The sequence below is a fragment of the Mesorhizobium sp. M8A.F.Ca.ET.181.01.1.1 genome (assembly GCF_004792025.1).
Taxonomy (GTDB): domain Bacteria; phylum Pseudomonadota; class Alphaproteobacteria; order Rhizobiales; family Rhizobiaceae; genus Mesorhizobium.
In genome coordinates this window covers 1,324,265-1,435,835 of record NZ_SRTV01000001.1, presented here as the reverse complement: position 1 = coordinate 1,435,835, position 111,571 = coordinate 1,324,265, and the positions used below count along the sequence as shown (strand labels likewise).

The window sequence follows — 111,571 nt, the reverse complement described above, 5'->3', positions numbered from 1 at the left end:
TGCGCAAGAACATCATGCACTTGGTGCGCCAGCTTTCGCGGCACCTTGAAAGCGGCGCGCTGGAAGAGCTGACGCTGACCACCAACGGCTCGCAGCTTTCGCGCTTCGCCGCCGAACTCGCCGATCGTGGTGTCAAGCGCATCAACGTTTCGCTCGACACGCTCGATGCCGACAAATTCCACGCCATCACGCGCTGGGGCAATCTCGGCAAGGTCATGGCCGGCATCGACGCGGCTCAGGCGGCCGGATTGAAAGTCAAGCTCAATGCGGTGGCGTTGAAGGATTTCAACGACGTCGAACTGCCCGAGATGATGCGCTGGGCGCATGGCCGCGGCATGGACCTGACCGTCATCGAGACCATGCCGATGGGCGAGATCGACGCCGACCGCACCGACCAGTATCTGCCGCTGTCGCTGCTGCGCGCTTCGCTTGAGCGCCAGTTCACGCTGACAGATATCCCCTTCAAGACCGGTGGCCCGGCCCGTTATGTCCATGTCGCCGAGACCGGCGGAAAACTCGGCTTCATCACGCCGATGACGCATAATTTCTGCGAAAGCTGCAACCGGGTCAGGCTGACCTGCACGGGCACGCTCTATATGTGCCTTGGCCAGGAGGATGCGGCCGATCTGCGCGCGCCGTTGCGCGCGTCCGAAGGCAACGAACTTCTCGCTGACGCCATAGACGAAGCCATCGGCCGCAAGCCGAAAGGTCATGACTTCATCATCGACCGCCGCACCAGCCGCCCTTCGGTGTCACGCCATATGAGTGTCACGGGCGGCTGACCTTCTCGTCTGTCTGTGCAAGAATTGCCCCGCAATCATCGGCTTCGGGTCAGACATGCGGTGGCTCTATTCAATCGTGACATCTCTAGCCGTGGTCTCGGCGACCACCGCTATTGCCGCGCAATCCACCTATGTGAACGAGCGCTTCGGCACCGAATGCACCTTTCCCGGCGATATCTTCACCGATCGCCAGCCCGAGCCTGAAAATGGCGACGGCCAGATGTGGCTGAGCGCGGACGGCGCCAGCCTGACCTGCTCCGGCATATTTAATGTCGATGACGACACGCCGAAGGGGTTCATTGCCGGCGAAAAGGCGAGCAATGAACCAGGGTACGAAGTCACCTACAGCAAAGCCGGCAAGGACTGGGCGGTGCTGTCGGGCGTGAAGGATGGAAAGATCTTTTATGAGCGGCGGCTGTTTGGCAGGGATGGCGTCATCCGCACGGTCTGGATCGATTATCCGCCGGCGCTGAAATCGAAATATGACCTGTTGGTCGGCGTCATCGCCGGCAGCCTCAGGGGGCCATGAGCCGTAGGCGGCCATCAGCATTTTAGCCACACCGCAAACAAATCTTTGTCCGCAAATATCCGTCTGATTTACTGGTGACGGTTTCCCGCCTAGCCTCCGTTCCGTAGCGGTTCTTCGCTGTCTCGGGGGATTACATCATGCGCGAACTTCTTCTTTCCTTCGCCCTGCTCGGCCTGGCCGCCCTGCCCGCGGCTGCCCAGTCGATCGGCGGCACTTACACCGTCGCCGGCACCAATTTCGACGGTTCGGCCTATGATGGCGAAGCCACCATCACACTGACCAGCGGGACCACCTGCGCGATCCATTGGGAGACGGGCGGCTCGTCTTCGGATGGCATCTGCATGCGCAACGACAATGCATTCTCCGCCGGCTACGTCATGGGCAAGGATATCGGCCTCGTCGTCTACAAGGTCGAGGATGACGGGTCGCTGCATGGCCTGTGGACCATCGCCGGCAAGGACGGCAACGGCACCGAGGTGCTGACGCCGAAGAAATAGACGTCGCCTCGGCTGTACAAGTGTCGGGAGACGACGCCGCCTTCCGACCGAATTCGTGCCTGATCCGGGATGATTTCACGCCGGCGACGATGTGTATCCGGTGCTGGCCCAGCCCTTTGCCATTGCTGTTTCGTGGCGGGCTGTTACAGGCTTGCTTGCTCAGGCAATCGGTAGGTGTCTTGCCCCTTTCCCCAAATCTTCGCGGCGCGTTGTTCATGGTGGTGGCGATGGTTGGCTTCACGCTCAACGACGCCATTACCAAATACTCTTCGCAGTCGATGAACATGGCGCAGGTCATGCTGATCAGAGGGGCATTCGCCTCGCTCTTCGTCGGCCTGCTGGCCTGGCAACGCGGCGCGCTTTTCCAGCCTCGCCTGATGCTGCAGCCATTGGTGGCGATTCGCGTGCTGAGTGAAGCGGGCGCTACCGTTTTCTTCCTGGTTGCGCTCGCGCATTTGCCGATTGGCAGTGTCTCGGCCGTCCTGCAAGCGCTGCCGCTGGCGGTGACGATGGGCGCGGCGCTGTTTTTCGGCGAAACGGTCGGCTGGCGGCGCTGGCTGGCGATCGCTATCGGTTTTGCCGGGGTTATGATCATCGTGCGGCCGGGTTTCGAGGGCTTCAGCGTTTACTCGCTGGTGGCGCTGGCATCCGTCGCGTGCTGCACGGTGCGGGACCTCGCCACCAAACGCATCCCCCAGGCCATCCCGACGATGCTGGTCTCGACCGCCACCGCGCTTGCCATGACCGTCGTCGGCGCCTTCCTGTTGACGCCGATGGGTGGCTGGACCCCGATGACCGGCAAAGGCACGGCGCTGCTGGCATTGGCCGCGGTGCTGGTGCTGATCGGCTATCAATTCATCATCATGGCGATGCGTTCGGGCGAAATCTCCTTCATCGCGCCGTTTCGCTACACCGCGCTCCTCTGGTCGATCCTGCTTGGCTTGATCATCTTCGGTGACGTGCCGGACATGCCGATGATCGCCGGTGCGGCAATAGTCGTCGGCTCGGGTCTCTATGCGCTTTATCGCGAGCGCGTCGTCGGTCGGCGAAGGATCGTCGCCGAAAGCACTGGGCCGGCCATGGCGCCGGACGGAATCTAGCCGCGCCCGTGGGTAATGCATCAGTTTGAAAATGGCGGGCCTTGAATATGTTGTGTGAAAAAGGCAGTTATCCCTAGCTCTGGCGGGGCGATGCGGCTCGATACGCCATCTGGACATCAAGCCCTAGGATGTCGCACCCTCTTCTTGGAACAAGGGGGAGATCTGCAATGGCCAGCAAAGTCAGGGCTATCTCAGCTTACACTGCCAAGGATTATCCTCGCATCCGCCAGCTTCCTGGTGCCGATGACATGCCGGCGACTTGGGAAGAGTGGCACGCCGATTTCGAAGCTTCCAAGGCGGAACGGCTACACCGCCGCGACTTCACCCACGCCAAAGTCCTCATAAGACCCGGCAAGTTCAAAGCGTGGCTAGACGAAAACTCACTCTCGGCCTCGGAACATGCGAGACAACTCTACGCTCAGGAGCGCCGGGATTCAAAGCGGGCAACGGAGGAAGGGCGCCGCGAGTTGGAGCAAATGCTAATCGTCTCACAACGGCAAATGTTATCCTATTATCGGCCGCCACGGCTACGCGTGGCGCACCATAAGCCCATGCCCAAAGGTCCGGTCGGCTTTATCTATGCGGCCATAGCCGGATTGTACCTCGCGTGGCTGGCTCATCATTGGCTTGGTTGAAGGCCTCGCGCGCGTAAAGCGCCGGATTTCAAACTGATGCACTACCCGCCCGTGAAGTCGCTTGCGATTTCACGGGTTGGCGTACAGGCTGGGCAGAATGAATCGGGATGTCGCAGGGATCATTCTGGCGGGTGGCCAATCGAGACGGATGGGCGGTGGCGATAAAAGCCTTTTGCCGCTTGGCGACGGCTGTGTGCTTGACCAGATCCTGTCGCGGTTTGGCCCGCAGTTCGAGACCCTGGCGCTTAGCGCCAATGGCGACCCGGCGCGGTTCGCCCGGTTCGGGCTACCGGTACTTGCCGATACCGTCGAAGGCTTCGCCGGGCCGCTTGCCGGAATTCTTACCGGCCTCGAATGGGCCGCTGCCGGCACGCCTTGCAAGGCGATCGTCACCGCTGCCGGCGACACGCCTTTCCTGCCGCTGGATCTCGTCGACCGTCTGGCGGCGGCAGCCGGTGAACGTCCCGGTTCGATCGCGGTCGCTTTCTCGGCAGGCAGGCAGCACCCGACCTTCGCGCTATGGCCGGTCGGATGCCGCGACGCCTTGCGGCATTTCCTGGTCGATGAGCACAACAAGCGGGTTTCGGCCTTCATCGAACGGCACGGCCATGTCGAGGTCGAATTCCCGATCCTGCAATCCGCCGGGCAATCCATCGACCCTTTCTTCAACATCAATGTGCCGGACGATCTTGCCCAGGCCGCACGCCTGTTGCAGAGCATGACGTCATGAACAGACGCGTCTTCGGCATCACCGGCTGGAAAAACTCCGGCAAGACCACACTCACCGAGAAGCTTGTCGCCGAGCTCGTGCGGCGCGGCTGGAAGGTATCGACGGTCAAACACGCCCACCATGATTTCGACATCGACAAGCCAGGCGCGGACAGCTTCCGCCATCGCCAGGCCGGCGCCACCGAGGTTGCGATCGTGTCAGGCAATCGTTGGGCGTTGATGCACGAGTTGCGCGGCGAGGGTGAGCCGCCGCTGGACGCCATCCTCTCGCGGCTCGCCCCATGCGACATCGTGCTGGTGGAAGGCTACAAGCGCGAACCCCACCGCAAGATCGAAACGAGGCGACTGGAAGCAAAGGAGCGGACGCCGCTTGCGGCGGGTGATCCCAATATTGTCGCCATCGCCGCGGATTTCGCCATCACCGGCCAGAGCTTGCCGGTGTTCGACCTCGACGACACGAAATCCATAGCCGACTTCATCGAGCGAACGACCGACCTCGTTGCTTGAGAAGTAACGTAACGGCAGAAGCCCATTGCCGATTTTGGCGGTTTTGCAGTTGCTTTTTTCTTGGAAAGAGTGGGAGTATCGGCCCAGCGGGCGGTCAAAAGCACCGCCCCACAGAGCCGTTTCGGAACGACGGCCGGGACCATAAAGAGAGGACTATCATGCGTATTGCACTGCGTATCGCGCTCGCCGCATCGGCTGCGCTGCTGACGCTCGGCGTAGCCCAGGCCCAGGAAAAGACCCTGAGGATCGGCACCGAGGGCGCCTACCCCCCATTCAACAACCTCACCGCCGATGGCCAGCTTGTCGGCTTCGACATCGACATCGCCAAGGCGCTTTGCGATGAGATGAAGGTCAAGTGCACCTTCGTGGCCCAGGATTGGGACGGCATCATTCCCGCACTTCAGGCCGGCAAGTTCGACGCCATCGTCGCCTCGATGTCGATCACGCCGGAGAGGAAGGAGAAGGTCGACTTCTCGCACAAATACTACAATACGCCGTCCGCAATCGCCGTGCCGAAGGATTCGCCTCTGAAGGGCGTGACCAAGGAAGACCTCGCCGGCAAGAACATCGGTGTGGCCACCACGACGACGCATTTCAACTATGCCTCGAAGACCTACACCGACAGCACCGTCAAGGGCTATCCGAGCAGCCCCGAGGAGCAGGCAGATCTTGCCAATGGCCGTCTCGACGCCATCGAGGACGATATCGTCGTGCTGCAGCAGTGGCTTGATTCGCCAGACGGCGCCTGCTGCAAGATCCTCGGCCAGCCCTCGCCGCAACCGGTCGAAATCTTCGGACCTGGCGCCGGCATCGCCGTTCGCAAGGGCGATACCGACTTGGTCAACAAGCTGAATTCCGCCATAGACGCCATCCGCGCCAACGGAAAATATAAGGAAATCAACGACAAGTACTTCAAGTTCGACGTCTACGGCGCCGAGTCCTGATAGTCTGTTGCAAAGGCGGCAGGGGTCCCCTGCCGCCTTGTTCATCTCGGGTGCGCCGTGGGGTAAGACCAGTCAATGCCAACCCAAAGCATATGGACACTGCTGAGTTGGGGACCCGAGGGCTGGAGTGACGATATTGCTTATGGCGCGTTGGTCACCATCGCGCTTGCCCTTGCCACGCTGCCGATCGGCCTGACGATCGGCTTTTTCGTAGCCTGGGCCAAGCAATCCGAAGAACCGTCGCTGCGGGTGGCCGCCAACATCTACACCACCGTGTTTCGCGGCCTGCCGGAACTGGTAACGCTGTTCCTGTTCTTCTTCGGCATGCCTATCCTGCTGCAATACGTCATCCGCCTCTTCAAGCCCGAGGCGACGATCGACGTCGACAGCTTCATCGCCGGCATGATCGTGCTGTCGCTGATCTTTTCCTCCTATGCCAGCGAGGTGTTTCTTTCCGCCTTTCGCGCCATTCCCAAGGGCCAGTATGAAGGCGGCTACGCGATCGGCCTGTCGACATGGCTGACCATGCGCAAGGTGATCCTCCCTCAGCTGCTCCGCATCGCCTTTCCCGGCCTCGAGAATTGCTGGCTCAGCCTGCTCAAGGACACCGCACTGGTCTCGGTCGTCAACCTCGCCGAAACCTTGCGCAACGCCGGCGTGGCGGCGCGTGTCACGAAACACGCCTTCCTGTTCTACAGCGTGGCCGCGCTGGTTTTCCTCGCTCTGGCGATCCTGTCATCGATCGCGACCGGGTTCATCTTGCGCTCGCTGGGGCGGAGGGAGGCACGATGAGCGTCAGTCAAGCCATCTCCGTCGACCGGCCGCCGCCGCGGGCACGCGGCTGGCCGCGCACCCGTATCGTCGGGTACGCGCTCGTCGGCCTCTGGATTCTCTTCGGCCTCGGTATCCTCGCCTATCTCATCTATGCCTGGAATGGCGAGTTCTTTGCCAGATATGCGCCAGCCTATCTGCAGGGCCTCTGGACGACGCTGTCGCTCGTGGCGATTTCGATGGTGGTCGGCGCGATCTTTTCGTTGCCCGTCACCTATGGCCGCATGTCGAAGAGCCGCTTCCTGTCCGGCATTGCCTACTGCTACGTCTACTTCTTCCGCGGCACGCCACTGCTGGTCCAGGTCTACCTCGTCTACTATGGCTTGGGCTCTTTCCGGTTGCAGCTTGAATCCGTCGGGCTGTGGTGGTTCTTCCGCGAGGCCTTCAACTGCGGCGTCTTCGCCTTCGCGCTCAACACCGCGGCCTACCAGGCCGAGATCCTGCGCGGCGCCATCGAAAGCGTGCCCAGGGGCCAATGGGAAGGAGCTGCTTCGCTCGGCCTGCACAAGCTGCAGACGCTGCGCAAGGTTGTCCTGCCGCAGGCCTTCATCGTGGCGTTGCGGCCCTATGGCAATGAACTGGTTCTGATGATCAAGGCCTCGGCCATCGTCGCCATCATCACGGTCTATGATCTCATGGGCAATGCAAAGCTCGCCTACGCCAAATCCTTCGACTTCCAGGCCTATGTCTGGGTCGCCATCGTCTATCTGGTGATGGTCGAGATCCTGCGCCATGGCGTCGAATGGGTCGAGCGCCGGATCACCATCCATCTGCATCGCTGACGCATCGCCGAACCGTTCCTGATCGACCTGTGCCAGTCGATGCGACGGTGCGCGCCTTGACGAATTCGTCGCATGGCCTAGAGCTTCCGCAACTGAAATCTCTGTTTCTCCGGAAGGACAAGGCATGGCATCGGTGGCATTTCTCGGTCTGGGCGTCATGGGTTATCCCATGGCCGGACACCTGAAGAACAAGGGCGGCCACGACGTTACCGTCTACAACCGCACCCAAGCCAAAGCCGAACAATGGGTCGCTCAACATGGCGGCAACCTTGCCGCGACGCCGGCGCAGGCCGCCGAGGGCAAGGATTTCGTCTTTTCCTGCGTCGGCAATGACGACGATTTGCGTTCGGTGACCACAGGGTCCGAAGGCGCCTTCAAGGCGATGAAGAAAGGCTCGGTCTTTATCGACAACACCACGGCTTCGGCGGAAGTCGCGCGCGAACTGGCGGAAGCCGCGCAGGCGAGCGGGTTCTCATTCCTCGACGCGCCGGTCTCCGGTGGCCAGGCCGGCGCCGAGAATGGCGTGCTGACCGTGATGGTCGGCGGCGATGAGGCTGCGTTCGACAGGGCCAGGCCGGTCATCGACGCCTTTGCCCGCATGGTCGGGCTGATGGGGTCGGCGGGTGCCGGCCAGCTCACCAAGATGATCAATCAGATCTGCATCGCCGGACTGGTGCAGGGCCTGTCGGAAGGCATCCATTTCGGCAAGAAGGCCGGGCTCGACATCGAAAAGGTGATCGAGGTGATTTCCAAGGGTGCGGCCGGCTCCTGGCAGATGGAAAACCGGCACAAGACCATGAATGCCGGCAAATATGATTTCGGTTTCGCCGTCGACTGGATGCGCAAGGACCTCGGCATCTGCCTGGCGGAGGCCGACCGCAACGGCGCCAGGCTGCCGGTGACAGCGCTTGTCGACCAGTTCTACAAGGATGTGCAGGCGATGGGCGGCAAGCGCTGGGACACGTCCTCGCTGCTGGCGCGGCTGGAGAAGTAGGCGACGATGTCCCTGCCCGCTCCAGGCTGGACCGCGCAGGATATCGTCGCTCATCTGCGTTCGATCGGAACCGAGGAAAACCGCGCCGGCATGGCGCGGTTCGGCATCAACAACGCGACCGCGCTCGGCATCGGCAATGCGGACTTGCGGCCCTTGGCGCGCAAGGTGAAGCGCAACCATGAACGGTCCCTCGCGCTATGGGACACAGGCATTCGCGAGGCGCGGCTGATGGCGGCCTTCACCGGCGAGCCGAAAAAGATCGCCATCGAAGAGTGCCGCCGCTGGGCCGGCGATTTCGACTCATGGGAGATCGTCGACACCGTCTCCGACCTGTTCGTGGACACCCCGTTCTGGCGCCGGCTGGTCGAAGAGTTCGCCGCCGACGAGCGCGAATTCGTCCGCCGTACAGCCTTCGCCATGCTGGCATGGGCAGCCGTGCATCTGAAGAAGGAATCGGACGCGACGTTCCTGCCTTACCTGCCATTGATCGAATCCTATGCCGGCGATGAGCGAAACTTCGTCCGCAAAGCGGTCAATTGGGCGCTGCGGCAGATCGGCAAGCGATCGATGGGCCTGCATGCCCCCGCCCTTGCCCTGGCTCGGAAACTTGCGACCTCCCTGGACAAGACCGCCCGCTGGATCGGCAAGGACGCCGCCAAGGAACTGTCGGATGCCAAAACGCTTGAACGCCTCGCCGCCAGGAAAGTTTGACGGCGCCGATATCCTTTTCACCGAGGTGACACGGGCAACACGCGCCAGCTTCGAAACGTTGTTCGAGCAGCCGGGTGCGCCAAAATATTGCTGGTGCATGGCTTGGCGCCACAGCCCCGAGCCCGCCCAGACCGACGAGAAGAAACGCCAGATGATGGCGCTCATCGATGCTGGCACGCCGGTCGGCATCCTCGCCCATGTCGGCGGCAAGGCCGTAGCCTGGTGCTCGGTCGCGCCGCGAGAGACCTATCGTAAGCTATCGAAGCAGCAGGACGACGGCGACACAGGTGTGTGGTCGATCGTCTGCTTCTATGTGCCAAGGGCCTTGCGCGGCGGTGGCCTTGCTACGGCATTGCTCGATGCTGCCATTGACCATGCCTTCGCCAATGGTGCGCGCATCATAGAAGCCTATCCGGTGGACGAGGCCTCGCCGAGCTACCGTTTCATGGGCTTTCACGACATGTTTGCCAGCCGCGGTTTCCACGAGACCGGCATGGCCGGTTCTCGCCGCCATGTGATGCGGCTCGAGCATTGACGCCGCCGACAGCAGTGTCTTTACTTGCCCGCAAAGGGATGCGGCCATGAACCATTTCAAGTCGATCATAGCGCTTGCGGCCGCGCTTGCCCGCTCCACCGCCGGCGCCTCGGCCGAGGCCACGCACATCCTCTGGAAGGATTTGCGCCCGGTCACCCAGGCGGTCGCCGAAGACGCCGGCCTGCCGATGATCGCGGCGAAACTGCCGGATCACGGCGAGACGCTGTCGGTCGTCCTGCAGGACAAAACGATACAATTAGCCGGCTATGCATTGCCGGTCGATCGCGACGGCGATCTCGTTTATCAGTTCCTGCTGGTGCCTTGGACCGGCGCGTGCAGCCATATGCCGACGCCTCCTCCCAACCAGATCGTGCTGGTCACGCCTGCCCATCCCTACAAGATGTCGCAAGCCTACCAGCCTGTCGCCGTGACCGGTGACTTGAAGCCGGACATGGAGAAAAGCCAGTTGTTCATTCTCGACGGCGTCAGCGTCATCCAGTCCGGCTATACCGTACGCAAAGCCGATGTCGTGGGCGTCGACACGGTTCCGGACTCCGTCATATTGCCGGTGAACTCGCCCTGGAGTTTCCTCAACAAGAAGAAGAATTGAACGGCGCGATCAGGCCGCGTTCGCGCCCGACTCCTTGTCCAGCACCATATAGTCGAGCGGGATTTCGGTCGTGTACTTGATCTGCTCCATGGCGAAGGACGACGACACGTCCCGGATCTCGATCTTGGCGATCAGCCGTTTGTAGAAGGCGTCGTAGGCGGCGATGTCGGGCACCACGACGCGCAAGAGATAATCGACGTCGCCGCTCATGCGATAGAATTCGACCACCTCGGGAAATTCCTGGATGACCTCGGAAAACCGGCGCAGCCATTCATGGCTGTGCGAATTGGTGCGGATCGACACGAAGACCGTGACCCGCACATTGACCTTTTCGTGGTCGAGAATGGCGACGCGCCGCTTGATGACGCCCTCTTCCTCGAGCTTCTGGATGCGCCGCCAGCACGGTGTGGTCGACAGGCCGACCTTCTTGGCGACGTCGGCGACCGCAAGCGTCGCGTCCTCCTGCAGGAGGCGGAGAATTTTTCGGTCAAGGCGATCCATCGGAAGCTCCTGGTGGAATGGTTTCGCTATATTCCCTTTTGTTTAGGCTATTCACAAGAAAGAAATTCTGCCACTCGCGTCAAAAGCGAGTGATTTCTTGCTTAATGCCTAGCCGAGGCGATAGCGGATTTCCGACCGCAGGAAAGGCAGCAAATCCATTTCAAACCACGGATTCTGCTTCAACCAGCCAGTGTTGCGCCAGGACGGATGCGGCAGCGGCAGCACTTTGGGGCCGACAGAATTCTCCCAGATGGCGCGCCAGTTCATCACCGTTTCCGTCAGCGAGGGGCGGCGCGCCGCGCCCATGTGCCAGGTCTGCGCATAGATGCCGATCGTCAGCACCAGATCGATCCGCGGCATCAGCGCCATCAAGGGCGAGCGCCAGGCCGGAGCGCACTCACGCCTCGGCGGCAGATCGCCGCCCTTGGAGTCTTGTCCGGGAAAGCAGAAGCCCATCGGCACGATGGCGAATTTCTCGATGTCGTAGAATTCGTCGCTGCTCACATCGAGCCAGTTGCGCAGCCGGTCGCCGGAAGCGTCGGTGAATGGCATGCCCGACAGATGCACCTTGGTCCCCGGAGCCTGGCTGGCGATCAGGATGCGGGCGCTGGACGAGGGTCGCAGCACCGGACGCGGCTCATGCGGCAGCGGTTTGCCGACGGGATTGTCGACGCAGATGCGGCAAGCGCGGACCGTCGCGGCGAGCCTGTCGAGTTCGACGCTCAAGCGGCGGCACTCGGCCGGCTCGAGACAGCCTGATGCCAACGCAGCACATTGGTGCATTCCTCCGGCACCTTGATGCGTGCCGGCTTCATGAAATCGATCGCGATCAGGCCGGTGATGTCAGCGATCGAATAGCTGTCGCCGGCGGCGAATTCACGGTTGCCGAGTTCAGCGTCCAGCAGCCTGAGAAACTCCACCGCCTTCGGCTTGTTGGCCTCGCCCCATTCGGGAATCTGCGGGATTTCCCATTCCTTCATGGCCGGATGGATGTGGCGGAAAGCCTGCGCGACGCTGCTGAGCAGGTTGAACTCCATCCGCCTCTGCCACATCTCGACCTGTGCCTTGCCAAGCGAGCCGCGCCCGAACAATGCCGGCTCGGGGTAAAGCTCCTCGAAATAGCGGCAGATTGCGACGGATTCGGTGAGGATGGTGCCGTCATCGAGCTCCAGAACCGGCAGGCGCCGCAGCGGATTGCGCGAGCTGACTGACTGCTGCTTGTGTTCCAAAGCGCCCATGTCGACGGGCACCAACGGAACCGTGATCCCTTTTTCGGCGAGGAAAACGCGAACCCGGCGTGGGTTGGGCGCACGACCGCCGTCGAACAGCTTCATTTCGATCCTCCTTTTCTTTCCGCTGACGCGCTTCACCAGAAGCGAAATATCTCGCGCGCCGCGTCGCCGATCGACGCCAGCGTGCCATGTTTTCGCTCCACGACATCGCCGTGGTGGCTGTCGCGCCAGTCCTGCGGCTGGTCGAACGTGCCCGCCCAGATACCGACTTTTGCCGCGCGGGCGGTCGCTTCCACGCCTTCGAAGTCGCCATAGGCGACGGCCCAGCCCGCTTCGACCTGGGCACGGTTGAGGTCGGTGGCGCCTGCCTTGCAGTCGCCGAGCAACCGGCCATAGCGATCGCGCTGCCAGCCGCTGCAGGTGACCGGCCTGCCGCCGATCAGGCGCACCAGTGATTGGCGCGCCAGCGTGCCACAGGCATAATCGGCGCCGTTCTTGCGGCAGGTCTGGGTGTATTCCGGGGCGTCGATGCCGCGCATGCGGATGCGCTCGGTGCCGAGCGTGATCGAGTCGCCGTCATTGATGATGGCGCCACCCTGCGTCTTGCGCGTCTCCACTCGATCGAGACGCGCCGCAAGCAGGATCAGCAGCCCCAGAATGATGACGGCCAGCCCGTAGTCCAGCAGCTTGCGCCACGGGCTTGTCGGGCGCGGCGCCGCGTACCGCGGGCGCGACCTTGGCGACCAGGAACGGCTCATATGGCAAACGGTTGGTTAATCATTCGAACGTAGCTTAACACCTTGAAATCGCTGCGCGCATAAATTGAAGCTCTTGATGCCCTTGCAACGCTCGAACACAGCGGACAAGTTCATAGTGGACCGCAGGAAACGGCATCGCAACAGCGATGTCGCGCGCGCGGTGCGCAAGACGCGCGACCGTCTTTCGCAGCAGGCCGGCAATCCCGATTTCGACCGTGAACTGCTGAAGCTGCACGCCCGAGCCATGACAAGCGGCGCCGTGGTCATCCCGTTGCTCGTCCTGGCGATCGCCGCGGCCGGCCGTCTGGCCGGCATCGGCAATGAGATCGGGCTCTGGGCGTTGTTTACGCTCACCTGCTATACGACAGTCGTCTTCATGGCGCGGCGCATCGAGCGTACGGAAGCTTCCGAGCTCAACTCATTGCAAACGCGAAGGGAATTCCTGGTCGGCCATTTCCTTTGCGGTCTGGGCTGGGCCTGGTTCGTCTGGCTGGGCTGCGGCGCCTGCGAGGTCGACCAGTTCCAGGTGCTCAAGGCGGTGGTGCTGCTGTTTGCCATGGCAGGGACCGCTCTGATGGCCTCGTCCCTGAGCGGAGCGCTGCTGGCGACCTTCGCGGTTCCGGTGGCGCTCTACGCCTATGCCGCGGCCAAATCGTGGATGCCGGTCGAGGCGATCATGGCCGGGCTGCTTGTCCTGTCGCTGCCTTTCTTCACCTATATCGCCAGTCACCTCAATCGCTTCTCCCTGCTACTCTTGTCGTTCCGCTCCGAAAAGGACGCGCTGATCGCCGAAGTGGAGACGGCGAAATCGATGTCGGACGAGGCGCGGCGGCGGGCCGAGGACGCCAACCTTGCAAAATCGCGTTTCCTCGCTTCGATGAGCCATGAATTGCGCACGCCGCTCAACGCCATTCTCGGTTTTTCCGAGGTGATGGCGAACGAGGTGCTGGGGCCGATGAGCAATCCCACCTATCGCGACTACGCCCATGACGTGCATGATTCAGGCCAGCACCTGCTTGACCTGATCAACGAGATCCTCGACCTGTCGCGCATCGAGGCCGGCCGCTACCAGCTCAACGAGGAGCCGGTGATGTTGCTCAACATCGTCGAGGATTGCTGCCACATGATGGAGCTGAAGGCGCGCAACAAGGACATCCGCGTCGTCCAGGATTTCGAACAGACATTGCCGCGCCTGTTCGCCGACGAGCGCGCCGTGCGCCAGATCGCGCTCAACCTTCTGTCCAACGCCATCAAATTCACCGCCACCGGCGGCGAGATCCGCGTGCGGGTCGGCTGGACGGCGGGCGGCGGCCAATACATTTCGATCAAGGACAACGGCCCCGGCATTCCCGAGGACGAGATTCCGGTCGTGCTTTCAGCCTTCGGCCAGGGTTCGATCGCCATCAAGAGCGCCGAGCAAGGCACCGGGCTTGGCCTGCCGATCGTGCAAGGGCTGCTCGCCATGCATGGCGGCGAGTTCGAGCTTCACTCCAAGCTGCGCGAGGGCACAGAAGCGATCGCCATCTTCCCGCTAAGCCGGGTGATGGAGGAACTGCCGGCGCTGCCGACCGCGGCGGTGGCCGCGCGGCGGCGGTAGTACCCCTGCAAACCTGCGTCGACAAGGACTAGAAGAAGGCACGCAGACCGCAATGACGGCAGATTGGGATGCCAGTGGCGTCGAAATCAAATCGGAGCGACTTCGTCTGAAGCTGTTCACGTCCGACGATGCCGCGGAAGTCTTTGCCGCCATCACTCCCGCGATCACTCGTTTCATGCAGTGGGAACCACCTCGATCACCAGCGGCCTTTGCCGAGGTATGGCGATCCTGGCTTGCCCCGATCCTTAACGGATCGGACTTGCATTTCGTCGCGCGTTCGTTGGCGGACGGTCGCTGCCTGGGGCTTGTCGGCCTTCACGCGGCCAAGACTGCCTGTCCCGAGATCGGAATTTGGATAAGGGAGGATGTACATGGAAACGGCATCGGCCGTGAGGCCGTTGCCGCCGTTGCGGCATGGGCGTCTGAGGAATTCAATCCGGATTGCTTCGAGTATCCTGTCGCAGAAGAGAACGTCGCGAGCAGAAGGATCGCGGAAGGCCTTGGCGGTTCGATAGTCGAGACACGCTCGAATTCGAAATATATCTCGGTCGTCTACCGTATCCCCAATCTCAGACGTTGAGACGTCGAGGCGCGAACGCTCTAGCCCCGAACAGCCGCCGCCATGCCTGAACTGGTCAGTGCCGCTGCCTTGACGAGCCCGGCCGCCAGGGCCGCTCCCGCACCTTCGCCATGACCGATGCCGAGATCGAGCAGCGGACGCAGCCCGAGGTGCTCTGCGGCCCTTGCATGCGCGGGCTCCGGCGACAGGCTGGCGAGAAGACAATGATCAAGCGCTGCGGGGTTTGCTGCATGCAGCACAGCCGCGGCTGCCGTTGCCGCGAAGCCATCGAGCAGTACCGGTATCTGCTGCATCCGCGCGGCGAGGATTGCGCCAGCTATCGCCGCGAACTCGCGGCCGCCAACCCGGCGCAGGGCCTCCAGCGGATCTTCGAGATGGTGGCCGTGAAAGGCCAACGCCGCATCGACCACCTCTGCCTTGCGCACCTGCATCGCCGCGTCGGCGCCGGATCCCGGGCCGACCCAGTCGGCGCCCCTGCCGCCGAACAGCGCGGCGAACAGGGCGGCGGCGACGGTGGAATTGCCGACGCCGAGATCGCCGAGGCAAAGCAGGTCGGTGCCGCCGGCAATCGCTTCCATGCCGAAGGCCATGGTGGCCGCGCATCCGCGCTCGTCAAGCGCCGCATCCTCTGTGATGTCGCCGGTCGGGATGTGCAGGGCAAGATCGAACACCTTCAACCCCAGATCATAGGCAATGCAGATCTGGTTGATCGCGGCACCGCCGGCCGCGCAAAGCTCGACCGCGTTGGCGGTGGCCGCAACCGGACGCGACGAAATACCATGTCGGGCCACGCCATGGTTACCGGCAAAGACAGCCATCAAGGGCCTTGTCACCGCAGGCGGAGCCCGGCCACTCCATGCGGCGAGCCATGCGGCGATGTCCTCGACGCGGCCAAGCGAATTCCGAGGCTTGTCCGCCTTGGCAAACAGCGTGCGCACGCGCGCTTCAGCTTTGAGGTCAGCCGCCGGCAAATTGTCGAGCAGATTGCGGAAATCGTCGAAAGGCAGTGCACTGGTCATGTCGTGACAATCGTTCCTGGAGTGGAGGAGCGGCATAGCCGCGTTGCGTGATCGGCACAACCTCCCCGATCGTCCTTCCCGACTTGCCGCAAAGGCGGCCACGGAAGGCGCTATCGCGAGGGCTTGCATTGGCTTTGCCGTTGCACCATGTGGAGATGGAAGAGCGGATTCCGAATGGAGTTCCTCCAGAGAAAGTCATGACGGCCATCGAATCTCCCTGCATCCTGGTCTGCTCGATCGATATGAAAACCGGCTTCTGCTTCGGTTGCGGCCGCACGCGCGAGGAGATCGGCGCCTGGATGGGGATGACGCCCGAAACGCGCCGCGATGTGATGGCCGAACTGCCGGCCCGGCTGGAAACCGTCGAGCGCCGGCCGCGCCGCGAAACGCGCCGCGTCCGCATGGCGCGCGAACGCGACGCACTCTAGCGAGGGACGGATGAGCAGCCGGCTGTTCTGGATTGTGATGGCGGTGATCGGCGTGGGGGCAGCCCTGCTCATGCTCAACGATTCCGCCGGCAGCACGCTCGGCGTCGAGAATTACGATTTTGGCCGGCTGATCTGGCTTGGGGCTTTCGGCGCCCTTATCGGCGCGGGCTTGCTGCGGTCAGCTCCGCTGGGAGTGATGGCCCGCAACCTCGGTGCATGGGCGGCTATCGTGCTCGCGCTGATCGCCGGCTACCAATATCGTTACGAGCTGCAGGACGTCGCCAGCCGCGTGACCGCGGGCCTCGTTCCCGGCAGCCCGCTGGCGCTCGGCGTCGAAGACGGTCACGCGACGGTGACCCTGGACAAGGCCGACAACGGTCACTTCGAGGCGCGCATCCTGGTCAATGGCAATCCGGTGCGGGCCGTTGTCGACACCGGCGCGACCAGCACCGTATTGACTTCGGAGGACGCTCAGGCCGCAGGCTTCAATCCGGCGGCGCTCAACTACACCATACCGGTTTCGACCGCCAACGGCATGGCGCGCGCCGCGGCGGTCAAGACCGGCGAGCTGGCAATCGGCGGCATCGTGCGCAAGGATATGCCGGTGATGGTCGCCGCTCCCGGCATGCTGAGCCAAAGTCTGCTTGGCATGAACTTCATCGGCTCGCTGTCGGGTTTCGACGTGCGTGGCGACCGCATGATCCTCAGGGACTGAGATCAGGCCGCTTCGGCGGCCCCTCCACCGAATTCGACCGCCGCGAAAGCCGTCTTCAGCACGTCCGGCCCGGCCCCGGGCCGCGTAGCGGCGGTAGACAGGATCTGGCGGTAGCGGCGCGCGCCGGGCAGCCCGTGAAACAGCCCGACCATGTGGCGCGTGACATGGCCAAGCCGCCCGCCCTGTTCGATGTGGCGTGCCGCGTAGTCCGCCATCGCATCGATCAGCGCGGCGAAATCGAACGCCTCCGGCCGCGCGCCGTAGAAGGCGGCGTCTACACCAGCCAGAATGCCCGGTGTGTGGTAGGCGGCGCGGCCAAGCATGGCGCCATCGACATGACCGAGATGCACCCGCGCCTCGTCAAGGGACTGAATACCGCCATTGATGCCGATGAATTTGCTCGGTTTTCCGGCCTTCAGCCGATACACTCTGTCATAGTCGAGCGGCGGGATGTCGCGGTTTTCCTTGGGGCTCAACCCTTCCAGCCACGCCTTGCGTGCATGCACCCACAAGGCATCGGCGCCGGCATCGAAAACCCCATTCGCCAGCGCATCGAGCGCCGGCTCCGGATCCTGTTCGTCGACGCCGATGCGGCATTTGACCGTGACCGGCACCGTCACCGCCGCTTTCATCGCGGCGACGCAATCGGCGACAAGATCGGGCACTTTCATCAAGCACGCGCCGAACGTGCCGGACTGGACGCGGTCGGACGGGCACCCGACATTGAGATTGATCTCGTCATAGCCGAAGGCCTCGCCAATGCGCGCCGCCTCTGCAAGTTTTGCGGGATCCGAGCCGCCAAGTTGCAGGGCGACGGGATGTTCCACCTCATCGAAGCCGAGCAGCCGCTCGCGTGCGCCGTGGATGACGGCGTCGGCCACCACCATTTCGGTATAAAGCAGCGCACGGCTCGTCAACTGGCGATGGAAGAATCGGCAATGCCGGTCCGTCCAGTCCATCATCGGCGCAATGGCGAGCCTGTTCAACATACTGATTTTATTCGTTTCCTTCGGCGAGCTGGATCTATCCAACTTCGGCGACCGGTAATCTGCGGTTTTTTTTGCACTTAGTTTGAATCGGTTTAGAGTCATAATCTATTTCACAATGCAATAGGCAAGGTGACGGCTCCTGACTCTGGGTGATCGACCGCTGGCGCGGTAAAAGCACCGTTCTCTACCGTGCGTCTCGCGGCGTCAAGCGCGACCAGAGGCACCCGCCTTGTTGGACCCTTGGCCAACTGGGCGATTTTGCAAATTGCGTTAAAAGTACTCAGGGGTTTCAGGCAATTGGTCTCCGCCATCGCCGCGCGTTTCGGCTTTGTGGGCGGTAAGGCTGCGCTCTTCTGGGGATACTCCACATGCGAAGTGAGAGAATATTCTCATCGCTGTCCGCTTTCGCACAGCGCCCGCAGGAACAAGCGAATAGACCTTGGAGAGTTTAAATGAGGTCGCCGGAACTGGGAGATCATGTGAGAACGGAGATACGAATCCAGCAGAATCGGGGTAGGAATATTTGGTATCTTGTGTGCGTCGCCGGTATGAATACCCTAGCGAGCATGGTCGGGGGAGAACCGTCACGATTGTAGCTTGTTGCCGAGAAAACTAGATCTGTACCGTCATCCAGAGGGGAAACCATGCTGACCTTAATCCGCAGAGCATTTGGGGCGTGACCGTTCTGTCTGGCGTCCTCCTTGCTCAACCATTGCGCGCCGCCGATATGGTCTCGCCCGTGACGCCGGATCTGAAACCGGTGGTGACCGAGCAAGGCTGGACGTACTCCATTGCCCCGTATTTCTGGGCAGCCGGGCTCTCGGGCGACGTGACGCAATTCGGACTGCCGACAGTCCACCTGGATGCGAGTTTCGGCGATATCTTGAAGAATCTCGATTTCGCTGCGATGGCCGTCGCCGAGGCACGCCACGATCGGTACAGCGTTTTCGGCGACCTGATGTATGTGAAGATATCAACCGGCCGCGGAACGTCGAGAGGCGTCATCGCCAATGATGTGGATGTCTCCTCCGAGACATTTTCAGGGCTTATCGGAGCTGGCTACTCGGTCTTCCAGGGTGACGCCGGATATCTCGATATTGTGGGCGGCATGAGGTTTTGGTCTGTAAACACGGACATCGGGTTTCATGGCGGTATCCTTGACGGTGTGTCTGCCAGCGACGGGGCGACTTGGGTGGACGGGCTCGTCGGCCTTCGCGCGAATTACTCGCTTACACCCGAAGTCTATCTGACGGGCTGGAGCATGGTTGGCGCAGGCGGAGCCGATGTCGATTGGGACGTTGCGGCCGCGCTGGGCTACCGGTTCAACGAGCGGTTTTCGGCTCTTGCCGGCTATCGCGCACTAGGGGTCAACTACAGCAACAACGGCTTCGAATTCGACGTGGTGCAGCAGGGCCCGATAATGGGACTTGTCATGCATTTCTAGGCGTGCGGCAACGGCAAGACAATGGCATAGCCGGCTAAGATTCTTGTTCGGGCTCCTGGTTGCCACAGCCCCCATCGCGTAACCGCTGGCTGCCACCGGCAGCTCGGCATCCTGGGCCGCGGGTTTCACAGTTCATGGTTCGTCGAAACTGTGCTTGCCCGGTCATTCATTTCTTCGGAAACAGGAATGTGATGCCTGTTCTGAAGCCGAATCCCTCCGCTCCCCCGTCCGGGCTAACAGCCCAGTACCGCACTCCCGCCTGCAGGCTGACTGGCTGGCTGCCGAACTTCACCAGCTTGCTAACTGTAAAATTGACCGGCACCGACCAGTCTTCCTTGACCCAGTCATAAGTAGACTCGGTATTAAGAGCGAACGTCCAAGCATCTGCCGTGGTGTATGATAGGAAAGGTTGGAGGAAGGTTGCGTTGACGTCGCTCCTGTCCTCGTCGCCTGCAAACGACCAGATGTGGTTGGCCAGCATGCCATATGTCCAGGGACCTGACTGCTTAAGCACGACGCCTGTCGGGCCAACTCCCCATTTCTGACCGCCCAGCATCGCGTCAGTGCCGGTTGGCAGCAGAAGGACCGGACCCACGCCCCAGACGAGACCGCCCGGACCAGGAGCCTTGGGCGAGAAGAATAGGCTCTGGACTGTATCGCCAAGTCCGAACTGGCTGCCTGAATCGCCAGCGATGTCGTCCTGCCACGTGACCGGCAGTACGGTGCGTGAGATTAAGTTCCAGTCGTCGTTCAATGATATTGGGATCACCGGCTGGATGTTGATCACCGACCTGGACCCATCGTCAGGCCCATAGCCCCTGTCGTAGTTGTACTGAAAGGGCACGCTGATGAGCGAGGCGATCGGATTCGATAACTTCTTTGCGAGATCGGCGTCTTGAGAAAATACTTCACCAGTCGACAAGAGCACGATAGCGAACAAGAGAAGCACTGTTCTCGAGGCTGCCTTTCGGCTCATGAAATTCTCCCAAAGCCGCGGTCTAGCTTCACCTGTCACCGACATCAGGCGGCGCTTGATGACATCGCATGAAACCTGAGTCGCTGGACCAATTCAATCGCCGGCGCCTTCCAAGACCCGTCGAGGATAGGTTCCTTGCCCCAATAGGCGCGGATGTAGAGCGAGACCGTGCAATCCGGGCGGGCAGTCAGTTCGCCTCCTTATCCGCGCCGGGCGTCATCCCTGGAACGGACCGATCTGGAAGAGCATACTGACGATTGCAGCTATCCCGACGACGAGCAGTATCACGGCTGTGATCAAGGTGACCGATGGGGGGAAATGGCTCTCGCCATGGATCAACTCTTCGGCGCGCATCGCGTTTCTCTCATGGCGCAAGCCGATCATGAATTGCAAGTGGTAGAATATGCCGAAGATCAGCATGACGATGCCAAGCAGCACCAGTGTAATGCCAAAATTGAGCGGTGCGCCAGCCTGGGTGAGCGTCCCGGCATTCTTCAGCTTCTGGAACACCTGATAGATTGTGAACCCGAAACTGATGAGAGAAAGCGAGGTGCGGATCACCGACATGAGCGTGCGCTCCGCGCTCATGCGCGTGCGCTGAAATGACATGCCGGTGCGCCGCATGGACATCTCGGTGCGGTCGGTCGACAAGTCCGTTCGATGGATAGACAGGTCTGTTCTGAATTCGGACAGCGAGGTCCGGTGCTCCGAAAGGCCGGTCCTGTGATTGGACAATTCGGTTCGGTAATGAGAGTACTTGGTGGAGGCCAGATCCGATCTTGATTCGTCGACCTTGGGAATCGGTGGGACCGGCGTCACGGGAAGCCGCTCGGGACGGACAAGTTGGCTCGTCTCGGTAGGTGTCTTGCCGGTCGTTTCGCTCATGACAACTTCCTTTCAGCTTGAATGATCTTGGCCGTCCTCACCAAGATCGATTCTTCCCGCCTCTACCTTCCAGCCGATCTATTTCACCGCCGGATAGACCGTCTGCCAGTCACTCTTCATGTCGACGATGGTCCAGCCTCTTCGGACGCCTTCATCGAGCGCGGTGTCGAGCTTTCCGATGTTGGACTGGCGGTCGTAGGCCCATTCACGTTCGGCATCCGTGTGATGCACAAGTCCAATGAAGCGAGCTCCGTCGCCCGCCGCCGTCCATTCAAGCATCTGCTGGTCGCCGTCCGAATTGCCGAAGGCCAGGATCGGCCGCCTCCCGATGAAGCGGTTGATCCCGACAGGCTTGCCCGGACCATCATCGACGAACTCGACCTTGGCCTCCTTGGCGAGCACCAGCTTTCCGTCCCTGTCCTCGAGCTTCACGACGCCGGACGAGCCGACGACCTGTTCGGGCGGAATACCATAGGCCTCCTCGGCAAAGACCCGCATGAACTCGACACCGCCGCCAGAGACGATGAAGGTTTTGAAGCCGTTGGCCCGCAGGTAGGTGAGCAACTCCAGTTGCGGCTCGTAGACAAGCTCATTGTAGGGGCGATCGAAGCGCGGATGGCGTGCGCTCGCTAGCCAACCGGCCACAATCTTGGAAAAGTCCTCGGTCGTCATGCCGGCATGGGTCACAGCCAGGATTTCCATCAGGCCTTTCTCACCAGACGCCATGAGGCCTTTCGGATCGCCCTTCAATGCCGACTTGAAGGGCTCTGTTTCCTTCCATTCGGGGTGATCGGGGGCCATGGCCTTGATGCGGTCGAGCGCGAAGGCAAGCTGGAAATAGACCGGCTGCTCGGACCACAGCGTGCCGTCATTGTCGAACACGGCGATACGCTCAGCCGGCTTGACGAAATCGGCGCCACCGTCCTGCGTGACCTTGGCGACGAACTGCGTGATGGCCACCTTGACCGGGCCGTCTTTCCAGGACGGCAGCGGATCTGATTGCGCCCAGGTGGCACCAGCCAACGCTGTTAGCAGAAGCAACGACGCGGCCAGTGCTTTCAGTAACCGGCCGAATTGTGGGTGCGTGGCTCTCGACAACTCGAACAAGGGTCCCCTACGTCCGGTTAATGCCATGGCAAGTCGCTGCAGCATTGCTCTCGACTCCTTCAGCTACTTCGGGAACAGCAATGTGACGACGCCACGAAAACCCCAACCCTCCGGGCCGCTCTCTGGACTTGTCATCCAGTAGCGCGTGCCAACGCTGAGGCTAACGGGCTGATTGCCGAACTTCACAAGCTTCGCGACGGACAGGTTGATCGGCACCGACCATTGGTGGCTGGCCCAGTCATAGGTGCTTTCGGTGTTGAGGCCGAATGTCCAGGCATCGGCGGTGGTGTAAGAGAGGAAGGGCTGCAGAAAGGTCGCATTGATTTCGCTGCGATCGCTATCGCCGGCGAAGGACCAGATCTGGTTGGCGAGCATGCCGAAGGTCCAAGGGCCGGCCTGCTTGAGGGCCACGGCTGTCGGACCAGCTCCCCACTTCCCTCCACCGAGAAGGTCGTCGGTTGCGGTCGGCAACAGCATCACCGGCCCGACCCCCCATATGACGCCGCCGGGTCCCGGCGCCTTGGGCGAGAAGAAGAGGCTCTGGGTGACGTCGCCCAGGCCCGATTGCGAGCCCGACGGTCCGGCGATGTCATCCTGCGTGATGATCGGCAGGATCGTTCGCGAGATCAGGTTCCAGTTGTCATTGAGAGAAATCGGAACCACCGGCTGTATATTGAGCGTTGCACGGTAGCCGTCGTCCGGTCCGAACCCGGAATCGTAGTTGAACTGGAACGGTACGCTGATCAGTGAAGCAATCGGATTGCTAAGTTGCTTTGCAAGATCAGCATCGTCTGCCAGGGCTTGCACCGGCAACAGCATGGCAACTACCATCGCAACGCCCGCAAGAAATCGGAAGGGTTTTGCCATCGCACTATCCTTTTTCGGCACCGGGTGACCTGAGATGAACCGCCTTTGCCTCTTCTGCGGTCATCGCTTGCTCCGTCTCCTCCGAGAGGTCGCGTCCAAGAAAATAGTTGAGGAAAGTACGGACGACCGCAATCGCCGCCAGACGCCCGATGTCTTCCCAACTCGGAGTCAAGGCCGACTCGATGATATCCGAGGCGAGTTGAAAGGTCAGGCCGGCGACAAGCCAGCGCGCGTAGCGCATCCAGATTTGGTGATATAGCTGCCGCCGTTTAGTGACGGCCGCCCGACAGGCCCCCCAAAAAGCCTCCAATGTCCCGTAGACGACAATCAGCAGAGCCATAAAGTCGATCAGAAGGATCGAGACCTCGGTGAGTTGCGCGAAGGTTTCTCGAACAGCCTCCATTTCAATCATCCAGGCGACGAATGAGACGAAAGCCGAGATGCGAGACCGAGGTGTCTATCGGCTGTGCCATTCGTGCCGCTGGCCGATATCGCCTGCAATAGTTCGGGGCGCATAGATGTGAGCCCCCCTTTGTCACCCTGCGCGGTATCGCGGCGGGATCGCGCGGATCCCGGCTCGCCTCACGGTCGCCGCCCCGCGGGTTGGAGACCGTGCAGCATGGGCTATCGATCCTGCGGTGATCCCGATACCAGTCGGACGTCCATTCCCAGACATTGCCCGCCATGTCGTGGAGGCCGTAGCCGTTTGCTGGAAAGGAGCCCACAGGCGCTGTGTATTCGAAGCCGTCTTCCACCGTGTTGCGATATGGGAATTCGCCCTGCCACGTATTGGCCATGTGCACGCCGCCGGGCGTTAGTTCGTCGCCCCATGTGAACTCGGCGCCTTCCAGCCCACCGCGAGCAGCGAATTCCCATTCCGCCTCGGTCGGCAGCTGCATGCCGGCCCATCGGGCATACGCCTCGGCATCCTCATAGGCGATATGGACGACGGGATGGTCCTTGAGCTTGGCGATCGAGCTGGCCGGTCCACGCGGATGGCGCCAGTTCGCACCGGGTACGTAGGTCCACCAATTGTACTGATTGCGGACATCGACCGGGCCCGCGGGCTTGCGGAAGACGGTCGAGGACGGTGACAACATCTCCGGTAGCGCTTCAGGATAATCATCCGGATTGGCAGACTTCTCGGCCAACGTGACATGGCCGGTCTCCGAGACGAATTTTTCGAAATCCCGGTTGGTCACCGCGAACCGGCCGATCCAGAAGCCGTCGACCTTCACACGATGCGCCGGCGCCTCTTCCGGGTAGTGGGCATCGGACCCCATCAGGAACGTCCCGGCAGGTATCCACACCATGTCCCTTCCCGCGGGACTGCTTTCGGAAGCGCGCGGGCGGATTGCGGCACTCATCGGCCAACCCTATTCGTCTGCCGGTCCGATTCGACGGTGGCGGCTTTGTCATGTAGCGCCCTGCGCCACCGCACATACGGAATAGACACGATCGCCCCGATGACCAGATGCCAAAGCATCACCGCCAAGGCTGCCTTCTCGTCCGGAAAATTCAGGCTTGCGATCGCCATCGCAACGGCCGGATGACGGGTGCCCGTGGCGAGAGCGAGCACGGTTCGATCGTCGGGATCTGGCCCGCCAAGCAAGTGGCCGACGAAAAGCCCCAGGGCCGTGAACAGTGCCAGGAGTACAATCACACCGTTGCCGACCTGCCCCCAGAAGGTCACGCCGCTGGTGAAGACGACTGGAATAGCTGCGACCACGAGGAGGATGACCGCGAAAAGCGAGATCGGCCCGGCTATTCGCGCCGCCAGTGCCGGAAGCAGGCGGCGAACGAGCACGCCTACAAGCAGGGGAGCGATCACCGTCACGAGAACGGGCCGCAGCACGCGTGCCGGGGGCATGTAATACTCAGCGTGAAATAAGCTTCCCACAATCCCGATCGAGATGGGCACCAGCGCAATCGCCGCGATGGACGCCACGATGAGGAGGCTAAGGGCGAATGATTGCGTTCCGCCCGCCTTGGTCTGCTTGCCTGGAAGGATCGGCGGAACCGGCGAAACCGCCAAGGCGATCAGCGCGATCTTGATTTCGATAGCGAGGGGAAAGAGCAAGGCTACACCGACGGCGAAGATCAGCATGATGATGTTCATGGAGATGATCGATCGGATCATCTCGCCGGGCCGCTTGACCAGATAGAGCAGATCGCCTGTCGCCGCCTTCAGACCCAGTGCAAACACCAGCGCCACGAGACTGACTGTGATGCCAAGTTTAATTAGCTCTTGAACGGTCATCGATCTGCTCGTTTCCGAAACTGCGGAGCGTCAGTCCATTTCTGATGCATCGCTGCCTCAGATTGTTCTGATGTCGTTAAGGATAGACTTCTGGAGGTCGACGGCGCCTTTCCGCCGACCTCCATGTCCGCAACTCGGTGGCTAATCGACAGCCATGGCCGCCGCCGCCAGTTTCTCGAGATCAAGGTATTGCCCCTTCTCGACAGTCACGCCGACGAACTTGATCGTACCGCCCTTGAATTGGCCAGGAGACTTGTATTTCTCACTCACCGCATCGCCGCTGTCCCGGCCGATGCAGAGGCCGTCGCCGGAGAGCGTGAACTTGCCGAGTTGGGTCTTCATATCGCCCTGTGCCACGACTTCATCGTTAACGTACAGGGTGGTCTTGCCAAGCGACTCGCCGTGCGGCCCCGGCTTCTTGTCGCGGATGAACTCCATTCCAAACGTGTATTTGCCAGGCTTGAGTTGCTTGGAGACGAAGGTCTGTTCCGGCTTGATGCCAAGGAAATTGTAGACGTAGTGCAGTTTCATATCCTTGATGAACAAGCTATGGCCGCCGAAGCGTGAGCCATGGGCGAAGATCACCCCCTCGCATTTGTCCCCGAGCTCCACATCGGCGAGGATCTTGTAGCTACGACCCCGCACATTGACCGCAACGCCTTCCGGCACCGGCGAAGTGCCGGGGTAATAGATGTAGCGTTCCCTCGGTGGCTCCTCGCTCGGACGTTCGATGCCGAGAAGCTCCGCGGCGCTGCGATCGTCAAGCGGAAGAACCATGTTCTTCTCCGCTTCCTCGTCCCATGCTTTGATCAGGGCCTTGAGCTTGTCGGGATGCTGCTTGGCAAGGTTGTTGGATTCCGAGCGATCCACATCAGTGTGATAAAGTTCCCACTCATCCTTGTCGAAATGGCCCTTGCCCGTCAGGGGAGCATGAAGGGCTGCCGCTTTCCAACCGTTTTCCCACATGCCGCGCGTGCCGAGCATCGCGTAGTACTGGCGCGTCTTCTTCGTCGGCGCATCGGCTTTGGCCTCGAACGAATAACGCATCGAGACTCCTGAGATCGGCCATTGTTCAGCGCCACGGAAGGTTTTGGGCATCTCGACGCCACAGACATCGAGGATCGTGGGTACGATGTCCGTACAGTGATGATATTGGTTGCGCACCTCCCCCTTCGCCTTGATGCCCTTCGGCCAGGAGATAACCAGCGGGCAGCAGGTGCCACCGGCATATTCGGAATAACGCTTGAACATCTGGTAGGGCGTCGAGAACGCCGCGGCCCAGCCGGTCGGGTAATGATTGTAGGTTTCGGGGCCGCCGAGAACGTCAAGATACTGCAGGTTCTCCGACAGTTCGTCGGGATAGTTGTTGAAGAACTTGTTCTCGTTGACCGAACCATTCGGGCTGCCTTCGCCGGAGGCACCATTGTCCGAGCAATAAAAAACGATCGTGTTGTCGAGCTGACCGCTTTCCTGCAGATAGTCGACCAAGCGACCGACCTGGACGTCCGTGTATTCGGAGAAGCCAGCATAGACCTCCGCCATGCGCGAGAACAGCTTTTTCTCGTCGGCGTTCAGTTCGGCCCACGGCCGCACGGCATCGCCCGGATTGGCCACCTCCTTGGGGAGCGGGTTGAACGGAGTGAGCTTGGTGTCTTTTGGCAGAAGACCCTTCTCGATCATGCGCGGGAGAACCCATTCGCGATAGGCTTCGTAGCCCTTGTCGAACTTGCCTTTGTACTTGTCGATATATTCCTTCGGTGCGTGGTGCGGGGCGTGATTGGCGCCCGGGCATAGCCACATGAACCAGGGTTTTGATGGATTGGAAGCCTTCTGGTCACGGATCATCTGCATCGCCTGATCGACCAGATCTTTCGACAGGTGATAACCTTCCTCGGGGCTGTAGGGTTGGTCGATGAACTTGTTGTCCTCGACGAGGTCCGGATACCACTGGTTGGTTTCGCCGCCCACGAAGCCGTAGAAGCGGTCGAAGCCCTTCTGGATGGGCCACTCCGACTTCGTGCCGCCCGCACAGATATCCTGTTCAGGAACGTTGTGTTCCTTGCCAAGCCAGAACGTGGTCCAGCCCGCCCCCTGCAGCATGTGGCCGATCGACATGCATTCTTCCGGTACGCGGCCGCTCCAGCCCGGGAAGCCCTGTGCGCCTTCGGTGATGCACGACATACCGTTCAGATGGTGGTTGCGGCCGGTAAGGAAGGTAGACCGGGTCGGCGAGCAGAGCGCAGTCGTGTGCCATTGCGAATAGGTCAGGCCATTGTCCGCGAGTTTCTGCAAGGTGGGCATGTTGATAGCGCCGCCATAGGGCGACCAGGCCGCCTGGCCCGTGTCGTCGTAGAGGACAATCAGGACATTCGGCGCTCCTTTTGGCGCACTCGGCGGTAGGTACGGCCCCCAATCTGGCTTGGAATCTCGTACGTCGAGCTTGATGACGCCTTTGAACGGTTTCTTCGACATGATCTATCTCCGTTGTTCGCCGTGATCTCACATAATTGTTCCGAAAATTCTGGTTAAGGATAGTGGGACCTAGGACTCACAGAGCGTGGTGCCGCTGTCTATATGCGTGTCGGCTAAAAGATGAATTCAGCGATGAAAAATACATTCAATGAGCTGAACTAGGTTACAGTTAGAAAGTGCGCTGTAACTGCAACACGCTGGCCGAGTAGGACGACCTCGGCTATGATTTTTCAGACATGCGGTGCGCTGAAATGGAATCTTTGGTATCATCTGTCTTGGCGATGCGAATTCGCCGAGAAGTATGTTGGCGATGGTCAATGGTTTTCTGGTTGGCAATCGGCATTGCTGACCAGCCAAGCCTAGTTTTTGCTCGAGAATCTAGTGGGATGCATCGCGTCCTGATCGTCTACGAGAACGAAAGCACCCAGGTTGCGGCGGTCGAGATCGCACGTGGACTCCACAAAGACCTTGACGATCGCGATCCAACGCAGTTCGAAATCTACTCTGAGTATCTCGACAATGCCCGCTTTCCCGATCCGGGAAATCTCCCTCGCATAGCGGCCCAACTGAGCGCCAAATACCGCGACATGAAACCGGATGTCGCAATTGCCGCCGGCCCCACGGCACTGCGCTTCATGCTCGACCATCGCAGGGAGATCGCTCCGGGAGCTCCATTGCTGTTCGGGGCTGTCGCAGCAGATGCGGTCACCCAGTTGGCATTGCCGCCCGACGTCAAAGGTATCGTCACCAGGTTCGATCTCAAACAGACAATGACGTTGGCGCGCCGGCTGCAGCCGAATGCCAGACATGCGGTTGTCATCTCCGGCTCGTCGGCGTTCGACAAGCGATGGGAAGCTACCGCCAGAGCCGATCTTGGCGACAGGTACGACGGCTTCGACATCCGCTACCTGTCCGGTCTGAGGCTCGACGGCTTCGCGGATGCTGTTGCAAGACTATCTCCCGACACTGCCGTCCTCATCCTGACGATCTTTCAAGATCCGGATGGCCGGAACTTCGTCCCGCGCAATGCCACGGCAGAGATTGCGCGGGTATCGGCTGCGCCAGTCTACGCCGTCTACGACACATACCTCGATCATGGCGTCCTGGGTGGCTACATGAGCACATTCCAAGAGCAAGGCGAGCAGCTTGCCGCCCTTGTCACTCACCAAATCGCAGGCGAAGCGAACTTACCGCAGATCACCCCCCTGGTCATCCGGCCAATCGTCGACTGGAGGGAGATCCGGCGCTTCCTGATCGATCCTGGCCTGCTGCCGCCTGACGCCGAGATACGGTTCCGGGCGCCTTCACTGTGGGATGAGCATCGAACCGCGATACTGGTATCGATCGCGATGCTGCTTCTCCAGTCTGGCACGATAGTCGCTCTTGGCATACAAGCCCATCTGCGCAAGAAGGCGGAGGCGGAGGTCAACGCCGGGCACACCAAGCTGGTACACCTGTCTCGCACGTCGCTCCTCGGAGAGCTGTCGGGCGCGTTTGCGCATGAACTGAACCAGCCCCTCACATCTATTATGGCCAATGCGGAGGTCGGCAAACAGCTGCTCGAAAGCAGCGATCCAAGCCTCACGGAGGTGAGCGACATTCTTTCGGATATCATCGCGGATGATGAGCGTGCAGCGGAAATCATTCGTCAGCTCAGGCGCTTGCTGACGACGCATGAGGTAGCACTAGAACCTGTTGATCTTAATCACATTACTGTCGCCACGCTGGCGCTCGTCAAAAGTGAACTTCTAATTAAGCAAACAGCGGTGGCGTTCAAACGGGCGAATTCGAGTGTTCGGATTCTTGGCAATGCCGCGCAGCTTCAACAAGTAGTCCTGAATATTATTATCAATGCCCTTGACGCCACCTCGCATTTGCCGCCATCGGCCCGAATGATCGAGGTCGCCGTTCGGACGGACGGACGGACGGGTGAGGTTACGGTGACCGACAATGGCTGCGGACTGACGCCCGAGTTCATGGAGGGTGCCTTCCAGCCGTTCGTGAGCACAAAATCCAACGGACTGGGACTGGGCCTGGCAATTTGCCGCTCCATTGCGCAAGCGCATGGTGGCGCTCTCGAATTCGATCCCGAATATTTAGCCGGTGCCCGCATTATCCTTTCGCTGCCACTTCGAAGGAGTGCCTCATGACTGATGCGATGTTTCAAGTCAGCCTGATCGACGATGACGTCCAGGTTCTCAAAGCCCTTTCGCGGCTGCTTTCCATTGCCGGATATCAGGTTCAGACTTTCACCGACGCCGAAACATTCCTTGACGAACATGACCCACTTCTTCCTGGTTGCGCGGTGGTCGACCTGCATCTGCCGGGGAAGAGCGGCTTCGAGATTCAGGAGGCACTGGATGCGTGCGGCCGGCCGGTTGTTTTCCTAACAGGCCAAGGCAATGTTCCTGCCAGCGTACGGGCGATGCGGGCGGGCGCGCAGGATTTTCTCGAAAAACCGGTAAATACTCAAACCTTGCTCGCTGCCGTTGAACAGGCAAGGTTGGTGGACGTCGCGAGACGTCGGAACTTTCAGGATCAGGAAGATCTCAAGAAGCGGGTCTCGCGACTGACGGCACGGGAACGCCAGGTATTGGACCAGGTGGTGGCTGGACGTTTCAACAAGCAGATCGCGGGTGATCTTGGGATCGTCGAGAAAACGGTCAAGGTGCACCGTGGTCGGATGATGCACAAGATGGGCGTGCGCACGGTTGCCGATCTGGTAAGGATCGTCGAGCACTTTAACGCTTGATCGTCCAAGTTAGACCGAAGGCCAACTACGCGGCCATGGTCAATTGGCGTACAGATCGGTGATGGCGACCGCCAACCCAATCATAGCGATCGTAGATGACGACGATTCTGTAAGACGCGCTCTCAAGCGTCTCCTATTTTCGCTCTCCTATGAGTCGATCGCGTTTTCATCCGGGGAAGCCTTCCTCGAAAGCTTAGAGATTACTATGCCGAGCTGCGTTCTTCTCGACCTACATATGCCAGGCCTCAACGGTCTGCAGGTAATTGAGGCCATGCGCTCCAGGAACAAAAACATTCCAGTGATCGTGATTACGGCCAACCCGCAACCAGAGATGCGCAAGCGCAGCATTGCCGCCGGCGCAGTGGCTTATTTGTCGAAGCCGCTAGGGCGCGAGGGGATGCTCTCGGCGATACAGAGCACAATCGCGGACTGACGGAGCGACGAATGAACCATTGTGTCCGCGCGGCATGCCTTTCTCGAGCAGCATCGCATTGGCGAGAGTTTGCGAGGGGAAGCGGTGAAGGATTGGTCCAAGGAGGCAAGAACCAGATGGGCACACAACCACGAAAGAACATCCGCAAATTTATCTTGACGGCCACCACGATGCTTGTGTTCGCGATCGCCGGTGTGCCAGCGGTAGTCTGTGCCCAGGAACAAACGGCGGCAGCCGCTCCGCAAGGCGCGAGCGCACCCGGGCAACTGAGCGCCGATGAGATGGAAGTGCTCGTCGCCCGGATCGCTCTTTATCCCGACGATCTTGTGGCCCTGATTACCTCGGCCTCTCTCTATCCGCTTCAGATCGTCGAAGCATCCCGGTTTCTAGAGCAGGCCAAGGGAAATTCCTCGTTGAAGCCAAAGGACGACTGGGACGGCAGCGTGATATCCCTCCTGAACTACCCCGATATCGTCAAGATGATGAGCAATGACCTCGACTGGACGCAGCAACTCGGCGGTGCGGTCGCCGACCAGCAGAAGGACCTGCTGATCGCCATTCAGACTTTGCGCGATAAGGCGGTCGCGGATGGCATCATCAAGAGCGATGACAAGGTCACGGTCGTCCAGCAGAACGACAATGTCGTCATCCAAGCAGCCAACCCCGAGAAGATCTATGTGCCGCAATACGAGCCGCGAATGCTTTACGAGGAAGGCTACGCAACCGCGCCGATCCGCTACTATCCGGATCCCTACCCCAACTATTACTACCCGACAGCACCCTACTTCGCGGGCTTCGTGACCGGTGCCGTGTTTGGAGCGGTCGTCGATTGGGACAGATGGGGGGTCTGGGGCGGTCGATTTGATGGCAACGACATCAATATTGATTGCGACCATTGCTTCAACGGCATGGATCGAAACGGCAAAGTCAATTTCAATGATGTCGACTGGAAGAACGTCGACCGCAGCAAGATCAAGTTTGACCACAACCAGTTCGCAAACATGGACAAGACCAACATCCGCAACCGGGTCGAAACGGGCGGCAATAACGACATCCGCACCAAGGCGAAGTCCGTGCGATCCAACGCCGCGAATGTCGACCGCTCCAGGGTGACTCCCTCAGCTATCAAGGACGTTAGGGCCAATAAAATGGCGGGTGATCGAACGCATCAGGGCGGGATGGGAAGCCGTTCGAATGCGGACAGCAAAATCGGCCATCACGCGATGGCGGGAAAACGTGACGCCCGTCCCAGCCGCCCTTCGGGGCTCGGAGAAGTCCGCCCCCGCAGCGCTGCCAATCTTCACTCCAAACGTGGCGGTAGTGCAATGGGAGGCGGCCATCACGCAAGCCGGCCGCAACTCAGCGGACCGCGGGGCGGCGGTGCTCACCTCCGTGGCGGACGTCCTGGTGGCGGCGGGGGACATGCACGCGTCCCACATCGTGGGCGCCATCGCTAGATCGAACAAATGGAGCTTTTGTCATGAGCTTGAACACGCGCTGCATGAAATTTCACTTGATAGCCACTACCGCGCTGGGACTTTTCCTTTCGGCTGGCCAGGTTGCATTTGCGGCTGAGGCAAACCTCGCCGTTCTGGTCGCCAATCAGCCGCCAACCGAATTCGACACGCTCGATGCCGCAACAGCCGCGTTCAAGGAGGCCGTGACCGCATCCGACCTCGATAAGCTGGCTTCCATCCTCGGCGTCAACGCCGGTCGTCTGAAAGCGACCGAAGGGGTTGAGGAAACGCTCGCTGCCATTAAGCAAGGTGTAGGAAAACGCATCGCGGTCGAGACGAAAGACGGCCGGAGCATCATTGACGTCGGCGAAGTCATGTGGCCGTTCCCCTTCCCGATCAACAAGACCGATAACGGCAAATTCGCCTTCGATCCCGTTGTCGGCGTTGAGGAAATCATCAACCGTCGCATAGGTGAAAACGAGATTCAGACGATCGAAACCGTCCGTGGATATGTCGACGCTCAGGAAGAGTACGCCAGCACGGATCACGATGGCGATGGGGTACTGGAATATGCCCAGAGGCTCGTCAGCAAACCCGGCAGAGCCGACGGCCTCTATTGGCCGGAGAACGAGAACCTGGGCGACAGTCCAGCCGCGCCGTATCTCGACTACGTCCAGTTCGACAAGGCGAAGGACAAGGGGTACTTCGGCTACCGCTTTAAGGTTCTCACCAGCCAGGGCAGCAATATCGCCGGGGGACCCTATGACTACGTCATCAACGGCAACATGATCGCGGGCTTTGCCTTGGTCGCGTGGCCAGTCAAGTACGGTGAGACAGGAGTAAACACCTTCGTGGTCAACCGCAATGGCATCGTTTATCAGGCAGATCTCGGGGATGCCACGGACAAAATCGCGCGCGGCATGAAGCAATTCAATCCCGGAGATCGATGGACCGTGACCGAGGATTGATATGGGGGACCAAGCTCGCACCGTCCCGCACATGACTGAAAGCAGGCCAGCAGGAGGCATCAACCTGGATTTTCTCGCCTTTCACGGCGGCCCGTTCTTCGAACTTCAGCAGCGGCTCAATCTTCTCCATGACAGAAGTCTAAAAACAGGGAGGCGAGTCCTTCTGTTCGTCTCTCTCGCGTGGGGCGCGCCTCTCTTGCTGACGCTCTCGACCCTGTTTTCCGATGATCCGACCGTGTGGCGCTACCTCACGGACCCAGGTCCGTGGGCTCGGTTCCTGATCGCGATCGCCGCTTTCGTGGCGGCCGAGCAGTATGTCGAAACTGGCCTTCGCCGCACACTGGCGCAATTCGCTCGAGCTTCACTGATCGCGCCCGAATCTGTTGGTGATGCGACAGTTGCGTTGACATATGCTCTGCGTCAACGCGACTCTAGGTGGGCAGAGCTTGTGTGCCTGGCGCTTGCCGCCATATCGGCGCTCATTGCATACGCTACCTTCGGGGAAACCACGACGTCTACATGGGCGGCCACTGTCATCGCTGACAGCTACAAACTCACGGCCGCCGGCTGGTGGTGCGTGCTGGTCAGCATTCCGCTGTTCGTATTTCTGTTCTTTCGCGGTGTCTGGCGGCATCTCGTGTGGGCGAAGCTCCTTCGCACGGTCGCGCAGCTTAATTTGCGCCTGGTGGCGACACATCCCGATGGCAACGGCGGGCTTTCTTTTCTGGCGGCCTATCCCAACGCCTATGTCCTGTTCGTGTTCGGTGTCAGTTGCGGCGTAGCGGCCGCTGTCGCGAAGCACCTGACGCTAGGCGGGCTATCGGCGACGACGCTGACGACCATCATGGCGTGCTGGCTGGCACTCGTCATTGGATTCTTCGCCTACCCGCTCTCCGCCTTCTCTAAGCCGCTTTTGACGCTGAAGGACAAGACGCTTCTGGCGCTGGCGGCACATGCAACTGCACAGCAGAGAGCTGCAGAACGAAAGATGATCGGCAGCAACATTGCCGCACCCGATCCGCAAGAAGCCGAGCAAGCAGTCGAACCCATTGACGTTACGAAGCAGTACGAGTTGACGCGCAAGTTGTCGTCGATGCTGGTCAACCGCAAAACCCTGCTGCCAGTGGCGGCGGCAGCCCTCATTCCGTTCGCAGTCGCTGGCGCAACCAAGCTGCCGTACAAGGAAGTCTTCTCCGTGCTGAAGAAACTTCTTCTTGTTTGAAGGCCGTGACGTGGATCTCAGTGCTGGGAATACCATGCGGTGATCCGGAGCCTGCACACTCTTTAATCGCTGACCCTGAGCACCGGAGCGGCCACGATAAAGAAAGTACGGCCGGCCTGGAACGAGTGGGATGACTGGGCTGCGACATGCCGGCGAGATCGACGGCATGACAGCGCTGCTTGAGCCCGATGCGGTGATCGATGGCGGAAGGGACGGATTCTGCGCGGCCATGAAGCCATTCGCGGTTATGCCGAAGTGGCTGCCTCCAGCCGCAGGTTTGCCGTCGGTGAGCAGCGTGTGTCGCTGATCTGCGGTGATCTGACCCTGACGTCGGCTCGCTTTCCGGATGGCGGCGTGACACACCAAGTCGCCCCTCGGCAAGCAGATGGACCCTGGCGACTGTGTCGATTGGCGACTGATGACCTGGGTAGGTGCAAGCACCACCACTGCCGCTCCCGCAGCGGGCGCGGACCAGCAACAAAGGGGTTGGGGGCTGCTAGCGCCGTAGCGCGTGTACGCTCGCCATGCTGTCGCCGCCCATCGGCAATGCCATGTCGTCGTCGAGAAGCCGCGTAATTCGGGCAAAGCCTGTGAAGGCCTTCCTTGCTTCCTCTGCCGACATCTGGCCCGACAGGGCGGCCGAGCAGCAATTCAACGCGCACTGATACACTGGCCCACGTCGTCCCGTCGGCCATTTGCGCAAGAAAACCATCGCCTCGGCGACGCTATCCACTTCTTCTACAGGATGCCCCTGCCCGCGCGATATCCGCACGGGCGAAAAGAAATGCAGGTAGTCCATTGTTTCCTCCCGTCGATCGAGATGCGCTCGATCGAACCCAATCAAACGCGCCGCACGTCGGTTGGTTCCATGCGGACAACTGAATTTTTGAAGAATTTTCCGACCGGATGCGGCCCTCCGGGTACAAGGCGCGATGTTTGCTTATACCGTCGGAAAGTGGCACGCCACCTTGCGGCCGGGCCTATACTCTTTCAACTCAGGCCGCTCTGTGCGGCACCGCTCCGCCGCTATTGGGCATCGGGGATGGAACCGGCAGCCGGATGGCGGGTTGAGCGGGCTCGGTACATCGCCCGTGAGGACAATGCGCTTGCGCATCCCGTTGGGCGTCGTCTCCACCACGGGAACCGCCGAGATCAGCGCCTGGCTGTAAGGATGGGCGGGGGCTGAAAACACCTCTTCCGCTGGTCCCTCCTCCACGATCGAGCCGAGGTACATGACCGCGATGCGGGTCGAGACCTGGCGCACCACGGACAGGTCGTGGGCGATGAAGACATAGGTGAGATCCAGCTTCTCCTGAAGGTCGGCAAGCAGGTTGACGATCTGCGCCTGTACGGACACGTCGAGCGCGGAGACCGGCTCGTCGAGAACGACGAGATCGGGATTGAGGGCAATGGCGCGCGCTATGCCGACACGCTGGCGCTGCCCGCCCGAGAATTCATGGGGGAAGCGCATGACATGGTCCGGCAACAATCCAACGAGGTCGAACAGTTCCGCGACGCGATTGGTGATCTCGCGCGATGAAAGCTTGCCATGGATACGCAGCGGTTCGGCCACGAGATCGCCGACGCGCCGGCGCGGATTGAGCGAGGCCGACGGGTCCTGGAACACCATTTGCAGGCGCCGCCGCAGCGGCCTCAGTTCAGACAGCGACTTCGACGTGATGTCTTCGCCTTCGAACAGAAGCTCACCGTCCGAAATGTCGTAGAGCCTGACCAGGCAGCGCGCCAGCGTGGACTTGCCACATCCGGACTCCCCGACCAATCCGACGGTTTCGCCGCGCCGCACCGTCAGCGAGACATTGTCGACCGCGTGAACGGTCCGCCTGCCTTCGGCGGAAAAACGGGTGCCGATCGAGAAGCGCTTGCCGAGCGAGCGTGTTTCGAGGATTGGACGGTCTTTGTCGATCATCGGTCCGCTCATACCTGCGCCACCCGAAAGCAGGCCGCAGCGTGCGTGGCGGCGCCAAGATCGGGCTTGTCGGTTAGACAAGGCTCGTACCGGACCGGACAACGCGGCCCGAAGGCGCAGCCTTGCGGCAATCGCAGCAGCGACGGCGGTGACCCGGGAATAGCCGGCAGGCGGCGGGGTTTCGCACCGGTCAGCGGCGGGATCGAACCAAGCAATGCGCGCGTATAAGGGTGTTGCGGGTCGGAAAATAACTCCGTGCGGCTGCCGCGTTCGACGATGCGGCCCGCATACATGACCATGACCCGATCGGCGAGTTCGGAGACCACGCCCATGTCATGCGTGATGAAGACGACGGCCGATTTGTGCGTCGAGCGCAGCTTGCGCACGAGATCGAGAATTCCGGCCTGCACCGTTACGTCGAGCGCGGTGGTCGGCTCATCCGCCACCAGCAGCGCCGGGTTGCAGGACAACGCCATTGCGATCACCGCCCGCTGCCGCATGCCGCCGGAGAGCTGGTGCGGGTAGCGCGACATCGCTTCGTGGGGGTTGGGAAAATTCACCTCCGCCAGCAGTTCCTCGACGCGCTCCATGGCCCTGGATTTGCTGATGTTGCGGTGGGCACGGATCTGCTCGGCGATCTGCCAGCCAATCGTGTAGACCGGCGTCAGAGCCGTCATCGGATCCTGGAAGATCATCGCGATCTCGTTGCCCCGCAGGCGCCTGAGTTCGCGCGGAGGCAGTCCGACCAGCTCGCGGCCCTTGTAGCGGATCGAGCCTTCGATGATCGCGTTGGGGTCGGTGATGAGCCCCATCACCGCCAGCAGCGATACTGTCTTGCCGGAGCCGGACTCGCCGACGACACCGAGAATTTCGCTTTCCGCGAGATCGAAGGAAACGCCATCGATGGCCCTCACTAGGCCGTCGTCGGTCCGGAAGGACACTCTAAGGTCGCGCACCGACAATATCATGATGTCCTCAGGCGCGGATCGAGAAGGATGTAGACGAAATCGACAACCGCATTGGCGATGACCACGAACATGGACGCATACATCACCGTTGCCATGATCATCGGCAGATCCAGGTTCTGCAGCGCGTCATAGGTGAGCTTGCCGATACCATGCAGCCCGAACACCACCTCGGTCAGCAGGGCCGAGCCGCCCACCAGTGCGCCGAAATCGAGGCCGAACAGGGTGACGAAGGCGATGAGCGATGTGCGCAAGGCGTGGCGCAGCAGGATACGCGTCTCCGACAGGCCCTTGGCCCGGGCCGTGCGGATATAGTCTTCCTGCATGGATTCGATGATTGCCGCGCGCAACACCCGCCCGTAGATGCCGATGTAGAGAATGGCCAGCGTGATCCAAGGTATGACCAGCGTCAGGAACCAGCCTTTCGGATCGTCGGAAAAATTCTTGTAGCCGAGCGGGGGCACCCAGGAGAACGCCCAGCTGTCGTGGTAGCGGCTCTGGGTGATCAGGTTCATCACCTCCCCCAGCCAGTAGACTGGCATGGAAATGCCGAGCAGACCCAACGCCATCAGCAGCTTGTCCAGCCAGCTGTCGCGGGTGGCGGCGGCGACGATGCCGATGGCGATGGAGACAACCACCCACAGAATCGCCGCTCCGAACACCAGCGAGAGCGTGACAGGGATCGAATCCATGACTGCCGGCACCACCTTCCAGCCACGATTGACGAAGGAGGTCAGGTCGCCAGTGACGAAGATCTTCTCCATCATTTTCACATATTGAACGTAGAGTGGCCGGTCGAAGCCGAAGCTGTGGCGCACCGCCTCCAGCACCTCGGGCGATGCATTGCGGCCGGCGATGCGCGCCGCAGGGTCGGCCCCAGGTGTCGCGAAGAAGATCAAAAAGACGATGACCGAGATGCCGAACATCACGAACAGCATCTGACCGAAACGGCGCAGGATGGCATAGATCATCAGTCGCGCCCCAGCCGAACCTTGGAGCGCGGGTCGAGCGCATCGCGCAGGCCGTCTCCGAAGACGTTGAGCGCCATGACGGAAACCGCGATCGCCAGGCCCGGTACCAGCGCCACCAATGGCCTGGTGTAAAGCAGCGCCTGGCCGTCCTGGATGATGGTGCCCCAGCTCGCGGCTGGTGGTTGCACGCCGATCGAAAGGAAGGAAAGCGCCGATTCCGTCAGCATGTTCAGTGCCATCATCAGCGGCACGAAGACGATCAGCGTGGTGGTGATGTTGGGCAGGATATCGCGCCACAGAATTCGCGGCCCCGGCACTCCCAGATTGATCGCGGCGAGCACGAACTCGCTGTGGCGCAGCGACAGGACCTGCCCGCGTATCGGGCGCGCCACATAGGGTATGTAGACGATACCGATGATGATGACCGGCAGCCACAGACTGCCGGACTCGATCTCGATCGGCCCGATCGAGATGCCTTGCGCCATGGTGACGATGGAAAGCGAAATCGCCAGGAGATAGATCGGAAACGCCCAAAGCACATCCAGCAAGCGCGACAGCACCGTGTCGGTGACGCCGCCGAAATACCCCGCGATCAATCCCGCCGCCGTGCCGAGGATCAGGGTGAAGATAGTGGCCGCACCGGAGATCAGCAGCGAACTCAGCCCGCCATAGAGCATCCGGGCCATGACATCGCGTCCCTGGCTGTCCGCGCCAAGGAAATAATTGCCGAGCCGCCAGGTCGGCCCAAGCGGCGTGTAGCCGAGCCCGAGCCCCTCTGTCGATTGTTCCATCACAGGAACGTCGGCGCCGTCGATCTGGATGACGGCGTCGAGCGTCGAGGCGAATGGGTCCGTTCCTGCCCATTTCGCGTAGAGAGGCGCGCTGAGGCAGGCGAAGACGATGAGGAGGAACACGGCCAGGGATGCCATGGCGGCCCTGTCCGTTGCCAGCTTCGCAAACGCGACGGCCCAAGGCCCTCGCGTCTTGCGCGGCATGGCGACAGCTTCGTTCGACACGGACGTGCCCCTCCGCGGTTCGTTACTTTACCCAGGCCATTACTGTACCAAGGCCATTACTGTACCCAGGATTGGGTGATCATCCAGTTGAACTGCCGGTTGAACTTGAAATTGCCAACGCGTTTGCTGACGAAGTCGAGCCGCTTGGGCGTGAAGAGGCCGACGGCCGGCGCCTTGTCCGTGACTTGCTTGTCGATTTCAGCCCACAATTTGTCGGCGGCTTTCTGGTCGGTCACGCCGAGGTCCAATGCCTTCTGCATCTTGGCGTCGATATCCTTGTCGCAGAAGCCGGCGATGTTGATTGAAGCGTCCGAACCCTCGCGGAACGAGGCACAGCTGAACAGGATGTTCAGGAAGTCCGAGGCCGCAGGATAGTCCTTGTACCACTGGGTGACGGACATCTGCACTTTGTTGTTGGTGTTCTGGATGTAGGTGAACTGGATGTTGGACGAGATCGGCTTTACGTCGGCGACGTAGCCGATGGTGGTCAGCACGCTCTGCAGATAGACGCCGATGGACCGGGAAATGGCCGTGTCCTCGACGATGATGGTCACCTTCTGGCCCTTGGTGCCCGATTCCTCGACGAGTTGCTTTGCCTTGTCGAGGTCAGGCGCCGACCATTTGGCGCCGGGGTTCTTGGTGAAGGGGCAGTAGTCCTCGTGGCCAGGGAAATCCGGAGGCAGAACCTGGCATACCGGCGAGGCGAGCACCTTGCCGCCGAACAGCTTGACCAGCGTGTTGCGGTCGATCGCATAGGCAACGGCCTGACGCGCCTTTTCGTTGTCGAACGGCGCCAGACGATTGTTGAGCGGCGCATACCACCACGCCGAAAGCGGCGAGATGTGCAACTGGTCCATGGCCTTGGTGCCGAGTTCGCCAAGGCGGTCGCTCGGCAGCGCGTCGAACATCCAGTCGGCTTCCCCATTCTGGATCGCGGTGACGGCGGCTTCCTCGGAGAGGCCGAAATCATATTGGACGACGTCGGGGTAGCCGTCGGGCTGGGCTTCCTCGCTCCACTGTTTGAAGTTGGGGTTGCGGGTCACCGTCATCCCTTTGTTGGGATCGAAGGCGGAGATCATATAGGCGCCGGTGCTGGGGATAGGCTTGGAACCCATGTCTTCCGCGGGCGTCTCCGCCGGCAGGACGACGGCGTGCGGCAAGGCAAGCTTGTAGAGAATCTCGGCGTCCGGCTTGGTCAGGTTGACGGTGATCGTGCCGGCCGCCTCGTCGCCGACAACGCCGCCTTCCAGCGTGCAGCTCTTGGTGTCGGCAAGGCATTTGTCGGCACCGACGATGCCAGCATAGAAGGTTCCGGACGTCGGTCCGGAGACCTTGAAGATGCGCTGGAAGGAAGCAACGACGTCCTTCACACCGAGATCCTTGCCGTCGGAGAACTTGATGCCCTTGCGCAGTTTGAAGGTAAACGTCTTGCCGTCATTGCTGACCTGCGGCAGCGCCTCGGCGAGATCGGGGACGATGGTGAAGCCGTCCATGCCCTCGGCCTTGCGGAAGGCGACCAGCCCGTCATAGATCGGCTGATACATTTGCCAGCCCTGGTCGGTGTAATTGATGTGCGGATCGAGCGTTCCGGCCGCCGAGCGCGCCAGCAGGCGAATGGTGCCGCCGCGATGTTCCTTGAGGTACTCGGCCTGCGCCGGAGCCAGCCACATGCCGGCCAGCAATGCCGCGGCCGATGCCGCGAGAAGCAGTTTCTTCATGTCGTAGTTCCCCTTTTCTCAGTTGTCGTTGTCGTCCAGGAAGTCTCCCACCACCCGCATGCATAGATCCTGCTCTTCGACATGCGGCATATGGCTGGAATGCTCGAATACCTGCCAGCGCGATCCTTTGATGCCGTCCTTGAAGGGCTGGACGGTTGCGGGCGTGGCTTCGTCGTAACGGCCGGAGATGATCAGCGTGGGAACATCGATAGCGGGCAATCGGTCGATGATGTTCCAGCTCTTCAGCGTTCCGATGACGTGGAATTCGTTCGGACCATTCATGAGATGATAGACGGTCGGATTGCGTGCGAGCTGGGCGAAGGTTTCCGTCACCTCGGGCGGGAACGGAACGACCCGGCAGACATGCCGCTCGTAGAACACCATCGTCGCCTCTTGATAGGCCGGATCGTCCGTCGTGCCGGCCTGTTCGTGCCTTGCCAGTGTCTCCTGCACATCGCTCGGCAGGGCGGCGCGCAACCGGTTGGCCTCTTCCGCCCACAGCTTCATGGAAGCCGGTGAGTTGGCGATGGTCAGCGACTTCAGACCCTTTGGCCGCGTCACCCCATATTCAGCGCCCAACATGCCGCCCCAGCTCTGTCCGAGCACGTGGAAGCCGCCGCGGATGCCGAGTTGGTCGACGAGGTTTTCAAGTTCATCGATGAACAGCCTGGGCGTCCAGAAATCGGCGCCTCTGTCAGGCAGCAAGGTGGAATTGCCACAGCCCAATTGGTCGTAGTGGGTGACGGCACGGCCCGTTCGGGCAAGAAGCTTGTACGCATCGACATAGTTGTGGGCGGCACCCGGCCCGCCATGCAGGATGACGACCGGAGCCTTGTCGGCGTCGAGTTCGCCGCTGACCCGATACCAGGTTTCGTAGTCGCCAAAGCCGGCCCGCCCTTCCCTGGTGGCGATTTCCGATGACATCCCCGCTCCATGCGTGATTGAAGACATGTTGCTTTGTCCCTAGTTCGTGACCCGGCTGGCCTGAACCCATTCTTCCAGCATCTGCACGCCGAATGCCGTGGCGCCTTGCCTGCCAAGGGGGCGATCCGCATCGGCCAGTTCCTTGCCGGCAATGTCGAGATGCACCCAGGGCCGATCCTCGGTGAAGTGACGCAGGAACGCCGCGGCGTAGGGAGCGTCACCGTCTTCCATGTCCTTGGCGTGATGCCGCAGGTCCGCGAACGGCGATTGCAGCCCCTCGTCGTAAGCCCGGTCGAGTGGCAGCTGCCAGAACCGCTCGCCGACCGCTTCTCCGGCCGCGATCATCCGCGAGGCGATGGCGTCGTCGGTGCTGAAGAGGCCGGCGAATACCGATCCGAGACCGCGCATCACCGAATAGGTCAAAGTGGCGAGGTCGACGATCACCGACGGGTTGAAGCGCGAGGCGGCATAGTAGAGGCAGTCGGCCAGGATCAGGCGTCCTTCCGCATCCGTGTCGAACACTTCCACGGTTTGGCCGGACGCTGTCGTGATGATGTCGCGCGGCTTCAGCGCGGTGCCCGACGGCATATTCTCGGCGATGCCGAGCACGCCGACCACGTGCACCGGACTGCCTTGCCGGGCCAGCGCGATCAGCAGGCCGACCACGGCGGCCGCGCCGCCCATGTCGGCCTTCATATCGAACATCTGCTCGCCGCGCTTGATGCAGAGGCCGCCGGAGTCAAAACAGACACCCTTGCCGACGAAGGCCAGCGGCTGAGCGGGGGCACCCTTGCCGCGATAGCGCAGGACCGCGACGCGCGGGGGGCGCACCGAGCCTGATCCCACAGCCAGGATCGCGTTCATGCCGAGTTCCCCGAGCCTTGCCGTATCGAGTATCTCGACGTCGATGCCAGCTTCGCGCAACGGCTCCAGATGATCGTGGAAATTGTCGGGATGGAGATGGTTCGGCGGCAGGTTGACCAGAGTGCGCGCATATTCGACGCCATCCGCGATCGCATTGATCCGCGCCAGCGCCGAATTCAGCGCCGGACCGCCGGCCCCGACCAGTTGTACCCGCAGGGTCCGATCGGCCCCCGCTCCCGCGCGCCGGTTGCGCATGTCGAAACGATAGCGCCGCAGCCGCATGCCAAGCGCGACCCTTGCCAGGATTTCCGCTCCCGTCAGACCTATGCCTGCAATGGGATCCAGGACCAGGGTAGCCGCGCATTCCCCTTTGCCTTCCAGATGCGCGGCCAAGAGGCCGCCGGCACGCGTCAAGGAGAGCGCGGTGACGGCCTCGGCCTTGCCCAGGGCAAGGACAATCACGCGCCGGGCCGATACCGCTTTAGGGGCGATGACATCGATGCAAGTGCCGGATTCAGCCAGTACGGCTGCATCGGAACAGGCTCGGGAGAGTATCCCGCTCATTTCCGTGTCCAGTGCCGCCGCCCGAGGGCCAAAACCCGTCTGGGCAGTCTGCAAGATCACGACGACGGAGGTTTCCGCGGAAATCTCGTCCGCCGTTTCAAAGACCGGCACTGGCGATTGAGGCATAAGCGGGCATTCTCCTCATTGCGGGGCTTGGGCCGAGGCGTCGCTTGCAGCTCGTGCAATGCTTCGCCCGCCACCGGTGGAAGCCGGTCAAACCGGTCGCCGCCGTTGGTGGAATGGTGCCGAAGTTCCCGAATAGCCGTTTTCGTAAGACGACTTAGTTGCTGTTGCCTCTTGGGTATCCCTGAACGGGCCAAGCGATCAAACGCCAATTTTGTCCATGTCGATTGACAAAAACTCAACTGACAATTCATGATTGGCCAATGGCCCTACCCTCACTCAACGGCATGCGCGCTTTCGAGGCGGCAGCACGTCTTGGCAGCATCAAGGATGCGGCGGAGGAGCTGCATTTGACGCCCTCGGCGATCAGCCGCCACATCCGTGCACTCGAACGCAATCTCGGTCAGGACCTGTTCGAGCGCGGCTTTCGCCAGATAACGCCGACCATCCGGGGTTCATATTATGCGCGCAGCCTCTCCGAGGCGTTCGAGGCCATCTGGCGCGCCACCGACGATGTCAGTCTCGTTGACGGCCCGAGTCACGGCAGGACCCGGCGTGTCCGGGTCCTGTGCGTGCCGGCTGTCCTGAACCTTTGGCTGGCCGACCGGTTGCCGAATTTTCGCCGGCAGCATCCGACCGTGGATCTGGAGATCTCGACATCGGGCAAGCGGGCCAATTTCGATTTGGCCATTGTCGACGAGTTCGTCTACAAGGCCGGCCCGGCGCTGACGCTGCTGATCCCGCTGGTTCTGACGCCGGTCTGTGCACCCTCGTTGCTTGAAGGGCCGATGCCGCTACTGTCGCCCGCCGATCTGGTCAATCACCACCTGATCCACGAATGCGAGACCATGCGATGGAAGCGCTGGCTGGAGCAGGAAGGCGTTTTGGACACCACGCCGAAATCCAGCACGACGCTGGATGACTGCACGCTGATCATGCGCGAGGCCATCAATGGCGCTGGAATAGCGCTTGCCGACACGATGATGGCGCAGGATTTGCTTCAGCAAGGCAAGCTGGTCGCCCCATTCAGCGCCCGCCATACCTATCCGGCCGGCATCTACCTGCATCAGCGCCGCAGTATCGGCAACAAGCCGGGTACCGGCATGTTTCAGGACTGGCTGCTTTCCGAAGTCGAGGACCACAAGCGGGTGATGGCCGTCGCCTAGGCTGCCGCTCTTGCCGGCAGAAGTTGGCAGGGCGGATTCATCCAGCCTGACGCGGTGGATCGAAAATTCGAATCGACAGACGGGCGCTTTTCCAAAGCGGCTCACCATTACCGTCTGTCGATAATCGCGGTTCGCATTGAATATCTTTAAGGCCAAAGCCGGCAAATCGGTTGCTTGTCGGTTCCCCTGCGTCAGGCGTAACCTCTGCGGTCAACGCGTGAGGGCGCGTGCTGCAAGAAGGGGATATTGCAATGACGATACAAGGCGCATCGCCTGACCTGTATAATGAAGACCTCGCTCCCGCCAAGGTTCGAAACTGGGGACCGTTCTCGATCTTCAATGTCTGGACATCGGACGTCCATAGCCTGTGGGGCTACTATCTCGCCGCCAGCCTGTTTCTGTTCTGCGGCGGCTTCGTCAATTTCATCATCGCCATCGGCATCGGCTCGCTGATCATCTACGCATTGATGAACATGGTCGGCTATGCCGGTGTGAAGACCGGTGTGCCCTACCCCGTGCTGGCCCGAGCCTCCTTCGGCATCTGGGGCGCCAACATTCCGGCACTGGTGCGCGCCATCGTCGCCTGCTTCTGGTACGGCGCGCAGACCGCCGCCGCCTCCGGCGCCATCGTCGCATTGCTCATCCGCTCGCAATGGTTCGCCGATTTCAACGCCAACACCCATTTCCTCGGCCATTCCGGCCTGGAGGTGATCTGCTTCGTGATCATATGGGCCCTGCAACTGCTGATTATCCAGAAAGGCATGGAAACGGTGCGCCGCTTCCAGGATTGGGCAGGACCCGCAGTCTGGGTGATGATGCTGCTCCTGGCCATTTATCTCTGCGTCAAATCCGGAACCTTCGCCTTCACCAGCGACATACCGATGGACGTGCTTCTGGAGAAGACCAGGGATGCCGGCGTGCCTGGAACGCCGGGCTCGTGGACGTCGCTGTTCGCGGTGGCCGCGATCTGGGTGACGTATTTTTCGGCGCTCTATCTCAATTTCTGCGATTTCGCCCGCTATGCCCCCGATCAGGCAGCGCTGCGCAAGGGCAATATCTGGGGCCTGCCGGTCAACCTCATCCTGTTCTCGCTGGTCGCCGGCGTCACCACCATCGCCGCCTACGACGTCTATCATGAAGTGCTGCTGCATCCCGACCAGATCTCGGCCAAGTTCGACAGCTGGTTCCTGGCTGCCCTTGCGGCCTTGACCTTCGCGGTGGCGACCTTGGGTATCAACGTGGTGGCCAACTTCGTCTCACCCGCGTTCGACTTCTCCAACGTCTTCCCGCGTCAGATCGACTTCAAGAAGGGTGGCTACATCGCCGCGCTGATTGCGCTCGTACTCTATCCCTTCGCGCCGTGGGAAGGCAGCGCCGCCTCCTTCGTCAACATCATCGGCGCGACGATGGGACCGATCTTCGGCGTCATGATGGTCGATTACTACCTGATCCGGAAGGGCGAGGTCGACGTCGAGGCACTCTACCGCGAGGACGGCGAATTCCGCTTCCAGGGCGGCTGGCACGTCAATGCCTTCATCGCCGCCGGGATCGGCGCCGTCTTCTCCTCGATCCTGCCGAACTTCACCAACTGGCTGCCGTCCTGGTGGGGCGTCTATGGCTGGTTCTTCGGCGTGGCGATCGCCGGCGTCATCTACTACGTGCTGCGCACCGCGGCCGTGGGCGCAGGCGCCAAGACAGCGAAGGCTTGAAGCAGGCCTTAGGCAGTGGGCGGTAGGGCCTAGGGAACTACTGCCTACTGCCTACTGCCTAACCATCTCGGCCAGCTTGCGCACAGTATTCCAGTTGCGCGAGGTGCCAATGCCGAGGCGCCTGTGATTGGCGGCCGCAAGCAGGCGCGAGCTTGGCTTCTCGCGCGAAAACACAAGCCATATGTCGCCACCGACCAGAAGCACCTTTTCGTCCCCGGCGGCACGGGTCTGAAGACCCGATATGGCATCTTCGGTCACGGGTTTGCGCATTACACGCACCGCGACCTGGTCGCCGGCTTCAACCGAGTCAGCCGGGAATGGATTGCTGGTTGCGAGTCTCAGCCAATCCTCGGCGCTGCGGACAATGATGTCGACGTGGCGGCCAAAGGCCTTTTCGAAGGCGACTTCCAAGCGCGTCTCAAGCGTGGCGACCGAAATCTTTTCACTCTCGAAGACCAGGTTGCCGGTCGCCACCAAGGTGCGGACATTCTTTAGGCCGATGCCTTCCGCCATCGCCTTGAGGTCGGACATGACGACCCGCCGCCCCTCTCCCAGGATGATGCTGTAGAGGAGCGCGACATAGGTCCGCATGGAATCAGTCAGACCAGCCGGCTCTGCTCCACCGCCGCCTCGATGAAGCTGGCGAACAGCGGATGCGGATCGAGCGGCCGGCTCTTCAGCTCGGGGTGATACTGCACGCCGATGAACCAGGGATGGTCGGGATACTCGACCGTCTCAGGCAACACGCCGTCAGGCGACATGCCGGCAAAGACCAGCCCGCAATCCTCAAGGCGCTGCTTGTAGTCGATATTGACCTCGTAGCGGTGCCGGTGACGTTCGGAAATCTGGGTGTCGCCATAGATGTCGGCGATCTTCGAGCCCTTGGCGAGTTCGGCCTGATAGGCGCCGAGCCGCATGGTGCCGCCGAGATCGCCGGTCGCCCGGCGCTTTTCCAACATGTTGCCCTTCAGCCATTCGGTCATCAAACCGACGACCGGTTCCTTGGTCGGGCCGAACTCGGTCGAGGAGGCATGTTCGACGCCGGCCAGGGATCGCGCCGCCTCGATGCAGGCCATCTGCATGCCGAAGCAGATGCCGAAATATGGCACCTTGCGCTCACGCGCGAATTTCGCCGCCAGGATCTTGCCCTCCGAGCCGCGTTCGCCGAAGCCGCCGGGCACCAGGATACCGTGCACCTTCTCAAGCCAAGGCGCCGGGTCTTCCTTTTCGAAGATTTCCGATTCGATCCAGTCGAGCTTGACCTTGACGTGGTTGGCCAACCCGCCATGCGAGAGCGCCTCGATCAGCGATTTGTAGGCATCCTTGAGGCCGGTATACTTGCCGACGATGGCGATGGTGACCTCGCCCTCCGGATTGTGGATGCGGTTGGACACAGCCTGCCACGGTTCCATGCGCGGCTTGGGCGCCGGGTCGATGCCGAAGGCGGCCAGCACTTCCGAATCGAGACCTTCCTTATGGTAGGCCATAGGCACGTCGTAGATGTGCGGCACGTCGAGCGCCTGGATGACGGCGCTCTCCCTGACATTGCAGAACAGCGACAGCTTGCGGCGCTCTTCCTTGGGAATGGCGCGGTCGGCGCGCACCAGAAGTATGTCGGGCGCAATGCCAATGCCGCGCAATTCCTTGACCGAATGCTGGGTCGGCTTGGTCTTCAGCTCACCTGCTGTCGGGATATAGGGCATCAAGGTCAGATGCACGTAGACGGCATTGTTGCGCGGCAGATCGTTGCCGAGCTGGCGGATTGCCTCGAGAAACGGCATCGCCTCGATGTCGCCGACCGTGCCGCCGATCTCGCACAGCACGAAATCATAGTCGTCATTGCCGTCGAGGACGAAGTTCTTGATCTCGTCGGTAACGTGCGGGATGACCTGCACGGTCGCGCCGAGATAGTCGCCACGCCGCTCGCGCTCGATGATGTTCTTATAGATACGCCCGGTCGTGATGTTGTCCTGCTGATTGGCGGAACGGCCGGTGAAGCGCTCGTAATGACCAAGATCGAGATCGGTTTCGGCACCGTCATCGGTGACGAACACCTCGCCATGCTGGTACGGCGACATCGTGCCGGGGTCGACATTGAGGTAGGGATCGAGTTTTTTGATGCGAGCGCGATAGCCTCGCGCCTGCAGGAGAGCCCCAAGGGCCGCTGCGGCAATGCCTTTTCCAAGTGAGGAAACCACGCCGCCTGTGATGAATACATATCGCGCCATGGGAGTCATCGCTTAACGCGGCCGGATTGATTCCGCCAGAGAAAAAACCGCCGCGAAGGCTTTTTCCCAAGAAGGCGCTCGGACCATGATCCCTAAAATGGAATCCGGTTTTTTGGACAGGATCCCGACCAAAACGGGTTTTGATCGAGACCTTCCGTCCGGAATTGGCGTAAAAACAAAGACTTAGAGCAGGTCGGCGATTCTATCAAACGTTGAACCGCTCCAAGCAAAACAAAAGGGCCGGCTGAGCCGGCCCTTTCGGCATGATGATGGAAACGTCAGATGATGACGACCTTGGTGCCGACCCGGACGCGGCTGTAGAGATCCATGACGTGCTCGTTCATCATACGGAAGCAGCCATTGGAGGCGCTGGTGCCGATAGACTGCGGCGCGATGGTGCCGTGAATACGCAGATGCGTGTCCTTCTTGCCGTCATAGAGATAAATGGCGCGGGCACCGAGCGGGTTCTGTCCGCCGCCGGCCATGCCGTCCTTGTACTGGCCGTAGTGCTTTGGCTCGCGCTTCTGCATGTCGAGTGTCGGGATCCAGCGCGGCCATTCCTGCTTGTCGCCGACCGCGACCGTGCCCTTGAACTGCAGGCCTTCGCGGCCGACCGCGATGGCATAGCGACGCGCGGTCGTGGACGATTCGACGAGATAGAGCCGGCGAGCGCTGGTGTCGATGACGATCGTGCCGGCATCATAGCCCGTAAATTCCACGTCCTGAGGCACGAATTCCGGCTTCACCTTGAACGGCTTCTTGGCGTTTCTCTGGGCAAGTGCCGAATCGAGCGCGCGGGTCTCGGGCAGATAGCTGATCGATGAGCCCGATGAAGTTCCACCGAACAGGCCGGCGAACAGGCCGCCACTCGACTGCTTCTGGCCGCCGACGACCTCGCTGCGCAGTTCGCCATTGTTGCCGGTCAAAGCGACATTCATCGCTTCGGCCGGGATAGGCTCAGCCGATTGGATCGGCGTGACGGGTTCAATCGGTTCGATGATCTTGGTGGTCTTCTTGGCTGTGTTGGCCTCGGCCACTTCAGCCGCCGGAGCGCTTTTGCCCTTCTGGGCTAGGAAGGCCTGCCGTGCGGCATCGGCCCTGGCTTTCGCCGCTTCGCGCATCGCCAGCTTCCTGGCCTCGAGCGCCTTGGCCTTGGCGTTCTCCTTGTCGGCAACGATCTTGGCCTCGATCTTCTTGATCTGGGCAAGATCGTCCGGCGTCGGGTTTTTCTTCTTCTTGAGAAGCTTCAACTGCGCCGCATCGCTTTTGGCCGCGACGGGGATGGCGTCGGTTTTCTCAAGCGACACCGGCTGTTGTGCGGCCATGTTTGCCGGCATGGCGGCGAAGGCCGGGGAACTCATGCCGATTGCGGCGCAAAGTCCCAGGAAAATGAAGCTGCGAAGCTGCATGGCGAAGATCCGATCGTTCAATGCTTGTTGCCCACGGCGTCGCCCGGCGTCCCCCAAGGACGCCGAAAATGCCGCGTGCAATCTATAGTCGAATAAGCGCGGATGCCTCAAGCGCGAGACCGCACTGCTGCCCGTCGAATCTTCGTGATCGCGCAGCATTTGCCGCGACTGTGTTCAAACGATCACAGATCGCGGTTTGGAAACGTCGAGGTTTACTGGTTCGGAACCTGGGGCGCCGCCGGCGCTGTGTTGGTGGTTCCGTTGGTGGCCGGCGGCGTTGAGCCTGCGGCGGGGGCAGTGGCCGGGGCCGTTGCCGGAGGCTTTGCCGCGGCGTCGTTTCCGGATGGCGGCGTCGGCGTGGTGGTGCCGGCGGGAGCCGGGGTGGTGGTGCCGGGCAGTTGGTTGAGCACGCCCTTGCCGGCGCCGTCCGAGGTCACGGGAACCCGGTCGAGAATGTCGATCGGCTTCTCGCCGTAGCGGGCAATGATCGACAAGGTCAGCGACGTCACGAAGAACGCTGCCGCCAGGATCGCCGTCGCCCGGGTCAACGCGTTGGCCGCGCCGCGCGCCGTCATGAAGCCCGACCCGCCACCAATGCCGAGGCCGCCGCCTTCGGAACGCTGCAGCAGCACCACGCCGACAAGGGCGAGCACGACCATGAGATGGATGACGATCAGTACGGTTTGCATAGTTTATCCTGGCAAGGCCTTGCCCGGCCGCGGACACGACCGGTGAATTGGAGGCGGCTCAATACAATGCTTTCACGGCATTTCCAAGCCCGTGGCCGGAATATGGGAAGCAACGTGCCCTTTGCAACGAATTTGGACGAGATGGGACCCGCCAATCGTCGTGGATCTCAGCCTGCAATGCTGCGATAGGCTTCGGCGATACCCAGGAAATCAGCCGCTTTCAGGCTGGCGCCGCCGACCAGCGCGCCATCGACGTTCCTGACGCCCAGCAGTTCGACCGCGTTGGACGGCTTGACCGAGCCGCCATAGAGAATGCGCATCCTGGCAGCGGCGGTCCCCAGCTTTTCCGACAGCTTTTCGCGGATATGCGCATGCGCCTCGGCCACATCGGCCGCCGTTGGCGTCAGGCCGGTGCCGATCGCCCACACCGGCTCGTAGGCGATAATGGTATTGGACGGCGTGGCGCTCGGCGGCACCGAGCCTTCAACCTGGCGCGAAAGCACCTCCAGCGTGGCGCCGGCTTCACGCTGCTGCTGCGTCTCGCCGATGCATACGATGGCCACCAGTCCGGCACGCCAGGCCGCGGTGGCCTTGGCCTGGACCGTCGCATCGTCCTCGCCGCGTTGTTCGCGGCATTCGGAGTGACCGACAATGACATGGCTCGCGCCCGCGTCCTTCAGCATCTCCGCCGAGATGCAGCCGGTATAGGCGCCGCTTTCCTTGGGGTGGCAGTCCTCACCGCCGGCATGGACAGGCGTGCGCGACAGGATCTCCGCCGCATGGGAAAGCAGCGTCGCGGGAACACAGACCAGTGCTTCGGTCTCGGCGTCGAGCCCGCTCATGAAACCGTTGCCGATCATCCTGAGTTCGTTCAGCGAGGCGCTGGTGCCGTTCATTTTCCAGTTGCCGGCGACAAGCGGGCGAATTCCTGGCGTCATGGTGTGCTTCTCCGGGCGATATCAGGCTCTGGCCCTCACTACCAAAATCAGGCCACAAAGCAATCGACAGTGGACCGGAAGGGCGCTATTGCGCTTGTTTCAGACTCGGCGCATGCGAAAATGCGCATAAATCGGAAGTAACCATGCTTGGTATATTGAGAAGCGCGGCAGGTACCTGGGTCGCGAAGACGCTGCTTTCGCTGCTGGTGGTCAGTTTCGCTGCCTGGGGCATCTCCGGAAAGCTCATGGGCGGCTTTGCGGGCCACGATTCGGTGATAACCGCTGGTGGAACCAAGGTATCGATCAACGAATACCGCCTTGCCTATGACCGCCAGCTCGCCGTCATGTCGCAGCAGTTCGGTCAGCGCCTCACTCATGAACAGGCAAAGGCGCTCGGCATCGACAATCAGGTGCTGGCGCAACTCGTCTCCGGTGCCGTTCTCGACGAACAGGCACGCAAGCTGGGCCTCGGCCTCTCCAAGGACCGGCTGGCTGAACTCACCCGCGAAGATCCGGCGTTCAAGGGCCCTGGCGGTCAGTTCGACCGGCGGACATTCGACTACATGCTGCACGAGGTCGGCATGCGGCCCGAGGATTACCTGAAGAACCGCGCCCAGGTGGCGGTGCGCCAGCAGATCGTCGAGGCTGTCTCGGACGGCCTCAAAGCCCCCGACACGTTCTTCAAGGCGGTCGCGCTCTACCGCGGCGAAGACCGCACCGTCGACTATCTGACATTGCCAAAGACGCTGGTCGAGCCGATCGAGGCGCCGAGCGACAGCGTGCTCCAGGCTTATTTCGAGGCCAACAAGAAAACCTACGCCGCACCTGAGTACCGCAAATTCTCCTATGTCCGCCTGGAACCGGTGGACATCATGGATACGACCGCGGTCACCGACCAGCAGGTCAGTGACGACTACAACAAGAACAAGGCGCGCTACACCACACCCGAAATGCGCACCATCGAGCAGCTTGTGTTCAAGACGCCGGATGCCGCGAAGGCAGCGCTCGATTCGCTCAAGGCAGGTGCCACCTTCGACAAGCTGGTGACCGCCGAAGGCAAGACCCCGGCCGATATCCTGCTTGGCACGCTCGCCAAGGACAAGATCGCCGACAAGGCGGTTGCCGATGCCGCCTTCGCGCTCAATGCCAATGAAGTCAGCCAGGTCGTTCAGGGCACCTTCGGTCCAGTGCTGCTGCGCGTGACCGAGATCAAGCCCGAGGTGGTGAAGCCGCTTGCCGAAGTGTCCGACCAGATCCGCAAGGACCTGGCGCTGGGTGAGGCAAGCCGCATCCTTTTGGATGTGCACGACAATTATGAGGACACCCGTGCATCGGGCAGTTCGCTGGCCGACGCGGCCGCCAAATTGAAGCTCAAGGACATCACCATCGACGCCATCGATCGCAATGGCCTGAGGCCCGATGGCACCATCGTCAAGGACCTGCCGGAATCGCCGTCGCTGATCAAGGCCGTCTTTGATGCCGAACCCAACACCGAAAACGAAGCGCTGACCACGGCGGACAACGGCTTCGTCTTCTATGAGGTTGGTTCGATCACACCGGCTCGCGACCGCACTCTTGATGAGGTGCGCCAGAGGGTGGTCGCCGACTGGACGGCTGCCGAGACCACCAAGCGGCTCGCCGCCAAGGCGGACGAACTCGAGAAGCGGCTCAAGGCCGGCGCCACGCTCGATGTCATCGCCAGTGAACTCAAGCTGGAAAAGCAGACCAAGCGCGGCCTGAAGCGCGAAGCCGATGATGCCGATTTCGGCAAGGAGGGCGCCGCCGTGATGTTCGGCGTCGGCGAAGGCGGCACCGGCTTGATCCCCTCGCCCACCGGCGACGGCCAGATCCTGTTCAAGGTCGCCGAAGTGTTCGAACCGGCCGGCGCCGACGCCAGCTCGGTGCCGGACGACGCGCAGAAATCATTCACCTCCGGCATGTCCGACGACCTGCTCGACCAATTGGTGGCGCAGTTGCAGACGCAATACGATGTCCGCATCGACCAGGCCGCCGTTGCCCAAGCCTCGACAAGATGAGCGCGCTGAAAACCCATATCGCCAAGGTCGCGACCGGCACCGCCCTGTCCTTCGAGGAGGCGTGCGAGGCCTTCGACATCATCATGTCGGGCGATGCGACCCCAGGGCAGATCGGCGGCTTCCTGATGGCGCTGCGCGTGCGCGGCGAGACGGTCAGCGAGATTTCAGGCGCCGTCGCCACGATGCGTGCCAAGATGCTGCGCGTCGATGCCCCTGACGGCGCCATCGACATCGTCGGCACCGGCGGCGATAATTCGCACTCGGTCAACATCTCGACAGGATCAGCCTTCGTCATTGCGGCCAGTGGCGTGCCGGTCGCCAAGCACGGCAATCGCGGCCTGTCCTCGCTGACCGGTGCGGCCGATGTCCTGATCGCGCTCGGCGTCAAGATCGACCTCTCGCCCGAGTTCATCGGCCGTTGCATTCGTGAGGCAGGCGTCGGCTTCATGTTCGCCCCCGCACACCATCCGGCGATGAAACATGTCGGCCCCACACGCGTCGAGCTCGGCACCCGCACCATCTTCAACCTGCTCGGTCCCCTGTCCAATCCGGCGGGGGTGAAGCGGCAGATGGTCGGCGTGTTCCTGCCGGAATGGATCATGCCGGTGGCCGAGACGCTGAAGGCGCTCGGCACCGAGCACGCCTGGGTCGCCCATGGCGACGGCTATGACGAGATCACCACCACCGGGCAGACGCAGGTTGCCGAACTGGTTGGCGGCGAGATACGCAGCTTTACGCTGACCCCTGAAGAGGTTGGACTGAAGCGCCATACCAAGGACGAGCTGCGCGGCGGTGACGCCGCCTACAATGCCAAGGCCTTGCGCGATATGCTGGGCGGCGCCGCCGGCGCCTACCGCGACACAGTGTTGATGAACGCCGGCGCCGGACTGGTGATTGCGGGCAAGGCGACGACGCTGGGTGACGGCATCGCCATCGCCGCGCAGGCGATCGACAGCGGCCGGGCGCTGCAGGTGCTCGACCGGCTGGTCGAAATTTCGAACGGGTGAACCGTGTCTGACATTCTGCGCAAGATCGAAGCCTACAAGCGCGACGAGATAGCCGCCGCCAAGGCACGCGTACCGCTGGCAGAGATCAAGGCGCACGCAAAAGACGCCGACGCACCGCGCGGCTTTCTCGCGGCGCTCGACGCGAAACGCAAATCCGGCGATTTCGCCCTGATCGCCGAAATCAAGAAGGCAAGTCCCTCCAAAGGGCTGATCCGTGCGGACTTCGATCCGCCGGCATTGGCGAAGGCCTATGAGAAAGGCGGCGCCGCCTGCCTTTCCGTACTGACGGACGAGCCGTCCTTTCAGGGGGCGCCGGAATTCCTCACCAGGGCAAGGGCAGCCGTCGCCCTGCCCGCGCTACGCAAGGATTTCCTGTTCGATTCCTACCAGGTCCATGAAGCTCGCGCCTGGGGCGCGGACGCTATCCTGATCATCATGGCCAGTGTTGACGACGACTTGGCGCATGAGCTGGAAACGACCGCGTTCGAACTCGGCATGGATGCGCTGATCGAGGTCCACGACGAGGCCGAGACGGAGCGCGCGTTGAAATTGTCGTCGCGGCTGATCGGCATCAATAACCGCAATCTGAGAACGTTCGAGACCAGCCTTGAGACCTCCGAGCGGCTGGCGGCCATGGTACCTGCCGATCGCCTGCTGGTTAGCGAGAGCGGCATCTTCACCCATGACGATTGTCTCAGGATGCAAAAGAGCGGCATCGGCACCTTTCTCGTCGGCGAAAGTCTGATGCGGCAACAGGACGTCGCCGCCGCGACGCGCTTGCTCCTGACGGGCAAGGCAGTAGCCGAGGCGATCTGATCGTGGCCAACCTCACGCACCTTGGCGCGCAGGGCGAGGCCAACATGGTCGATGTCGGCGACAAGGAAGAGACGACGCGCACCGCGATCGCCGAAGGCTTCGTCTCCATGCAGCCCGAGACATTGAAGACCATTCTCGCCGGCAACGCCAAGAAAGGTGACGTGCTTGGCACCGCGCGCATCGCCGGCATCATGGCGGCCAAGAAGACGCATGAGCTGATCCCGCTCTGCCACCCTCTGCTGCTGACCAAGGTTTCCGTCGACATAGAACCGGACCATGCTCTGCCCGGCCTCAGGGTCACGGCGCTGGCGCGCGTTACCGGCAAGACCGGCGTCGAGATGGAAGCATTGACCGCCGCGTCCGTGGCCTGCCTGACCATCTACGACATGGCCAAGGCGGTGGACCGCGCCATGGTCATCTCCGGTATCCGGCTGGCCGAAAAGACCGGCGGCAAGTCCGGCGACTACAAGGCAGGTGCCTGATGGTGCTGGTTCCGGTCGCCGAGGCGCTCGAACGCCTCCTCGACGGCGCCGTGCCGCTGGCCGGCGAAAGCGTCCCCCTCATCGAGGCTGTCGATCGTGTGCTGGCCGAAGCGGTGGTGGCGCTTCGCACCCAGCCGCCCTTCAACGCTTCTGCCATGGACGGCTATGCGGTGCGAGTCGCCGACGTGGCGTCGGTGCCGTCGAAACTCTCGGTGATCGGGATAGCGCCGGCCGGGCGTGGCTTTGACGGCGCGGTCGGCCAAGGACAAGCCGTGCGCATCTTCACCGGCGCACCGCTGCCTCATGGTGCCGATACCATCGTCATCCAGGAGAATGTCAGGGATCTCGGCGGTGGCAACATCGAAGTGTTCGAGCCCACCGCCGAGTGGCGCAACATCCGCCGCGTCGGCCTCGATTTTTCCAAGGGCGACGTGCTGCTGGAGAAGGGGCGTTTGCTCGACCCGGCTGCACTGTCGCTGGCGGCATCGGCCAACCACCCCCGAGTGAGCGTGGTGAAACGGCCGTTGGTCGCCATCATCGCCACCGGTGACGAACTGTTGCAGCCCGGCAGCGAACTCGGGCCGGACCAGATCATCTCGTCCAACGCTTATGGCGTCGCCGCGGCAGCACAGTCGGTCGGTGCCCGCGCGCTCGATCTCGGAATCGCCGCCGACCGCAAGGACGCCATCGCCGCCCTGGTCAGGAAAGCGGTGGCCGCCGGCGCCGATGTTATCGTCACGCTGGGCGGTGCCTCGGTGGGCGACCATGACCTTATCCATGACGTGCTGACCAGCGAAGGCATGACCCTCGGCTTCTGGAAGATCGCCATGCGTCCTGGCAAGCCGCTGATGTTCGGGCGCCTCGGCGATGTCAGATGCATCGGCCTGCCCGGCAATCCGGTGGCAAGCCTGGTCTGCTCGCAATTGTTCCTGAAGCCGCTTCTGGCGAGGCTCGGCGGCCGCGATCATCGTCAGGATATCCGCCAGGCACGGCTGGGCGCCGCAATGGCGGCCAACGATCTGCGCCAGGATTATGTGCGGGCGGTGGTCCGGGAGGACGGCAGCGGGTTGGTGGCGACGCCGTTCGGCATCCAGGATTCTTCGATGCTGAGGATGCTCGCCGATGCCAACGGATTGGTCGTGCGCGCGCCTTTTGCTCCCGCATCTGTTGCCGGAGACGCTTGCAGCGTTCTGATGTTGCGTTGAAGAATTATCTTACAAATAGCTGATAACAGGACAAAAATGATCTCGGCTATTCCGAGATCAAAGTCCGCGTCAAGGCGTGCGCTGGATCGACAAGGCCATCGACAACATCGTAATGATGCCGATCAGGTTCGACCACGGCATTGGTAATTGCGCCAAGTCCGGTCCAGATGTTGGCCAGCAACGCATTCTGGCGCAGGAATTCGGATCGCTCCCCACCGCCGGCCCAGCAGGTGACGCGGATACCATCCAGGGGGCGCAGCAGTGCCGGGCTTTCCGTCTGCGCCTCATGCTCATCGATTTTCAGCGTCGCGTTCATGTCCGTGCACATCAGCGGGCGCAAATCATGCAAGCCTGAAATCGAAACGACATGGCGTATACGCCGCGCGACATCGGCAGCCAAAGGCGTGGTCACCGTCACCATGCGGCTGGCGAGATGTCCACCGGCCGAATGTCCGGTCAGAATCAACGGCCCGTCGACCATTGCCGCGGCCCTGCTGATAGCCGTCCCGATTTCGGTGACGATGCCGGCGATGCGTATGTCGGGGCACTGCGTGTAGGACGGCATCGCCACGGCAAAACCGCTGTCGACCGCGCCGCCGGCGAGGTGCGACCACAAGCTCTTGTCGGTCTCCATCCAATAGCCCCCATGGATGAACACCACTAGGCCCCTCGGCGCGGCCTTGGGCAGAAAGAGGTCGAAGCGGTTGCGCGGACGATCGCCATAGGCAATGTCGATACGTGCCCGGCCCTGTGCCGATAGCGCATCGCGGAACGCCTGCGCGGGTTCCGCCCATGCGGCCGGCCAACGGTCACTGCCGGCGATATTGGCGCCGTTGGCGTAGGCATTGTCCCAGTCGGCAATGCGATGGTCTGGCATCGGCACCCTCCCCCGAAGCGGCATCGTTTCTGCACTAGCAATGGCCGCCGCCATGTCATGCGTCAATGCTCCGGCAAAAACATTTTAGGCTTGAAACAAATTTCGACTGGTGCGATCCTGCCTGCGGAACAGTCGACAATGGGAGGTCCGCTGTGCTGTCCGAATCTGCCAATCGTCACCTTTCCGGCGACATGGTCGACAAGGTGTAGCCGGCTGCACGAAGCCTTCCGCGAAAGATGGGAATTCAGATCCACCGCCTCCGGCCAGGTGCCCCCACGCTGGCCGGGCAGCAGACAGGGACAGCGGCGACATGCTTGGGCCTTCAGCGCATACCGACACGTTCACGCGCGATCATCTGCCGCCGCCCGAACAATGGCCCGACTTCCTGCTCGACGGCTTCGACTACCCCGAACATCTCAACGCCGGTGTCGAATTGACCGACCGGCTGGTCGAGAAGGGTCTCGGCGACCACACCGCCCTGATCGGCAATGGCCGCCGCCGCACCTACAAGGAACTGTCCGACTGGACGAACCGGCTCGCCCACGCGCTGGTCGAGAATTATGGCGTCAAGCCGGGCAACCGGGTGTTGATCCGCTCCGCCAATAACCCAGCCATGGTCGCCTGTTGGCTGGCCGCCACCAAGGTCGGCGCCGTCGTCGTCAACACCATGCCGATGCTGCGTGCCGGCGAACTCACAAAGATCGTCGACAAGGCCGAGATCACGATCGCGCTCTGCGACACCAGGCTGATGGACGAGATGACCGCCTGCGCCAAGGACAGCGCGTTCCTGAAGCAGGTGATCGGCTTCGACGGCACCGCCAACCATGATGCCGAGCTCGACCGCGCCGCCCTCGACAAGCCCGTCACCTTCACCGCCGTCAGCACCGGCCGCGACGATGTCGCCCTGCTCGGCTTCACCTCGGGCACGACGGGCGTGCCGAAGGCGACGATGCATTTCCACCGCGACCTGCTGATCATCGCCGATGCCTACGCCCGCGAAGTCCTGCAGGTGACGCCGGACGACATCTTCGTCGGCTCGCCGCCGCTCGCCTTCACCTTCGGTCTTGGCGGGTTGGCCATCTTTCCCCTGCGCTTCGGCGCGGCGGCGACCCTGCTGGAACAGGCGACGCCACCCAACATGATCCACATTATCGAGAGCTACAAAGCCACCATTTCCTTCACCGCGCCGACCGCCTACCGCGCCATGCTGAAGGCCATGGATGAGGGTGCCGACCTGTCATCGCTGCGTGTTGCCGTTTCCGCCGGCGAGACCTTGCCGGCTCCGGTCTTCGAAGAGTGGACACGAAAGACCGGCAAGCCGATCCTCGATGGCATCGGCGCCACGGAAATGCTGCACATCTTCGTCTCCAACCGCTTTGACGACAGGAAGCCCGCTTCGACCGGCAAGCCGGTCGGCGGCTACGAGGCGCGCATCGTCGACAACGACATGCGCGAAGTGCCGCGTGGCGAGACCGGACGGCTGGCGGTGCGCGGGCCAACCGGCTGCCGCTACATGGCCGATGACCGGCAGAAGGACTATGTGCGCGACGGCTGGAATCTCACCGGCGACACCTTCACGCAGGACGAGGACGGCTTCTTTCACTTTGCCGCGCGTTCCGACGACATGATTGTCAGCGCCGGCTACAACATCGCCGGACCCGAGGTCGAGGCGGCGCTGCTTTCGCATCCCGATGTCGCCGAATGCGCTGTCATCGGCGCCGAGGATGGCGAGCGCGGCCAGATCGTCGAGGCGCATGTCGTGCTGGTGCGAGGCGTGGCGCCGGACGCGATGACCGTCAAGCGCCTGCAGGACCACGTCAAGGCAACCATCGCGCCCTACAAATACCCGCGATCGGTCAAATTCATCGCCGCGCTGCCCAAGACCCAGACCGGCAAGATCCAGCGCTTCCGCCTGCGCACGGAGAAAATCAATTGAGCGAACCCTACGATCCGGCGTCCGAAGGCGCACAGATGTCGTTCAAAGAACGCATGTCCTACAGCGACTATCTGCACCTGGAGAAAGTACTCGACGCGCAGGCGCCGCTGTCGTCGGCGCATGACGAGATGCTGTTCATCATCCAGCACCAGACATCGGAACTCTGGATGAAGCTCGCCCTGCACGAGATTGGCGCCGCGATCCGCTCGATCCGTGCCGACCGGCTGGAGCCGAGCTTCAAGATGCTGTCGCGCGTCGCCCGCATTTTCGAGCAGCTGAACAACGCCTGGGACGTGCTGCGCACGATGACTCCAAGCGAATATACCGAATTCCGGGACGCGCTCGGCCAGTCCTCGGGTTTCCAGTCCTGGCAGTATCGCGCCATCGAATTCATGGCCGGCAATCGCAACCTCGCCATGCTTGGGCCGCACAAGCACCGGACGGACCTCACGGGCAGGCTGGAGGCAATCCTGACCGAGCCGTCGCTCTACGATGAAGCGCTGCTGCTTCTGGCACGCAACGGATTCGACATCGGCGCCGATGCCAGGCGCACGGACTGGCGAGAGACGCGCAGCGAGAACGAAGAGGTCCTCGTCGCCTGGCAGACCATCTACCGCGATCCGCAGCGCTACTGGATGTTCTATGAACTGGCCGAGAAACTGGTCGACTTCGAGGACTACTTCCGCCGATGGCGCTTCAACCACGTCACCACGGTCGAGCGCATCATCGGCCTGAAGCGCGGCACCGGCGGCACATCCGGTGCCTCCTACCTCAAGAAGATGCTCGAGGTCGTCCTGTTTCCGGAACTCTGGAACGTCCGTACCCGGCTCTGAGCTCCTTGGTGCGGACTGGAAAGCGGCGCGGCACTTTTCCTGGAATTGCGCCGACGCTTCAGGTCACCGCGGTCTTGACCGCGAAGCGCGCGTCCTTCCACGCGCCGGTGCGCAGGATATCTTCCAACACCCCGACCGCCTGCCATACATCGGCGTAACCGACATAGAGCGGCGTGAAGCCGAAGCGGATCGTCGATGGCGCACGGAAATCGCCGATCACGCCGCGCTCGATCAGCGCCCGCATCACCTGGTAACCGTTGGGGTGGAGGAACGAAACCTGGCTGCCGCGCTGCTTGCCATCGCGCGGGCTTTCCAGCTCCAGGCCGTAAGCGCCGCATCTGGTCTCGACGAGTTGGATGAACAGGTCGGTGAGCGCGATGCTCTTGTTGCGCACTGTCGCCATGTCGACATCGTCCCAGATATCCAGCGCCCCCTTGAGCGCCCGCATCGACAAGACCGGTTGCGTGCCGCACAGGAAGCGACGGATGCCGCTGCCGGCCGCATAACCCTGCTCGAAGGCGAAGGGCCGCGCGTGGCCCCACCAACCGCTGAGCGGCTGCTGGACTTTGTCGTGATGACGCGTGGCGGCGTAGATAAAGGCTGGCGCGCCCGGACCACCATTGAGATATTTGTAAGTGCAGCCGATGGCGAAATCCGCATTGGCGCTGTCGAGTTCGACCGGCAAGGCGCCGGCGGAATGGCAGAGATCCCAGACGATCAGCGCGCCGACCTGATGGGCCTTGCATGTCAGTGCCGCCATGTCGCGCAGCTGGCCGGATTTGTAATTGACATGGTTGACCAGGATGACGGCGACACGCTCGTCGATCAGTTCCTCAATGGTCGGCGCGTCGACGCCCTCGAGCCGCAAGACAGTGCCGGGTCGCGTCGAGGCCACGCCTTCGGCCATATAGAGATCGGTCGGAAAGCTGTCGCCTTCGGCGACGATGACCGACCGGTCCGGCCGCATGCCGAGTGCGGCATGCAGCACCTTGTAGATATTGATCGAGGTCGTATCGCACACCACGGTCTGGCCGGGCGCGGCGCCGATCAGCCGTCCGAGCTGGTCGCCAAGTGCCAGCGGCATGTCGAACCAGCCGGCAGTATTCCAGGCGCGGATGAGATCCTGCGCCCACTCCTGGGTGGCAGCCTTCTGCAGCTCGTTGAAGACGGCGGGTGCCGCGGCCCCAAGCGAATTGCCGTCGAGATAGATGACGCCTTCCGGCAAAATGAACCGGTCGCGCATGGCGCGCAGCGGGTCCGCCGCATCCATGGCCTCGACGGCTGCGAAATCGAGCGGTGCACGCATCATTTGTGACATTCCCTGGTTATTCATGCCCTGGTTATTCACGGATCGCTTCGCGTGCCGGCGCGGACCCGCGGCTACGCTTGAGGCTGGGCAAGGCAAGCATGGCGAGCACGAACAGACCCGTGGCAAGCTTCAGGTCGGGCGGCGGCATGCCGGCGGCAAGGCAGAACGACACCAGCTGGTAGTAGATGATCGCGCCGGCGAAGGGCGCCAGCAGCTGGCGCCAGACCGTCTGCTTGCCGACGACGGCCTCGCCGATCATCAGCGCGGCAAGGCCGTTGATGAGGATCCCCAATCCCATATTGACGTCGGCAAATCCCTGCGACTGCACCATCAGCGCGCCGCTTGAAGCCGAAAAAGCGCTCGCCAACCCGACACCGCCTATGGTCGCGGCCCAGACATTGATGCCTTGCGCCTCGGCCATGTCGGGATTGGCGCCCACGGCACGCACGGCCGTCCCCTTCTCGGTCCTGAAGAACATGTGGAGCAGCATGAAGGCGATCAGCGCGAGAAGGCCGGCGACGACGATCTTGCTGGCGGGAAAACCCGGCCGCGCGAACGGCACCCAGTCGAACACCGTCGGCGAGCCGAAGACCGAGAGATTGGACTTGCCCATGATGCGAAGGTTGATGCTGTAGAGCATCGTCATCATCAGGATGCCCGCCAGAAGCGTGTGGATGCGGAAGCGCAGATGGATGAAGGCGGTGCAGCAGCCCGCCGCGAAGCCGGCAACGAGGGCGGCGGCGATGCCGACCAACGGCGATGCGCCGGCGGCAAGGAGGACGCCGCAGATGCAGCCGCCCAGCGGAAAGGCGCCCTCGCTGGTGAGATCGGGAAAATTCAGCATGCGAAACGGAATCATGATCCCGAGCACGACAAAGGCCAGGATCAGGCTTTGCGCCAGCGTGACCGGCATGATCGCGACGAAGCTGGCGAGAACGTCCTGAATGAAGCCCATGATGATCAGCTCGCCAGCAACATGCGGTCGGTCTTGACTGAGAAATGGCCGATCAGATCGATAACCGTGATCCTCGCCTTCTCTTCGCCTGTGACCTCCAGGAGGACGCGGCCGGCGTCGAGCATGATCACCCGGTTGCCGTAGTCGACGGCATGCTGCATGTTGTGGGTCACCATCAAAGTCGTCAGCTTCAGCGCGCTGACGGCGCGCACCGTTGCCTGCATGACGATCTCGGCCGTGCGCGGGTCGAGCGCCGCGGTATGCTCGTCGAGCAGCAGCAAGTCGGGCGATCCGCCGACCGCCATGATCAGCGACAGGGACTGCCGCTGCCCACCCGAAAGCAGGTCGACGCGGGTGTCCATGCGGTTTTCAAGGCCGAGGCCCAGTATCGACAGGCGTTCCTTGTAGGACGCGAGCCGGGTGGCGTTCAGCCCCTGGCGCAAGGTGCGCTTGCTGCTGCGCAAATCAGCCAGCAGCATGTTTTCCGCGACCGTCATGCTGGCGGCGGTGCCGCGCATCGGATCCTGGAAGACGCGGGCCAGCTTCGCGGCGCGCTTGTGCACCGGCATATCAGTCACATCGGCGCCATTGATCAGGATCTGGCCGGAATCGAGGATCAGAGCGCCGGAAATGGCGTTGAGCATGCTGCTCTTGCCCGCCCCGTTGGAGCCGATGACGATGCCGAACTCGCCAGTCGCCAATGACAGGCTGAGGCCGTCCAGCGCGATCTTCTCGTCGGCCTGGCCCCTGTAGAATACTTTGCGCGCGGATCGGATCTCGAGCATCGTTCCTCCCTGACATGAAAAGTGACGGCGCCCGCGCCGTCACCTTCATGCAGCCTGATGTCAGTCGACGATGCAGCCGCAATCTGCCATCGAGGCCGGTATCTCGATGCCGAACGCGGCCATCGCCTTGCGGGAAATCGTTGCCATGTGATCCTTGTAGGCCGGGCGCGACGGCGCGATCGTCTTGGGATCCTTGCCCTTGAGTATCTCTGCGGCGATGTCGCCGGCGTTGATGCCAACCTGCGTGTAATTGACCGCGAAGCTCGCCGGCACAGTGCCGTTGCGGACCGCGCTGTCATCGGAGTTGACGACCGGGATACCGGCCTGGCGGGCGGCGGCGGAGACAGCGGCGATCGCCGGCTGGATCAGGTTCGAGGCCGGGCCGTAGATGACGTCGGCCTTGCCGGCGAGCGAAGCGATACGTTGCTGGATGTCATTGACGTTGTCGATGCCGACCTCCACCACCTCGAAGCCAGCGGCGGGCGCCGCCGCCTTGATCTTTTCGACCAAGGCAACGTCATTGGCCTCGCCCGGATTGTAAGGCACGCCGAAGCGCTTGGCGTTCGGCAGCAGCTTCTTGGTGAAGGCCATCACCGCGGCGACGTCCTGCAGATCGCTGGCGCCGGTCATGCCTTCGTCACCTGAATCCCACGACGGCACCAGCTTGGCCGCCACTGGATCGGTGACCGCGGCAAAGACGATTGGAATGCCGGAACCGGCGAGCGCCTTCTTGGCGATCTGCGAGACCGGCGTGGTGATGGTGTAGATCAGCTTGGGCTGCTCCGCCTGCAGCTTGGCGATCATCTGCGGCACCAGCGATGCATCGAAATTGGTATGGCTTTCCGTATAGACGACGTCCTTGCCCTCGACGAAGCCATTGTCCGTCAGCGCCTTCTTGAAGCCGGCTATGGCGGCATTGAGCTGGGGGTGCTCGCCGAAATTGGCAATGCCGATGCGTATCTGGTCGGCGGCGGCACTGCCGGCGCTCACCATCAACGCGCTAGCCATGAACAAACCCGACAACCAAGCGGATTTCGACTTCAACATCATTTCCTCCCAGATTTGATCAGCGCCGCTTGCAGCGCGGCTACTGCAAACGATCATGGTCAGTCCGCCGGCTTGTGTCAAACATTATATATAATTCTTGCCATGCCCCTACATCATATATAATTTTCCCTGCCAGACGACGGATGGACCGCGATGCAGGATCAAACGAGCTCCACAAAGACGGAGGCAGCCTATCAGCTGTTGCGGCGCGATATCCTGACCACGCGCCTCATGCCCGGCGCCCCGCTCAAACTGAGTGCACTGCGCGGCACCTATGGAGTCGGCTGGACGCCATTGCGCGAAGCCTTGTCGCGGCTCGAGGCCGAACGCCTGGTCACCGCCATCAGCAATCGCGGTTTTACCGTGGCTCGGGTGTCGCGGGCCGAACTGGAGGACCTGGCGCGCGCCAGGATGGTGGTCGAGATCCCCCTGTTCCTCGAATCGATGGAGAAAGGCGGCAAGGAATGGGAAGATGCCGTGGTCACCGCCCACTACCGGCTCTCCCGTTGCAAAACCGCGGTCGACGATCCCTCGGATGCGGCGGTCGACAAATGGGACGAGAATCACGAGGCTTTCCATGCGGCGCTGCTGAGCGCCGCCACATGCGATTGGCTGTTGCGTTTCCGCTCGACGATCTCGGATCAATTGCGCCGGCATCATCGCTTTCTTGGTCTGGCGCCGACATTGCGGGCCGCGGCCGGCCTCAAGGATGGCTACGAAGAGGCGATGGAGGCGCTGCGCGAAGCGATTGCGATCGAACACCATACCGCGATCATGGAAGCGGCACTCGATCGTGACGTCGAGCGGGCCAAGGCGCTTATGGTGGCCCATATCGGCTACACCCTGCACGTCTATGTCCACAGCTAAGACAGCGGCCCGACCAAATACGCCGCCCGCGCCGGCAGCTTGAAAGCTGGTTCGGGATGACTCCGGCGCTTCCGCGACACCTATTCGCACGCGTTGGTCGGAGTGGGGCCGGACGCCTGGGTCCATCGCTGCCCCGAAGCTGCCAGTCGTTGGCGTTTTGGTTTCGTTTCGTTCCGCGAATAACGGACCGATAAATTATACAATCCGCCCGGGGAAAGCCTTCCGAACGGCTGACGCCAAACTCGGGAGCGGATGGGCCACAGGCCATTAACCATAACGATTTCAATGGGCCTGCCGATGGCGGAAAAGGTCGGCTTCTGCCCGCCGTAGCGGACAAAAAACATCCGCAGCCTTAACAAATTCATTAAACTTTAAACGGTTGCGGAACACAACTGGAACAGATAGTGTTTGTTCTGGGTTTGTTTTTTCGATTCTGGTTCAGACCTTCGTTCAATGCCTTGGGGGCCGCCATGCTGACACGCAAGCAACATGAACTGCTGATGTTCATCCACGAACGGCTCAAGGAAAGCGGGATACCGCCCTCCTTCGACGAGATGAAGGAAGCGCTCGATCTTGCCTCCAAATCCGGGATTCATCGCCTGATCACGGCGCTGGAGGAACGCGGCTTCATTCGCCGGCTACCCAATCGGGCGCGCGCGCTGGAGGTGCTGCGGCTGCCGGATTCGATCGCGCCCGGCCTGAACGCGGCAAAGAAATTTTCGCCCAGCGTCATCCAGGGCAGCCTTGGTCAAAACAATCTTGGCCGCCAGCTCAAGCCGGCGACGGCGCCTTCGCGTCTGCCCGCGGCCGGCAATGACGACGATGTGGTTTCAGCCGTGTCCATCCCGGTCATGGGCCGTATCGCCGCCGGTGTGCCGATCGATGCCATCCAGCATCAGACGCATTCGATCTCGGTGCCGCCGGATATGATCATGGGCGGCGAGCACTATGCGCTGGAGGTCAAGGGTGACTCGATGATCGAGGCTGGTATCTTCGACGGCGACACGGTCATCATCCGCAATGCGAACACGGCAAGTCCGGGCGAAATCATCGTGGCGCTGGTCGACGAGGAGGAAGCGACGCTGAAGCGGTTCCGCCGTAAAGGCGCCTCGATCGCGCTCGAAGCCGCCAATCCAGCCTACGAAACGCGTATTTTCGGGCCGGACAGAGTCAAGGTACAAGGCAAGCTGGTCGGGCTGATCAGGCGCTACTGAGCCGGTTTGCCATCGGACTTGTCTGGCTTTTTATAGGGCGGCAGCCCCCTCGCCTCGCGTGAGAATTTTCGCTGCTCGTGCCAGGGCCGGTATGGTCCGTCGACAGCGAATTCGATCACAGCCGGGGTTGTGGCCGACTGGGGATCGAAGAAGACGGCAGCACTTCCCTTGCGGGCGAGCTGCCGTTTCGTGACGACGACAACCAGCGGATTGTGGCAGGCGTCATAGGCGGTCGCGTCATTGACGACGATCAGGTCGGCGAAGGCGCAGGCTTTCCAGGTGTTCTTGCGATCCTCGACATAGGCGACGATCGCGCCGGAAGGGTGCCTGGCAAGGCAAAGGCCTTCGCGGCAATAGAACGGCGATCCCTGCGGCAGGTCGGTGGGAGCGGCAATATCGAATTGCCCGTCCGCCTTGTCGAACATTTCCGGTTTGACGATTGTTTCGGAGACCAGAGCGCGTTTCCAGTTGTCGGCCGCGAATTCGTTCGGACGTTCCCGGTTGACGGCCAGTTCGCCATTGCCGATCGGCAGTGCGACCAGCCGTGCGTCTTCCGAGATCAGCACGTCGGGCGTGCGTATGTCCGACACAGTCAACAGACCGGCAAGTGCGAATGGCAGTGCCGCGAGCCGCAGCCAGGTCGTCGCCATCGTCGCGATGACCAGCGCGACGGCCACCAGCAGCACGGATTGCTGCGAGATCAGACCTACCCCATCGATTGGCGAGCGCTCCGATATCCATGACGATACGGCGATCATCGCTGTCAGGCCTTTGCCCATCACGTAGAGAAACGGGCCGTCGGCGCCGAAGGGCATCGCCAGCGAACTGAGGACCGCAAAAGGCATGACGACCACCGACACGATCGGCATGACGGCCAGATTGGCGAACAGGCTGAGCGGCGATACGCGCTGGAAATGCCAGATGGCAAACAGCGCCGTCGCGCTGCCGGCAATGATGGAGGTCATGGCCAATCCACCTGTCGCCAGCAGGAATTTTCGCGTCAGGAACCCGGGTAGTGACCGCTTTGGCGACGGTGGCCTCGTCTTACCAGCGCGGTGGTCCGCCCAGCCGGCATAGGCGCCAACAAGGGCCGCGGTTGCCGCGAACGACATCTGGAAGCTCGGGCCGACGACCTCGTGCGGGGAAACCAGGATAACGGCGATCGCCGAGATGGCCAGGTTGCGCATGGTGAGCGCCGCGCGATCGAACAAGACGGCAATCAGCATCACCGCCAGCATGATGAAGCTGCGTTCGGCCGCAACGACGACACCGGAAATGACGAGATAGGCGGCGATCGAGAAAAGTGCGGCGGCGGCCGCATATTTCTTCACCGGCCGGCGCGCGGAAAAGTCTGGAAACAGCGCGAAGGCACCGCGCAACAGACCCATGATGGTGCCGGCGACCAGCGCCATATGCAGTCCCGAAATGGAAATGATGTGATAGATGCCGGTACGCCGCATCGCTTCGTTGATTTCATCGGGAATGCCGGCGCGCACGCCGACGATCAGCGCCGCCGCGATCTCGCCTTCGGCGCCGCCGATGCTGCCCCTGATGTGGTCGGCGATGGCTTCGCGGGCGTTTTCGATGCTTGAAAAAAGACGGGCTGGCAGCGACATCTCACCATCGTCGGTAGCGACAACCGTTGGATTGCCGAGAAAGAAGCCGCTGCCGCCGATGCCTGCGAAATAGCTGTCGAAGGAGAAGTCGTAGCTGTCCGGCCGCACCGGACCGGTCGGCGGCAGCAGTTTGGCGTAGCCTGTGATAAGCGAGCCAGCGGTCATTTCCGGCGGTATCTTGCGTGCCGAAAGCCGGACCCTTTCCGGCGCATAGCGCAATTTCGGCCGGGCGGTCGAAATCACGTCCATGGTCAACCGGATACGGCCGCTCTCCATCTCCTCGAGCGAGACCACGCGGCCGGTCAATTGAGTCGAGATTTCCGAACCCAGCATCCGGGTTCCTGCTCGCCATGTTTCGACCTTCGCCGCGAGCAGGCCCAGCGCGCACAACAGCACTGCCATGAAACACAGATGGGTTTTCGGCCAGGAACGCGAGACGAATGCACAGGTCGCCGCCAGCACCATGACCGCGACAGGCTTTGCAAAATCGGGCTCGGTCGCCAGCGAAAAGTAGCCGATCGCCCCAACCGCCAGGCAGACCGGCACCAGCAGGAAGGCGATGCCCCGGTCAAGTTCCAGCTCCGCCGCCTTGGCCAAGCCGTGGCGCAGGCGAAGCAAGGATATCCGGCCGATTTGCCGGCGCGCGCGCACGATCCTGCGTGCGGCAGGAGACGGAGTTGGCGCCGGCAAGCCCGCTTGCAACGGCTGGGTTGCGGGCGCAGCCACGAGCGGCGATGGCAGCGGGATCGCCGGAGGCGTCGCAAACAAGGACCGTTCGCTGACGCCGACAATGGCGCCCTCGCCCCGATCCGAGCCCCGGCCTCGTCCAGTCATCGGGTCTGCCCCTTGCGCCCTCGACACCCTATGCTACATGAACGCGCGAAGCGCGAAAGTCCGCGCCCTCCGCACCCAGCTTCAGACGTTTTCCGAGAGTTCCATGTCCGACAAGGTCATCACCCGTTTTGCCCCCTCGCCGACCGGCTATCTGCACATCGGCGGCGCGCGCACGGCACTGTTCAACTGGCTCTATGCCAAGCATACCGGCGGTACGATGCTGCTGCGCATCGAGGACACCGATCGGGAGCGTTCGACCGATGCGGCCACATCAGCCATTCTCGACGGCCTGACCTGGCTCGGCCTGTCATGGGACGGCGATGCGGTTTCCCAATTCGAGCGGGCGCCGCGCCATCGTGAGGTGGCCGAGGAACTGGTGCGGCTGGGCAAGGCCTATTACAGCTACGAGACTTCAGCCGAGCTCGAGGCGATGCGCGAGGCAGCACGCGCCAAGGGCCTGCCGCCACGCTATAACGGCCACTGGCGTGAGCGCGATCCGTCGGAGGCACCCGCCGGCGTCAGGGGCGCCATCCGCATCAAGGCACCGACCGAGGGCGAGACGGTGGTGCAGGATCGGGTCCAGGGCGAGGTGCGCTTCCCCAACAAGGATCTCGACGACTTCATCATCCTGCGCTCGGACGGCAACCCGACCTATATGCACGCCGTCGTCGTCGACGACCACGACATGGGCGTCACCCACATCATCCGTGGCGATGATCACCTGACCAACGCCGCCCGCCAGACCGTGATCTACAACGCCATGGGCTGGGACGTGCCTTCGATGTCGCATATCCCGCTGATCCATGGCGCCGACGGCGCCAAACTGTCGAAGCGCCACGGCGCGCTTGGTGTCGAGGCCTATCGCGCCATGGGCTATCTGCCGGAGGCCCTGCTCAATTACTTGGCGCGTCTCGGCTGGAGCCATGGCGACGACGAGATCATGTCGATCAAGGACATGATCTCGTGGTTCGACATCGGCGACGTCAACAAGGGCGCGGCGCGCTTCGATTTCGCTAAGCTCGAGGCGTTGAACGGCGTCCATATGCGCCGCATGGCCGATTCCGAATTGTTCGACATTTTCATCGCCACCTTGCCTTATCTGGAGGGCGGCCCGGCGATGGCGGCGCGCCTCGACGAGAAGAACAAGGCGCAGTTGCTGGCAGCCCTTCCGGGCCTGAAGGAGCGCGCCAAGACGCTGGTCGAGCTCGTCGACGGCGCTGCCTTCCTGTTTGCCGCGCGGCCGCTGCCGATCGACGACAAGGCGGCGCTCCTGCTCAATGACGATGCCCGCAAGATCCTGCGCGGCGCTCACGAAGCTTTGAAGTCGCTGTCGGGTGAGTGGACGGCGGCCACGGCTGAGGCCGCCATCCGCGAGTACGCCCTGACTGGCGGCCATAAGCTTGGTGCCGTGGCCCAGCCGTTGCGTGCTGCCTTGACCGGCAAAAGCACTTCACCGGGCGTATTCGACGTGCTGGCCGTGCTGGGGCGTGAGGAAAGCCTGGCCCGCATAGCGGATCAAATCGATTAGCAGCAAACTGGCCCAAGAAGATTGGCATTGAAAGGCGCGTTTCGCAGTGCAACATTATGTCTTGGCCCAATCTGGCACGCACCTCCTAGAATGCGGTGGCGAAGACGCGCATTGCGGTGATTTCGACGTGTCGCTCTGCGGAATTTGCCTTTGCCGGCATGAGGAAACAAGAAGGAGTTTGCAATGACCGAAGCTGCGAAAAAACTGGATGTGGGCGGCCAAGAGGCCACGGCAACGCTCGAATTCGCCGGCAAGACCCACGAATTCAAGGTGCGAAGCGGCTCGGTCGGACCTGACGTCATCGACATCGCCTCGCTCTACAGCACCACCGGCGCTTTCACCTATGACCCCGGCTTCACCTCGACGGCAAGCTGCGAGTCGGAAATCACCTTCATCGATGGTGATGCCGGCATCCTCCTGCACCGCGGCTACCCGATCGACCAATTGGCCGAACATGGCGATTTCCTCGAAGTCTGCTATCTCCTGCTCTACGGCGAACTGCCCACCAAGGCGCAGAAGGACGATTTCGATTACCGCGTGACGCGCCACACCATGGTGCACGAGCAGATGTCGCGCTTCTTTACCGGCTTCCGCCGCGACGCGCACCCGATGGCGGTGATGTGCGGCGTGGTTGGCGCGCTGTCGGCCTTCTATCACGACTCGACCGACATCTCCGACCCGTACCAGCGCATGGTTGCGTCCATGCGCCTGATCGCCAAAATGCCGACGATCGCGGCCATGGCCTACAAGTACCACATCGGCCAGCCCTTCATTTACCCGAAGAACGATCTCGGTTTCGCGGCAAACTTCCTGCATATGTGCTTTGCCGTGCCGTGCGAGGAATACAAGATCAACCCGGTGCTGGCGCGCGCCATGGAGCGCATCTTCATCCTGCACGCCGACCACGAGCAGAACGCTTCGACCTCGACCGTTCGTCTCGCCGGCTCTTCGGGCGCCAACCCCTTCGCCTGCATTGCCGCCGGGATCGCTTGCTTGTGGGGCCCGGCCCATGGCGGCGCCAACGAAGCGGCGCTCAACATGCTGGGCGAGATCGGCCATGTCGATCATATCCCGGAATTCATCGCCCGTGCCAAGGACAAGAACGATCCGTTCCGGTTGATGGGCTTTGGCCACCGCGTCTACAAGAACTACGATCCGCGTGCCAAGATCATGCAGAAGACGGCGCATGAGGTCCTGGGCGAGCTCGGCATCAAGGATGATCCGCTGCTCGACATCGCGATGGAGCTGGAAAAGATCGCGCTGACCGATCCCTATTTCATCGAGAAGAAGCTCTATCCGAACGTCGACTTCTACTCCGGCATCACGCTGAAGGCGCTGGGCTTCCCCACCACCATGTTCACCGTGCTGTTCGCGGTCGCCCGCACGGTCGGTTGGATCGCGCAGTGGAAGGAAATGATCGAGGATCCGCGCCAGAAGATCGGTCGCCCGCGCCAGCTCTACACCGGCGCGCCGGAGCGCGACTACGTACCGATTGCGAAGAGATGAGGCAATAGGGATTGGGCTGTAGGGAATAGGCCTGCCCACTGCCTACTGATTGCTCTTGATGCACCCCATCACCACCTCCGCAGCGATATCGCCGGAGGGCCTGTCGGTCGCCATCCGCCTTGCCACTTCCGCAAAGCCGTCCTTCTGCCAGGCTCGGTAGCCGGTGTCTGAAAACAGCGCCTCGAGCTGCCGCGCCAGATAGCGCGGCCGCACATATTGGTTGTAGTGCTCCGGCACCACGATCTGGTCGGCAATCAGATTGGGCAGGGCCGCACTCCACACCGTGACCAGCCCCTGGGCCATGCGCATCACCGGATCGAGCCGGTAGCACGAGATCATCGGCACGCCGGACAGCGCCAGTTCCAACGACACTGTTCCCGAGGCGATCAGTGCCGCATCGGCTTTGCCGAAGGCCTGCCATTTGCGCTCAGGCTCAAGGATGATCTCAGGCTTTTCATCCCAGCGAGCGACCGATGTTTTGATCAGGTCAGCGACATGCGGCACCGTCGGCAACAGCAGGCGCAAGCGATGTCCGCGCGCCCGCAATGCCGAGACCGTCTCACCAAACGGACCAATAAGCCGGCTCGCTTCGCCGCGCCGCGATCCCGGCAGGACGAGCAGCGTCTTGACACGATCGCCCGAGAGATCGCGCGGCTGGCCTTGCGCCTTGGCCGCGCCAAGTACGCCGGGATCATGCGTCAGGCGATGTCCGACATAGGTGCCGGACGGGCCACCGAGGCGGCTGAGTTCCTTCACTTCGAAAGGCAGGATGCACAGTATGTGGTCGACGTAGGGCTTCATCGCCGCCGCCCTGCCCGGCCGCCACGCCCAGACGCTCGGGCAGACATAGTGGACGATCGGGATGTTCGGATCGGCGGCTCGAACCTTTTTGGCGACGCGCAGCGAAAAGTCAGGGCTGTCGATGGTGATGAGGCAGTCGGGCTTTTCAGCGGCGACGGCACTTGCCGTCTGGCTGATCCGCCGCATCAGGCGCGGCAGGTCGCGCAGGATGGCGCTGAGCCCCATCAGTGCGATCTCTGATCCGTCGAACAGCGGCGCCAGCCCAAGCGCCCGCAGATGCCGCCCGCCAATGCCGACGAGGCGCACCTCGCGCCCGGTCATGCGTTTCAGGGCCTGGACGATGTCGGCGCCAAGCAGGTCGCCGGATTCTTCGCCGGCGACGATCGCGATCTTCAGCGGCTTCTCAGCTGCCATGGGCAGGCCCCGCGGCCGGCAGGCCGATCACGAACAGACCGAGCGCATTGGCGCGCGCAACGACAGTCGGCCCTTCGAGGATCAACGAGCGGCCGGCTTCGACGGCAATGCCGGCAAGGCCGGCTTCATGCGCCGCCTCGACCGTTTGCGGGCCGATAGAGGGAAGATCGGCGCGCAGTTCCTGGCCGGGCTTGGCGCATTTAACCAGGACGCCGCGCGTTTTGCCGGCGAGCCTGCCATGGCCACGCAGTTGCTGCGTCCGCTCGAGCAGACCGCCGGTGCCCTCGATGCCTTCCAGGGCAATGACGCGACCGCCGATCGCAATAGCGGCCTGGCCGATGTCGAGCGCGCCGATGGCCTTTGCCGCCGCATGCGCCGCCTCGATGTCGCGCCAGTCCGACTTTCGCGGCACTGCCTTGGTCAGCGGCCCCTCAGTCGCGACAAGTTTCGGCACGACTTCGTGCGCGCCGACGACCTTGATGCCGCGCGCCTCCAGGCCTCGGGTCAATATCTTCAACAGGCCGTCATCGCCGCGCGCAAGCGCCATGGCGGCGGAGGATATCACAGCCAGCAGGCCGAAGCTCGGGCGCATGTCGATCAGACGCGGCCTGCGCCTGATCTCGCCGGCAAGCACGAGATGGCTGATCCGCCGGCGCCTCAGCAAGGCAGCCAGCGAGCCGATGTCTTCCAGGGCAAGGCTTTCATGCTCATAGACCGTGAGCTCGGACTGACGGTCGGCCTGGCCTTCGACCAAGATGATGACGGGCGGATGTCCGCCCTCCGCCAGCCCTTCGGCGACTTCGACCGGCAGGCTGCCGCCGCCGGCAATGATGCCGACCCTGGCGCCCGGCGCGAGAACGAAGCCTGCCGAGCTGGCCTCAGCCTTCGTCATCGGTGACGTCGCCATCGCCGCCCTTTAGCGATGGCACCGCATAGTGCCGCTTGCCGCGACTGGTGATGAAATCGATGATCTTCATTGCAGTTGGTGACGAGGCGAACTCGGCCTTGGCGAACTCGATATTCTCACCGACGGTGCGGGAGCGGTCGAAGATCGTCTTGTAGGCCTTGCGCAGCAGATAGATTTCGGAACGCGGCAAACCGGCGCGCTTGAGGCCGATGATGTTCAAGCCGCGCAAGCTGGCGCGGTTGCCGACCGCGATGGCATAGGGAATGACATCACCAACAAAAGCCGAGCACCCGCCAAGAAAGGCGTTGTCGCCAACGCGCACAAATTGATGGACGGCGCTGAGGCCGCCAATATAGACGTTGTCACCGATTTCGCAGTGTCCGCCCAGCGTCGCGCCGTTGGCGAAGGTGGCGTTCTTGCCGACGGCGCAATCATGGGCGATATGGGCGTAGGCAAGGAAATTGCCATTGTCGCCCACCGTCGTTTCGCCGCGGCTGGTGTCGGTGCCGACATGCATGGTCACGCCTTCGCGGATGGTGCAGTTGGCGCCGATGACGAGTGTGGTGCGGCCGCCCTTGTGCTTGGTATTCTGCGGCGGCGCGCCCAGGATCGCCATCGGATAGACCTTGGTCGACGCCCCGATAGTGGTAGCGCCCATCACCGAGACATGGCTGACCAGTTCGACACCGTCGCCGATCACGGCATCGGCGCTGACATGGCAGAACGGCCCAATGCGTACCCCCTGGCCGATCTGGGCGCCTTCTTCGACGACGGAGGAAGGATGGATTGACGTCTTGATTTTCATAGGCACTCGATCGTCAGTCGCCGGTGACCATCATGGCTGAAATCTCGGCCTCGGCCGCCTTGGTACCTTCGACCAGGGCTTCGCAGGCGAATTTGAGCAGGTTGCCGCGCTTCTTGATTTTCTTGACATGGATCTTCAACTGGTCGCCGGGAACGACCGGTTTGCGGAATTTTGCGTTGTCGATGGTCAGGAAATAGACCAGCGACGGTTTCGACGCCCCGAGGCTGCGAATGCAGATGGCGCCGGCCGTCTGCGCCATGGCCTCGACGATGAGCACGCCCGGCATCACCGGCTGCTCCGGGAAATGCCCCTGAAAATGCGGCTCGTTTATGGTCACGTTCTTGATGCCGATAGCGGAGTCGTCACCATCGATGTCCACGATGCGGTCGATCATGAGGAAGGGGTAACGGTGCGGCAGGAGCTTCATCAGCCCCAATATGTCAACCGCTTCCAGCGTTGTCGCCGCCACCATGTCAGCCATTGTCCTTGCCCTGCTTGCGTGCTCTGGCCATCGTGCGCAACATGGCTATCTCTCGCATGGCTTCCGCCATCGGCTGTGCCGGATAGCCACCCCATATCTCGCCGGCGGGAACATTGCTCATAAATCCACTTCTGGCGGCAAGCTTGGCACCTGTACCAATCGTCAGATGATCCGCAAGCCCGACGCCGCCGCCCATAGTGACATTGTCACCCACCACCACGGAACCGGAAATACCCGAAAGCCCGGCCACTATGCAATTGCGACCGATGCGGACGTTATGGGCGATCTGCACGAGATTGTCGATCTTTGTGCCTTGCCCAATGATCGTATCGGACATCGCGCCGCGATCGACTGTGGAATTGGAGCCGATCTCGACATCATCCTGGATGACGACGCGTCCGATTTGCGGGACCCGTTCCGGGCCCTTGGCGCCGCCGACAAAGCCAAAGCCGTCCTGGCCGATCCTGGCCCCACCATGGATGATGACCCGATTGCCGATCAGTGCGTACTGGATGCTGGCGCCCGGGCCGACATATCCGTCACGGCCGATCTGGCAGGACTGTCCGATGACGGCGTTCGGCGCAATGACGGTGCCGCTGCCGATCGAGACGCCAGGCCCGACGACGGCGCCGGCCTCGATGACGACGCCGGCTTCGACATGCGCGGTCGGGTCGACATGGGCATGCGGCGAAACGCCGGTTTCGCCAGTCATCGGCCCCGGCGTGGCGGCTGTCGGGAACAGCAGGCGCCCAACCAGCGCGAAAGCCTGTTGCGGCCGCGGATGGATCAGGACGGCGATGCCGGGAGGCGCCTTGTTCGCGAATTCCGCCGGACACAGCACCGCAGCCGCCCGCAGCGACGGCATCAGCGCGGAATTACGCCTGCCATCGACGAAGACGAGCGCGTTGGCGCCGCCTTCACTGGCTGGCGCCAACGCTTCGATCGAAACGTCGGATTGGCCCGAATCGACAAGCACCGAGCCAGTCAGATTCGCGACTTCGGCCGCCGTATACCGGCGTGATGGCGCGAAGAACACCGGATCGGTCATTCCAGAAGCTATATCCAGCTAGGTCGGAACATTTCTCCCGGATCCAAAACCCGGGAGCATCGTTGGCCGCCGATCAGAAGCGGGTCGATATGCCGAAGTTGAATTCCTGCACGTCGTCGCTCGCCTCTTTCCTGACCGGGATCGCATAGTCGATACGGATCGGGCCGAAGGGCGAGGCCCACATCAGGCCGAGACCGACCGAGGCGCGCAACTTCATGCCGGTAGAATCTTGATCGACCAGCCCAGTCGCAAGCTTGCTGCCATAGAGCGTCGCCGCATCGGCGAACACCGCGCCACGCAAGCCGAAGCTCTCCGGAACAACCGGCAGCGGGAACTGGGCTTCGGCCGAAGCGTTGAAGTAGGTCGTGCCACCCAGGTGGTCACCGCTGGTGTCGCTGGCAACCGGGCCGATACCACCATAGGCAAAGCCGCGGATCATGCGGTCGTTGCTCTGGAAGTGATCGAAGATGCGCAGGTCGCCGTTGCCATATCCCTCGACATGACCGGCCCCGCCCGAAAGGAGCCCGACAAGGTCAAGCTGTTCGGACAGCGTCTGATAGATGCTGCCCCGTCCGGTGATCTTCACGAATTTGGCATCGCCACCGAGACCCGCGACCTCCACGGTCGTGTTGGCGTAGATCCCCTCATGCGGGTTCTTCATGTCGTCGATCGTGTTGTAGACCAGCCCCAGGCTGACCGAAGACTTGATCCACGGACTCTGCTCGATGCCGTCCAGAATGGCCTGTGAGATGTTACAGCTGCCGTCGGGATCTCCGATGGAGGTAGGACCGCAACTATCGTCGACCTTATATTTCTCCTGCGAGATATTATACGCCAACTGGGTCGTGATGCTGTTGGTGATCGGCAGCCCGAAGCGGATCGTCGCGCCGGTGGTGTCGCTGTCGTAGTTGTTGTTGTATTCCCGCGTCGACCTGTAGATGTCGAAACCGGCAGCGATGCGCCGCCCGAGAAAATAAGGCTCGGTGAACGACAGGCTGTAGTCACGCGAGTTCTTGCCGCCGCCGGCCGACAGCTTGATGAACTGGCCACGGCCGAGGAAGTTGCGCTCGGTGATCGATCCTTCGACCGACGGTCCGGCCGCGTCGCCACCGGTCGAATAGCCGGCGCCGATCGAGAACTCACCGGTCGACTTCTCGACCACGTCGACGACCAGCACGACTTGGTCAGGGGCCGAGCCAGGCACGGTCGAAATGTCGACTTTGTCAAAATAATTCAGGTCTTCCAGGCGCTTCTTCGCGCGCTGGATGAGCACCTGGTTGAACGCGTCGCCTTCGCTGACATCGAATTCGCGGCGGATGACATAGTCACGCGTACGATCGTTGCCGCGGATCTCGATGCGCTCGACATAGGCCTTGGTGCCCTGGTCCACCGTGTAGACAACCGAGATCGTGTGGTTCTCGAAGTTGCGGTCGCCGCGCGGCGTCACCTGCGCGAAGGCATAGCCGGAACCGGCTACCTTTTCCGTCAACGCGATGATCGAGTCTTCGACATCCTTGGCGTTGTAGACATCACCCTTGCGGGTTTCGACCACCGATTCCAGCGACTTGGAGTCCACTTCCGGGATCGTGCTTTCGACGCTGATGTCGCCGAAATTATAGCGATCGCCTTCCTGGACGGTGATGGTGACCGTGTATTTGTTGGTCGCATTGTCGAGTTCGCCGACGGCGGACACGACCTGGAAATCGGCATAGCCGTGATTGTAGTAGAAACGGCGCAGCAATTCCTGGTCGGCGCGCAGCTTGTCTTCGTCATAGACGTCATCGCGCAGGATGAACGAGACCCAGGATGAACGCTTGGTGTTGATCACATCCGACAGGCGGCGGCTGGAATAGGCGCTGTTGCCGACGAAATTGATTGCCGCGATCTGCGTGCGATCGCCTTCGGTGACGTGGAAGACCACGTTCACGCGGTTGTCGCCGAGCTCCATGACCTGCGCGGTCACGCCGGCATCGTCACGGCCGATGCGCCTGTAAGCGGCCTTGACCGCCTCGACGTCCGAATCGAGCGTGGCCTGCGAGAACGTGCCGCGCGGCTTCAGCTGAACCGCTGCCTGAAGCGCGTTGTCCTTGAGCTTCTTGTTGCCCTGAAACAGCACCTGGTTGACGACCTTGTATTCCGAAACCTTGACCACCAGGGTCGAGCCGACCTGATTGATCTGGACATCCGAGAACAGGCCGGTGCCGAACAGCGCCTTGACCGCGGCGTCGACATCGGAGCTGGAGAAAGCCTTGCCCGGCTTGATGGTGATGTAATTGCGGATGGTATCGGCGTCGACACGCTGGTTGCCGCTCACCTCAACCCTGCTTACGACAGCGGCTTCGGCCGCCGATGTGGCAACGAACTGCACTGCGAACGCACCTGGTACGACCAGAGCGGCGGACAGTGCCGCCGCTGACGCGGCGTTTAGAAACTTGGATGCTGCCTTCATCGGGCTTAATAACCTTTTCTCGTAGTCCCCACGGCGAGAAAACCGGACGTGCGGTCATTTCCCCTACCGTATTAACCGGATTTTCCCTACACGCAAGGCTTCTGGTTAATTTGTATTTACTTAACCCTGTTGCGTGGCTTTCGCGTCACTCATATCCCCGTGCATGGTAAACGGCGTCTCAACATCGCCCATGCCCAGGCCAAATTCCTTCATGATTTCAGCACCCAAAGAGATCGTTCCAGAACACGAACCCCATGAAGCACAGCACCACAAGCAGACCAGCCCGATAGGCCATTTCCATCATCCGTTCCGACACTGGCCGGCGGATGACGGCCTCCACCCCGTAGAACAACAGATGGCCGCCGTCGAGGGGGGGAATCGGCAAAAGGTTTAGAATGCCTATCCCCACGGACAGCAGCGCGACAAGCTGCACCAGCCACTCGAAACCGAGTTTGGCAGCCTTGCCGGCCATGTCGGCGATCTTGACCGGGCCACCCAGCTGGCACTTGTCCTCGCGCCCGACCGCGAAGCGTTGCAGGAACTGTCCGGTGCGCTCGATGACGTGGCCCGTTTCCTCAACCGCCGCCGCGACCGCCCCAACGGGGGTGTAGGTGATGAGACGGGGTTGGCCGAGTTCCTTGTTGTTGACGACGCCGATCACCGCAACCTTGACCTTGTTGCCGAGCGCGTCCTCCTGCTCCATCAGCCGCGGCGACGCGGTCACCGTGACCTCCTTGCCGTTGCGCAGCATGACAAAGGTGATGGTGTCGCCGGCCCGGCCCGAAACCAGCCGCTGCACGTCTCCGAAAGTTTCGACCTTGCTGCCGTCGACGCTGACGAATCGGTCGCCAGGCAAAATGCCGGCCTTGGCCGCCGGGCTGTCGGCGGTAACCTCCGCCACCATGGGCTCCGCGACATAACGCCCATAGGAGGCAAACAGCACGGAAAAGACCACGATCGCCAGCAGGAAGTTGAACAGCGGCCCGGCCGCCACCGTTGCCGCGCGCTTCCAGATCGCCTGGGTGTGGAAGGCAACCTTGCGTTCCTCGTCGGTCAGCGTTTCGAGCTCTTCCGATGTCGGCTGGCTGGAGGTGGCGCTCATGTCGCCGACAAACTTGACGTAACCGCCGAGCGGTATGGCGCAAAGCTTCCAGCGCGTGCCATGCCTGTCGTTGAAGCCGATGAGCTCCGGACCGAAGCCGATCGAGAAGGCCTTGACCCCGATGCCGCACCAGCGGCCAACGAGGTAGTGGCCCATCTCGTGAACGAACACCACCACGGTGAGCACGAAGAGAAACGGCACGAGCGTGCCGAGAAAGAGGCCTTCGGTGCTGAAAATCGCGTGAAGAATCTCGTTCAACTCAGGCCCTCAAGTTCTTCCGCGGTCGCGGCGTGACTGTGACATCAATCCAGGCGAATCCAAGGCACGTCGGCGCCAGATCGTGGCATGACAGCATTCAAATGGGAAACAGCCCCTGTGCCGGATGGTCGGCACCCGCAGAAATCCAACCGATGACGTATAGGGCAAGAGCGGCCGCGACAAGCCCGTCGACGCGATCCATGATGCCGCCATGGCCAGGAATGAGCACGCCGGAATCCTTGCAACCGTGCCGCCGTTTGACCCAGGACTCGAACAGGTCGCCGGCTTGGGCGACAACTGACAGCACCAGCGCCACAAGGCCGAGCAACGCCAGGTTGCCGGCGCCAGCAATGGCTGCCAGCAGAAGTCCCGCGACGACGCCACCGACCGCCCCGCCGAACGCGCCGCTACGCGTCTTGCCTGGCGAAATCGACGGCGCCAGTTTAGGCCCGCCGACAGCGCGTCCGACAAAATAGGCAAAAATGTCGGTTGCCCAGACGACCGCGAACAGGAACAGAATGGCGACGAGGCCCGAATGGTCGCCATCGCGCAGCAGGGCAAGCGACAGGCCCGACGCGCAGGCATAGGCAAGGCCGCCAGCGTCCCACTGGCCGATTTTGCGAATTCCCGCGCTGGTCGCCGTTATCGCAACCAGAATCACGACCAGCGGCAGCAGCCACAATGCGGACAGGCCAGCGATCAAGGCGCCGACGAAAATGACCATCAGCGCTTCCGGCAGCAAACCAAGCCCGTCGGCCGCGGCGGGCCGCGACATACGTGTCCACTCATAAAAGATCATTGCCGACATGACCGCGCACAGCAGCCGGAAAGGCAGGCCGCCAAGCCAGGTCAGGCCAAGGGCGACAATGGCGAGCACGACCGCCGAAATCACACGCAGCTGAAGGTTGCTCATCCGGCGGCCGGTCGCGAAGCGACGTCTTGCGGGTCCAGTCCGCCGAAGCGGCGCTCGCGGCCGGCATATTCGCGCAAGGCCTCGGCGAGGTGCTCGCGATTGAAGTCCGGCCAGTAGCAGGGCAGGAAGACGAGTTCGCTGTAGGCAGCCTGCCACAAGAGGAAGTTGGACAGGCGAAGCTCGCCGCTGGTGCGGATGACCAGCTCCGGATCGGGAATGCCTTGCGTGTCGAGAGAGCCGGCAAAGCTTTCGGCGGTGATCGCCTCGCTATCGATTTCACCGCGCGCCACGGCCAGGGCAAGCTTGCGCGCGGTGCGGACGATCTCGTCGCGCCCGCCGTAATTGAAGGCGATCACCAGCGTCAGCGAGGTGTTGTTGATCGTCAGCGATTCGGCTTCCTCGAGCAGTCCCCTGATGTCCGCCTGCAGCCCTGCCCGGTCGCCGATGATCCTGACCCGCACGCCGCTCTGGTGTAGCTCGGCAAGGTCGCGACGGATGAACAGCTTCAACAGACCCATAAGGTCACTGACCTCGGACTTCGGCCGCGACCAGTTCTCCGACGAGAAAGCATAGACGGTCAGGAAGGAGATGCCGAGACCGGGGGCGGCGCGCACCGCCTTGCGCAGCGCCTCGACGCCAGCGCGATGACCCGCGAGCCTCGGCATGCCGCGCGCCTTGGCCCAGCGTCCATTTCCATCCATGATGATCGCGACATGCGCGGGCGTTGTCATGATCTCGCTTTCGGATCAGCCAAGGGCCAACCCTAAACCTGCATGATTTCAGCTTCCTTGTCGGAAAGCAGATGATCGATGGTGCTGATGGTTTCGTCGGTAAGTTTCTGGACCTGGTCGGAACGCTTGCGCTGGTCGTCCTCGCTGATGTCGCCGTCCTTCTCCGCCTTCTTCAGGAAGTCCATGCCGTCGCGCCGCACATGGCGCGCGGCGACACGCGCGTTCTCGGCATAGCCGTGCGAAATCTTGACCAGCTCCTTGCGGCGCTGTTCGTTGAGCTCCGGCAGCGGAATCCTCAGATTGGTGCCGTCGACGATCGGGTTGAAGCCCAGATTGGATTCCCGGATCGCGCGGTCGACCGCGCCGACCATCGACTTGTCCCAGACCGAGACCGAGATCATGCGCGGCTCCGGCACGGTGACGTTGGCCACCTGATTGATCGGCATGGTGGTGCCATAGGCTTGCACCTGGATCGCGTCGAGCAGGTTGCTGGACGCGCGGCCGGTCCGCAGCGAGGCCAGATCATGCTTGAACGCCGCGATTGCCCCATCCATGCGCCGCTTGAGATCGTCGTACTCACCACTCATTTTAGTCTCCTCGACCCGTCTGCCGCGGGTTCACTGCTTCGGGGCAAGGCCCCGTGTTCGAGCCTGATTTCGAAACCCGGCTTCCCTTCTTCGGGATCAGGCCCCGGATCACTCGTCCGCGACGACCGTACAGCGGCCGCCGCCCCTCAGAATATCCCCGAAACCGCCCTTTTCGTGGATCGAATAGACGATTATCGGAATGTTGTTTTCGCGCGCAAGTGCAATCGCAGCCGTATCCATGATCGAAAGCCCGCGATTTATGACTTCGGCGTGGCTGATGCGCTCGAAACGCGTCGCGCTGGGGTCCTTTTTCGGGTCGGCCGAATAGACGCCGTCGACCTGCGTGCCCTTGAACAGCGCGTCGGCGCCGATTTCGGCCGCACGGAGCGCGGCAGCCGAATCAGTGGTGAAGAACGGATTGCCGGTGCCGCCGGCGAAGATCACCACCTTGCCCTGGTTCATGTAGGCGGTCGCCTGGCGCTGCGAAAAGCTCTCGCAAAGCTCGGGCATGGCGATCGCGGACAGCACGACGGCGTCGACGCCGATCTTGTTCAGCGATGTGCGCAGCGCCAGCGAATTGATGACCGTGGCAAGCATGCCCATATGGTCGCCGGTAACGCGGTCCCCGCCCTTGGAGGCGACGGCCACGCCGCGAAAGATATTGCCGCCGCCAATGACGACACCCACCTCGATGCCCAGCGCGCGCGCCTCGGCGATGTCGCCGGCAATGCGGTCGACGACCGAGACGTCGATGCCGAAATGCTGTTCGCCCATCAACGCTTCGCCCGAAGCTTTCAGCAGAACACGTCGGTAGAGGGGCTTCACCGTCATCTGGTTCCTCGAAAATCCCGGCGCGGCAAGCTCCGAAGGCGAAAAAAGGCCTCCTGCTTCGTCCGGCGGTGCTGTCATGACGGGTTGACCGGATACACGAAGGGCGCAGCGATGTCACGCCGCGCCCTTGTGCAAAATTCCAGGCTTTTTGGATCAATTGCTGCTGATGGCAACGGCCTCGCCTTCGACCACCACCGGCAATGCATAACCGGACGGCTTGTCGCCGGTCACGACACCGCCGGCGACACGGACCTGGATCTCGGGACCGAAATAGGAATGCGGGAACGGCGCCGGCGTGCCGCTCACCTTGTCCAGCCGCTGGCGAAGCGCGGGCGGTATGGAGAAATCGAGCGCCGCGAGATTGTCCTGCAACTGCGAAAGCCTCGTTGCTCCAAGGATGACGGTGGCAATTCCTGGCTGTGTCGCCACCCAGTTGAGCGCCACCTGAGCCATGCCGCGGCCGAGCTCGGCGGCGACCTTCTCCAACTCCGCCACAACAGCCCAGTTGTGCTCGGTAAATTTCTGGAAGCCTGGATGGGTGGTGTTGCGGAAGCCGTCGAGCCGGCCGGCATTGCCCGCTTGCGCCGGGCGGTATTTGCCGCTCAACAGCCCGCTGGCCAGCGGGCTCCAGACCATGATGCCGGCGCCATGGCGTGTCCCGAACGGCACGAATTCATGCTCGATGGCACGCTCCGCCAGGGAGTATTCGAGCTGCAACGCCGAGATCGGCTCATAGCCGCGCAGTTCGGCGATCGCCTGAGCCCGTCCGGCATACCAGGCCGGCACGTCGGACAGGCCGATGTGACGTATCTTGCCCGCCCGAACCAGATCGTCGAGGGTCCGCAGCACTTCCTCGGCCGGCGTCAGCCTGTCCCAGATATGCATGAGATAGAGATCGATGTAGTCGGTGCCCAGCCGCTTCAGCGAGGCGTCGACGGCACGCATGATGTTCTTGCGGCCATTGCCGCCGGCGTTGGGATTGCCGGGGTTCGAGTTCATGGTGAATTTGGTGGCGATCACCGCCTTGTCGCGCAAGCCTCGCTCGGCCACGAATTCACCGAGCCAGGTCTCGGCCGTGCCGCCGGTATATAGGTCTGCGGTGTCGAAGAAATTGCCGCCAGCCTCGACATAGGCGTCGAACATCGCGCGCGCCGTGTCCCGGTCCGCGCCCCAGCCCCATTCCGTGCCGAAGGTCATCGTGCCCAGCGCCAGCCGGCTGACGCGCAGGCCGCTGTTGCCGAGTGTGTAGTAGCTCATCGTCATTGTCTTTTCCGATCCTGATCCGGTTGGTGCGGGCGTCATTGGCCCGGGGTCGCCTTGACCCAGGGATTGCCGCGTTCATGCGTCATGCGGAAGGTGAAGCCATCGACTTTCCAGACGGAGCCAGAACGTGTCAGGTGGTGCTCATACGTGCCCCAGACTTCCCACAGCGGATCGCCATTGCCCTCCATCCGGTTCCAGGCATAGCCGTTCGACAGAACGGTCGCGCTGTCCGCCTCGAGAACGACCTGGTGATTGGTGCGCAGGTGCAGGCTGGTCTTGCTGCCCTTGAGATTGCCGGCCCAGGCGCCGATCAGATCGTCGGACGCAATGTTGGCCGCGGGCTGCCCGGACAGGCTGCTGAAGTCGGCGGTGACCCGATCCGCGAAATAGAAGCGCGCGCGCTTCCAGTCCTGCGCGTCGACGGCGCGGTCGATGGCATCGGCGATGCGGATGACCGCGCGTTCGTCCGCGAGCGCTTGCCAGCCGGATGGTTCCGCCCCGCCGGCATCGACCGGTGACAGCGCCACGCCGGCCGCGAAAGTTACGTGCTTCAACGCATTCATGTCTCTTCTCCTCAATGCCATCAGCCAACCGCGGATGTGTCGGCGACAATATGGATCGGTGTCTTGGCATCGATTAGATTGCATTGTTCGCAAGGACCATGCGATATCATTCATGAATGGATCGGGATCTGCTCTCTCATCTGCCTGTCATCGTCGCCGTTGCACGGCGCGGCGGCTTCGCGCTTGCGGCGGCCGAACTCGGTATGAGCCCGTCGGCGGTCAGCCATGCGGTGCGCCTCGTCGAGGAGCGGATCGGCCAGCCGCTGTTTGCGCGCACGACGCGCAGCGTTTCGCTCACCGAGGCCGGCAAGGCGCTGGTGGAAACGGCCGCCCCTGCCCTCCAGGACATTGCCGAGCAGATGGACCGCATCCGCAGCGTCAAGGGCAGGCCGTCTGGCCTGCTCAGGCTCAATGCCTCCAACATCGCGATCCCATTGGCGGTGACGCCGGTCGTCGCCGCGATGGCCGAGCGCTATCCCGACATTACGGTGGAGGTTTTTGCCGATCAGGGATTGGTCGACATCGTCGGCGAAGGTTTTGACGCCGGCATCCGGCTCGGCGAGATGATCGCGCAGGACATGGTGGCCATCCGACTGACGCCGCCCTTCAAAGTCGTCGTCGTCGCCTCTCCCGCCTATATCGGACGACGTGGGCGTCCGCGCAGCGTGGCCGATCTCGCGAACCACAATTGCATCGGGTACCGGCTTGTCCGCTCGGGTGCCCTCTATCGCTGGGATTTGACCTGGGATGGCAAGGATGTGGTCATGGACACCAGCGGTACGGCCATCGTGACGGACTCGCTGGCCGCCATTGATCTGGCGCTCGCTGGCGTCGGCCTCGCCTATATGTTCGAGCCGCTGGCGCGCGCGGATCTGGCGGCCGGGCGCCTGGTGCAGGTTCTGCCGCAATCTGCGATCGAGGAACCCGGCCTTTTCCTCTACTTCCCGCGCCGCGCCGCGATGGCGCCGAAGCTCAGGGCCTTTATCGACACCGCAAACGAAATCGGCCTGACATCCTTGCGGACATCAGGCCGAAAAACACAGTCGCAATAATGCGGTAGGACGCTTACTTCTTGACCGCCGCAGCGACTTCCGCGGCGAAATCGGACTCTTCCTTCTCGATGCCCTCGCCAAGCGCGAAGCGCAGATAGGCCGTGATCTTGGCGGGCGCGCCGATTTCCTTTTCGGCATCCTTCAGCGCCTTCTCGACGGTGATATCGGGATTGAGCACGAACGCCTGCTTCAAGAGCACGACTTCTTCATAGAACTTGCGCAGGCGACCCTCGACCATCTTCTCGATGATCGCTTCCGGCTTGCCGGACTGGCGCGCCTGGTCGGAGAAGATGGCCTTCTCGCGCTCGACCGCTGCCGGGTCGATCTGCTCGGCGGTCAGCGCCATCGGATTGGTGGCGGCGACATGCATGGCGACCTGGCGGCCGAAGGCATTGGCGGCATGCTCGTTGCCGGTGGTCTCGATCGCGACCAGCACGCCGAGCTTGCCAAGGCCATCGGCAACCGAATTGTGGACGTAGGTCGCAACCGCGCCATGCGGAACGGTCAGCTTGGCCGAGCGGCGGAAGCCCAGGTTCTCGCCAATGGTGCCGACAGCGTCCTTGATGGTGTCGGTGACCGACTTGTCGGAGCCCGGATACTTCGCCGCAGCCACAGCCTCGGTCGTGCCGTAGGCAAGCGCCACCTTGGCGACGTTGGCGACGATTTCCTGGAAGGCGGCGTTGCGGGCGACGAAGTCGGTCTCGGAATTCACCTCGACGACGGCAGCTTCGCGCACGCCATTGTCGACGCCGATCAGGCCTTCGGCGGCAGTGCGGCCGGCCTTCTTGTCGGCTTTGGAAATGCCCTTCTTGCGCAGCCAGTCGACGGCCTCTTCCATGTTGCCGTTGGTCTCGTTCAACGCCGCCTTGCAGTCCATCATGCCCGCGCCGGTCAAGTCGCGGAGTTCTTTGACCTGTGCAGCCGAAATGCTCATTGTCGCCTCTTTGTTTCAAATGCGCCGACGCACCATCGAATCTCGACGGTGCGTCTGTTTAGCGTGCCAAAATATGAGAAAGATGAAGGCCGCAAGCCGGCCTTCGATTATCAAGCCTCTGGGGCTTCCGACGCCGGAGCCGGATCGAGCGCCGGTTCGACCGGAGCTTCGACCGAAGCGCCGATGTCGACGCCGAGCGCGCCCTGCTGACGGGCGATGCCGTCGATCGCAGCCTTGGCGATCAGGTCGCAATAGAGCTGGATGGCGCGGGCCGCGTCGTCATTGCCGGGGATCGGGAAGTCGATCTTGTCCGGATCGCAGTTCGAATCGATGATGGCGACGACCGGGATGCCGAGACGCTTCGCCTCGAGGATGGCGATCGCCTCCTTGTTGGTGTCGATCACGAACATCAGGTCGGGCGTCGAGCCCATGTCCTTGATGCCGCCGAGCGCCTTGTCGAGCTTCTCGCGCTCACGGTCGAGGTTCAGGCGTTCCTTCTTGGTCAGGCCTTGCGCCTCGCCGGCCAGCATCTCGTCGAGCTTGCGCAGCCGCTGGATCGAGTTCGAGATCGTCTTCCAGTTGGTCAGCATGCCGCCGAGCCAACGCGAATTGACGTAGTACTGGGCCGAACGCTGTGCCGCATCGGCGACGATGTCGGACGCCTGCCGCTTGGTGCCGACGAACAGCACGCGGCCGCCCTTGGCAACGGTGTCGGAAACCTGCTTCAGCGCCTGGTGCAGCAAAGGCACCGTCTGCGAGAGGTCGATGATGTGGATGTTGTTGCGGGCGCCGTAGATGTAAGGCGCCATCTTCGGGTTCCAGCGGTGGGTCTGGTGGCCGAAGTGAATGCCAGCTTCCAAAAGCTGGCGCATGCTGAAATCAGGCAGTGCCATTCTCATTTCCTTTCCGGTTAGCCTCCACGGACACAGGCATTTGTGGACCGAAATCCTCGAACGCCACCGGAGGTCTCAGCCGGATTTCTCCCGGGCAGACACCAAAGTCCGTGTGTGGAATGAGCGCGCATATAGAGGGGAAGTGCTGCAAACGCAAGCCGTGTAGCGCTTTAACGCCTAGCGTGCGGCAATCAGCGCTCCGGTGCCGATCATGGCGCTGCCGGCAAACCTGTTCATCAGCCGCATGCGCCTGGGCGTCCTGAACCAGCCCGAAGCCCGGCCAGCAAGCCCGGCATAGACACCCATGGTGAGGATATTGACGCTGATGACCACGGCCACCACCAGCAGGCCGTCGACAAATGTCAGCGTGTCGAGATTGAGAATCAACGGCATGATCGAGGCATGGAACAGAATCGCCTTCGGATTCCCCAGCGCAATGGACGCACCAAGGAAGAAGAACCGCGACAATCTCGTCGGTGCCGCCTGCGGCTCGTTCGTTTGCGCGGTCGAAGCCCTCCACATCCTGACGCCGAGAAAAATCAGGTAGGCGGCGCCTGCATATTTCAGCAGGAGGAAGATCCATTCGAATGTCTGGGCCAGGGCCACCAGCCCGAGCAGGGCCAGGGTGACCAGTACGGCATCGCCGGCGGCGACCCCAACGCCGGCTATGAAGGCGCGGAGGAAACCACGCGACACGCCATTGGTGATGACGGCGAACATCGCGGGTCCCGGTGTGGCGGCGGCGAGCGTGACAGCGGCGCAATAAGCAAGAAATGCCTTTAGTGTCATAGTTTGGCCTTTCCGTTGGGCACCCGCACGCGCCGGAAGATCGCGACGATCTCCTCGCGGCTGCATTCGATGGCGCCGAGCCGTACCGCGCGGTCGCGCTCGAAACCGGTGATGTCATAGTGTGGCGCCGATGTCCTGGGCGGCCCCTGATAGGACGAGCGCTTCACGCCAAGCCGCGATGCGAACCGGTGCAGCTCGTCGGTGTCGTCGGCCATCAGGTGGCACCAGCGATGGCCGGCCCACTTCCAGATCGCCGCATCGACATAGACCGCCATCAAGCCCGCCACGGCCAGCTCACTCGCGCATCGCCGCTATTTCGATACCGGGCAAGGCTTTGTCTGGTCGAACAGCGACAGATTGACCAGCTTGCCGGTCATCGAGAAGTCGCCATAGTCCATGACGAGATCACGAGTGATGCCGTTCTCGTGCAGCTTGAAGCTGATCCGGTATTCCGGCACTTCCTCGCCGTTCTGGGTGCTGTCGTCGAAATAGGCGATGTCGACCGGCCAATATTTGTCGGCGGCAAGCTTCGCCAGTGCCGGCGCTTCCGGATCGGCCTTGTCGGCCTCGGTCTTCTTGCCGACGACAACCGTGGTCGTCATCACCTTGTTGGCGTCCTCCGAGCCATCGAACAGGTTGGTCTGGTAGAAGTTTTCGCCTTTTTCGGCCTTGCCGATCAGCTCGACCAGATGTTGGGTCGGGAACTGGGTGGCAGCGAGTTCGAGACTATTCTTCTCCGGCTTGTCGATATCGACCTTCAGGCCCTTGGCATTCTTTGTCGCGACGCCCTTGACCTCCTTATCGAGGTTCTGGTCGACGAAGGACTTCGTCACGAAGGAAAACATCTTGCCTTCCGCGTCCTCGAACGTGGTGGTCTGCTGGTCGGTCAGCTTCGTGTTGTCGTTGGTCGCGATCTGGGTGACGAAACGGAATTTCACCGTATAGCCTTCGCAGGCCGAGCCGTTGAACTCGTAGACCATGCGGCCGGTGATGCCGGTGATGCCGGAGCGATCATCCGCCTTCTTGAGGGTGAGATCGTAGACGGCACGATGCGCCTGCAGCGCCGGTACGGCGAAAGCGGAGCCCACGGGGAACAGCGCCGACAACAGAACGGCGTGGAATGCAAGGCGCGTTGCGCGCATGAGGTACTCCAATCGTCGCGGCTGATGGCAGGCCGCAGGGAAAGATGGTCCAGCTTAAAAAAAGTCGTGGCGGAAGCGAGGCAAAAATAGCAATTTCGGCCCGGCCAGCGCGGCACCTTCCAGCAATAGGGAAAAGCAATGAGTGAAACAATCGAAAAGCGGCTAAGTGATCTCGGCGTGACGCTTCCTGTTGCCGCCGCGCCCGCCGCCAACTACGTGCCCTATTGCAGGACCGGCAATCTGCTGTTCACGGCGGGACAATTGCCGCTCAAGGACGGCAAGCTGCAGGCGAGCGGCCTGCTTGGCCGCGACGTCGACACGGCAAGCGGCAAGGAGGCGGCGAAATACTGCGCCATCAACATCCTGGCGCAAGCCAAGGCGGCACTTGGCGACCTCGAGAAGATCCGCCGCCTGGTGAAGATCACCGTCTTCGTGGCGTCGGCCCCCGATTTCGTCGAGCAGCATCTGGTCGCCAACGGCGCCTCCGATTTCCTGGTTGCCGCGTTCGGCGAAGGCGGCAAGCACGCACGCTCCGCCGTCGGTACCGCCTCCCTGCCGCTTAATGCCGCGGTGGAGATCGAAGCGGTCTTCGAAGTCGAATGAGTGAAGGTGCAGACATGACCGACCTCTCCTGGCTGACTGCCCGGCCGGTTGCCCATCGCGGCTTTCACGACATGAACAAGACGCGCTGGGAAAACACGCTTTCCGCCTTCGCAGCCGCGGCCGAACGCGGCTACGCGATCGAATGCGACGTGCATCTGTCGTCGGATGGCGTTCCCATCGTCATCCATGATGATGATCTGCAAAGGTTGACCGGGCAGGACGGGTTCGTCTGGCAACGGAGCGCCGCCGAACTTACCGCGCTCAAGGTTGGCGGCACGGCGGATCACGTGCCGACGCTGCAGGAAACGCTCGACCTCGTCGACGGCCGTGTGCCTATGGTCGTCGAGCTGAAAGGAACTCCCGGTCGCGATGAAGGCCTGGTGGCACGCGTCGGCAAGATGCTGAAGCGCTACAAGGGCAAGGCTGCGATCATGTCGTTCGATCACTGGCTGATCCGCGATTTCCCCAAACACGCGCCCGGCATTCCGGCTGGATTGACCGCCTATGGCAAGGACGCCAAGCTGATCGAAGCGCATTTCTCCATGCTGGCGCACGAGCTCTCCTTCACCTCCTACGCCGCCGGCGATCTGCCGAACCCGTTTGTCAGCTTCGTGCGCGAAAAGCTCAAAATGCCTGTCATCACCTGGACGGTGCATGACCAGCCGGCGGTCGACCTGACCTTTAGATATGCCGATCAGATGACGTTCGAAGGCTTCGAACCCGACTTGGTCAAAGTCGCCTGAAGAGGGTGCCCGAAACGTGACTTGTAGCGGCCCGAATGGAGCTTAAATAAGCCTCATGGATCAGGGCGACGACGGCGACGGACAAACGGCGAATGCGGACTATGCGATCCGCATCGCCGCCGGTATAGGCGCCTTTACCTGCGATGAATGGAATGGCTTTGCCGGGACCACGCGCGGCGACGCGGAAGTCGGCTATAACCCGCTGGTTTCATTCGCTTTTTTGAGCGCTCTGGAGGATTCCGGCTGCGCCGTTCGGCGCACTGGCTGGCAAGGCCATCACCTGCGGCTGGAGACTGCGCAAGGCAGGCTGCTCGGTGCGGTTCCCTGCTATCTCAAGTCGCACAGCCAGGGCGAATATGTGTTCGATCATGGCTGGTCGGATGCCTTCGAGCGCGCCGGCGGCCGTTACTATCCCAAACTGCAAAGTGCCGTGCCGTTCACGCCCGTCACCGGCCCTCGCCTGCTGGTCGGCAAAGGCGAGGATCAGGATGCAGTGAAGGCCGGCCTTGCCGCCGGGCTCAAAATGGTGACCGACAAGCTCGGCGTATCCTCGGCACATGTCACTTTCGCGCAGGAGAGCGACGTCGCGACGCTTGAGGCTGCGGGCTTCCTGCATCGCACCGACCAGCAATTCCACTTCTTCAACGAAGGCTTTTCCACCTATGACGACTTCCTCGCCACGCTTGCCTCGCGCAAGCGCAAGGCGATGAAGAAGGAACGGCGCGAAGCGCTCGCCGATGGCATCACGATCGACTGGCTCACCGGCAAGGACCTGACCGAAAAGGCCTGGGACGACTTCTACGCCTTCTACATGGACACTGGCAGCCGCAAATGGGGCCGCCCCTACCTGAACCGCCAGTTCTTCTCGTTGATCGGCGAACGCATGGCGGACGACATTCTGCTGGTGATGGCCAGGCGCAACGGGCGCTACATTGCCGGCGCCATCAACTTCATCGGCTCCGATGCGCTCTACGGCCGCAATTGGGGCTGCATCGAGGACCACCCCTACCTGCATTTCGAGGTCTGCTACCACCAGGCCATCGACTTCGCCATCGAACGCAAGCTGAAGGTGGTCGAGGCGGGTGCGCAAGGCGAACACAAGCTGGCGCGCGGCTACCGGCCTGTGACCATGCATTCGGCGCACTACATTGCCCACCCCGGCCTGCGCAAAGCGGTCGCCGATTATCTCGGGCGCGAACGGCGCGAGGTGGAGCGGATGGGCGAATATCTGGAGGAGCATACCCCGTTCCGCAAAGATCTCGAGGAATAGCCTGCCTCATCGCGCGCTCGTCGAGGCCGGCATGGTCGATCTCGATCGATCTCCCCGCAGCTTCGTCTTGCCGCTCGGAGGCGGCTTCGTTACACCGGACGGCAAAGGCACACTCCGGAGCGTTCGCCATGACTGAGGCCTATGACACCGACAACATCTTCGCCAAAATCCTGCGCGGCGAAATACCCTCGCACCGTGTGTACGAGGACGAGGCTGTCGTGGCTTTCATGGATGTGATGCCGCAAGGACCAGGCCATACGCTGGTGGTGCCGAAAGCGCCGTCGCGCAATCTGCTCGACGCCGAGCCCTCGACATTCGCCCTCCTTTTCACGGTCGTTCAGAAAGTGGCACAGGCGGTCAGGAAGGCTTTCAATGCCGACGGCGTCACCATCATGCAGTTCAATGAGCCTGCATCCGGACAAACCGTCTATCACCTGCATGTCCATGTCATCCCGCGCTTCGACGGCATCCCCCTGAAGCCGCACACGGGCCCGATGGAGAATCCGGAAGTGCTGGCGCGGAACGCAGACAAGATCCGCGGCGCCCTCCAGAGCGGATTTTAATCCTTTATAAACCGGCAGATCATGGTGTCGCCTGTATTACAGCCTGCGATTACTTTGTTCATACCTTTGCAAGCCTTTCCGGGGCATGTTTTCGCGGAGGACGGGCGATGCGGGATATTTCGGAAACTTTAGGCAGGCAGCCTGGCGCCAGCGCGAGCGGCGCCTTCCTGCATCTTTTGGCCGAATCATTTTATCGCCACCGCGCTATTCATGCGGTCGCCCTGTTTACACTCGGACTAAGTTTCATGATTGGCGCCCGGGTCGGCAACCGGCCGGATTTTGGACTGCTTGTCGAATACGGCTTCTACCTGGGGGTGTATTCCTGGGTTGTCGGATGTGTCTACGCGGCATTCCGCCTGTTATGGCTGGCCATTGTCGACGGCGCCACCTCGCCGCTCCGTCTTTTCCTGAATTCATTCTGGGAGTTGCTGTCTGATCGAAGGCGCATCGCCAACGGCGTGAACGGGCTGGTCGCGATCATGGCTTTTATATCCGGCTTCACGGTACTGAAAGGAGCGATCGCGTTGCTGGCGCCTTTCTCCTGGGACCAAGCCTTTGCACAATTCAGCGTCGGCCTGCATTTCGGCCGCCCTACTTACCAATGGGTCTGGTGGATCGTCGAAAGCCCCCTGGCCGTTCATTTTCTCAATCTTTGTTACAATCTTTGGTTCGTGGTGCTGCTCTCGGCGATCTTTTCAAGCGTCGCGGCGGCTCGCGATTCCCTGCTGCGACATCAGTTTCTGCTCAGCTTCATGCTGGTCTGGCTGATAGGCGGCTTCGGCATTGCCCTGATATTCTCATCGGCCGGCCCTTGCTATTACGCCAGGCTCGGCCTTGGCGATCTCTATCAACCGTTGATGGACGCACTTCAATCGGCAAATCGGCAGTATCCGATCTGGGCCCTTTCCCTGCAGGACAGGTTGTGGGACGGTTATCAGGGTTTGCCTTCGGGCAGCATGGGCATATCGGCATTTCCCTCCATGCATGTCGCGTCGGCCGTGCTCATTGCCCTCTATGCCACCAGGCTATCGGTCAGCCTTGGCACTTTGATGTGGATATTCGCGGTGCTCATCATGCTCGGTTCGGTGGTCCTTGGCTGGCACTATGCCATTGACGGCTACGCCGGCGCGCTTATTGCCCTTGCGATCTGGAAAATCACCGGCGCGGCGTTGTCCCGGGCGGACGCAAGAACTATTACCGTTTTGGAAGAGCTGTCCGGCCTCGGCGCGCTGCCACTCATTTGTTTAACGCCGCAACCGGCGGATGGCCTGGCCATGGCCGACGGCGCTTATCCACGCCAAATCATTTGCGGACAATTGGATCAGGAAGACCGGAGCGCCGCAAAAGCCGGATCCGAAAGCCTCTGAAATGCCGTTGGCGCCACCACTCCCTTCAGAAACTGCTGGCGGATCGCATCCGCGCATTGCCCGACACCGAGGCGTGACGTATCGACTTCCAAATCATACACGCCAGGCCGGTGCACTTCTCCCTGCCACAGGCGTACAGGCAAAGGCACGGGATCACCGGGCGCGCCGGTAACGTAGTTCCCGCCCGCGGCGCTGGCGGCGCGCCTTTCCATGATGACCTCGATCGGGCAGCGAACGCCAACAAACAGGACCGGCAGGCCGGCGAGCCGCCTCGCGCAATCGGCCAGGATGTGGAGCGGTTTCGAATAAGCGTCGTGGTGGCCGACATCCGCAACGACATTCAGCCCCAATCGACTATGCGCCGCGATCGATTCATAGAGGGCCGCATAGAAGCGCGGCACGAAAACTTCCAGATCGGGCCGCTCGCCGCCAGGGCGCAGGCCTATTCCGGGACGATATCGCGGCGGCGTGATCTGCTCATAGCTGTCAACGCCAAGATTCATCCATGGACCGTCAAAGCTCTCCCCGATGGCCTCGGCTATACTCGACTTTCCCGAACGCGGCGCGCCGTTGAGGATGATGATTTGCCCGGCCACGCGCCACCTCATTGTTTCCATGAAAAAAGCCCCGTTTCCGGGGCTTTTTCGACTTTCGCCAGGCTCAGCCCTTTCTGGGCAGTTGCGGTACAAGGCTGCGCTTGCCGCCGTCCTTGCCCTTGGGCTCCGGTTTCTGCGCCACGACCTTCTTTGCCGCGGGCTTCCTGGCCACGGCTTTGGGTGGCTTCGGCGCGTCTTCCGGCTCTTCCTTCTTCGGCTTCACCGGCGCCTCGTCGGCAAGCGATTCGAGCTTGAGGCCGGTCTCGCCGGTTTCCTTCTTCTCGACGGTGACGCGCACCGTGCCGCCCTTCTTCAGCTTGCCGAACAGCACCTCGTCGGCCAGCGGCTTCTTGATGTGCTCCTGGATGACGCGGCCGAGCGGACGCGCACCCATGCGTTCGTCATAGCCCTTGTCGGCGAGCCAGGCGATCGCGTCCGGCGACAGGTCGAAGGTGACGCCACGCTCTGAAAGCTGGGCTTCCAGCTGCATGACGAACTTCTGTACCACCTGGTGGATGACCGGCACCGGCAGCGAGCCGAACGGAATGATCGCATCGAGGCGATTGCGGAATTCCGGCGTGAACAGCCGGTTGATCGCCTCGACATCGTCGCCTTCGCGCTTGGTCGAACCGAAACCGATCGCCGCGCGCTGCGCATCGGATGCGCCCGCATTGGTGGTCATGATCAGTATGACATTGCGGAAGTCGATCTGCTTGCCGTTGTGGTCGGTCAGCTTGCCGTGGTCCATAACCTGCAACAGGATGTTGAACAGGTCCGGATGCGCCTTTTCGACCTCGTCCAGCAGCAGCACGCAGTGCGGATGCTGGTCGACACCGTCGGTCAAAAGGCCGCCCTGATCGAAGCCGACATAGCCGGGAGGCGCGCCGATCAGCCGCGAGACGGTGTGGCGTTCCATGTATTCCGACATGTCGAAGCGGATCAGTTCGACGCCCAGCGAGGCGGCCAGCTGCTTGGCGACTTCCGTCTTGCCGACACCCGTTGGCCCAGAGAACAGGTAGGAGCCGATCGGCTTCTCCGGTTCGCGCAGACCGGCACGTGCCAGCTTGATCGCCGAGGTCAACGCGGTGATGGCGGTGTCCTGGCCATAGACGACGCGCTTGAGCTCGATGTCCAGGCCCTGCAGCACCTTCTCGTCATCGGCCGAAACCGTCTTCGGCGGGATGCGCGCCATGGTAGCGATCGTCGCTTCGATTTCCTTGATGCCGATCGTCTTCTTGCGCTTGGCTTCCGGCACCAGCATCTGCGAGGCGCCGGTCTCGTCGATCACGTCGATCGCCTTGTCCGGCAGCTTGCGGTCGTTAATGTAGCGCGCCGACAGCTCCACCGAGGCCTTGATCGCCTCGTTGGTGAACTTCACCTTGTGGAATTCCTCATAATAGGGCTTCAGGCCCTTCATGATCTCGATGGCGTCCTCGATGGTCGGCTCGTTGACGTCGATCTTCTGGAAGCGTCGCACCAGCGCACGATCCTTCTCGAAGAACTGACGGAATTCCTTGTAGGTGGTCGAACCGATGCAACGTATTGCACCCGACGACAGAGCCGGCTTCAACAGGTTCGACGCGTCCATCGCGCCGCCCGAAGTCGCGCCGGCGCCGATCACCGTATGGATCTCGTCGATGAACAGCACTGCGCCCGGATAATCCTCGAGCTCCTTGACGACCTGCTTCAGCCGTTCCTCGAAATCGCCGCGATAGCGCGTGCCGGCCAAAAGCGTGCCCATGTCGAGCGCGAAGATGGTGGCATTGTGCAGCACTTCCGGCACGTCGCCCTCGACGATGCGCTTGGCGAGGCCCTCGGCGATCGCCGTCTTGCCGACGCCGGGATCGCCGACATAGAGCGGGTTGTTCTTGGAACGGCGGCACAGCACCTGGATGGTGCGGTTGATCTCGCTCTCACGACCGATCAGCGGATCGATCTTGCCGGCCTTGGCCTTGTTGTTGAGGTTGACGCAATAAGCGGTCAGCGCGTCCTGCTGCTGCTTCTTCTTGCCGCCTTCCTCCTGCGGTTCGGCGCCGTTCTGGCCGCCCTGCTCGTCATCTGCGCCGCGCGGCGTGCGGTTCTCCGACGCGCCCGGACGCTTGGCGATGCCATGCGAGATGTAGTTGACCGCGTCGTAGCGGGTCATCTGCTGTTCCTGCAGGAAATAGGCGGCATGGCTTTCGCGCTCGGCGAAGATGGCGACGAGCACGTTGGCACCCGACACTTCCTCGCGGCCGGATGACTGCACATGGATCACCGCGCGCTGGATCACGCGCTGGAAACCGGCCGTCGGTTTGGAATCCTCATCGTAGCCGGTGACCAGATTGTCGAGCTCGGTATCGATGTAGGTCAGAACGGTATGCTTCAGCTCGTCGAGATCGACGTTGCAAGCGCGCATGACGGCGGCCGCCTCGGTGTCGTCGATAAGCGCGAGCAGCAGGTGTTCAAGGGTTGCATATTCATGGTGCCGCTCGTTGGCGAGCGTCAGCGCTTGATGAAGCGCCTTTTCCAGGCCTTGGGAGAAAGCCGGCATGTTACCTCACTTCTTCTCCATCACGCATTGCAGCGGATGCTGATTCTGTCGGGCGAAATCCATGACCTGGGACACTTTGGTCTCGGCCACCTCGAATGTATAGACCCCGCACTCGCCCACTCCATGATTGTGAACATGAAGCATGATGCGTGTGGCGGCTTCGCGGTCCTTCTGGAAAAAACGTTCCAGCACGTGAACCACGAACTCCATCGGAGTGTAGTCGTCGTTGAGGATGAGGACCCGGTAAAGGCTGGGCTTCTTGGTCTTGGTTTTGGTGCGCGTGATAACGGCCGTCCCGCGGCCGGCCTCATTGCCGTCGCCGCCGCCGTTTTGCATCCGCGCCACTCGTCTCGTGGCAGTCAAACCGATCGTCACGTAATCCTGCCTCTTCGAATCCTCATGCGAGTTCGACATGTAGGTGTTCGATGGACGATTTTAAGCCCTTCTGGTTAGCTGACAATATGGCTAGGTGACCAACTTGGCGGATTTTCGCATTCGTGAAGCGCTACGCTGTCGCGGATCGGAAACTGGCATGAAAAAACCCGGTCGCGTTTCCACGACCGGGTTCTGCCCCACCCACGAAGGGCCGGATCTTGAAAATTGTCGGGCGAAAATTACTTCGCCTTGGCAACGATCGATTCGAACGGCTTGTAGGCTTCCTTGGCGAGTTCGGCATAGAGGTCGCCAATCTTGGTGGCCTCGGCGACGAACGCCTCGTAGGACTGCTTGGCATAGTCGGACTGGATCTCGATCGCCTTGTCCAGCGACTTGGCCGAGAACAGCTTCTCGAACGCGGCGCTGCCGGCTTCGAAGCTCTTCTTGGTGTATTCGCCGGCCTCGGTGGCGATCGCCTGCGCGCCCTTGGACAAAGAGGCGAAGCTCTTCAATCCGGTGTCGGCGAACTCCTTGCCGTACTTGCTGAAGTCCTCATAGGTCTGGGTCATTTCATACTCTCCCTGGACGGTTGAAGCGCCCTGCCCCGAGCGCCGTTGTGCAATGCATGATAATATATTGTGCGCCGCACAAAAGTCAAGAATTCAAGGGCTCGCCACCCCGCCGGCACCGGCAATGGCTAAAATTCGAATAAAGGAAGGCTCAAACCACCAGAAAATGGTGAACGCGGCGGTTACCATAAACGGATTGGTAACGCTGCCCCGCTAGCTTGGCCGGAAGCGAGGCAGGATCCCTTTGCCGCCTCCAGCGCAACGAGAAATTCAAAGGAACTACCAGTGCGTCAGGCGTTGTCGGGCATCGTTTCCAAATCCGCGTCCCCTCTCAAAACGATCATGATCCTCGCCATGGCGATGACATTCGTCGTCGCGGATGCGGCATCGTCGCTCGCGGCAAAGTCAGCGGCCATCGTCGTCGACGCCAAGACCGGCAAGGTGCTCTATTCGGCAAACGCGGATGGCCGGCGCTATCCTGCCTCGCTGACCAAGATGATGACGCTCTATCTGACCTTCGAAGCGATGGCGAAGGGCAAGATCAGCAGAAACTCGCCAGTCGTGTTTTCGGCCCATGCCTCCGCCGAGGCACCGACCAAACTGGGCGTAAAGCCGGGCGGATCGGTCACGGTCGAGACGGCGATCCTGTCGATAGTCACCAAGTCGGCCAACGACTCGGCGACCGCGCTTGGCGAAATGATCGGCGGCAACGAAACCAATTTCGCCCGCATGATGACGGCCAAGGCGCGGCAGCTCGGCATGGACGGCACCGTCTTCCGCAACGCCAACGGCCTGCCGGATCCGGGGCAGTTCACCACCGCGCGCGACATGGCCACGCTCGGCATCGCGCTGCGGGAACATTTCCCCCAGTACTACGGCTATTTCGCGCAGCGGTCCTTTCTCTACGGTCGCCAGCGCATCAATGGCCACAACCGCCTGCTCGGGCGCATCAAGGGCGTCGACGGCATCAAGACCGGCTATACCCGCGCCTCCGGCTTCAATCTCGTCTCGTCCGTTAATGACGGCAACCGCCGCCTTGTCGCCGTTGTCATGGGCGGCACGTCGGGCGGCAGCCGCGACAACCAGATGGCTGGCCTGATCAACACCTACCTGCCGAGGGCCTCGACCCGCGGTGGCGGCGATCTGGTCGCCAAGGCGGACAGCAATCCAATCAAGGCACTTGCGAAGGTTCTCCTGCCCAAGCACGACGCGCCGACCCCGGACGAAAAGCCGGTGGCCGTCGCGGAAGCCGATACGGCTATCGCGGACGACACGACCACGGCTGTCGCGGACGACGCCACAGTTGCCCAGGGCGACAGCGAGGACGAGGATACAGCCGAGGCAGAGGCGTCCAAGCTGGTTGTTCCGGCAAAGAAGGTGAAGACGGTCATCGTCTCCGCCCCCAAGGTCGCCACCGCGCAGGTCGTGGCCGCCTATGCCGAGCCCGCCCCGGCCGCCGTCGATCCGGTCAGCACCGCTTCGGTTCCGTCAGGCTGGGCCATTCAGGTTGCCTCCTCGCCCAACCAGTCCGAAGCTCAGGCTTTCCTCGACAAGACCACCAAGCAGGCTCCCAAGGTGCTGGCCGACGCTTCCGGCTTCACCGCCGCTTTCGACAAGGGCGGCGTCACTTACTACCGCGCCCGTTTCGGCGGCTTTGGGTCGAAGGACGCCGCCTGGAAGGCCTGCACCGCTTTGAAGAAGAAGAAAATCGAGTGCTACGCCGTCCAGCAATAGGACTGCGTGGAAGATTTCTCCCGGAAGAATATTGCGTCGAAGGAGACTAGTTGTGATTGGAGAGCAAGACGTCCTTGGCTTCGTTAATCCGCGCCGCCAGGAAAGACGTGCCGCCGATGTCGGGGTGCAGGCGCTGCATCAGGCGGCGGTGCGCCTTGCGGACATCCGCCGCGGCGGCCCCCGCTTCAAGACCAAGGACCTTGTAGGCCTCCTCCTTAGTCATGGCGCCCGGACCTGGCGCAACACCCAGCCCTTCGCCACCGTTCGTCTCAGCGTTTTTGCGCCAGACGGGAAATCTGCCGTCAAGATACGTCTCTAGCAGCTGGCGGCTCTCCGGATCGCCGGAGAGCTCGCGGTAGAGATGCTGCAATTCCGCCTGGGTCATCGAGCCAAGCATCTTGCCATCGTGGCGGCCGGCAAGAACCAGCCCTTCAAGGCCGCCCGTATCGTGATCGAGTTCCATCTCGAGTGCCGCTGTCCGCACGGTTGAGCGTTTTCCAGCAATTGGCCTGGCATTTGGGCGCCCGGTACGCGTGGCGCCATACCAGGCGATTGCCACGAACAGGATAATGCCGCCGATGCCTTGACCCCCGACCACGAGCACGGCGCCGCCGATCAGCGCCAGCAGGATCGGCCCCAAGGTTCTCATCCCGCTTGCGAGTTGCGCCGGATCCGCACGGAGAAAGGCCATGGCCAACCCCAGGAGCACCAGCAACAACGCGACCACAACGATAATTGCGCCTAACATTTCCCATCGCCCCGCAGATATCCTGTCCGCCTGGACAGCCGCGTGATGTCCTTCAACACTTTTTCTGCGCCAGAATCATGGCCTTTACCCCCGCTGGAAGAGGACCATCATACGAGCTGGTTCTCCAACGCCGCGGCCTGTGTCGACTTCGACAGTTCTTCCTCGCGCATGGATTTCAAGATGTGGCGTCGTCGCGTCGCTTGCAAGTCCAGTGCGAAGCAAGTTTGAGGGCCAGAAATGTCTAGAGCAGGCCGAGATCGGCGAGCTCGCGCCTGAGTTTCGGCGGCATCTCGACCAGCCCCGCCTTGCCCTTGCCGAGATCCGCCGGGGCGTCCGTTGGCTTCAGATAACGCCAGCCCTGGAAGGCGCGGCGCGGCTGCCAGTCGGTGCGCACCACCTCGGGATCGAGCATCAAATGGCAGCGGCCGATGCCATCGTCATCGGTGAACGGCCGGATCTCCGTGATCAACTGCCGGCATTGCACGCTGCCCTTGATCACCCAGTAGAGCGAGCCGCCATCGGTGACCTCGTCGCCACGTGTCGGCACCATGCGGGTGGTGTGCCAGTGTTCGGCTGGTTCGCCGGCACGGCGGCGCTCGTCGAGACGGAAGGCGATCCAGTCTTCGAGATCCTCGACACTGTCGCAGCCGACGCAAAGCTTTAGGAGATTGAGAGCCATGCGCTAAGGTTAGCCCGGGGCGCCAGGACGTCAACGGCCTGGCGGACTTCTCCACAGTGCCGGTTTGGGCCAGATCTCAACACTCAACGACATTGACGGCAAGACCGCCAAGGCTGGTTTCCTTGTACTTCTCGTTCATGTCGAGGCCGGTCTGGCGCATGGTCTCGATCGCGGCGTCGAGCGGCACGAAATGCACGCCGTCGCCCTTGATCGCCAGGGACGCGGCCGTGACCGCCTTGACGGCACCCAGCGCGTTGCGTTCGATGCACGGCACCTGCACCAGCCCGCCGACCGGGTCGCAGGTCATGCCGAGATGATGTTCGAGCGCGATTTCGGCGGCATTCTCGACCTGTTCGGGCGTGCCGCCCATGACGGCGCACAGGCCGGCGGCCGCCATCGCCGAAGCTGAGCCCACCTCGCCCTGGCAGCCGACCTCGGCGCCGGAGATGGACGCATTGGACTTGATGATGCCGCCGACGGCCGCTGCCGTCAGCAGGAAATCGCGGATGCTCGGCTGGTCGGCCTCGGGATGGAAATGCAGCCAGTAGCGCAGCACCGCCGGCAGAGTGCCGGCCGCGCCGTTGGTCGGCGCGGTGACGACACGCCCGCCGGCCGCATTCTCTTCGTTCACGGCCATCGCGTAGATCGACAGCCAGTCATTGGCGAGCAGCGGGTTCGGCCGGTTCTGCTGCCACTGCTCCTGCAATTTGTCATGGAGCTGCCTGGCGCGCCGCCGCACCTTCAGCCCGCCCGGCATTATTCCGTCCTGCGACAGGCCACGGTCGATGCAGCTCTTCATCGCGCCCCAGATGGCATCGAGGCCGGTGTCGAGCTTCTCGCGCGACATCTGCGTTTCCTCGTTGGTGCGCTTCATGTCGGCGATGGAAAGGCCGCTCTTGGCCGCCATCTTCAGCATCTCGACCGCGTTCTTGAAGGGATACGGCACTTTCTTGCCCTCGGTCGTGACCGAGCCCTTGACCTTCATCCGTTGCAGCTCTTCTTCCGAAACCACGAACCCGCCGCCGATCGAATAGTAGATGCGCTTGAGCAGCAGCCGGCCGCCCGCGTCGTGGGCATGGAACGCCATGCCGTTGGCGTGACCGGTGAGCGGCGTCTTGCGGTCGAGCACCAGATCGGTGGCCGGGTCGAAATGGTAGGAGGGATGACCGGGCGGTGAAATCAGCTTGTCGGCAGCGATGCGGCTGATGATGCCGTCGGCCTGGTCGGGGTCGACCGTTTGCGGCGTCTGGCCGGCAAGGCCGAGAATGACGGCACGGTCGCTGCCATGGCCGATGCCGGTATAGGCGAGCGAGCCATGCAGGCTGGCAGCGATGCGGTCGACCTTGGCACCGGCGGGGCGCGGCCAGTCGTCGCCCGCGACCTCTTCGAGAAAGCGGCGCGCGGCCGTCATCGGACCCATCGTGTGCGAGCTCGAAGGGCCAATGCCGATCTTGAACAGGTCGAAAACGGAAAGGAACACGCTGTCTCCTGGGTCACGTCGAGGAATACATATAGGAATTCCCGGGATGTTTCCGCTCTTTTGACGATCGCGGCGCAGCACCTGCCGACCTTGTTTGCTCCGGCAGCGACATTGATTGACTGTCGCCGTATGCGGCGATCGAAGCGATCGCGCGGGATATGGTAAACTCAACCATGGGCGATTCCTCCTATCTGTCGGCGGCCGATCTCGGGGCGCTTGGCTTTTTCCTCCTTGCGTGGGTGCTGCACACGCTCGCGTCCGATGGCAAGCTGGTTAGCCGCATGTCGCTGACGACCGCCATGAATGCGCAGCGCGAGGCCTGGATGCGCACCATGGCCGAGCGTGAGATCCGCATCGTCGACACCGCCATCATGAGCGGCCTGCAGCAGGGAACCGCCTTCTTCGCCTCCAGTTCGCTGATCGCGCTCGGCGGCTGTTTCGCCCTGCTTGGCGCGTCGGACCGCGTCATCGAGGTTCTCAGCGACCTCCCGCTGGGCGGCGTGCCGGATCGAGCCGCTTTTCAGATCAAGGTGCTGGGGCTGGTGCTGATTCTCGCCTTTTCCTTCTTCAAGTTCGGCTGGGCCTACCGGCTGTTCAACTATTGCTCGATCCTGATCGGCGCGGTGCCGATCCCGCATGGCGAAGCCTCGCGCAATCCGGTCACGCAAACGGCCGTGTGGCGCGCGACACAGATGAACATGCTGGCCGGCAAGCATTTCAACTCGGGCCTGCGCGGCGTGTTCTTCTCGATCGGCTATCTCGGCTGGTTCGTCGATCCCCTGGTGTTCGTGCTGTCGACGCTTCTGCTGCTGGCCGTCCTGGTGCGGCGCCAGTTCTTCTCGGCAGCGCGGCGCGCCGTCATCGGTCAGCCGCCCGGCGCCGGAAACGGCTGATCGATGCGCCCGGAAAGCCAATAGGCCAAAAGTCCGATCCACTCGCGAACCGCCATCGTGGTCGCCTGCAGCGAGTCGGACGGGTTGTCTCGGAACAGGCCGATGCCTTCCTTGCCCGAGGTACGATAGTCGACCGGCCATGGAACGGTTGGAAAACCGGCCTTGTCGAACAGCGCCTTGGCGCGGGGCATGTGAAAGGCTGATGTCACTAGCAGCCATGTCTCGCCCGGCTTGGGTTTGACCAGTTCGCGGCTGAAGACCGCGTTCTCGTAAGTGTTACGGGATTTGTCTTCGAGGATCAGACGGTCGGCCGGTACACCCAGCGCCTCGAGCAGGCGTGGCGCCGTGTCGGCATCACCTTCGCCATCGAAGAACAGTGAGCCGTTTCCACCGGAGACCACCACTTTTGCCCGCGGGAAACGCCGGGCGAGGATTGCGGTCTCGACCATGCGATCGCCGCTGCTGTTCAATTCATGGCCGCCGTGCACGAGGTTGATAGCGCCCTCGAAGCCGCCGCCGAGCACGGCGATGCCGTCCACTTTCTCCGGCAGCGACGGCTTTGGAAAGCGTTCCTCCAGCGGATTGAGCATCATGGCGCCGAGCGACGTCCAGGCCGACAGCGCAAGGATCAAAAACGCCAGCACACTGCCGGTGACGGCAAGCCGCCGCCGGCCGATCATCCCCGCGATCAGCCCCGCCAAAAGCAGGAAGATTGTCAGGTTGAGTGGCTGGATGAAGAACCAGAAGACCTTGGAAAGATAGTAGAACATCGCTCCACCCTTACAGCGTCAAGGACGCCGTAATGCTTCAGTTTCACGCATGATCCTATCCGAAAATCGATCGCGATTTTCGGGGGCATGCGTCAGACGAGCGATACCCTTACCACCACTTCTCCGGATGGAATGTGCCGGCCGCCTGCTCGATGACGGCGGCGGTCTGGAACAATGTCTCTTCCTCGAACGGCCGGCCGATCAGCTGCAGGCCGAGCGGCAATCCCTTGGGATCGAGGCCGGCGGGCACCGCAATGCCGGGCAGACCGGCCATGTTCACGGTGACCGTGAAAATGTCGTTGAGGTACATCTTGACCGGATCGGCGGCCATGTCCTCGTCGGCGATGCCGAAGGCGGCGGACGGGGTCGCGGGCGTCAGGATGACATCGACACCGGCGGCGAAGACGTTTTCGAAGTCGCGCTTGATCAGGTTGCGCACCTTCTGCGCCTGCAGATAGTAGGCGTCGTAGTAGCCGGCCGACAGCACGTAGGTGCCGATCATGATACGGCGCTTGACCTCGCGGCCGAAGCCGGCGGCACGCGTCTTCTCGTACATCTCGACAATGTCCTTGCCTGGCACGCGCAAGCCGTAGCGGACGCCGTCATAGCGGGCGAGGTTGGACGACGCCTCGGCGGGAGCCACGATGTAATAGGCCGGCAGCGCGTATTTGGTGTGCGGCAGGGAGATGTCGACGATCTCGGCGCCGGCATCCCTGAGCCAGGCAATGCCCTTCTGCCACAGGGCCTCGATCTCCTCAGGCATGCCCTCGACGCGGTATTCCTTGGGAATGCCGACCTTCATGCCCTTGATCGGCTTGCCGATCGCAGCCTCGTAGTCCGGCACCGGCCTGTCGACTGACGTCGTGTCCTTCGGATCGACCGAGGCCATGGATTTCAAAAGAATGGCAGCGTCGCGCACGTCGCGAGCGATCGGGCCGGCCTGGTCGAGCGACGAGGCGAAGGCGACGATGCCCCAGCGCGAGCAGCGGCCGTAGGTCGGCTTGATGCCAACAGTGCCGGTGAAGGCGGCTGGCTGGCGGATCGAGCCACCGGTGTCGGTCGCCGTCGCACCGGCACACAGGAAGGCCGAGACGGCAGTCGCCGAACCACCGGAAGACCCACCCGGCACCAGCTGTGCATTGTCGAGGCTACGCTGGGTCTTCGTGCCGCCGGCCGACACGAAGCCGCCATCCCCTTGATGTGTCGTGGGCATCACCACCGTATCGAGGCGCGAACGCCGCCACGGATTGATGACCGGGCCATAGTAGGAGGTCTCGTTGGACGAGCCCATGGCGAATTCGTCCATGTTGAGCTTGCCCAGCATGACCGCGCCGTCGGCCCACAGATTGGAGGTGACGGTTGATTCATAGCGCGGCTTGAAGCCGTCGAGCACATGGCTGCAGGCCTGGGTATGGACGCCTTCAGTACCGAACAGGTCCTTGATCCCAAGCGGGATGCCTTCCAGAGCACCGCCCTCGCCCTTGAGCAGCCTGGCGTCCGACGCCTTGGCCATCTCGCGCGCCTTGTCGCCGGTCACCGCGACATAGGCATTGAGCGTGCCATTGGCGCGATCGATCGCCGAGAGATAGCTTTCCGTCAGCTCAGTCGCGCTGATTTCCTTGGCGCGCAGCTTGGCGCGGGCCTGCGAAATCGTTAGTTGGGTCAGGTCGCTCATCATAGGCTCTTTTCGTAAAACACCGACCACTCGGAATCGGGATAATCGAGCACCGGCCCGCAGCGCGAGAACCCGGCACGTTCATAGACGGTCCAGGCGGCCGGATGGCGGTCACCGGTCTCCAGCACCAGCCGCTTCAATCCTTCATCGCGCGCCAGCGCCTCAAGCCGCTCGACGATCCCGGCGCCGAGCTTGCGGCCGCGATGCGATGGCCTGATATACATGCGCTTGACCTCGCCGATCGCGTCGCCGTGCCGCTTCAGCGCGCCGCAACCAATGGCGATCCCATTGTCGCGAGCGATGAAAACCGTCGTGTCCTGCCCCGCCATCTGCTCGACAGTCAGATGGTAGCAATGCTCCGGCGGCGTCAATTCGAGCAAGGTTTCGTTGAGCTCTCTCACCAGGCCGCGCACGTCGTCCTGCAGCGGCGTCTCCATGGCGATCTCGATTGCCATCGGCGCCTTACTCCACGACCTTCGGCACGAGGAAGAAATTCTCGTCGGTCGCCGGCGCGTTGGCGACGATGTCGGCCGCCTTGTTGCCGTCGGTGACGGCATCCGCGCGCTTCTTCATCTCCATCGGCGTCACCGAGGTCATCGGTTCGACACCGGAAACATCGACCTCGTTCAACTGTTCGACGAAGCCCAGAATGGCGTTCAACTCGCCGGTCATGCGCTCGGCATCTTCCTCACTCACCGCGATGCGGGCGAGATGCGCGACGCGCTTCACTGTCTTGACATCAACGGACATGTATTTGCCTCGGGAAAAACCAGATCGCGCTATAGCGGCGCGGCGCGCGGCGCGCAACATGCGCCGGCCGACAATCGGGCAAACAGCTTCATGGCAGGGCAACGCCTTCGCAGAGATAATAGCTGCCGCTGTTACCGCTCGCCTCGCTCTCATCGTCGATGGGTCGGACCGAGACGAGATCGAGCTGCGTCGGGCTGATCCGCGTCACCGACAGGACATCCGGAAAGACGTAGCCCGGTTCCTGGCAGATGGCCGTCACCGCCCAGCTGGGCGAGCCCGTCGCCTTGCTGACTTGAACGAACTCGCAGCTATACTCGACGCCCTGCAGGCCATGCACCGAAAGCACGATTGTTGCCGGCATCGACAAGCGTCTGCAGCGTCTCCTTCCTGGCCTGTCCACAAAAGCTCCTCGGACTGCAGATAGACGCCGTCGATGAAATCATCGGCGGCGAGCGCGGGCGACGCCGCGACAACCATCGAAACGCAAAGAGATCGCCCCAACGCCATGGATTTGTTCCGCTTTCGTTGTTTCTAGATGGTAATCGCTTGGCCGATTTTCGGCAACGCGACCTTGACGCCGGACCCTTCCAAGCCGGCTTCGAACTTTTCGGGCGTCGGATCGATCATCGGAAACGTGCCGAAATGGCAAGGGACAACCGTGTCGAACTTGAAGAAGCGGCGGCAGGCAAGGGCCGCCACCGCGCCGCCCATGGTGAAGCGGTCGCCGATCGGGACAATGCCGATCTTCGGCTCGTGCAGTTCGTTGATCAGCGCCATGTCGGAAAAGATATCGGTATCGCCCATATGATAGAGCGTGCGGTCATCCGGGAAATGCAGGACGAGCCCGCCCGGATTGCCGAGATAGACGTTCCTGCCGCCATCTTCGCCAAAGGAGGAGGAGTGCAGCGCCTGGACAAAGGTGGTGGTGAAGCCGCCGCAATCGACCGTGCCGCCGATGTTGCCGGGATTGATCTTCTTGTCGCTGACGCCCTTGCCGACTAGGTGCATGCAGATTTCGAAATTGGCGACCAGTTGAGCGCCACTCTTGCCGAGCACTTCCAGCGCGCCGCTGATGTGGTCGCTGTGCCCGTGTGTCAAAAGAACATGCGTGATCCCTTCGGCAGGCTCTTCCCAACCGCCGGTCCAGGACGGGTTGCCGATCAAATAAGGGTCGATCAGGATTTTCGCGGCACCGGTTTCGATGCGGAACGCCGAGTGGCCGTACCAGGTCAATTTCATCAATGCATTTCCTCGATTTTTGTCGAGCCAGAGGATAGAACGCCGCTAGCCCCGAGATCAAAGGGTATAGTGTCCGCCGCGCATTCGAAAAGACGCGTGCTACCGAAAAGACGAGGGAAAACCGTTGGCTGTCATCACGATTGAGCAATTGCCGGCGCGCCTCGCCGACGGCAGGACCCTGGCGGGGCTCGATCTCGGCGACAAGACGATCGGTGTCGCGGTTTCCGACCGGGGGTTCTCCTTCGCCCATCCCCGCCCGGTCATCCTCAGAAAGAAATTCTCGATCGACGCCGCCGTCCTTCTGGCGTTGCTGGAGAAGGAGAATGTCGGCGCGGTGGCGATCGGACTGCCGATCAACATGGACGGATCCGAAGGCCCACGCGCCCAGAAATCGCGCGCCTTCGTGCGCAACATGGCGCAACTGAGCGACCTGCCCTTCGTGTTCTGGGATGAGCGGCTATCGACGGTCGCGGCCGAACGGACGCTGATCGAAATGGACTTCTCGCGCGCCAAACGCGCCGGCAAGATCGATTCGGCGGCAGCCGCCTTTATTCTGCAGGGAGTTTTGGACCGGCTTCAGTCGCTCGATGCAGCCGATCGAACCGAACCGGACCCGTCCAGCGCCGGCTGACCCAGCCCAAAATCTCGCGACGCCTGCGGAATGCCCACAAGGCCGTCAGCAGAAGCCCGTCGAAGACGCAAGTCTTCGCCACCATTCCGGGGATGATCGATGGGTCGATGCCCAGAATCTGGCCGTAGAGCTGGAAGAAGAAGTCGTGCGTCTGCCGGCTGAACATGACGTAGCCGAAATTGATGTCGTTGGCCGACAGATAGAACCAGCCCCAGAAAATTGCCATCGGGGCGGCCCACATTCCGAAGATGTAACGCATCAGCGGCCTCCCTTTCCGTTCGAGCCAGTCCGACCCGATATCAGGGAGAGCAGTGAATTATGCGCCGCGGCCTTCGCCATGCTGTGCGCCGTGGCGTGGAAATCGTCCTCATCCAACGCGGCTACCGAACGCCGCTCGGCGAGCATCGCGACATAGGAGGCCAGGAGTGCGGCCAATTGCACAGCCACCACCATGAACAGACCGTTGATGCCTTGGGCAGCGCCGCCGATCAGGATCATCGACATCACGCCGGAAGCGGAAATAAAGGCGATGCGAACGACGCTGTCGGCACCCGGGCTGGACGCGTCGTTGATCAGCGTATCGACAAAGGCCCAGAAGAACAGCACCGCCACGACCAGCAATGCGGTCGCCAGTGGAGCGACCACGACGATGTTCTCCAGATTGATCAATCGGGCGCTCTCGACGGTCACGCCGAGTACGCCAAGAGCCGCCGCCACGCCTCGATTTCCATCGATACAGATCAGCGCGAGCAGAGCGAAAACGATCGCCCAGTGCACCGACAGAAAGGAGGTCAATACGTGTCGCATCGTGATTCCTGCTTCGACAGGAATGACAGTGGGCTTTGCGGTTCGCCGCCGCAACGGAAACCATTTGTTAAGGTTAACGGCGACGGCGGGGATCGGCAACGCCCCCGATGACCGGCATCGCGTCAATTCACCGGCGGATAGAGCGTATCGATGATCATGCGCGCATCGTGACGCGAATCGAGCATACCGTAGGTATTGCGCCACTGGCCCGCGAGCCGCGTCTCGACGAAAGCATCGGCGATCCGCCCTGCCCCCAGTCGGCGTAACTCGGCGGCCGCCGCCGACAGCGCAAGCTGTTCCGTAAGCAGCCGGGCCGAGCCCTCGTCGGTCGAAGCCACCTGCATGGCCGCCTTCAGAACACCGATCGTGCCGCGCCCGCCGGCGCCGAGGTCGCGGTCGATGCCGCCCAGCACCTCTTCGAAAAGGCCGGGCGCGCGGCCAAGCACGCGCAGCACGTCGAGCGCCATGACATTGCCCGATCCTTCCCAGATCGCGTTGACAGGCGCTTCACGGTAATAGCGGGCGAGTGGAGCTTCCTCGACATAGCCATTGCCGCCAAGGCATTCCATCGCCTCGTAAAGCAGCGGCGGCGCGATCTTGCAGACCCAGTATTTGACGACCGGCGTCATGGCGCGGGCGAAGGCCGCCTCGCCGCGATCGCTCGCCGCCTC

113 protein-coding genes and 1 pseudogene (2 of these 114 cut by a window edge) are annotated in these 111,571 nt (G+C 62.0%); 47 read left to right on the top strand and 67 right to left on the bottom strand.

Going from position 1 to position 111,571, the window contains the following annotated elements:
- The 14 genes from moaA to EN824_RS06960 all read left to right on the top strand — a co-directional run.
- Window positions 1-782: the 3' portion of a GTP 3',8-cyclase MoaA gene (gene moaA / locus EN824_RS07025; protein WP_135932017.1), read on the top strand. Its footprint begins 214 nt before the window's first position; 782 of the gene's 996 nt are visible here — the last part of the coding sequence; its start codon lies off the left edge, out of view; it ends in the stop codon at window positions 780-782.
- A gap of 76 nt (window positions 783-858) precedes the next feature.
- Window positions 859-1,311 carry a hypothetical protein gene (locus EN824_RS07020; RefSeq protein ID WP_245520952.1) on the top strand — a complete coding sequence of 151 codons (453 nt, stop codon included), beginning with the start codon at window positions 859-861 and terminating at the stop codon, window positions 1,309-1,311.
- Between the two features lie 137 nt (window positions 1,312-1,448).
- The gene (locus EN824_RS07015; RefSeq protein WP_127279947.1) at window positions 1,449-1,808 is read left to right on the top strand and encodes a hypothetical protein; all 360 of its coding nucleotides are present in this window, start codon (window positions 1,449-1,451) and stop codon (window positions 1,806-1,808) included.
- A gap of 179 nt (window positions 1,809-1,987) precedes the next feature.
- Window positions 1,988-2,908: a DMT family transporter gene (locus tag EN824_RS07010; protein ID WP_135932015.1), complete on the top strand. Its 921-nt coding sequence runs from the start codon at window positions 1,988-1,990 to the stop codon at window positions 2,906-2,908.
- Window positions 2,909-3,075: 167 nt separating this feature from the next.
- The gene (locus EN824_RS07005; RefSeq protein ID WP_135915936.1) at window positions 3,076-3,543 is read left to right on the top strand and encodes a hypothetical protein; all 468 of its coding nucleotides are present in this window, start codon (window positions 3,076-3,078) and stop codon (window positions 3,541-3,543) included.
- A 97-nt stretch (window positions 3,544-3,640) separates the two neighbouring features.
- Window positions 3,641-4,273, top strand: coding sequence for a molybdenum cofactor guanylyltransferase MobA (gene mobA / locus EN824_RS07000; protein WP_135915935.1), 633 nt, complete (start codon window positions 3,641-3,643; stop codon window positions 4,271-4,273).
- Window positions 4,270-4,779 (top strand): molybdopterin-guanine dinucleotide biosynthesis protein B, encoded by a 510-nt coding sequence (mobB, locus tag EN824_RS06995; RefSeq protein ID WP_135915934.1) that lies wholly within the window; start codon window positions 4,270-4,272, stop codon window positions 4,777-4,779. The genes mobA and mobB overlap by 4 nt, the downstream gene beginning before the upstream one ends.
- A 158-nt stretch (window positions 4,780-4,937) precedes the next feature.
- Entirely contained in the window at window positions 4,938-5,723 is a 786-nt protein-coding gene (locus EN824_RS06990; protein ID WP_127872455.1) for an ABC transporter substrate-binding protein, read from the top strand.
- Window positions 5,724-5,798: 75 nt separating this feature from the next.
- Entirely contained in the window at window positions 5,799-6,515 is a 717-nt protein-coding gene (locus tag EN824_RS06985; RefSeq protein WP_135932014.1) for an ABC transporter permease, read from the top strand.
- A complete protein-coding gene (locus tag EN824_RS06980; protein ID WP_135915933.1) occupies window positions 6,512-7,336 on the top strand; it encodes an ABC transporter permease in 825 nt (274 codons plus the stop codon). The genes EN824_RS06985 and EN824_RS06980 overlap by 4 nt, the downstream gene beginning before the upstream one ends.
- Window positions 7,337-7,460: 124 nt before the next feature.
- Window positions 7,461-8,330, top strand: a complete 870-nt coding sequence (locus EN824_RS06975; RefSeq protein ID WP_127279905.1) for an NAD(P)-dependent oxidoreductase — start codon at window positions 7,461-7,463, stop codon at window positions 8,328-8,330.
- A gap of 6 nt (window positions 8,331-8,336) precedes the next feature.
- A complete protein-coding gene (locus tag EN824_RS06970; protein WP_135932013.1) occupies window positions 8,337-9,041 on the top strand; it encodes a DNA alkylation repair protein in 705 nt (234 codons plus the stop codon).
- Window positions 9,001-9,576, top strand: coding sequence for a GNAT family N-acetyltransferase (locus tag EN824_RS06965; RefSeq protein WP_127277779.1), 576 nt, complete (start codon window positions 9,001-9,003; stop codon window positions 9,574-9,576). Before EN824_RS06970 ends, EN824_RS06965 begins: the two co-directional genes overlap by 41 nt.
- 46 nt (window positions 9,577-9,622) lie before the next feature.
- Window positions 9,623-10,186, top strand: coding sequence for a DUF3299 domain-containing protein (locus tag EN824_RS06960; RefSeq protein ID WP_127277778.1), 564 nt, complete (start codon window positions 9,623-9,625; stop codon window positions 10,184-10,186).
- A gap of 9 nt (window positions 10,187-10,195) precedes the next feature.
- On the opposite strand, the gene EN824_RS06955 is transcribed toward EN824_RS06960, so the two are convergent.
- From EN824_RS06955 to EN824_RS06940, 4 genes are all read right to left on the bottom strand, one after another.
- On the bottom strand, window positions 10,196-10,687 hold the full coding sequence (locus EN824_RS06955) for an Lrp/AsnC family transcriptional regulator (RefSeq protein ID WP_006205209.1): 492 nt from the start codon (window positions 10,685-10,687) through the stop codon (window positions 10,196-10,198).
- Between the two features lie 108 nt (window positions 10,688-10,795).
- Entirely contained in the window at window positions 10,796-11,470 is a 675-nt protein-coding gene (locus tag EN824_RS06950) for a uracil-DNA glycosylase family protein (RefSeq protein ID WP_127277777.1), read from the bottom strand.
- Window positions 11,410-12,021 carry a glutathione S-transferase gene (locus EN824_RS06945; RefSeq protein WP_127277776.1) on the bottom strand — a complete coding sequence of 204 codons (612 nt, stop codon included), beginning with the start codon at window positions 12,019-12,021 and terminating at the stop codon, window positions 11,410-11,412. The genes EN824_RS06950 and EN824_RS06945 overlap by 61 nt, the downstream gene beginning before the upstream one ends.
- 32 nt (window positions 12,022-12,053) lie before the next feature.
- Window positions 12,054-12,677, bottom strand: a complete 624-nt coding sequence (locus EN824_RS06940) for a thermonuclease family protein (protein ID WP_127277775.1) — start codon at window positions 12,675-12,677, stop codon at window positions 12,054-12,056.
- Window positions 12,678-12,753: 76 nt separating this feature from the next.
- Between EN824_RS06940 and EN824_RS06935 the strand changes: the two genes are divergently transcribed.
- Together EN824_RS06935 and EN824_RS06930 are read left to right on the top strand one after the other, a co-directional pair.
- Window positions 12,754-14,274 carry an ATP-binding protein gene (locus tag EN824_RS06935; RefSeq protein WP_127277774.1) on the top strand — a complete coding sequence of 507 codons (1,521 nt, stop codon included), beginning with the start codon at window positions 12,754-12,756 and terminating at the stop codon, window positions 14,272-14,274.
- Between the two features lie 52 nt (window positions 14,275-14,326).
- Entirely contained in the window at window positions 14,327-14,854 is a 528-nt protein-coding gene (locus EN824_RS06930; RefSeq protein WP_127277773.1) for a GNAT family N-acetyltransferase, read from the top strand.
- Window positions 14,855-14,874: 20 nt separating this feature from the next.
- Here EN824_RS06930 and EN824_RS06925 read toward each other — a convergent pair whose 3' ends face one another.
- Window positions 14,875-15,873: a nicotinate-nucleotide--dimethylbenzimidazole phosphoribosyltransferase gene (locus tag EN824_RS06925; protein WP_127277772.1), complete on the bottom strand. Its 999-nt coding sequence runs from the start codon at window positions 15,871-15,873 to the stop codon at window positions 14,875-14,877.
- A 197-nt stretch (window positions 15,874-16,070) separates the two neighbouring features.
- Here EN824_RS06925 and EN824_RS06920 point away from each other — a divergent pair, with 197 nt between their 5' ends.
- Window positions 16,071-16,301, top strand: coding sequence for a DUF1289 domain-containing protein (locus tag EN824_RS06920; protein WP_127277780.1), 231 nt, complete (start codon window positions 16,071-16,073; stop codon window positions 16,299-16,301).
- Between the two features lie 10 nt (window positions 16,302-16,311).
- On the top strand, window positions 16,312-17,016 hold the full coding sequence (locus EN824_RS06915; protein ID WP_127277771.1) for a TIGR02281 family clan AA aspartic protease: 705 nt from the start codon (window positions 16,312-16,314) through the stop codon (window positions 17,014-17,016).
- A gap of 2 nt (window positions 17,017-17,018) precedes the next feature.
- Here the strand turns inward: EN824_RS06915 and dusA are convergent, their stop codons facing one another.
- The gene (gene dusA / locus EN824_RS06910) at window positions 17,019-18,107 is read right to left on the bottom strand and encodes a tRNA dihydrouridine(20/20a) synthase DusA (protein ID WP_127277770.1); all 1,089 of its coding nucleotides are present in this window, start codon (window positions 18,105-18,107) and stop codon (window positions 17,019-17,021) included.
- A 625-nt stretch (window positions 18,108-18,732) separates the two neighbouring features.
- Between dusA and EN824_RS06905 the strand changes: the two genes are divergently transcribed.
- The gene (locus EN824_RS06905; RefSeq protein WP_245464325.1) at window positions 18,733-19,449 is read left to right on the top strand and encodes a hypothetical protein; all 717 of its coding nucleotides are present in this window, start codon (window positions 18,733-18,735) and stop codon (window positions 19,447-19,449) included.
- 166 nt (window positions 19,450-19,615) lie between these two features.
- On the opposite strand, the gene EN824_RS06900 is transcribed toward EN824_RS06905, so the two are convergent.
- The 8 genes from EN824_RS06900 to EN824_RS06865 all read right to left on the bottom strand — a co-directional run bounded on the left by EN824_RS06900 (window position 19,616) and on the right by EN824_RS06865 (window position 28,016).
- Window positions 19,616-20,425, bottom strand: a complete 810-nt coding sequence (locus EN824_RS06900; RefSeq protein ID WP_127277768.1) for a transporter — start codon at window positions 20,423-20,425, stop codon at window positions 19,616-19,618.
- A gap of 216 nt (window positions 20,426-20,641) precedes the next feature.
- Window positions 20,642-21,310: a DUF202 domain-containing protein gene (locus tag EN824_RS35870; RefSeq protein WP_127277767.1), complete on the bottom strand. Its 669-nt coding sequence runs from the start codon at window positions 21,308-21,310 to the stop codon at window positions 20,642-20,644.
- Between the two features lie 78 nt (window positions 21,311-21,388).
- Window positions 21,389-22,351, bottom strand: coding sequence for an HAD family hydrolase (locus EN824_RS06890; protein ID WP_245520951.1), 963 nt, complete (start codon window positions 22,349-22,351; stop codon window positions 21,389-21,391).
- A 129-nt stretch (window positions 22,352-22,480) separates the two neighbouring features.
- The gene (locus EN824_RS06885; protein ID WP_189343672.1) at window positions 22,481-23,248 is read right to left on the bottom strand and encodes a transporter; all 768 of its coding nucleotides are present in this window, start codon (window positions 23,246-23,248) and stop codon (window positions 22,481-22,483) included.
- 40 nt (window positions 23,249-23,288) lie between these two features.
- On the bottom strand, window positions 23,289-23,687 hold the full coding sequence (locus EN824_RS06880) for a DUF1622 domain-containing protein (protein WP_127276852.1): 399 nt from the start codon (window positions 23,685-23,687) through the stop codon (window positions 23,289-23,291).
- 1 nt (window position 23,688) lies between these two features.
- Complete coding sequence (locus EN824_RS06875; RefSeq protein ID WP_127276828.1) at window positions 23,689-24,597, bottom strand: formylglycine-generating enzyme family protein; 909 nt, start codon at window positions 24,595-24,597, stop codon at window positions 23,689-23,691.
- Between the two features lie 50 nt (window positions 24,598-24,647).
- Window positions 24,648-25,544: a bile acid:sodium symporter gene (locus EN824_RS06870; protein ID WP_135932012.1), complete on the bottom strand. Its 897-nt coding sequence runs from the start codon at window positions 25,542-25,544 to the stop codon at window positions 24,648-24,650.
- A 141-nt stretch (window positions 25,545-25,685) separates the two neighbouring features.
- Window positions 25,686-28,016 carry an arylsulfatase gene (locus EN824_RS06865; RefSeq protein ID WP_127276832.1) on the bottom strand — a complete coding sequence of 777 codons (2,331 nt, stop codon included), beginning with the start codon at window positions 28,014-28,016 and terminating at the stop codon, window positions 25,686-25,688.
- Between the two features lie 317 nt (window positions 28,017-28,333).
- Between EN824_RS06865 and EN824_RS06860 the strand changes: the two genes are divergently transcribed.
- The 6 genes from EN824_RS06860 to EN824_RS06835 all read left to right on the top strand — a co-directional run bounded on the left by EN824_RS06860 (window position 28,334) and on the right by EN824_RS06835 (window position 34,848).
- Window positions 28,334-30,166 (top strand): ATP-binding protein, encoded by a 1,833-nt coding sequence (locus tag EN824_RS06860; protein ID WP_189522128.1) that lies wholly within the window; start codon window positions 28,334-28,336, stop codon window positions 30,164-30,166.
- The gene (locus EN824_RS06855) at window positions 30,163-30,768 is read left to right on the top strand and encodes a response regulator (RefSeq protein ID WP_135932010.1); all 606 of its coding nucleotides are present in this window, start codon (window positions 30,163-30,165) and stop codon (window positions 30,766-30,768) included. Before EN824_RS06860 ends, EN824_RS06855 begins: the two co-directional genes overlap by 4 nt.
- 61 nt (window positions 30,769-30,829) lie before the next feature.
- Entirely contained in the window at window positions 30,830-31,201 is a 372-nt protein-coding gene (locus tag EN824_RS06850; RefSeq protein ID WP_135915923.1) for a response regulator, read from the top strand.
- A 116-nt stretch (window positions 31,202-31,317) separates the two neighbouring features.
- Window positions 31,318-32,658, top strand: coding sequence for a DUF3300 domain-containing protein (locus EN824_RS06845; protein ID WP_135932009.1), 1,341 nt, complete (start codon window positions 31,318-31,320; stop codon window positions 32,656-32,658).
- 23 nt (window positions 32,659-32,681) lie between these two features.
- Window positions 32,682-33,626, top strand: coding sequence for a DUF2950 family protein (locus EN824_RS06840; protein WP_135932008.1), 945 nt, complete (start codon window positions 32,682-32,684; stop codon window positions 33,624-33,626).
- A gap of 31 nt (window positions 33,627-33,657) precedes the next feature.
- On the top strand, window positions 33,658-34,848 hold the full coding sequence (locus EN824_RS06835; RefSeq protein ID WP_245520950.1) for a hypothetical protein: 1,191 nt from the start codon (window positions 33,658-33,660) through the stop codon (window positions 34,846-34,848).
- A 496-nt stretch (window positions 34,849-35,344) separates the two neighbouring features.
- Here the strand turns inward: EN824_RS06835 and EN824_RS06830 are convergent, their stop codons facing one another.
- From EN824_RS06830 to EN824_RS06795, 8 genes are all read right to left on the bottom strand, one after another.
- Complete coding sequence (locus EN824_RS06830) at window positions 35,345-35,647, bottom strand: DUF982 domain-containing protein (RefSeq protein ID WP_127276844.1); 303 nt, start codon at window positions 35,645-35,647, stop codon at window positions 35,345-35,347.
- Window positions 35,648-35,788: 141 nt separating this feature from the next.
- Window positions 35,789-36,775, bottom strand: a complete 987-nt coding sequence (locus tag EN824_RS06825) for a dipeptide ABC transporter ATP-binding protein (RefSeq protein ID WP_135932006.1) — start codon at window positions 36,773-36,775, stop codon at window positions 35,789-35,791.
- Window positions 36,776-36,783: 8 nt separating this feature from the next.
- Window positions 36,784-37,743: an ABC transporter ATP-binding protein gene (locus EN824_RS06820; RefSeq protein ID WP_135932005.1), complete on the bottom strand. Its 960-nt coding sequence runs from the start codon at window positions 37,741-37,743 to the stop codon at window positions 36,784-36,786.
- Complete coding sequence (locus EN824_RS06815) at window positions 37,740-38,711, bottom strand: ABC transporter permease (protein WP_135864645.1); 972 nt, start codon at window positions 38,709-38,711, stop codon at window positions 37,740-37,742. The genes EN824_RS06820 and EN824_RS06815 overlap by 4 nt, the downstream gene beginning before the upstream one ends.
- Window positions 38,711-39,727 carry an ABC transporter permease gene (locus EN824_RS06810; protein WP_135932004.1) on the bottom strand — a complete coding sequence of 339 codons (1,017 nt, stop codon included), beginning with the start codon at window positions 39,725-39,727 and terminating at the stop codon, window positions 38,711-38,713. The genes EN824_RS06815 and EN824_RS06810 overlap by 1 nt, the downstream gene beginning before the upstream one ends.
- 56 nt (window positions 39,728-39,783) lie before the next feature.
- Window positions 39,784-41,445: an ABC transporter substrate-binding protein gene (locus tag EN824_RS06805; RefSeq protein WP_135928682.1), complete on the bottom strand. Its 1,662-nt coding sequence runs from the start codon at window positions 41,443-41,445 to the stop codon at window positions 39,784-39,786.
- Window positions 41,446-41,463: 18 nt separating this feature from the next.
- Window positions 41,464-42,369: a proline iminopeptidase-family hydrolase gene (locus EN824_RS06800; protein WP_135932003.1), complete on the bottom strand. Its 906-nt coding sequence runs from the start codon at window positions 42,367-42,369 to the stop codon at window positions 41,464-41,466.
- A gap of 39 nt (window positions 42,370-42,408) precedes the next feature.
- Window positions 42,409-43,923 (bottom strand): leucyl aminopeptidase, encoded by a 1,515-nt coding sequence (locus EN824_RS06795; RefSeq protein WP_127278962.1) that lies wholly within the window; start codon window positions 43,921-43,923, stop codon window positions 42,409-42,411.
- A gap of 260 nt (window positions 43,924-44,183) precedes the next feature.
- Between EN824_RS06795 and EN824_RS06790 the strand changes: the two genes are divergently transcribed.
- Both EN824_RS06790 and EN824_RS06785 read left to right on the top strand, forming a co-directional pair.
- Window positions 44,184-45,086 carry a LysR substrate-binding domain-containing protein gene (locus tag EN824_RS06790; RefSeq protein WP_135932002.1) on the top strand — a complete coding sequence of 301 codons (903 nt, stop codon included), beginning with the start codon at window positions 44,184-44,186 and terminating at the stop codon, window positions 45,084-45,086.
- A 251-nt stretch (window positions 45,087-45,337) separates the two neighbouring features.
- Window positions 45,338-46,795: an NCS1 family nucleobase:cation symporter-1 gene (locus tag EN824_RS06785; RefSeq protein WP_127278964.1), complete on the top strand. Its 1,458-nt coding sequence runs from the start codon at window positions 45,338-45,340 to the stop codon at window positions 46,793-46,795.
- A 51-nt stretch (window positions 46,796-46,846) separates the two neighbouring features.
- On the opposite strand, the gene EN824_RS06780 is transcribed toward EN824_RS06785, so the two are convergent.
- The 5 genes from EN824_RS06780 to tpiA all read right to left on the bottom strand — a co-directional run bounded on the left by EN824_RS06780 (window position 46,847) and on the right by tpiA (window position 52,059).
- The gene (locus EN824_RS06780) at window positions 46,847-47,386 is read right to left on the bottom strand and encodes a DUF1697 domain-containing protein (protein ID WP_135932001.1); all 540 of its coding nucleotides are present in this window, start codon (window positions 47,384-47,386) and stop codon (window positions 46,847-46,849) included.
- Between the two features lie 8 nt (window positions 47,387-47,394).
- Window positions 47,395-49,032 carry a CTP synthase gene (locus EN824_RS06775; protein ID WP_127280485.1) on the bottom strand — a complete coding sequence of 546 codons (1,638 nt, stop codon included), beginning with the start codon at window positions 49,030-49,032 and terminating at the stop codon, window positions 47,395-47,397.
- 269 nt (window positions 49,033-49,301) lie between these two features.
- The gene (locus EN824_RS06770) at window positions 49,302-50,432 is read right to left on the bottom strand and encodes a L,D-transpeptidase (protein ID WP_127280484.1); all 1,131 of its coding nucleotides are present in this window, start codon (window positions 50,430-50,432) and stop codon (window positions 49,302-49,304) included.
- Window positions 50,433-50,644: 212 nt separating this feature from the next.
- Window positions 50,645-51,121, bottom strand: a complete 477-nt coding sequence (gene secG, locus EN824_RS06765) for a preprotein translocase subunit SecG (protein ID WP_127280483.1) — start codon at window positions 51,119-51,121, stop codon at window positions 50,645-50,647.
- 167 nt (window positions 51,122-51,288) lie between these two features.
- Window positions 51,289-52,059 (bottom strand): triose-phosphate isomerase, encoded by a 771-nt coding sequence (gene tpiA / locus EN824_RS06760; protein WP_127281035.1) that lies wholly within the window; start codon window positions 52,057-52,059, stop codon window positions 51,289-51,291.
- Between the two features lie 143 nt (window positions 52,060-52,202).
- On the opposite strand from tpiA, the gene EN824_RS06755 reads away from it, so the two are divergent.
- Genes EN824_RS06755 through glp form a run of 5 tightly spaced genes read left to right on the top strand, consistent with a single transcriptional unit; the run spans window position 52,203 to window position 57,605 of the window.
- A complete protein-coding gene (locus EN824_RS06755; protein WP_135864631.1) occupies window positions 52,203-54,095 on the top strand; it encodes a peptidyl-prolyl cis-trans isomerase in 1,893 nt (630 codons plus the stop codon).
- Window positions 54,092-55,102, top strand: a complete 1,011-nt coding sequence (gene trpD / locus EN824_RS06750) for an anthranilate phosphoribosyltransferase (protein WP_127872478.1) — start codon at window positions 54,092-54,094, stop codon at window positions 55,100-55,102. The genes EN824_RS06755 and trpD overlap by 4 nt, the downstream gene beginning before the upstream one ends.
- Before the next feature lie 3 nt (window positions 55,103-55,105).
- Window positions 55,106-55,918: an indole-3-glycerol phosphate synthase TrpC gene (trpC, locus tag EN824_RS06745; protein WP_127872479.1), complete on the top strand. Its 813-nt coding sequence runs from the start codon at window positions 55,106-55,108 to the stop codon at window positions 55,916-55,918.
- Window positions 55,918-56,400 carry a cyclic pyranopterin monophosphate synthase MoaC gene (gene moaC, locus EN824_RS06740; protein ID WP_127281213.1) on the top strand — a complete coding sequence of 161 codons (483 nt, stop codon included), beginning with the start codon at window positions 55,918-55,920 and terminating at the stop codon, window positions 56,398-56,400. The genes trpC and moaC overlap by 1 nt, the downstream gene beginning before the upstream one ends.
- Window positions 56,400-57,605 carry a gephyrin-like molybdotransferase Glp gene (gene glp, locus EN824_RS06735; protein ID WP_127872480.1) on the top strand — a complete coding sequence of 402 codons (1,206 nt, stop codon included), beginning with the start codon at window positions 56,400-56,402 and terminating at the stop codon, window positions 57,603-57,605. The genes moaC and glp overlap by 1 nt, the downstream gene beginning before the upstream one ends.
- Before the next feature lie 46 nt (window positions 57,606-57,651).
- Here glp and EN824_RS06730 read toward each other — a convergent pair whose 3' ends face one another.
- Window positions 57,652-58,482 carry an alpha/beta hydrolase gene (locus EN824_RS06730; protein WP_135932000.1) on the bottom strand — a complete coding sequence of 277 codons (831 nt, stop codon included), beginning with the start codon at window positions 58,480-58,482 and terminating at the stop codon, window positions 57,652-57,654.
- A 310-nt stretch (window positions 58,483-58,792) separates the two neighbouring features.
- Here EN824_RS06730 and EN824_RS06725 point away from each other — a divergent pair, with 310 nt between their 5' ends.
- Together EN824_RS06725 and kynA are read left to right on the top strand one after the other, a co-directional pair.
- Window positions 58,793-60,418 carry an AMP-binding protein gene (locus EN824_RS06725; protein ID WP_127279651.1) on the top strand — a complete coding sequence of 542 codons (1,626 nt, stop codon included), beginning with the start codon at window positions 58,793-58,795 and terminating at the stop codon, window positions 60,416-60,418.
- Window positions 60,415-61,251, top strand: coding sequence for a tryptophan 2,3-dioxygenase (gene kynA, locus EN824_RS06720; protein WP_127279652.1), 837 nt, complete (start codon window positions 60,415-60,417; stop codon window positions 61,249-61,251). Before EN824_RS06725 ends, kynA begins: the two co-directional genes overlap by 4 nt.
- Window positions 61,252-61,309: 58 nt before the next feature.
- Here kynA and kynU read toward each other — a convergent pair whose 3' ends face one another.
- Genes kynU through EN824_RS06700 form a run of 4 tightly spaced genes read right to left on the bottom strand, consistent with a single transcriptional unit; the run spans window position 61,310 to window position 65,347 of the window.
- On the bottom strand, window positions 61,310-62,557 hold the full coding sequence (kynU, locus tag EN824_RS06715) for a kynureninase (protein WP_127872563.1): 1,248 nt from the start codon (window positions 62,555-62,557) through the stop codon (window positions 61,310-61,312).
- 34 nt (window positions 62,558-62,591) lie between these two features.
- Entirely contained in the window at window positions 62,592-63,515 is a 924-nt protein-coding gene (locus EN824_RS06710; protein ID WP_127279653.1) for an ABC transporter permease, read from the bottom strand.
- 5 nt (window positions 63,516-63,520) lie between these two features.
- Complete coding sequence (locus EN824_RS06705) at window positions 63,521-64,300, bottom strand: ABC transporter ATP-binding protein (RefSeq protein WP_127872482.1); 780 nt, start codon at window positions 64,298-64,300, stop codon at window positions 63,521-63,523.
- 60 nt (window positions 64,301-64,360) lie between these two features.
- On the bottom strand, window positions 64,361-65,347 hold the full coding sequence (locus EN824_RS06700) for an ABC transporter substrate-binding protein (RefSeq protein ID WP_127280509.1): 987 nt from the start codon (window positions 65,345-65,347) through the stop codon (window positions 64,361-64,363).
- A gap of 153 nt (window positions 65,348-65,500) precedes the next feature.
- Here EN824_RS06700 and EN824_RS06695 point away from each other — a divergent pair, with 153 nt between their 5' ends.
- Both EN824_RS06695 and lexA read left to right on the top strand, forming a co-directional pair.
- Window positions 65,501-66,214 carry a GntR family transcriptional regulator gene (locus EN824_RS06695; protein WP_135931999.1) on the top strand — a complete coding sequence of 238 codons (714 nt, stop codon included), beginning with the start codon at window positions 65,501-65,503 and terminating at the stop codon, window positions 66,212-66,214.
- Window positions 66,215-66,684: 470 nt separating this feature from the next.
- A complete protein-coding gene (lexA, locus tag EN824_RS06690; protein ID WP_127280511.1) occupies window positions 66,685-67,428 on the top strand; it encodes a transcriptional repressor LexA in 744 nt (247 codons plus the stop codon).
- On the opposite strand, the gene EN824_RS06685 is transcribed toward lexA, so the two are convergent.
- Window positions 67,422-69,878, bottom strand: a complete 2,457-nt coding sequence (locus EN824_RS06685) for a ComEC/Rec2 family competence protein (RefSeq protein WP_127872483.1) — start codon at window positions 69,876-69,878, stop codon at window positions 67,422-67,424. The genes lexA and EN824_RS06685 overlap by 7 nt on opposite strands.
- 103 nt (window positions 69,879-69,981) lie before the next feature.
- On the opposite strand from EN824_RS06685, the gene gltX reads away from it, so the two are divergent.
- Both gltX and gltA read left to right on the top strand, forming a co-directional pair.
- The gene (gene gltX / locus EN824_RS06680) at window positions 69,982-71,406 is read left to right on the top strand and encodes a glutamate--tRNA ligase (RefSeq protein ID WP_127279455.1); all 1,425 of its coding nucleotides are present in this window, start codon (window positions 69,982-69,984) and stop codon (window positions 71,404-71,406) included.
- Between the two features lie 183 nt (window positions 71,407-71,589).
- Window positions 71,590-72,912, top strand: a complete 1,323-nt coding sequence (gene gltA / locus EN824_RS06675; protein WP_015317794.1) for a citrate synthase — start codon at window positions 71,590-71,592, stop codon at window positions 72,910-72,912.
- Window positions 72,913-72,954: 42 nt separating this feature from the next.
- On the opposite strand, the gene lpxB is transcribed toward gltA, so the two are convergent.
- The 13 genes from lpxB to EN824_RS06610 all read right to left on the bottom strand — a co-directional run bounded on the left by lpxB (window position 72,955) and on the right by EN824_RS06610 (window position 86,065).
- Window positions 72,955-74,127, bottom strand: a complete 1,173-nt coding sequence (gene lpxB / locus EN824_RS06670; protein WP_135931998.1) for a lipid-A-disaccharide synthase — start codon at window positions 74,125-74,127, stop codon at window positions 72,955-72,957.
- Window positions 74,117-75,019: a UDP-2,3-diacylglucosamine diphosphatase LpxI gene (gene lpxI, locus EN824_RS06665; protein ID WP_245512046.1), complete on the bottom strand. Its 903-nt coding sequence runs from the start codon at window positions 75,017-75,019 to the stop codon at window positions 74,117-74,119. Before lpxI ends, lpxB begins: the two co-directional genes overlap by 11 nt.
- Window positions 75,006-75,839 (bottom strand): acyl-ACP--UDP-N-acetylglucosamine O-acyltransferase, encoded by an 834-nt coding sequence (lpxA, locus tag EN824_RS06660; RefSeq protein ID WP_135864626.1) that lies wholly within the window; start codon window positions 75,837-75,839, stop codon window positions 75,006-75,008. The genes lpxI and lpxA overlap by 14 nt, the downstream gene beginning before the upstream one ends.
- 13 nt (window positions 75,840-75,852) lie before the next feature.
- A complete protein-coding gene (gene fabZ / locus EN824_RS06655) occupies window positions 75,853-76,320 on the bottom strand; it encodes a 3-hydroxyacyl-ACP dehydratase FabZ (protein ID WP_015317790.1) in 468 nt (155 codons plus the stop codon).
- The gene (lpxD, locus tag EN824_RS06650; RefSeq protein ID WP_135864624.1) at window positions 76,313-77,368 is read right to left on the bottom strand and encodes a UDP-3-O-(3-hydroxymyristoyl)glucosamine N-acyltransferase; all 1,056 of its coding nucleotides are present in this window, start codon (window positions 77,366-77,368) and stop codon (window positions 76,313-76,315) included. The genes fabZ and lpxD overlap by 8 nt, the downstream gene beginning before the upstream one ends.
- Before the next feature lie 73 nt (window positions 77,369-77,441).
- On the bottom strand, window positions 77,442-79,817 hold the full coding sequence (gene bamA / locus EN824_RS06645; RefSeq protein ID WP_127277855.1) for an outer membrane protein assembly factor BamA: 2,376 nt from the start codon (window positions 79,815-79,817) through the stop codon (window positions 77,442-77,444).
- 217 nt (window positions 79,818-80,034) lie between these two features.
- Window positions 80,035-81,177, bottom strand: coding sequence for an RIP metalloprotease RseP (rseP, locus tag EN824_RS06640; RefSeq protein WP_127277854.1), 1,143 nt, complete (start codon window positions 81,175-81,177; stop codon window positions 80,035-80,037).
- Between the two features lie 97 nt (window positions 81,178-81,274).
- The gene (locus EN824_RS06635) at window positions 81,275-82,090 is read right to left on the bottom strand and encodes a phosphatidate cytidylyltransferase (protein WP_135864622.1); all 816 of its coding nucleotides are present in this window, start codon (window positions 82,088-82,090) and stop codon (window positions 81,275-81,277) included.
- Window positions 82,087-82,821, bottom strand: coding sequence for an isoprenyl transferase (locus tag EN824_RS06630; protein ID WP_127277852.1), 735 nt, complete (start codon window positions 82,819-82,821; stop codon window positions 82,087-82,089). The genes EN824_RS06635 and EN824_RS06630 overlap by 4 nt, the downstream gene beginning before the upstream one ends.
- 32 nt (window positions 82,822-82,853) lie before the next feature.
- Window positions 82,854-83,408, bottom strand: coding sequence for a ribosome recycling factor (gene frr, locus EN824_RS06625; protein WP_027142617.1), 555 nt, complete (start codon window positions 83,406-83,408; stop codon window positions 82,854-82,856).
- A gap of 108 nt (window positions 83,409-83,516) precedes the next feature.
- Window positions 83,517-84,239, bottom strand: coding sequence for a UMP kinase (pyrH, locus tag EN824_RS06620; protein WP_027142616.1), 723 nt, complete (start codon window positions 84,237-84,239; stop codon window positions 83,517-83,519).
- 153 nt (window positions 84,240-84,392) lie between these two features.
- Window positions 84,393-85,502 carry an aldo/keto reductase gene (locus tag EN824_RS06615; RefSeq protein ID WP_127277851.1) on the bottom strand — a complete coding sequence of 370 codons (1,110 nt, stop codon included), beginning with the start codon at window positions 85,500-85,502 and terminating at the stop codon, window positions 84,393-84,395.
- A gap of 35 nt (window positions 85,503-85,537) precedes the next feature.
- Complete coding sequence (locus EN824_RS06610; RefSeq protein ID WP_127872489.1) at window positions 85,538-86,065, bottom strand: nuclear transport factor 2 family protein; 528 nt, start codon at window positions 86,063-86,065, stop codon at window positions 85,538-85,540.
- Window positions 86,066-86,181: 116 nt separating this feature from the next.
- Between EN824_RS06610 and EN824_RS06605 the strand changes: the two genes are divergently transcribed.
- On the top strand, window positions 86,182-87,117 hold the full coding sequence (locus tag EN824_RS06605; protein WP_135931997.1) for a LysR family transcriptional regulator: 936 nt from the start codon (window positions 86,182-86,184) through the stop codon (window positions 87,115-87,117).
- A 13-nt stretch (window positions 87,118-87,130) separates the two neighbouring features.
- Here EN824_RS06605 and tsf read toward each other — a convergent pair whose 3' ends face one another.
- The 5 genes from tsf to EN824_RS06580 form a co-directional block, all read right to left on the bottom strand.
- Window positions 87,131-88,051: a translation elongation factor Ts gene (gene tsf / locus EN824_RS06600; protein ID WP_027142611.1), complete on the bottom strand. Its 921-nt coding sequence runs from the start codon at window positions 88,049-88,051 to the stop codon at window positions 87,131-87,133.
- A gap of 110 nt (window positions 88,052-88,161) precedes the next feature.
- A complete protein-coding gene (rpsB, locus tag EN824_RS06595; RefSeq protein ID WP_023777441.1) occupies window positions 88,162-88,944 on the bottom strand; it encodes a 30S ribosomal protein S2 in 783 nt (260 codons plus the stop codon).
- Window positions 88,945-89,121: 177 nt separating this feature from the next.
- Window positions 89,122-89,733, bottom strand: coding sequence for a LysE family translocator (locus EN824_RS06590; RefSeq protein WP_135931996.1), 612 nt, complete (start codon window positions 89,731-89,733; stop codon window positions 89,122-89,124).
- Window positions 89,730-90,008, bottom strand: coding sequence for a DUF4031 domain-containing protein (locus tag EN824_RS06585; protein WP_127277856.1), 279 nt, complete (start codon window positions 90,006-90,008; stop codon window positions 89,730-89,732). The genes EN824_RS06590 and EN824_RS06585 overlap by 4 nt, the downstream gene beginning before the upstream one ends.
- Before the next feature lie 36 nt (window positions 90,009-90,044).
- A complete protein-coding gene (locus EN824_RS06580; protein WP_135864616.1) occupies window positions 90,045-90,875 on the bottom strand; it encodes a cell envelope integrity EipB family protein in 831 nt (276 codons plus the stop codon).
- A 138-nt stretch (window positions 90,876-91,013) separates the two neighbouring features.
- Here EN824_RS06580 and EN824_RS06575 point away from each other — a divergent pair, with 138 nt between their 5' ends.
- The 5 genes from EN824_RS06575 (at window position 91,014) to EN824_RS06555 (ending at window position 95,421) form a co-directional block, all read left to right on the top strand.
- Window positions 91,014-91,478, top strand: coding sequence for a RidA family protein (locus tag EN824_RS06575; protein ID WP_135931995.1), 465 nt, complete (start codon window positions 91,014-91,016; stop codon window positions 91,476-91,478).
- A gap of 14 nt (window positions 91,479-91,492) precedes the next feature.
- Window positions 91,493-92,221 (top strand): glycerophosphodiester phosphodiesterase, encoded by a 729-nt coding sequence (locus EN824_RS06570; protein WP_127872564.1) that lies wholly within the window; start codon window positions 91,493-91,495, stop codon window positions 92,219-92,221.
- A 55-nt stretch (window positions 92,222-92,276) separates the two neighbouring features.
- A complete protein-coding gene (locus tag EN824_RS06565; protein ID WP_135864611.1) occupies window positions 92,277-93,491 on the top strand; it encodes a GNAT family N-acetyltransferase in 1,215 nt (404 codons plus the stop codon).
- Between the two features lie 128 nt (window positions 93,492-93,619).
- A complete protein-coding gene (locus tag EN824_RS06560; RefSeq protein WP_127278897.1) occupies window positions 93,620-94,054 on the top strand; it encodes an HIT family protein in 435 nt (144 codons plus the stop codon).
- A gap of 107 nt (window positions 94,055-94,161) precedes the next feature.
- Complete coding sequence (locus EN824_RS06555) at window positions 94,162-95,421, top strand: phosphatase PAP2 family protein (protein WP_135931994.1); 1,260 nt, start codon at window positions 94,162-94,164, stop codon at window positions 95,419-95,421.
- Here EN824_RS06555 and EN824_RS06550 read toward each other — a convergent pair.
- From EN824_RS06550 to EN824_RS06535, 4 genes are all read right to left on the bottom strand, one after another.
- On the bottom strand, window positions 95,376-96,017 hold the full coding sequence (locus EN824_RS06550) for a chloramphenicol phosphotransferase (protein ID WP_245464402.1): 642 nt from the start codon (window positions 96,015-96,017) through the stop codon (window positions 95,376-95,378). The genes EN824_RS06555 and EN824_RS06550 overlap by 46 nt on opposite strands.
- A 64-nt stretch (window positions 96,018-96,081) precedes the next feature.
- Window positions 96,082-98,550, bottom strand: a complete 2,469-nt coding sequence (gene clpA, locus EN824_RS06545; protein ID WP_135931993.1) for an ATP-dependent Clp protease ATP-binding subunit ClpA — start codon at window positions 98,548-98,550, stop codon at window positions 96,082-96,084.
- 6 nt (window positions 98,551-98,556) lie between these two features.
- Window positions 98,557-98,886 carry an ATP-dependent Clp protease adapter ClpS gene (gene clpS / locus EN824_RS06540; protein ID WP_010909565.1) on the bottom strand — a complete coding sequence of 110 codons (330 nt, stop codon included), beginning with the start codon at window positions 98,884-98,886 and terminating at the stop codon, window positions 98,557-98,559.
- Window positions 98,887-99,164: 278 nt separating this feature from the next.
- Window positions 99,165-99,494: a phasin family protein gene (locus EN824_RS06535; protein ID WP_095774324.1), complete on the bottom strand. Its 330-nt coding sequence runs from the start codon at window positions 99,492-99,494 to the stop codon at window positions 99,165-99,167.
- 285 nt (window positions 99,495-99,779) lie between these two features.
- On the opposite strand from EN824_RS06535, the gene EN824_RS06530 reads away from it, so the two are divergent.
- Window positions 99,780-101,228, top strand: coding sequence for a D-alanyl-D-alanine carboxypeptidase (locus tag EN824_RS06530; protein ID WP_127280384.1), 1,449 nt, complete (start codon window positions 99,780-99,782; stop codon window positions 101,226-101,228).
- 46 nt (window positions 101,229-101,274) lie between these two features.
- Here the strand turns inward: EN824_RS06530 and EN824_RS06525 are convergent, their stop codons facing one another.
- The 3 genes from EN824_RS06525 to EN824_RS06515 all read right to left on the bottom strand — a co-directional run bounded on the left by EN824_RS06525 (window position 101,275) and on the right by EN824_RS06515 (window position 104,135).
- On the bottom strand, window positions 101,275-101,976 hold the full coding sequence (locus EN824_RS06525) for a DnaJ domain-containing protein (RefSeq protein WP_135931992.1): 702 nt from the start codon (window positions 101,974-101,976) through the stop codon (window positions 101,275-101,277).
- A 241-nt stretch (window positions 101,977-102,217) separates the two neighbouring features.
- Window positions 102,218-102,655 carry a DUF1489 family protein gene (locus EN824_RS06520; protein ID WP_135915894.1) on the bottom strand — a complete coding sequence of 146 codons (438 nt, stop codon included), beginning with the start codon at window positions 102,653-102,655 and terminating at the stop codon, window positions 102,218-102,220.
- A gap of 76 nt (window positions 102,656-102,731) precedes the next feature.
- Window positions 102,732-104,135, bottom strand: a complete 1,404-nt coding sequence (locus EN824_RS06515; RefSeq protein WP_135915893.1) for an L-serine ammonia-lyase — start codon at window positions 104,133-104,135, stop codon at window positions 102,732-102,734.
- A gap of 173 nt (window positions 104,136-104,308) precedes the next feature.
- Here EN824_RS06515 and EN824_RS06510 point away from each other — a divergent pair, with 173 nt between their 5' ends.
- Entirely contained in the window at window positions 104,309-105,028 is a 720-nt protein-coding gene (locus EN824_RS06510; RefSeq protein WP_135915892.1) for a DUF599 domain-containing protein, read from the top strand.
- On the opposite strand, the gene EN824_RS06505 is transcribed toward EN824_RS06510, so the two are convergent.
- The 6 genes and pseudogenes from EN824_RS06505 to EN824_RS06480 all read right to left on the bottom strand — a co-directional run bounded on the left by EN824_RS06505 (window position 105,001) and on the right by EN824_RS06480 (window position 109,462).
- A complete protein-coding gene (locus tag EN824_RS06505) occupies window positions 105,001-105,798 on the bottom strand; it encodes a YdcF family protein (protein ID WP_135931991.1) in 798 nt (265 codons plus the stop codon). The two genes, EN824_RS06510 and EN824_RS06505, sit on opposite strands and share 28 nt — an antisense overlap.
- 109 nt (window positions 105,799-105,907) lie before the next feature.
- Complete coding sequence (locus EN824_RS06500; protein WP_135931990.1) at window positions 105,908-107,473, bottom strand: amidase family protein; 1,566 nt, start codon at window positions 107,471-107,473, stop codon at window positions 105,908-105,910.
- Window positions 107,473-107,928, bottom strand: coding sequence for a GNAT family N-acetyltransferase (locus EN824_RS06495; protein WP_127280124.1), 456 nt, complete (start codon window positions 107,926-107,928; stop codon window positions 107,473-107,475). Before EN824_RS06495 ends, EN824_RS06500 begins: the two co-directional genes overlap by 1 nt.
- Before the next feature lie 7 nt (window positions 107,929-107,935).
- A complete protein-coding gene (gatC, locus tag EN824_RS06490) occupies window positions 107,936-108,223 on the bottom strand; it encodes an Asp-tRNA(Asn)/Glu-tRNA(Gln) amidotransferase subunit GatC (RefSeq protein WP_127280125.1) in 288 nt (95 codons plus the stop codon).
- A gap of 88 nt (window positions 108,224-108,311) precedes the next feature.
- Window positions 108,312-108,730, bottom strand: a pseudogene (locus tag EN824_RS06485) (hypothetical protein).
- Between the two features lie 24 nt (window positions 108,731-108,754).
- Window positions 108,755-109,462: a metal-dependent hydrolase gene (locus EN824_RS06480; RefSeq protein WP_127278347.1), complete on the bottom strand. Its 708-nt coding sequence runs from the start codon at window positions 109,460-109,462 to the stop codon at window positions 108,755-108,757.
- Window positions 109,463-109,586: 124 nt separating this feature from the next.
- Between EN824_RS06480 and ruvX the strand changes: the two genes are divergently transcribed.
- Window positions 109,587-110,093: a Holliday junction resolvase RuvX gene (gene ruvX, locus EN824_RS06475; RefSeq protein ID WP_127278348.1), complete on the top strand. Its 507-nt coding sequence runs from the start codon at window positions 109,587-109,589 to the stop codon at window positions 110,091-110,093.
- Here the strand turns inward: ruvX and EN824_RS06470 are convergent.
- The 3 genes from EN824_RS06470 to EN824_RS06460 form a co-directional block, all read right to left on the bottom strand.
- Window positions 110,011-110,352: a DUF6105 family protein gene (locus tag EN824_RS06470; RefSeq protein WP_127278349.1), complete on the bottom strand. Its 342-nt coding sequence runs from the start codon at window positions 110,350-110,352 to the stop codon at window positions 110,011-110,013. The two genes, ruvX and EN824_RS06470, sit on opposite strands and share 83 nt — an antisense overlap.
- Window positions 110,352-110,900 (bottom strand): hypothetical protein, encoded by a 549-nt coding sequence (locus EN824_RS06465; RefSeq protein ID WP_127278350.1) that lies wholly within the window; start codon window positions 110,898-110,900, stop codon window positions 110,352-110,354. The genes EN824_RS06470 and EN824_RS06465 overlap by 1 nt, the downstream gene beginning before the upstream one ends.
- A 122-nt stretch (window positions 110,901-111,022) precedes the next feature.
- Window positions 111,023-111,571: the final stretch of a DNA alkylation response protein gene (locus EN824_RS06460; protein ID WP_127278351.1), read on the bottom strand. Its footprint extends 1,080 nt past the window's final position; only the last 549 of its 1,629 coding nucleotides appear in the window; its start codon lies off the right edge, out of view; it ends in the stop codon at window positions 111,023-111,025.

What these genes read in the sequence shown, in the direction of transcription:
- EN824_RS07015 (WP_127279947.1), top strand. Translation starts at nt 1,449, where the DNA reads ATGCGCGAACTTCTTCTTTCCTTCGCCCTGCTCGGCCTGGCCGCCCTG.
- EN824_RS07005 (WP_135915936.1), top strand. Translation starts at nt 3,076, where the DNA reads ATGGCCAGCAAAGTCAGGGCTATCTCAGCTTACACTGCCAAGGATTAT.
- mobA (WP_135915935.1), top strand. Translation starts at nt 3,641, where the DNA reads ATGAATCGGGATGTCGCAGGGATCATTCTGGCGGGTGGCCAATCGAGA.
- mobB (WP_135915934.1), top strand. Translation starts at nt 4,270, where the DNA reads ATGAACAGACGCGTCTTCGGCATCACCGGCTGGAAAAACTCCGGCAAG.
- EN824_RS06990 (WP_127872455.1), top strand. Translation starts at nt 4,938, where the DNA reads ATGCGTATTGCACTGCGTATCGCGCTCGCCGCATCGGCTGCGCTGCTG.
- EN824_RS06985 (WP_135932014.1), top strand. Translation starts at nt 5,799, where the DNA reads ATGCCAACCCAAAGCATATGGACACTGCTGAGTTGGGGACCCGAGGGC.
- EN824_RS06980 (WP_135915933.1), top strand. Translation starts at nt 6,512, where the DNA reads ATGAGCGTCAGTCAAGCCATCTCCGTCGACCGGCCGCCGCCGCGGGCA.
- EN824_RS06975 (WP_127279905.1), top strand. Translation starts at nt 7,461, where the DNA reads ATGGCATCGGTGGCATTTCTCGGTCTGGGCGTCATGGGTTATCCCATG.
- EN824_RS06970 (WP_135932013.1), top strand. Translation starts at nt 8,337, where the DNA reads ATGTCCCTGCCCGCTCCAGGCTGGACCGCGCAGGATATCGTCGCTCAT.
- EN824_RS06965 (WP_127277779.1), top strand. Translation starts at nt 9,001, where the DNA reads ATGCCAAAACGCTTGAACGCCTCGCCGCCAGGAAAGTTTGACGGCGCC.
- EN824_RS06960 (WP_127277778.1), top strand. Translation starts at nt 9,623, where the DNA reads ATGAACCATTTCAAGTCGATCATAGCGCTTGCGGCCGCGCTTGCCCGC.
- EN824_RS06955 (WP_006205209.1), bottom strand. Translation starts at nt 10,687, where the DNA reads ATGGATCGCCTTGACCGAAAAATTCTCCGCCTCCTGCAGGAGGACGCG.
- EN824_RS06950 (WP_127277777.1), bottom strand. Translation starts at nt 11,470, where the DNA reads ATGCACCAATGTGCTGCGTTGGCATCAGGCTGTCTCGAGCCGGCCGAG.
- EN824_RS06945 (WP_127277776.1), bottom strand. Translation starts at nt 12,021, where the DNA reads ATGAAGCTGTTCGACGGCGGTCGTGCGCCCAACCCACGCCGGGTTCGC.
- EN824_RS06940 (WP_127277775.1), bottom strand. Translation starts at nt 12,677, where the DNA reads ATGAGCCGTTCCTGGTCGCCAAGGTCGCGCCCGCGGTACGCGGCGCCG.
- EN824_RS06935 (WP_127277774.1), top strand. Translation starts at nt 12,754, where the DNA reads ATGCCCTTGCAACGCTCGAACACAGCGGACAAGTTCATAGTGGACCGC.
- EN824_RS06930 (WP_127277773.1), top strand. Translation starts at nt 14,327, where the DNA reads ATGACGGCAGATTGGGATGCCAGTGGCGTCGAAATCAAATCGGAGCGA.
- EN824_RS06925 (WP_127277772.1), bottom strand. Translation starts at nt 15,873, where the DNA reads ATGACCAGTGCACTGCCTTTCGACGATTTCCGCAATCTGCTCGACAAT.
- EN824_RS06920 (WP_127277780.1), top strand. Translation starts at nt 16,071, where the DNA reads ATGACGGCCATCGAATCTCCCTGCATCCTGGTCTGCTCGATCGATATG.
- EN824_RS06915 (WP_127277771.1), top strand. Translation starts at nt 16,312, where the DNA reads ATGAGCAGCCGGCTGTTCTGGATTGTGATGGCGGTGATCGGCGTGGGG.
- dusA (WP_127277770.1), bottom strand. Translation starts at nt 18,107, where the DNA reads ATGACTCTAAACCGATTCAAACTAAGTGCAAAAAAAACCGCAGATTAC.
- EN824_RS06905 (WP_245464325.1), top strand. Translation starts at nt 18,733, where the DNA reads ATGGTCTCGCCCGTGACGCCGGATCTGAAACCGGTGGTGACCGAGCAA.
- EN824_RS06900 (WP_127277768.1), bottom strand. Translation starts at nt 20,425, where the DNA reads ATGAGCCGAAAGGCAGCCTCGAGAACAGTGCTTCTCTTGTTCGCTATC.
- EN824_RS35870 (WP_127277767.1), bottom strand. Translation starts at nt 21,310, where the DNA reads ATGAGCGAAACGACCGGCAAGACACCTACCGAGACGAGCCAACTTGTC.
- EN824_RS06885 (WP_189343672.1), bottom strand. Translation starts at nt 23,248, where the DNA reads ATGGTAGTTGCCATGCTGTTGCCGGTGCAAGCCCTGGCAGACGATGCT.
- EN824_RS06880 (WP_127276852.1), bottom strand. Translation starts at nt 23,687, where the DNA reads ATGGAGGCTGTTCGAGAAACCTTCGCGCAACTCACCGAGGTCTCGATC.
- EN824_RS06875 (WP_127276828.1), bottom strand. Translation starts at nt 24,597, where the DNA reads ATGGTGTGGATACCTGCCGGGACGTTCCTGATGGGGTCCGATGCCCAC.
- EN824_RS06870 (WP_135932012.1), bottom strand. Translation starts at nt 25,544, where the DNA reads ATGACCGTTCAAGAGCTAATTAAACTTGGCATCACAGTCAGTCTCGTG.
- EN824_RS06865 (WP_127276832.1), bottom strand. Translation starts at nt 28,016, where the DNA reads ATGTCGAAGAAACCGTTCAAAGGCGTCATCAAGCTCGACGTACGAGAT.
- EN824_RS06860 (WP_189522128.1), top strand. Translation starts at nt 28,334, where the DNA reads ATGGTTTTCTGGTTGGCAATCGGCATTGCTGACCAGCCAAGCCTAGTT.
- EN824_RS06855 (WP_135932010.1), top strand. Translation starts at nt 30,163, where the DNA reads ATGACTGATGCGATGTTTCAAGTCAGCCTGATCGACGATGACGTCCAG.
- EN824_RS06850 (WP_135915923.1), top strand. Translation starts at nt 30,830, where the DNA reads ATGGCGACCGCCAACCCAATCATAGCGATCGTAGATGACGACGATTCT.
- EN824_RS06845 (WP_135932009.1), top strand. Translation starts at nt 31,318, where the DNA reads ATGGGCACACAACCACGAAAGAACATCCGCAAATTTATCTTGACGGCC.
- EN824_RS06840 (WP_135932008.1), top strand. Translation starts at nt 32,682, where the DNA reads ATGAGCTTGAACACGCGCTGCATGAAATTTCACTTGATAGCCACTACC.
- EN824_RS06835 (WP_245520950.1), top strand. Translation starts at nt 33,658, where the DNA reads ATGACTGAAAGCAGGCCAGCAGGAGGCATCAACCTGGATTTTCTCGCC.
- EN824_RS06830 (WP_127276844.1), bottom strand. Translation starts at nt 35,647, where the DNA reads ATGGACTACCTGCATTTCTTTTCGCCCGTGCGGATATCGCGCGGGCAG.
- EN824_RS06825 (WP_135932006.1), bottom strand. Translation starts at nt 36,775, where the DNA reads ATGATCGACAAAGACCGTCCAATCCTCGAAACACGCTCGCTCGGCAAG.
- EN824_RS06820 (WP_135932005.1), bottom strand. Translation starts at nt 37,743, where the DNA reads ATGATATTGTCGGTGCGCGACCTTAGAGTGTCCTTCCGGACCGACGAC.
- EN824_RS06815 (WP_135864645.1), bottom strand. Translation starts at nt 38,711, where the DNA reads ATGATCTATGCCATCCTGCGCCGTTTCGGTCAGATGCTGTTCGTGATG.
- EN824_RS06805 (WP_135928682.1), bottom strand. Translation starts at nt 41,445, where the DNA reads ATGAAGAAACTGCTTCTCGCGGCATCGGCCGCGGCATTGCTGGCCGGC.
- EN824_RS06800 (WP_135932003.1), bottom strand. Translation starts at nt 42,369, where the DNA reads ATGTCATCGGAAATCGCCACCAGGGAAGGGCGGGCCGGCTTTGGCGAC.
- EN824_RS06795 (WP_127278962.1), bottom strand. Translation starts at nt 43,923, where the DNA reads ATGCCTCAATCGCCAGTGCCGGTCTTTGAAACGGCGGACGAGATTTCC.
- EN824_RS06790 (WP_135932002.1), top strand. Translation starts at nt 44,184, where the DNA reads ATGGCCCTACCCTCACTCAACGGCATGCGCGCTTTCGAGGCGGCAGCA.
- EN824_RS06785 (WP_127278964.1), top strand. Translation starts at nt 45,338, where the DNA reads ATGACGATACAAGGCGCATCGCCTGACCTGTATAATGAAGACCTCGCT.
- EN824_RS06780 (WP_135932001.1), bottom strand. Translation starts at nt 47,386, where the DNA reads ATGCGGACCTATGTCGCGCTCCTCTACAGCATCATCCTGGGAGAGGGG.
- EN824_RS06775 (WP_127280485.1), bottom strand. Translation starts at nt 49,032, where the DNA reads ATGACTCCCATGGCGCGATATGTATTCATCACAGGCGGCGTGGTTTCC.
- EN824_RS06770 (WP_127280484.1), bottom strand. Translation starts at nt 50,432, where the DNA reads ATGCAGCTTCGCAGCTTCATTTTCCTGGGACTTTGCGCCGCAATCGGC.
- secG (WP_127280483.1), bottom strand. Translation starts at nt 51,121, where the DNA reads ATGCAAACCGTACTGATCGTCATCCATCTCATGGTCGTGCTCGCCCTT.
- tpiA (WP_127281035.1), bottom strand. Translation starts at nt 52,059, where the DNA reads ATGACGCCAGGAATTCGCCCGCTTGTCGCCGGCAACTGGAAAATGAAC.
- EN824_RS06755 (WP_135864631.1), top strand. Translation starts at nt 52,203, where the DNA reads ATGCTTGGTATATTGAGAAGCGCGGCAGGTACCTGGGTCGCGAAGACG.
- trpD (WP_127872478.1), top strand. Translation starts at nt 54,092, where the DNA reads ATGAGCGCGCTGAAAACCCATATCGCCAAGGTCGCGACCGGCACCGCC.
- glp (WP_127872480.1), top strand. Translation starts at nt 56,400, where the DNA reads ATGGTGCTGGTTCCGGTCGCCGAGGCGCTCGAACGCCTCCTCGACGGC.
- EN824_RS06730 (WP_135932000.1), bottom strand. Translation starts at nt 58,482, where the DNA reads ATGCCAGACCATCGCATTGCCGACTGGGACAATGCCTACGCCAACGGC.
- EN824_RS06725 (WP_127279651.1), top strand. Translation starts at nt 58,793, where the DNA reads ATGCTTGGGCCTTCAGCGCATACCGACACGTTCACGCGCGATCATCTG.
- kynU (WP_127872563.1), bottom strand. Translation starts at nt 62,557, where the DNA reads ATGCGTGCACCGCTCGATTTCGCAGCCGTCGAGGCCATGGATGCGGCG.
- EN824_RS06710 (WP_127279653.1), bottom strand. Translation starts at nt 63,515, where the DNA reads ATGGGCTTCATTCAGGACGTTCTCGCCAGCTTCGTCGCGATCATGCCG.
- EN824_RS06705 (WP_127872482.1), bottom strand. Translation starts at nt 64,300, where the DNA reads ATGCTCGAGATCCGATCCGCGCGCAAAGTATTCTACAGGGGCCAGGCC.
- EN824_RS06700 (WP_127280509.1), bottom strand. Translation starts at nt 65,347, where the DNA reads ATGTTGAAGTCGAAATCCGCTTGGTTGTCGGGTTTGTTCATGGCTAGC.
- EN824_RS06695 (WP_135931999.1), top strand. Translation starts at nt 65,501, where the DNA reads ATGCAGGATCAAACGAGCTCCACAAAGACGGAGGCAGCCTATCAGCTG.
- lexA (WP_127280511.1), top strand. Translation starts at nt 66,685, where the DNA reads ATGCTGACACGCAAGCAACATGAACTGCTGATGTTCATCCACGAACGG.
- EN824_RS06685 (WP_127872483.1), bottom strand. Translation starts at nt 69,878, where the DNA reads ATGACTGGACGAGGCCGGGGCTCGGATCGGGGCGAGGGCGCCATTGTC.
- gltX (WP_127279455.1), top strand. Translation starts at nt 69,982, where the DNA reads ATGTCCGACAAGGTCATCACCCGTTTTGCCCCCTCGCCGACCGGCTAT.
- gltA (WP_015317794.1), top strand. Translation starts at nt 71,590, where the DNA reads ATGACCGAAGCTGCGAAAAAACTGGATGTGGGCGGCCAAGAGGCCACG.
- lpxB (WP_135931998.1), bottom strand. Translation starts at nt 74,127, where the DNA reads ATGGCAGCTGAGAAGCCGCTGAAGATCGCGATCGTCGCCGGCGAAGAA.
- lpxI (WP_245512046.1), bottom strand. Translation starts at nt 75,019, where the DNA reads ATGACGAAGGCTGAGGCCAGCTCGGCAGGCTTCGTTCTCGCGCCGGGC.
- lpxA (WP_135864626.1), bottom strand. Translation starts at nt 75,839, where the DNA reads ATGAAAATCAAGACGTCAATCCATCCTTCCTCCGTCGTCGAAGAAGGC.
- fabZ (WP_015317790.1), bottom strand. Translation starts at nt 76,320, where the DNA reads ATGGCTGACATGGTGGCGGCGACAACGCTGGAAGCGGTTGACATATTG.
- lpxD (WP_135864624.1), bottom strand. Translation starts at nt 77,368, where the DNA reads ATGACCGATCCGGTGTTCTTCGCGCCATCACGCCGGTATACGGCGGCC.
- bamA (WP_127277855.1), bottom strand. Translation starts at nt 79,817, where the DNA reads ATGAAGGCAGCATCCAAGTTTCTAAACGCCGCGTCAGCGGCGGCACTG.
- EN824_RS06635 (WP_135864622.1), bottom strand. Translation starts at nt 82,090, where the DNA reads ATGAGCAACCTTCAGCTGCGTGTGATTTCGGCGGTCGTGCTCGCCATT.
- EN824_RS06630 (WP_127277852.1), bottom strand. Translation starts at nt 82,821, where the DNA reads ATGACAACGCCCGCGCATGTCGCGATCATCATGGATGGAAATGGACGC.
- frr (WP_027142617.1), bottom strand. Translation starts at nt 83,408, where the DNA reads ATGAGTGGTGAGTACGACGATCTCAAGCGGCGCATGGATGGGGCAATC.
- pyrH (WP_027142616.1), bottom strand. Translation starts at nt 84,239, where the DNA reads ATGACGGTGAAGCCCCTCTACCGACGTGTTCTGCTGAAAGCTTCGGGC.
- EN824_RS06615 (WP_127277851.1), bottom strand. Translation starts at nt 85,502, where the DNA reads ATGACGATGAGCTACTACACACTCGGCAACAGCGGCCTGCGCGTCAGC.
- EN824_RS06610 (WP_127872489.1), bottom strand. Translation starts at nt 86,065, where the DNA reads ATGAATGCGTTGAAGCACGTAACTTTCGCGGCCGGCGTGGCGCTGTCA.
- EN824_RS06605 (WP_135931997.1), top strand. Translation starts at nt 86,182, where the DNA reads ATGGATCGGGATCTGCTCTCTCATCTGCCTGTCATCGTCGCCGTTGCA.
- tsf (WP_027142611.1), bottom strand. Translation starts at nt 88,051, where the DNA reads ATGAGCATTTCGGCTGCACAGGTCAAAGAACTCCGCGACTTGACCGGC.
- rpsB (WP_023777441.1), bottom strand. Translation starts at nt 88,944, where the DNA reads ATGGCACTGCCTGATTTCAGCATGCGCCAGCTTTTGGAAGCTGGCATT.
- EN824_RS06590 (WP_135931996.1), bottom strand. Translation starts at nt 89,733, where the DNA reads ATGACACTAAAGGCATTTCTTGCTTATTGCGCCGCTGTCACGCTCGCC.
- EN824_RS06585 (WP_127277856.1), bottom strand. Translation starts at nt 90,008, where the DNA reads ATGGCGGTCTATGTCGATGCGGCGATCTGGAAGTGGGCCGGCCATCGC.
- EN824_RS06580 (WP_135864616.1), bottom strand. Translation starts at nt 90,875, where the DNA reads ATGCGCGCAACGCGCCTTGCATTCCACGCCGTTCTGTTGTCGGCGCTG.
- EN824_RS06575 (WP_135931995.1), top strand. Translation starts at nt 91,014, where the DNA reads ATGAGTGAAACAATCGAAAAGCGGCTAAGTGATCTCGGCGTGACGCTT.
- EN824_RS06570 (WP_127872564.1), top strand. Translation starts at nt 91,493, where the DNA reads ATGACCGACCTCTCCTGGCTGACTGCCCGGCCGGTTGCCCATCGCGGC.
- EN824_RS06565 (WP_135864611.1), top strand. Translation starts at nt 92,277, where the DNA reads ATGGATCAGGGCGACGACGGCGACGGACAAACGGCGAATGCGGACTAT.
- EN824_RS06560 (WP_127278897.1), top strand. Translation starts at nt 93,620, where the DNA reads ATGACTGAGGCCTATGACACCGACAACATCTTCGCCAAAATCCTGCGC.
- EN824_RS06555 (WP_135931994.1), top strand. Translation starts at nt 94,162, where the DNA reads ATGCGGGATATTTCGGAAACTTTAGGCAGGCAGCCTGGCGCCAGCGCG.
- clpA (WP_135931993.1), bottom strand. Translation starts at nt 98,550, where the DNA reads ATGCCGGCTTTCTCCCAAGGCCTGGAAAAGGCGCTTCATCAAGCGCTG.
- clpS (WP_010909565.1), bottom strand. Translation starts at nt 98,886, where the DNA reads ATGCAAAACGGCGGCGGCGACGGCAATGAGGCCGGCCGCGGGACGGCC.
- EN824_RS06535 (WP_095774324.1), bottom strand. Translation starts at nt 99,494, where the DNA reads ATGACCCAGACCTATGAGGACTTCAGCAAGTACGGCAAGGAGTTCGCC.
- EN824_RS06525 (WP_135931992.1), bottom strand. Translation starts at nt 101,976, where the DNA reads ATGTTAGGCGCAATTATCGTTGTGGTCGCGTTGTTGCTGGTGCTCCTG.
- EN824_RS06520 (WP_135915894.1), bottom strand. Translation starts at nt 102,655, where the DNA reads ATGGCTCTCAATCTCCTAAAGCTTTGCGTCGGCTGCGACAGTGTCGAG.
- EN824_RS06510 (WP_135915892.1), top strand. Translation starts at nt 104,309, where the DNA reads ATGGGCGATTCCTCCTATCTGTCGGCGGCCGATCTCGGGGCGCTTGGC.
- EN824_RS06505 (WP_135931991.1), bottom strand. Translation starts at nt 105,798, where the DNA reads ATGTTCTACTATCTTTCCAAGGTCTTCTGGTTCTTCATCCAGCCACTC.
- EN824_RS06500 (WP_135931990.1), bottom strand. Translation starts at nt 107,473, where the DNA reads ATGAGCGACCTGACCCAACTAACGATTTCGCAGGCCCGCGCCAAGCTG.
- EN824_RS06495 (WP_127280124.1), bottom strand. Translation starts at nt 107,928, where the DNA reads ATGGCAATCGAGATCGCCATGGAGACGCCGCTGCAGGACGACGTGCGC.
- gatC (WP_127280125.1), bottom strand. Translation starts at nt 108,223, where the DNA reads ATGTCCGTTGATGTCAAGACAGTGAAGCGCGTCGCGCATCTCGCCCGC.
- EN824_RS06480 (WP_127278347.1), bottom strand. Translation starts at nt 109,462, where the DNA reads ATGAAATTGACCTGGTACGGCCACTCGGCGTTCCGCATCGAAACCGGT.
- EN824_RS06470 (WP_127278349.1), bottom strand. Translation starts at nt 110,352, where the DNA reads ATGCGTTACATCTTCGGAATGTGGGCCGCCCCGATGGCAATTTTCTGG.
- EN824_RS06465 (WP_127278350.1), bottom strand. Translation starts at nt 110,900, where the DNA reads ATGCGACACGTATTGACCTCCTTTCTGTCGGTGCACTGGGCGATCGTT.